The following is a 115,343-nucleotide window of genomic DNA, read 5'->3' on the forward strand; positions in this document are numbered from 1 at the left end:
AAGATCTTTTCCTTACAGATAAAGCCGATACAGTAGTTTCTAATCTTTCAGGAGGTATGAAACGCCGTTTGAATCTTGCACTAGCCGTAATTCACCAGCCTGAAATAGTACTTTTAGACGAACCGTCAGAAGGTCTTGATCCTCAGTCACGCCGTGTATTATGGAATTATATCCGATCACTTCGGGATAATGAAGGTAAAACCGTTATTTTAACAACACACCTCATGGATGAAGCAGACAGGTTAAGCGATCGAGTTGCTATAATTGACCACGGCCATCTCCTTAAATTAGATACACCTAAAAACCTCAAAAAAGAGGTAGGAGAAGGAGATATTGTTGAAATGACCCTTTCTAACCAGAATAATGGAGATGTCATAAAGTATCTTGAGAGCCTTCAGGACATCATATCTGTCGCGGAGTTAGACGGGAAGATTAATTTAAGGGCATTTGATGCTGTAGGAAAACTTCCAAAAATTATTGGAGCTCTTGAAGAATCCAATGTTAATATAGATGATCTTGCTATACGACAAAACACATTAGAAGATGTTTTCATCGAGTTAACAGGAACAGGGCTCAGGGAGTGAAAAAATGAAATTCATGAGTATAGCTTCAAAAGATTTGAAAGAACTTTTAAGGGATAGAAGAGGATTATTCTTCATACTGTTATTCCCACTATTCTTTATGTTAATTTTCGGATTTGCATATGGGAATATGGGTGAAAACAATGAACCACATAGTATTGCAGTAGTTAACTATGATCAGGGAGTGACAATGCCCGGTGGAACCAATATAAACTTTGGGGATAAGACTACAGATACACTAAAAGATGTTAAGTATCCAGAAAACGATACAAATATGTTTAATGTCACTTTAACATCAGAGGCAGAGGCAGATAATCTTGTAAAACAGAGAAGTGTAGACGCAGAAATTATAATTCCAGAGAATTTCTCTAAATCTATTTCAACTTTAACACCATCAACAGTTATCGTCCGTGGTGATACTGGTTATTCCGGATTTGGAATTACTCAAGCCATGTTATCAAGTGTTTTAGGGGCATATCAAACTAAATTAGCTGCTAACCTCCAAAATAATGGAAATGCTCAATCACAACAGCTTATCCAGGGTAAAATAGAAGGATTGCCAGGGACAGAATCTTTCACAGCCTTCGACTATCTAGCACCTGGAATGATGGTATTTGCAATATTAATGCTTGCAACCAGCGTAGCAACAATATTAACAAGAGAAGTAGAAAGTGGAACCCTTAGACGTCTAAAACTCTCCAAAATGACCTCATTTGATTTTCTATTTGGCGGTCTTTTGCCATGGTCACTTGTAGCGGCTGCACAAGTATTAATTCTCTTTGCAGTGGCTATAGGAATAGGATTCCACTGGCAGGGAGGTATTGAGTCAATCATACTGGCGGTGATCATTGGTATAATCGGAGGTATAGCTTCCATATCTCTAGGAATGATTATAGCATCCTTTGCAAGGAGCCCCCCACAGGCAGGTCAGCTTGGAACTCTAGTAGCAGTACCTTTAACATTCATGGTTGGTGCATTCTTCCAGCTGCCGCAGATGGTAATCGGCAGTTTTATGGGGCAGCAGATCCAGGTTTATGATATTCTCCCATGGTATCATGTTGCAAACGCGCTGCGTTATGTTCTGACATATACCGTTAGTTGGGACACTATCATGTACCAAATAGTTTGGGCCGTTGTTCTTTCAGCCATTCTTTTTGTTATAGGGGTATTCCTATTTTCAAGGAACAGATTAAGGCCAGATAACAGTTAAATATGGCCATTAATTTTTCCTTTTTTTTATAAATAATGGGATAAAACTATTTTTTTAATTAAAAAATCAATACCAAATCTCAAACTATTAAATCATCATGAAATCACGTAATTAATTATTTTATTAATTTTTCAGCGGATTTTTAATATATACCAGAAAAAATGGTAGAATTTAACATTTAATTAATACTTTTCATATAAATAGTAGTAAATTACTTATAATTTGAACATCAAAATTAGAAATTGGCAGGCCCATTTTCAATATTTAAAATAATAAAACTGTAAAAATGTTTAAAATTTAGGATATCTTCTTTAAAACCCACCAAATATCCGTCAAGATTAATTGAATTATTATTTTTGTATGCAAGAGGTGAATAAATATGAGAGAAGAAGGCTCTGAAAAGAAAAGTATGTCCGAAAAAGAGAGAAAAGAAATGGAAGAACAGGAAAAAACTGCAGAAGTGTGGATAGAAGAAAGTAAAGAACGGGCAAGCTCAGATATTACCAAACAAGAAGAAAAAGGCAAAACTCCAAGGGTAGATTCAGATTTACCTACTTTTGAAGGTAAAACAATAGTTAACCCTCCAGAAGGAGGAGGTAAAATACTTAAAGGATCACGAGGGGAAACTGCTGCAGGGGCAAGATGCGGATACCCAAGTAAACCATGTGACCGGTAAAAAGTCAATATTATCAAAATAGAAAAAAACAAGGTGTAACTACCAAATGCATCTTGTTACCCCATCTTACAACTAAAATCAAATTTTGTTAAATTCTTTTTTAGTAGACTATAATATGTTTAATTACAGTTTAACATAAGTAATTTCATACAAATGTCATAGACCTGAGTTTTAATAATTATTTTGTATTTTATTGATTTAAACAGCTATTTTTTGTATAATTTTTAAGTTATCAGATAATTTAATATTTTAGTAGTTCCAATACTATCCAAACACTATAACTTTAAAATTTTTGAATTATTGAATAAAAGAGGGAAAAAATGGCAGAATCTGAAAAACATTTTCATCACGGACGTTCAAGTAAAGAAATTCTGGACTCAAATAGAGTTTTAAGTACAGTTGGACTTAAAAAAGGAGATACATTTTTAGATGCGGGTTGTGGAGATGGATACATGTCTATTGCAGCCTCAAAAATCGTTAGCAATGAAGGTAAAATCATCGCTGTTGATGTTTGGGAAGAATCAATTAATGCATTTAAAGAAAAAATCGAAAGCGAAAATATCAAAAATATAGATGCAGAAGTTGCAAATATAACCCAAAAAATACCTGTAGATGATGAGAGTATTGACATACTGTACATGGGTAATGTTCTACATGGATTTGTTGAAAACAATGAAGTTGAAACTGTAATGAAAGAAATACATAGGGTAATTAAGAAGGGAGGGTCATTTGCTGTGGTTGAATTTAAAAAAGAAGAAAGTACCCATGGCCCCCCACTACATGTCAGAATAACACCAGAAGACATAGAAAAAATAGTTAAAAATTATGGATTTTCCGTAAATAAAGTGGAAGAAGTCGGTACCTACCACTATGCCATAATATTAACTAAGAACTAATCAATCTACTTTTAATATTACTTTTTTGCCAAATAAAACCTAAATTATCCTTTAATAACTTATTTTTAACTAAATTTGACTATGCTAAACTTTTTTATATATGAACGTTATAACTTATAATTAATATGAAACAGCGCGTTATTTATCCTACTTTTTTAAAGGTCCACGCCATCGAAAAATCGTAGAATTTTCAAACATCGGAATTTATAATTTCGAATGCTCGAAAACCTAGGATTTTCGAGAACTGCAAAATTAAAATTTTGAACGCTGTTTAAAATTGGGAGGTGTTTTAATTGGCTGAAAAGAAATCACCAGCAGAAGGATGGCCCGTAATTAATGGGGATTACGTGGTCGGGGATCCTGAAAGCCCTGTAGCAGCGACAACACTTGGATCACACAACGAACAAATTCCAGTGGATGCAGGAGCCGCCATAGCAGGTCCATGTAAAACCGAAAACTTAGGAATCGAAAAGATGGTTGCAAACCTGATATCAAACCCTAACATAAGATTCCTCATATTGTGCGGATCAGAAGTACAGGGGCACATTACAGGTCAAAGCATAGAAGCTCTACACGCTAATGGTCTAGACGAAAAAAGAAAAATATCAGGTGCAACAGGCGCAATACCTTTCATCGAAAACATTCCAGATGAAGGGCTAGAAAGATTCCAGCAGCAAATGGAAATTGTAAGTATGATTGATGTAGAAGATGCTGGACAAATCCAGGGCAAAGTTAAAGAGTGCATTGAAAAAGATCCAGGCGCATACGAAGAAGAACCAATCGCCATAAGACTGGATGAATTAGAAAAAATTCTATCCAAAAAAGAAGAAGTTGTAGAAGCAGAAACATGAATGGAATACTATGTATTCCATCTAATTTTATTTTTAAAATGCTTTTTTATTAATATAAAGGCATGTATTTCTTTAAAAAATCAGGATATTTTTTATCAAGTATTCTAAGTGCAGACATAGCTTCAGGGGAAGTGCAGCATCGCTCCTCTACTAAATTTCTGAGGGTCATATTTTTGATATTTTCCTGTATCTCTTTAATTACAAAGTCCAATGTATTTTTATTGTACGCTTTAAGCTCTTCAAAATCCAGATCATAAATCTGATATTTAGTGATATCGTAGTTTGAAGATGGAGTTTGCATGATATTTAGATAAGCATAAAAGTCGCATGAAAAGTCTCCAAATAAGTCTACACCCATATAAGCAAGTAATGGAATAAAATTAATATCTACAAATGGAAAATACAGTGCTGCATTTGGATTTATATTTTCCCTTATGTTTACGATTATATCAACCAGATCCCATGGCTGTCTCATAAGTTCTTTAGGATTTGCTATTAGAAATGTGGTGATTCCAAGTTTATCTAATTCTTTTGCACATTTTATCCTCAAATCCAGATATTTTCCGCCGTGAATAACTCCAATACCATTTTCTTTACTTTCTTTTGCATTTTCAATTGTCTGGTTAACAGACCATTTTGCCAGTTCCTTTGGGACATCATATGGCATTGGTTCATCTTTTATAATCTTAAATTCAATACCAGGTTTAAAAACAGCCGGTGTTTTTAATTCATCATAATTTCCAAGCCTTGCTGGACCATCATGTCGTTTTATTTCAAGCATAAAAATCAATTTTCCATTTTAATCAATGTAGTTAAACGAAAGTTTATAATAACAAAATATCTTGAATTACTTTCAATAATTATCTAAAATTTATAAGTTTAATAAGTTAAGTTATTTACTATAGATATTTGTATAGCCAGTTTAAATAACTAATTGCAAGGATAAAAATGAAGATCAACAAATTAATCTTAGTTCCAACAGGAATAACCGCCTTTAGAATTGTATTATCCATTCTATTTTTAGACTTGCTTATAAATAACATGAAAATAGTGGCAATCCTTGTTTTTTTACTTGCAATCATTACAGATGCTTTTGATGGATATTCTGCCAGGAAATTAGGAGTTTCATCAGATTATGGTGCATATCTTGATATAACTGCAGATTTTATTCTTGTTTTAGTCGCATTCTTAACATTCATAATTATTGGAATCTATCCCTACTGGCTGCTGCTTCTCATAATTTTAGTATTTTTGCAGTTTATACTGACATCAAAGCTTAAGGTCTTAGTATATGATCCCGTAGGTAAATATTATGGATCTTTCCTTTTTGCGGTGATTTTAGTTACTTTAATATCGCCACCCATTTTTTACAGCTTTTTACTCATAGCTACCATTTTATTTACCATAGTATCACTGGTAAGTAGGTATTTATTCTTTATTTTTCGAAAAACAGTTGAAAAATAATTCAAAATTTTGAATTTTATATGTGTCATCAAAAAGGTTACAGTTTGCAAAATTTCCGCAAGGTATATATACACAGATCATCAACCTAGATATGAAAATTATAAGTTTTCACGTAGACCCGTTGCCAAGGGTGTGAAAAGAATGAGAACCTTAAAGAAACTAAAAAATTTTTTAACTGGGGGAGAGGCAGAAAAAGAGGAAGATGAGAATAAATCTGAATCTGAAGTGTCAGAAATCGTCGAAGAGGAAAAACAACCAGTTGGATCAGAGACAACACAACATACTGCCCCTGCAGTAGAAGAAGTTAAAAAAGAGCCTGTTGTAGAAGAAAAACCTGCAGTAGAAGAAGTTAAGGCCGAACCTGTAATAGAAGAAGCCAAACCTGCTGTCGAGGAAAAACCTTCAGAAGTTGAAGTTAAAACTGAAACTATTACTGAAAAAGAACCTACAATAGAAGAAACACCCGTAGTAGAAAAAGCTGAACCTGTTATAGAGGAAGCTAAAGCTGCTGAGGAAGAGAAACCTTCAGAAGTTGAAGTTAAAACTGAAACTGCTGTAGAGGAAAATGTTGAAGAACCTGCTGCTCCAGAAGAGGAAGAAGCAGAAATCATTGAGGAAACTAAAAAAGACGAACCCAAACCCAAAGGAAGTGAAAGTATGAGTTTACTTAATAAAGAAGCAAATCTAATACGCGCTGAAGAAGTAGAGCCAGGATTTAAACAGGAAATAATAGATGCTGGTGCAGAAACTGTAGCTTTATGTTACCAGTGTGGTACTTGTACCGGATCATGTCCATCCGGAAAAAGAACCCCTTACAGGATAAGGAATATCATAAGAAAATCCCTCATGGGACTCAAAAGTGAAGTTTTAGAAGACGACAGTCTCTGGGAATGTGTTACCTGCTACGCATGTCAGGAAAGATGCCCAAGGGGAGTAGCAATTGTAGATGTTGTTAAAATTTTAAGAAACATGCAGTCCCAGGCAGGAAAAATGGCACAGGCACACAAAATGACCGGAGTATTCGTACTTAAAACCGGACACGGTGTACCTATAAACGATGCTACAATGGCATTAAGGAAAAAAGTTGGATTAAACGAATTACCACCAACTACACACGAGTTCCCTGAAGCATTAGAAGAAGTAAGAACAATACTCAAGAAAACAGGATTCGACACTTTAATCGGATACAACTGGGAAACCGGAGAAATAGAATAATATTTTTGGAGGAATTATAATGGCTGATTTCGCATATTTCTTAGGATGTATAATGAACAACAGATACCCTGGAATCGAAAAATCATCAAGAATGATGTTTGAAAAGTTCGGTATAACCTTAAACGACATGGAAGGAGCTTCATGCTGCCCTGCACCAGGTGTATTTGGATCATTCGATAAAACTAGCTGGCTCTCAATAGCCGCAAGAAACATTACCATAGCTGAAGACATGGGAATGGACATAATGACCGAATGTAACGGATGTTTCGGTACATTATTTGAAACTAACCACGAACTTGCTCACGATGAAGCAGCAAAAGAAAAAGTTAACGAAATTCTCTCTGAAGTTGGAAGAGAATACAAAGGCGAAATAAAAGTAAGACACTTCGCAGAAGTATTATACAACGATGTAGGTCTTGACAAAATAGCAGCTGCTGTTACAAACCCATTAGACGGACTTAATGTTGCTGTACACTACGGATGCCACTTCTTAAGGCCAACAGCAGACATACAAATAGACAACGCTGAAAAACCAACAATTTTAGATGAAATTGTAGAAGCAACAGGTGCAAAATCTGTAGACTACAGAGACAAAATGCAGTGCTGCGGTGCTGGTGGTGGAGTACGTTCAAGAGACTTAGATGTCGCTTTAGACTTCACAAAAGACAAATTAACCAACATGGAAGCTGCTGGTGCAGACGCTATCGTAAACGTATGCCCATTCTGTCACTTACAGTTTGACGTAGGTCAGACCGAAATTAAAAAGAAAACCGGTGACGAATTCAACATACCTGTTTTCCACTTAGCTCAATTCTTAGGTCTTGCAATGGGATACAGCCCTGAAGACTTAACCGTTGACGTTCACCAGATAGCTGTGGACTCTGCACTTGAGCAAATAGCAAAATTAGATGAAATAACCGGCGGAGAATAAATATACTCCCCACTTTTTTATTTTTAAAGGTAAGTTTTATTAATGCATCCCTATTTCTGTAAATATATTTTATTCTAAAAATATCAAATAAACTTTTTAAGTACCTAAATAATAGCTCTGTCTTAAATGACCATATATTCACCATTTTACCAAAATATTAAACTTAATATATAAACTTTTAAATATTTTGAGGCTTATATTTTAACTTGAATTTGAATTTGATTAGTTTGAAACTTAAATTATTCGAGGTGTTTTTTTGTTTATTGCTACACTGGTTGGAATATTTAAATTTGATGAATTACCACAAGAATATGGACCATATGTAAGATATAAGGCTTCTCTTGAAAAGAAAAACATTGATGAAAATGAAAAAATCGCCATTCTAAACATAAGTGGTACCGAAAGCTATCACGTTTTATTCTTAGATTCATATAAAAGCACAGCTGAAATAGACGAAGAACTAAAGGCAGCTGATGCAAAACTTAATTATAACACTAAAAAAATACTGGAAGGACACTTATGACCGAACTGCCTATGGAACAAACATGGTTAGTTCTTGTTGAACTTTTAACTGACCTTCGAAAACGTGGAATCAAAATTCCAGATGAAGTACCCAAAACTGTGAGATTAGCAAAAACTACCATAAATTTTTACAAAGCAGACCCTACTAACCAGGACATGATGAACGAAATAAAAAGAATAAATGATTTTCTAAATTCAATTCAGGATACTCTTCTTGATCTTGCTGAGGAAGTAGGTAAAGATTACAAAGATGGATGGCTCGATAAACTTATGAGGGCTTCAAGAGGGGAAAGAGTAGTAGAAAAAGAGGAAAATGCACCTAAATTTGCTGTTGGAGTTCCTTCCGGATTTTCAATGGTGAAGGTTACATTCCAGGAGCCTTTATCAGAGGAAAGGTTAAATGATATTGCTGAAGAATATGGAGTTATAATAGAATTTGAAGAAGATGACGTGGTTGCAATTTATGGGGATCAAGACAACGTTAAAGCAAGTTTAAAAGAAATAGCTTCATTTTTCCAGAAATAAATTTTTCAAATAATATTTAATTTTTTTATATTTCAAAGGAGCTACAACATGAAAATCCTTGTTATGGGCGATATACACGGACAGTGTCATAAAATTTTTAATTATCTTCAAAAAAATGACGTAGATCTAATAATTTTAACTGGAGATATAACCCATTTTGGACCTCCAAAGTTATGTGGAGACATATTAAATAGTATATGCGCATTTAATGTGCCCACATTTACAATACCAGGTAACTGCGATCCAACAGGTGTTTACGCGGAAATTGAAAAGTCAAATGCCATTAACATACACAATAGATCAACTGTTATTAAAAATATAGGTATTTGCGGGTTTGGCGGCTCAAATCCAACTCCATTTGACACGCCCCTTGAATTTGAAGAGATGGAAATATATGATGAACTTAAAAAGCTGATGAAACAAATTGAAAATCAGGAAATAAAAGTACTGGTGACTCATGCGCCCCCCTACAACACAAAAACTGATTTAATACCTTCTGGAGACCATGTAGGGAGTAAAAGTGTTCGAAAGATAATAGAAGAGTTTCAACCTTCTCTAAACTTGTGTGGACATATACATGAAGCAGTAGCCATTGACAAAATAGGGAATACTATTATATTCAATCCAGGAGAAGCATCTCATGGTTTTGCAGGCATAATAGACATAAATGAAGATGGAAGAGAAATAAAAATATCCCCCCAACTCATAAATCTTTAAGAATGCTTTATTAAAATTATAAAAAGGAATTATATTCATAACCCTAAAATAAAATAGTATAATTATTTATGTCAATAATCTTAAGAAATAGAAATGTAATCAACTTTGATGGTTAACAGCATATAATATAATGGATCTAAACCAGTTTAATGAAATTTAAAGTATAATTAATTGATATTTATTCTATTTGAGGTTGAGAAAATGTTATAAAAATTCTTTGAATTTTGTAACCGCAAAAATTAGAGATTTTTGCAGGTTATACATTTTCGAACATTCGAAAATTTTTGATTTTTCGAATGCCCGAACACCAGTGCTCGGCGGCCTTAAAAATCAAAGTTAGCAAAAACAAAGCTTGCAAAACATAGTTTTTGCATCGTCAAAATTGCAAATTTTGACAGTTTTTGCACTATCGAAAAGCTTTGCTTTTTGATGCCATGAATACTCCGTATTCGAAGGCTATCACGATCTTTGATTGTGATACACCAAACACTACGTGTTTGAGTGCTCCAAAAATCCATATAATTTTAGAAAATACTTTGTATTTTCTAATTTTCAAAAATATAAGATTTTTGAGGATTTTTGAGAGATTTTAAAGGTGAAAAATTGAGAATGATAATGGTAGAAGGAGAAGTAAGTGGTAAAAAGTATAGAGAGCCTTTTTCTAAAGGAGTCTTAGCACGATCTTTAACTCGAGCAGAGATGGATCCAAATAAGGCATATACATTCGCATCTCAAATAGAAGCCCATTTAAGAAAAGAAGGAATAAAAGTTATAAGCCTAGAAGACCTTATAGGAATAGTTCGGGTAAAATTAAAAGAAGAAAATGAAGAAGTAGCTGAAAAATATGGGCTATGGAAACGGATTCGTACATGTAAAGAACCTCTTATTATATTAATAGGAGGAGCTTCAGGAGTTGGTACATCTTCAATTGCTTTTGAAGTTGCTAACAGGCTTGGAATAAGAAACATGACAAGCACAGATATCATAAGAGAAGTTATGCGTAAGATGGTATCAAAAGAACTGTTGCCAACTTTATTTGAATCCAGTTACACTGCATATAAATCATTGAGGATTCCCCCATCTCCCGAGCTTGATGAAGTAATCATTGGATTTAGGGATCACGTAGATACTGTAAGTGTAGGTGTTGAAGCTGTAATTGAAAGAGCACTGAAAGAAGGAGTAAGTATAGTCATTGAAGGCGTTCATATCGTTCCAGGATTTATAAACGAAGAACTTGTGAGTAAACACAATGTTGCCATGTTCGTTTTAACCTTGCAGGACGAAGAAGTTCATAAAGGAAGATTCTACTCAAGGTGCAGGCAGCTATGGGCTCGAAGGCCATTAAAAAGGTATATGAATTACTTTGGAGCAATACGAAAAACACATAAATACTTCGAAAATCAGGCCCAGAAGTATGATATACCTGTTATTGAAAATATTGACGTTACAACCACGATTGATTGTATAATAGAAACTATTACAAAGACATATGGACGTGAAGAAGATGTTAGAGAAACAAAAAGTTAAAGAAGTGATGACAGAGGACGTTATAACAGTTCCTCCTAGTGAAGACGTTGTTTTCGCTTTTGAAAAGTTAATGAAATATAAGGTAAGTTCGCTCCCTGTTGTTGATGAAGAGGGAATACTTTTAGGTATCGTGACAGCAACAGATCTTGGACATAACCTGATTCTTGATAAATATGAACTTGGAACAACCGTCGACAAAGTCATGGTAAAAGATGTAATCTGCATAGGCTCACAGGATAACCTGAAAACTGCAGTTAAAAAAATGAATAAGTATGGTGCTGGTGGTGGAATTGTAAATCAACTGATTGTAGTAGATGATCATAAAATAAAAGGCATAATTTCAGATGGAGATATAATAAAAGCATTAAGAGCACTTTAATTATAGAACTTATTTAATATACATTTATATTAAAAACAGTCATCTAAAGCAGGTTATGTTATTTTTAGATTAGATAACCATACAAGTTACCACCCTGAAAACTTTTGCTTTTCATAAAATTTTAATAGAGTATTGGGAAATTGAATGCCCAAATACTGTAAAATTCTTTTTAAGTTATTATAAAAATGAAGATATAACAAAAAATAGCGTTCCAGATATAACTGCACATATCGGGAATGTAAGAGCCCATGAAGATACAATTTGTTTTACAACGTCACCACCAATATCTCTAGTTTTCCTCGCAAGCCCCACTCCAATTACAGACCCTACAAGTGTTTGAGTTGGAGATATAGGCATTCCTAAAAATGTGAAAAGTAAAATAACAGAAGCAGCCGCTATTTGAGCTGAAACACCCCTTGTTGGAACCAAATTAGTTATCCTTTTTCCGACTGTACCTGTAATTCTATTTCCAGCAACTAAAATTCCAGAAACAATTCCAATAGCACCCAATACTCTTATATCGCTGCTTGCAGCACTTCCAGCTACTGCAATCATTATACCTGTTGCAGCTGCAATATCTATGGCACCTACTCCCATAGCAGCGAAACATGAACTCACAATCTGTAAATAAGAGAATATTTTTTCTAATCTGCCCCTTACAGCCATACTGGTTGTTTTCTCAAGAAGTGAAACTCTTAAAAGATAATAAAAAACAAAACCAACTGTAAGGCCCAAAAGTGGAGATGAAATCCAGCTTAATGCTATATTGAGAAGTGAATTCCATTGTATATGAGCTGTACCTGCATAAACAATCCCATATCCAAAAATTGCCCCAACCATAGCATGGCTCCCTGAAACAGGAGTTTTCCTAAAAATAGAAATACTAACCCATATTCCTGCAGATAAAGTAGCTATAACCGCCCCTATAGGAGTTATAAATGATGATGCAACTATACCTCCAGATATAGTTTTAATGACATTACCACTTAAAAATACAGCCCCTATAAACATGAACACAGCCCCCACTATAAGGGCTTGCCTCATCTTAACAACACCACTTCCTACGGCAGTTCCCATGGAGTTACCAATATCATTGGCCCCAATATTAGCCGCCAGATAGATACCTGCAGCAACACCAAGTATAATAAGGTAGTCTAAGATTTTACTCACATTCCCGTGTAAATTATTAGTATAATATTAATTTGTCATTTAAAGAATTTATAAGATTCTGCTACAAGTATGTTAGATTAAAACTATAATTTGATGCAATTCTGTATTAAGTATCAATATTTTTTCTTTATTAATCTTTTAGATTAATCTGTTTTAACCCCATAGAAATCTAATAGTTTTTTTATTGATTTAACATAATTTTCAGGTGATTCTTTTTCTTTTTCCTCATTATAGAATTTTAAAAGTGAATCAATGAATTTAGACATATTTAAACCCCTTTCGATTTGAGATCACAATGTGTTATACATCTTGTTATACAATTTGCTAAATTTTACAAAACATTATACATTTTGTTAAACATTTTGTTATACAGATTTAATTAATTCTTATTACTAAATTAATTTTATTTATTTTTGTATTACTTTTTATATATTTATTATATATTATATTATTATAATATAATAAATAAGAGAAGAATAAATGATAAAAAAAGCGTTTTAAGTGTTCTTTATGCAAAAATAAAGGCAAATATACCTTTTTAGTTGATAAAGTTGATTTTAAGCATGATTGATTTTCGATGATTCTTTGGAATTTTGAAATGACTTTTGAATGATTTCCCAAGCACACACACTCATTTTTTACGTTTTTTATGTCATTGCTTTGAGAGAACAATATTGTTGTATTGATCATGCAATATTGCTTTTTGTGGGCAATTACTTCTCTATTATTTTGCATTTACACTTTCACCTTTTCCAGGTTACTGACTTTTTCAAATAGAACATTTGCAGGAATGTTATATTTATTTCCAATTAGTTCTATCTGTCCTATACTGTCTCTTACGAGTTCAATATCGATTATATTCATTTCTATTTCATTCTTACTCATTTTAATCATTCTCCAGTTGATATTTATCGATTATTGCTTTTACTAAATTCCAAATATCATTTTCTGTGTAAATGTATTCATTATTTGCTTGTTTTGATGCTCTCCTAGTTATTCCATTGAATATTTCACTTTCTAAGTCTGTTGGTTCATTATTTCTCATGTAATCACTTATGATAATTCATTTTTGATTAATTCTGTTTTATAGTCGCTAGAATGATATAATAAACATTCATATTCATTAAAAAATATATCCATGAAATTTATCATTTCTTCTCCTGAACTAAACCTTTTAATTTTTATTATTTTATCCTCTCCGTTCTCCATTTTCTTTATAACAGATTTTGCATTTACAACATTCATCATGGTTAAAAACACATTTCACATAATCACTCCCCAAAAATTAAGATTACTGGATGTTCTTCTTTTACTACAGTAGCGTTTTTTAAGTCCTTAATATCTATATTAGCTCTTTTTAGTTCTTTTTGTTCACAATCTCTGCATAATTCACATTCTTCGTTTACTCTCCATTTTTTGACCCCACATTTTGGACATGCGTAATTACACTCTGCACATATACATTTTTGTGCTGCTAAACATTTTCTAATCATTTTGATTTCTCCAATGTCTTTTTAAGGTTGTAAAATGGTTCTTCGCAGGCCATACAACTTTTACAATTTTCATTTACTTCTTTTACTTCTGCTCCACAATGACATGGTTCACATTCTTTTATACATGTTGAAGCCCATTTGCAACTTCTAAGCATGTTTTACCTCTTTTTACAATTTTACTTAATTCATGACTTCCTTTACTTTCTAAAATAGTATTAGCTATGTTTTTTAGGCTTCCGTGTTCTTTTTCATAGTTTTCAATGTATTCATCAACTGTGTTTCTTACTAGTTCTCCCTGGTATTTTCCTTCTAAAAAACTAATTATAGTTAATTTAGAGTTCTGTACCCTGTCAAACCGTATTTGTTTTTTAAATATCTTGTTTTCTTTTTCTCTTTTGGTTCTATCCAGCTGTTCTACTGCTTTATTCAAATCTTTCAGGTTTGCTAGTCTTTTGAAATTATTCAATCTATCACCTATTTTCATTCTATTTCATGACCATATGGACAAAGTACTTACGGTCAAATGTACTTATGGTAATAATGTATTAAATGTCTTTATAAAATGATTAAATAGAAAAACTTAAATAGGTGTTTCCGGTCTTCGTTATACCGCAATCTTACGAAATAAACCTCAAATTAGTCAAAAAGTTGTATTAAATCGCCTTTATGAAATTGAACAAACTAACAAGATTTTTGCAGGTCCTGAGTTAATTTTTGTTACATTGTTCAGAATTTTTAGTGTGTTTTTCATGGGAATTTATGCAGCTGTTAAGGTGGTATTTTGAACATTGTTAATTTAGAAAAAGAAGCAATCGAATTTATTAAAGAAAGCTGTAATTTTGATGAAACAGTTGTTATGTTTTCAGGTGGTAAAGATAGTCTTGTAGCTATGGATTTAGCTAAAAAAGCAGGTTTAAATCATGCAGTATACATAAATTCTGAACTTGAATATACTATTTCCAGGTCTTATGTTGAAAAAATGAAAAAATACTATTTTATTGAAGATCTTAAACCTGAAAATGATTTTTTTAAATTTTGTGAATTGATTTCCCCTCCTTCAAAACGTCTAAAATGGTGCTGTAAGGTTTTAAAACTTGTTACTTCCATGAAATACAGTATTCAAAATAAAAAATATTATCATATAACAGGTATTAGAGGTGATGAATCTTTAAGGCGTTCTAAATATGATAAAATTACAAGTGATCCTTTGCTTTTTGCAAATCCGCGATATCATTTCTTTGAAGTTAATCCCGTTTTTGATTGGTCTGAAAAAGATATATGGCGTTATATACGTTACAATAATCTTAAATTCAATCCATTATACCGTTATATTGACCGGGTAGGTTGCTGGTGTTGTCCTTTCTCTACAAAAAATGAATGGGATCTTGCCAGAGAGCTCGAGCCTGAAGGTTTTCAAAAATTTAAAAAAATCCTAAATGTCTATTCTGTCTCTAATGTTACTACAGAATATAGACGGAAATATATCAAAAATGGCTGGCGATCTTATGCTTTTAAATATTTGAAAGTTCCTGTCATTAAAATGCATAATATTAGTAATCACTATACTTTAAAAGGAGATAATATTCATTTACATAAACTTGAAAATTTACTGTTTATTTTAGCTTCCAACTATTCCATAAATGATAATGAACTTACTTTTACACTTGAAATGAACCTTCAAAATCAACAGATACGCTTATTACTTGAAAAATGCCTCAATTGTGTTGGGTGTGGTGTTTGTACCGTTTTATGTCCTATTAATGCGTTATATCTCGATGATTCTAAGACAATTAAAGTAAATAAAGATCTTTGTGTTGGCTGCCTTGCCTGTTGTAAACAAATAGATTCTAAATTGAAAATGGGTTGTATTGCTCGTAATTATAAAAAAGAACGTTTATCAATTGTTTTTTAAAAAATTTTTTTCACATTTATTTTAAGGACCTTATTTTATTTCCGCAGGTATGCGCAGCAGATCCAATTTTCAATTAATTAAATTCTGGAAAATCAAAATTTCATTTTTACCAGGATATCTTAAAAATCAAAAACCTTGAATAAATTTAAAGTACTTGTTTTGCACCTGCTGATCAATTCAAAATAAAAATGCCTTAAATCAATTAAAAATATTTTGTTAACACCTGTTGAATAATTTAATAGCTAATTTTTAATTCTTCTTTTATTTTATCAACTTGAAATTAATTAAAATCTTTTATTATATTCTAACTCTTTAAATTTTATCTTAAATTTTGTTCCTTCAGTTTTATCTAATTCTATAGAACCTTCTAACTGGTTTACAAGTGTATTTACTAATCGCAGACCTAATGATGAATTTACACTTTTAAAATCAATATTTTCTGGAAAACCGATCCCATTGTCACTTATAATAAGTTCGAACTCTTCCCCATATGAATTAATACTCACTGATATTTTCCCAGGCTCATGATTTGGAAATGCATATTTTAAGCTGTTAGAAATCAGTTCGCTTAATATTAAGCCACATGGGACTGCAGTTTCAATATTTAATAAGATTGGTTCAGATTTAATAAAGAACTTAATGTGGTTTTTAGCACCATAAGAAAGGAATAAATCATGAGCCAGATTTTCGATGTAACTTATGAAGTCTATACTGGTTAGATCAATGGATTGATAAAGCATCTCATGAATTATAGCCATAGATTGAACTCTATTTTGACTCTCCTGTAAAACATTAATTGCTTCTTGCTCATCAACATAATTCGCCTGAAGGTCAAGTAAACTAGAAATTATCTGCAAATTATTCTTAACCCTATGATGTATCTCCATTAAAAGAGTCTCTTTCTCTTTAAGCGACGCTTTAATATCATTTTCAGCTTTTTTACGCTCACTAATATCACGAAAAACAACCTGAACTGCCTTTTTACCATCATAAATGAAAGCTGTTGCTAAAACTTCCACATATACTATCGTTCCATCAGGCCGTACAAATTTTTCTTCAATAGGTGGAACAGCCTCACCTTTCTCTAACATATTTTGCACGCGTTCTGATACAATTTTATCGTACTTTGGATGCACAAAATTAAATAATGACTTATTCAAATATTTATCTGGATCTTTTACTCCCAAAAGTTTAATTGCTGCACTATTTGCAGAAATAATCTTACCTTCACTATGAATAACAACTGCATCAAATGAATTTTCTAATAACTTACGATAATGGTTTTTACTTTCTATAAGTGCTCCCTTTGATCTTTTCTTGTCAGTAATGTCTAAAAGAGAAATTACCCGATCTCTTGTATAAGGAATTAAGTCAATAGTTACATAAACATCCCTGATATCTCCCTGTTTATTTATCAACTTAATTTCATAATTTTTTGGAGCAGAATCCGGGTCATTTTTTCTTAAATTATGATAACTTATCAACCGTTCCAAGTCTTCTTCTATTGCAAAATCCATAAGACTTTTTTTACCTTCTAGTTCTTCCTTTGAATATCCAGAAAGCTTTTCAAATTCAGTATTTGCAAGAGAAATAACAATATCTTCTCCAATTATTAATGTTGCAGTTCCAGTATTCTCAAAAATAGTTCTATAATACAATTCTGACGTTTTAAGTGCTTCTTTTGCCTTCTTATGCTCACTGATATCATGACAGATCACATTTAATGCAAATATTTCATTATTCATTTTTAATGGAGTTAAATATGTTTTAACATAACGAATTTCGCCATTTCTATCAATAAACCTTGATACACCAATTTTAGTTTTATTTCCCTTTAAAACATGAGATATATTGTTCACATGTAGTGGCATTTCTTCATCAAGCAATAAGTCTAGTTCTGTAAAGTTCCTACCAATTAATTCTTCCCGGGATAACCCTACTACTTCACATGCTGCTTTATTTACATCTATTAAATTGCCATCTAACCCTATAATTATCATATAGTGAGGAGATGAATTAAAAATAGTCTTGTACTTTTGTTCATTTTCTTTCAGTTGTTTTCCTGCTCTTTTACGTTCAGTAATGTCTTTTATGAAACTTTTTAAATATTTTACAGAATCAGCATAATTTTTAAAAGCTTTATATATCATTTTAGGGCATATGATCTCTTTGTTCAACATGATACTCATCGCTTTATTTTCATAAACATTTAAATATAATTAGATTCTTTGTGAAGATTAGCACTAAAATAGATACTAATGTAGAAATTATTATAAATAAATTTTTAGATTCATCGCAATAATATGTTTTCTGTTTGTTTAAAGAATATACAAAAAATAAAAAAATAATAGAATTAATATGTTTCTTTCCAGGTCCATGATCTAAATCCTAAACTTTTAAAATCTGTGAAACCTGAAATATTTGAACCTTTTATTTTGAATCCAATCTGCGGAACATCTCGGATTTTTTGACTTATACCGTACTGTCCATTACTTATTAAAATAGCTGGTTTTTCATTATTTCCATATAGCCCAGTTACATTATTAAATGTACCTTTTGGAGTTATAAACCATCCTGCTGTGTAGTATCCGTCTGTATTTCCTTTTACTATTAGCTCTATTACATTATTATGATGTACTGTGTAAGTTTTTGCGTTTGTCGTCGTATAAGTCTGATTTGATGTTACAACTCCCGAATAATCTTCTTGAATGTTTCTTGTTAAGCTTTCGGCTATGTCTGAATAATCCCAATATCCATAGTCTGGTTCTTCATCTGTATTGATCCAATCCATTTTAAATACTTGAATTGGCTCTTTAAATACGTTTTTACTTTCTAAATTCTGTCCGGTAACTGTTATTTCAATATATTCTAATCTGTTGTAGTATGTGTCTATATTAAAAGTGCATGATGTATCATTCCAGCTTGTTGGATGTCCTGAGTCTTGCTGATATTCTCCAAATGATTTTATTGTTACATTATCACGTAAATTTCCAGGTATTGATGCCGTTATATTCCAGATACTTATATCTCTTGTATTGTCAAAATTAATTTTACAATACATCCTTGTTATTCCTGTTTTTCCTGAAAGTGGAGAAGTATAATTTAATGCTGTTCCTGTCCATGTTGTGAGTGTGCCTGCCGTTTGATAGACTTCAGTTACTGTTTTATTGCTTGCAGATAACATTGCTTCTTTTAATGAAAATTTCCGGGCGTTATTAGTGAATTTTATTTCTTTAAATGCTTTATTTGAATTTACTACTGCGTAACCTTCTTTAAAGCTCCCATCTGTTTGATTTGACATTGAAAACCTTATTCGGGTTCCTTTTCCTGCATTTAAGGCCGGTACTTTTATTGTTTTCTTTAAATACTTGTTATCAAATGTTTTTATGTAAAAATCAAGGGTTGTATTTTTTGAAGCTCCAGAACCATAATTAGCTATTTCAACAGCATAACCCGGAACATATTTTGGATAAGTGCTAAATCCTTCATAATTGTTTGGTGAAACTTTTACAATGCTTAAATCTGGCGTATAAGCTGCGTTAGTTTCTGGAAAATTAAAAAAAGCGGTTATTAATAGAGTTAATACTATTATTCCCGCTATTCCTTGATACCTATTCATAATACCACCTTAATTAATGGTACTATCATAAAAAAGAAGAATCCTCCATCATCTTCACTGTCTGAATAGTCTCCTGAATCATCCCAATAATCAGCGTCTGGGTTATATCCTGGGTCGTAACTATCTGGTATGTAATCTTGGCTGTCGTCTTCCATTGTTATATTCTGTTCTATGTCATCTCCGCCTGCTGCACCTGTTAAATCATCGAATAAAGGGTCTAACATATCTAGTAAATCTTGATTATTGTCTGTTTCATTGTTAGTCTGATTAGTTTGATTTGTTGTATTCTGGTTGTTATTTGTGTTATTGTCTTGATTATCTGTTAACCAATCTATTAAATTGTCTGTATCGTCGTTATTATCATTATTGTTTGTATTATCGGTTACTTTGTCTGTTGTTTTATCTACTGCGTTTGTTTTTGTATAAGGTGTATAATTTGAGCTTCCTGTTTTATAATTAGATGATTTAGTACCATTATTTTTTAAATTCCCTGTAATTTTATCTATGAAATCACTTAAAGCATTACTACTGTTTGTTTTTTTAAGAGTTGAATTATTTCCATCTGCTAAAATACCATATTCAGGCATTCCATAAACTACACCATATGCCAAGGGTACTAATAATAATAAAAGTACTAAGCATAAGGCTTTTTCTTGTTTATTACCTGTTTGAATTCTAGATTTTTCTTTTTTAGGCATTACCATTCTTGTTTTTTTGAAAGGGTATAGAAAAGCTACTCCTTTTTTTGTAATTGTATCTAACAGTATATGCCCTAGAAATCCACTTGCAAATGCTATTCCCATTTGTATATTAAATAAAAAGCTCGCTATAACTGGAATTAACCAAATTATAGAATGTCCCCAGCTTCGATGTTCTCCTATTGCTCTTTCAATCAAATCAGGCATTATAGAGATCCATGCTGTGAACAATATCCCTGCTATTGTAAAAGGTTGATCTAATAACCAAACTAACAGGGCGTATAATAAAATTCCTAAAGTTATATGAGTATAATATCTCATAATAACCACCTGTTTTATTTTACAAAATATAAAATTGTTCTCGTGACTAAAATAGACATTATAACTGCTGTCATTACTTTATCACTCGAAATTAAGCTTAGTTTATATAAACAAAGAAAAATTAAAACTCCTATTATTAAAATGAATGGTATTGTAATATTCATTTCTGCTCTGCTTTCTTCCTGTTCTTCTTTATTTATGAGTTTAAAAGTTTTATAAAATCCATAAGCTTCTTTTTTATGAATTCCAAATGTAGAACCCACCATTACTATAAATGGATTACCAACTAAACTCATCCAATATTGAGCTGATGTTCTTGTTAGTCTTTCAAAGTGGTTAAAAATAATAACTAATTTATTTTTTTTGTTTCTTTTCTTTAAAAGTTCTTTTAGCTGGTCTTTGGTCTTTTTTGATAGTTGTTCTTCTGATTCAATATTTTTGATTTCTTGTAATTTTGAAACTTCTCGGATTACTTTAATCATTTTTGACTTAATAGGATCTGTTTCATTTATATAAACTGCTCTATATCTTTCTTTTATTAAATCTGCATACTCATATGTATTTTTTTTCCAAATTAAGCTATTTTTTCCATTTTTAATATTTTCAAAAATCCTTTCTAAAATCTCTTCTTTTTCCATTTTAGATCAATTTTGTTTGTGATTCATTACTTATTAGCTCGTTAAAAGTTATTCCTTTTAATTCTGCAGTGTTATAATCTAATGAAAACCCTTTAATCCCCACATTTAGATATTGAAGTTCTACAAATCGCCAATTTGACCTATTTAAAAATTTAGCTGCTATGTATGCTTTTGCCTTAAATCTCTGTGCAAATGTCCTTAATGTATAAACCTGCTTACTTCTAACTCTTATTAAACTTGTATGGCTTGTTTTCACTTCTAAAATTAATGTTTGTTCTCCGTCTGCTGCAAATATATCGGGGTTTGAAATTCCAGAGGCTGCAAGCCTGCAAGCTGAGAAATCATTATCTTTAAACAATTTCACTAAATCTTGCTCATGCTTTATTCCCATTCTTTTTATTTGTTTGGGCGTCATAAGCTCTGATTTCATTGGTAAGCCCCTAATATTTTTGTTTTAATTCCTACTTTGTGATAAAAGGGTTTATATCCATAATGTTTTGTTATTAATGAAGGGTCAAATCTTATCCAATGTTTTGAATCTATTTTTACTTCTAAAGCTCTGTGGTTACTTGCTTCGCTTGTATGTAATTGTATAACTTTTAAATTGTATCCTTCATTGAGTAAAATCAATTTTGATAAATCTGTTAAACCCCAGCAGTCGCCTTTACCTGTACTAATTACGCCTTGGGCTGTTGTTGCAGAACCTCTTTGATAATCAAAATTTTTTCTAATCCAGTTAGCTAATCTACATAAACCTTTAAATCCTTCTAAATTCTCTATTTCAGGGCCTATTGTGCTTATTTCTTCATTATTACAATATACTTTACAATTATTGATTTCTGATTCTGTGTATCCTTCTATAACTGGGTGGTCTTGGTGCCATTGATAATTATATTCATCTATATTGTCCTTTACTTCCCGAATTGATACATTATACTCGCTTGCCATTGCCTCAATTTCTTCGTCTGGTAAAAGTAGTTCATCCCCGTATGGTGTGTTATATATGTCTATTTCTGTTTTTGCGTAAGCTCTGACATCTTTTAATTCATCAAAACTGTTTTGTTTATCTGCTTCATTCATTACTTCTTGTTCTTTTATGCCAGCGTGGCTGCTATTTCCTAAAAAATAGCCTCCAGTTATACTACATAAAAATACTACAAAAAGAAGAATAGTGATTTTTTTCATTGTATCACCTTAAAAAAGAAAAAAAAGATTTTTTAAAGTCCGCCAGTTGTGTCTTGGTCTTCTCCGCTGTCGCTTCCGTCGTCATCATAATCGTCAGCGTCTGGGTTATCTCCAGGGTCTTCAAGAGGATCCCAAGGTTCTTCTATTTGTTCATCTCCAGGGTCTACGGTTTCATCATCGTCATCGCTTTGATCATCATTCTGGTTGTTATCGTTCCCGTTATCATCGTCATCGTTTACATTATTGTTATTATTATTGTTTGCTGGTGGTTTGTGTGGTTTTACGGTTGGTTTAGTTGGGTGTGCTGGATGCTTTTTAATTACATTTAATGCCTGTGTTAATTCAGGTCCTTGATATTCACTACTAATGTCTTCAGTTCCTTGGTATCCTTTTTGGTCTTCTGTTAGCTCATCGGAACTTTTATTTAAATTATCCATCATTTCACTATCATTTAACTGATCTTGTGTTTGACTGGGTACAGATTGGGCTACTTGTGGGCCTTGAGGGGCTTGATTAGTACTTAACATTACTCCTGCACCAACCCCTATTACTGCAATGATAGCGACCATTGCTATTAATAAAGGTTTAGCTATTGGTAATTTCATTTATATCACCTTAATGTTTATTTAAATTCCCAAAAAAAGAAAAAAAAGGGGAGAATTTAAAATTTTTATTTAACTAAAGTATCTCTGGTTGTTTCCTTCGTTCAGTTCTGGCATTTTGTAGTAAGGGTCTACTATGACGTATCCTTTACTGAAAGCTCCGTTAATTACCACGTCTTTAGTTGATCCAGCGTTTACAGTTCCTCCGTTTAGGTGTATTGTTCTGTATGTACCGTCAGTTTTTCTTACAACAAATTTGACTAATAAGCTGTTTGCATTGGTTAAACCGATGTTTTCAATGGTTGCAGTGGTTTTGTCAGCCTGTTTGTTGATTGCTTTAACTCTGACATCTGGTAACATAATAGCGTTATAAGCTTGTACACCTGAAGCAGTTCCACCTATGTATAATCCACCAAATAACATTGGTTTTGCAGTTGTAGCTGCGTCTGTTATTGGTGTTGCGTTAGTTCCGTCTTCTCTGTTGAGTATAACGACTTTGTTATCATTTGAAACAATTACGTAAGCTCCTTTTACTAATATGTACTTAGGTGCCTGACCACTTCCTAAAGGATCAGTTGCTGTCCATTTAGTTGAGCCGTCAGCTTTGTTTAAAGCTAATACGTTGTTTCCTTCACCTAAAAAGACGTATTTACCAACTTTTAAACATGAACCATTGTCTGCTACTGCATGAGCTACAGTCCATATGCTTGAACCTGTTGGAGAGACACAATCTAAATTATTTCCTTCTGCGGCGTACATGTTGACACCGTCTGAGGTTATGTATTTAGGCTGTCCAGTTCCGCTGTTCCAAGCTTGTGTAAAAGCTGCAGCACTACCCATTGATGCTATTAAACAGATAACCAGGGCTATAAACAAACCTTGTCTTTTAATTTGCACACTTATCACCTCCAACTGTTTTTTTAAAAGACGTTTTATTCTGTACTAAGATGATAGGGTGTTACTTTGTCCTAACAAAACTCAAATTCAAGATTCGCAGGTCATACGGAGTAAAATAAATCTAAAATCAATTACATTAAATCAATTAAAAATACTTGTTTTGTACCTGTTGATTAGTTTTAAAATAAAAATACCTGAATAAATTAAAAATACTTGTTAGCACCTGTTAAAAATTAAAAATTTTAAAAAAAAGAGTTTTAAGTTTTTGAAATCCAGGATCCCCAGTTTCCTAAAGTTGGCTCAGGATATATGTAATTTCTTGCAAGGATATAATCTACGTATTGAGTTGCATAAGTTCCAGTTATTTCTATGTAATAAGGTCCTTCGGGGTCAAATCCTTCTATCTGTCCATTTATTAGTTCTCCGTTCTCATAACCTTTTACTATATGATTATAATATCCTATTCCCCTTATACTGTCATTTCCGCCTAATGAGTTATAACCTATCATGTTGTAACCTGAACCATTAGCAACGTATAATACTGCATTTGAGCTTGGAACTGTTCCATAGATAGCTATTAATTTACTGCTTAAATCTTTATCTGGCCCGATTCCTATCTGTGAATAGATTCCGGACATGTGACTTTTTGCTTCAAAGTATATTGGTGCGTTAAATGTGTTTTTAGAACATATTCCTTTTGAACCTGTACCTGATAATGTTAGAATACTATTGCTTATTGTTGGTGTTCCTGCTGTTATTTCCCATTTTGATGAGTTTAATTCTGTTCCTTCGAAGTGATCATATAATAAGTATGTGTTATCTGGATTTGACAAGCTTACTGCGTTTGCATTTCCTGAAAACATTGTTATATTTGTTCCTGAATCTCCTTTAATTAATGGTACTTTTACATCAAAATATGCTTTATCACTATCTATTTTAGATTTTAGAGTATAATTTAATACTTGATTTCCTGATACAAACCTTACATCATCAAAATTAGTTTTCATTTTCCCTGCTTCAAAATTGACTAATACCTTTGTTATTGTATAATCAATTAAATCAGTTGTTCCTGAATACTGTATATTTACATTTGATTTATAATTAAATCCTTCAATCCAAAATTCTTCCTCGGGTGTTGTTGTATTCTCTGACTGGTTATCTCCAGGGTTTGTGTTATTCTGCTGATTGTATGTAAAGTATTTCTGATTATTGTCTTCGTTTAATTCCTTAACTGTGTAATAAGGGTCTACATTTACATATCCCGCTGTTATATTTCCATAAAGTGGTGCGTCTCTTGATTGTCCTTCTTGAATATCTCCTAAATTCCTATGAAGTGTTTTTAAAGATCCATCGGATTTTCTATAAAAGAATTTTACTACTACACTTTTTGCTGTGCTTAATCCTTTGTTCTCTATTGTTGCTGTAACCTTTCCAGATTCTAATTTAGTATTTTTAATGTATAAATCAGGTAATAAAATACTTTTATATGCTTGTATTCCTTCGCTTGTGCCTGTTAAATAAAGTCCTTGTGTTGAATAAGGTTTACATACTGTATTAGCTTCTATTACTTGTGTTTTGTTTTCTCCTGTTTCTCTATCAATAACTATCGCTTTATTATCGTTTGAAGCTATTATATATCCTTGTTTTGTGAAAATATATTTAATTACTTGATTTATTCCTAATGTTTCATAGTTTGTCCATCTTTGAGAACCATCATTTAAGTTTAAAGCTTTTAAATCGTCATCTGTTCCTATTAATGCGTATTTATTAATTTTTATGGCTTGTCCGTTATCATTAATTGTATAAGTTTTTGACCATTTTTGAGATCCGTCAGGATTTAAACATTTTAAGTTATCAGGTGTTGCAGCGTATATATTAATTCCATCACTGCTTAATGATTTTATTTCACTGTTTCCAGAGTGCCAAACTTCTTGTATTGCCCCAACCGTAATTATAGAACTTGCTATTATACACAAAAGTAGAATTATTTTAATCTTCACCGTTTCACCTCCTGTTTATTTTTGATTAAATATTCAGGGAGATCATGGGTGTTGATTTGTCCTTACAAAAAATTTAAATAAAAATAGAATTCATAATAAATGATGGTGCAATGTTCATGTTGCACCAATTATACCCAGTTAATTAAACTTTTCAATCTACAAGTGAATCTATATATTTTGAATTAATTTTACTATGTATACCATCTTTGATTAGCATAAGAGTATACAGCATCTACTCAAACCCTCTCATAAAATATTATAATGATTCTTTTCTAGGAAATTTCTGATATAAAATACCAATAAAGATAAAAATTAAAAGCCCTGTGCAAAAATAAAATGATAGGTACGACTCGGTATCTGTTAAGTATATGGACTTAAATAGATAAATATAGATTAATATAAGTCCGTCGGCTATTAACGCTGCTAATCCAATGATATTTTCTATTTTGCGGTTATTATAATTTTTGATTCTTAATACAAATATCAATAAAAGAGCAATTACTAAAGGAACAATAAACAAAGTAAATGGTGACCATGAAGTTAAAATCCAATATGAAACCCCAACACATATCAATATTGAAGAAATTAACATTTTTCTCTTATCGTTCATAATATCATTCACCCTGTTTTTTATTTATTTTCAAATCCCTTAAAAAGAGAGAAAAGAAAAAAAATTGTTTAAGTATACCATGGCTCATTCCAAGCTTCTCCAAGTGATTGGCCTGCCCGGAAACTAGAATATGTAGTAACTCCAAATACAATCCAATCCGCCGTAGTGGATGGAGGGAAGACAATATTAGCTCCACCAACACCAAATACTACAGCTGCCGTAAATACAATACAACCAACACCATCAGCAGTCTTAAGGAATTTATCTGTGTTAAGGTGTTTGTTCCCATTAGCAAGATCATTACATAAGTTCCAAAAATTCTTGAAGTTCTCATAAGGTTGAATTGGAGAGTTTGTTTGGACTAAATATAATGGACTAGTTGCAATGAAGCCACCATCAGTATCTGTAAGTACAAGATGAATAGATTGATCACTGGTACCAAAATATACATTTTGATCAAGTATATCTGTAATATCAATAGCTGATTGCGTTCCCCTAACTTCTAGTGTTCCATTAGCTCCTATAATGTCCAATTCACTATCAGCCCAGATCTCATTAATACTAGGATCTTCTGTAGGAGAAGATGTGAGAAAAACTCTTCCTAACCCATTCCATGCGAAAATCGTTGTTCCTAAATCCCATGGGTTTGATGTCTGCCATGTATACAATTTATTTCCTACTACTGAAATAGTTTTAATACAATTCCACTCTTCGTAAGCACCACCACAGAAATTGTTAACAGTATTGATATCTCTTACAATACCAGTTTCTGGGTCAATCACAATGAAATTATCATTATTATATTTAGACTTCATTATAATGAAACCACCCTGAATAAAAGTTTCCACAGATGTGTTATTATTCATGTATGCATAGAGCAGACTCATCATTACAGAACTAAATGCCCCATTAGTAGAGTATGACTGAAAAGTAGGATCATCAGATTCATAATTCATTATCGCATACTCAATAAGTGAAATCGCAGAAGAAGCGTCGTAATTAAATCCACTTATATTTTCTGGTGTGCCCACAACTGTCATTCCCATGCTATGATCGCATTCCAAAGTTAAATATAACTCATATGCGTCCAGACCCGCAGAAACTATGATTGGACTGGTACGACTCCAACTAACATTCAATGGAGTTGTAATGTTATCTGCAATCTGGTCATGAAGATATTCCACTAGTAAAGCCGCTAAGAAAGTATTATAAGCAGCATTCATAGCACCAGTATGATAATTAGAATACTGATCTGACCAGTATTGTAAAACATCATTGGTCACGTCTGTTGTGGCTATTGCAAAACTCTTCACACCCTCACATGGAGAACCACTGTATATAACTTGACTTGTTCTTTGAATGACGTTTCCAGGGAAATTTAGACTAATCGTGTTATTATTTTGTGGGTCAGTTACAGTTAAATTCATACCGGGTACTCCCGAATAAAACATGTTGAACGTCATGTTGTCCATAAAGTCTTGTCGATGATTCTGAACGAACGCTAATTCTGAACTAGTTAAATTATATGTTGCTGTAACATAATTCCAGAACGCTGCTGAATTTGAGATAAATGGCACATATTGATTAGCAAACAAAATTGCATTAAATACAGATAATGAATAACTGTTCTGCCATGTCATGTAAGCTGCATTGTGGAAGTATCTATCTTGCACTACTGTTCCATCCACTATTACCTGTAATTCATCAGTAAACATGCCCTTGTTAATCCATAGAACACTGAACCATGTTACAGACTCATTTAAAGGTATAGTATATGTAATGTTAAGTGATTGACCTGTTGAATTGTCTATTGCAGTGCTTGTAATGTTCAAAACTGCTCTTCCTGCGGATATAACTCCAGTTGTGGAGGCAGTTTGATTATCAAGAGATGCTGTAGCTGTAACTGTTGCGTTTTGTATGTTACCTAAATTTAAGATAGTTGATGCTTTACCTTTAACTGTATAACTGGAACCAATAATTGTTCCAAAGTTGGTTGTGAAGTTTACAGGTATGCCATTAGGAATATGTCCTTGAGATGATGTATCTCCGCCCTGATTATTATGGGTTAAATCTGCTGTTACGCTTGTATTTCCACCAGAATTAGTAGGTGAAGCATTTACACTTAAAACAATCCATGGGTTATAAATTACTGTTCCGTTTTGATTAAATATATCACCAGAAATAGTTGATGGGTTTGCATTTGAACCCCACCAATTATTGGTTGCATTTATAGTGCCAATATCGTTTCTAAGCCCGTATGTGTTCCCAGTTATCCGGTTGAATTGGATTATATCTGTGGAATTGTAAGTCCAGACACCATAATAATTACCAGTTAAGTTATTGCTTATAATAGAATCACTGGAATGTTCCGAATAGATTCCACTATTACAACCAGATATTATATTACCATATATGGCGTTATTGCTGTAATTGCTGTGAATTCCATCAAAACCATTGCTGGTTATTGTATTATTAAATATAGTATTGTTAAATGAATTAGAAGCAATAATTGCAGAAGTTCCATTTCCAATAATATTATTTCCATAAATTAAACAATTATTAGCATATAACTTAATACTGCCATTTATTGTTAAACCTTGAATTATTGAACCACCTGCACTAGAATTAATTGTGATTGATCCTCTAATCAATGGATTAGTACCCATATCAGAGACTATAGTCAAATTCTTATTTATAACAATGTTTTCAGTATAAGTTCCATTATAAATTCCAATTACATCACCCTGAGAAGCATTATTAATAGCTGCTTGTATACTACTATATTGTGTCTGGGTTGTTTCATCATAAGCCCCTAAATAAACTGTTGTATTAACATTCAAATTGTCTAACTTTATTTTAACAACAGCTACGCCATTTGTACTAGAAGTAAGAGTGGATATAGCCTTCCCCTTTTTTGTATAAGTAGTTGTTTCAACGTTTCCTAAAGTAGTGGTGAAATTAATTGGAGTATCATCAGGAATATGTCCTTGTGAAGAAGTATCATCACCATTACTGTTATGAGTTAAATTCACTGTTATTGTGTAACCCTTATTAGTACTAGAAGGGGGATTAGAACTTACATTCAGCATTAACCATGGACTATAAGTAACTGTTCCTCCTCCATTATAAATATTAGATGCATTAGTTAAAGGACTATTATTTGAACCCCACCAGTTGTTTGTAGCATTTATTGATGCTGTACCATCACTATAAATCCCATATCTACCATTATTTGTTATTCTGTTAAAGTTAATGTAAAGTAAATCATTGGCATAATGATGAGAAACAGATATCCCATCCCGTCCATTATTTGTTGCAGCATTATTTTGAATTACATTATAAATTGAGTATCCATCAATTAAAATTCCAGTAACAGTATTTCTAGTTGCAACGTTATTTTGAACTAGATTATATGAAGAGAAATTATCAAGGTAAATACCCGAACCACCATTACTTGTTACAATATTATTTTGAATTGCATTGTCGCCACTGCCAAAGTAAATTCCAGATCCGCTATTGTTTGTTACATTATTTTTTTGAACTAAATTATTTGAAGTAGAGTTAAAATAAATTCCAAACATACTATTATTTGTTACAATATTATTTTGAATTATGTTATTAACTAACTGATTACTAATAAGTTCTAGCAAAGTAGCTTCGTCAACAGAATCATTGCTATAAGGTTCCATTATGGCACCCCAATTACCAAAATTAGTGCCACCTGTATTAGTACTACCGCCATTATATAGAATAGTAATATTATTAGAACAATCTGTGTCAATATAAATTCCAGATCCGCCATTACTTGTTATCATGTTATTTTGAACTATATTATTTAAATTTGACATCGCATAAATTCCAGATCCGCCATTACTTGTTATCATGTTATTTTGAATTATATTGTTATTTGAACCATTTTGAATGTTTAGCCCATAAGAAGTACTATTTGTCATAATATTATTCTGGAATATGTTACTATCTGCATTATTTAATCCAATTCCATAAAAGCCCGTATTTATAGTGTTATTTTGAATAGTATTGTAATTACTTCCAACAAGGAGCATTCCACGCAAATTACCAGTTAAACTATTATTCTGTATGGTATTATTGTTAGAATTTAAATTAATTCCAGAATAAGTGCTATTTGTTATTGTATTCCCAGATATAATATTATTACTTGAACTACCGTAAATATAAACTCCATAATAATTACCATTTAAACTGTTTCCAACAACATTACAGTTTAAAACCCCATTTAAATAAACTCCCGAAGAATTAGTAGCACCAGTAATTGTGAATCCCTGAATAACAGTACCTTTTCCCAGTGAATTTACTGTAATAACCGGATTTGAGGAATTTGAAGCTTTAAGGGTTACTTTTCCACCAGATTTAGCTTTAAGTGATATTGATTTATTTATAATTAAATTTCCTGTATATGTATAAGCAGAACCATTATTATCATTAATTATAATCGTATCATTATTAGAAGCATTATTTATAACAGATTGAATACTGCCTCCCGGATTTACAGTCAAATTAGCAGCAGATACTGCCCCTATAAACATTAAAAACATTGAAAAAAATACTAATAAAGCTAAAGCTAATCTTAAACTCTTCATATTTCATTCCGCCCCCTCATTACCAACGTTTGAATATTATAATTAAGTAATATTTAATATTTTCGATTCACACTTTATTTTAGTATGATTAAACATGATAAAAGAAAAAATAAACAATGTTTAGTAAATCAGGGAGTAAATAACACAAATTTTAAATAAATATAGAACTAAATAAAAAATTACAGTAAAATATCTAAAAAATAATCCATTTGAATAATTTAATTAAAAATATTAAATCTATTAACAATTAAATTACAAAATAAATAATTATAAAATAAAAAAATATTATATGATTACCCTATAATTATAGTTCTTGAATTTGGACTTACTTTTTTAAGCTCTTTTTCTATCTCAATAAGCCGATTATAGAATTTAACTTTTTTCTCTGATAATTCACTGCTTTTCTCTCCAAATAGTTTTAGATATGCTCTATTATCCATATTTATCTTGTCTACTTGTTCGCTTAAGGCTCGTTTCTTCATTAGCAGTGTTTTATATTTATTATTAAAGAAATTACCTTGACTAGTTCTCTTTTTTTCCTTTAATTCATATTTTATGCATGCTCTTATGTGATAACATTTTTCAAATCTAAACTGATGGTCTTCACAAGGACAAATCCAATAACCAGCTATTTTTTTAACTGTGTGTACTCTCCTGCTTCCCTGTACTTCGTACTTGTCTTTACCTATTTTTTTTACTCCACCATTTTTAAAAAGTCTTTCGGCTTTTATATCTCTTTTGTTCATGTTTTCACCAATTATACCATTTTAGAGTATTCCTACTCTATTTAATATTATGTAAGTCCTTACTTATATATTTAACTCTTTTTATGTCCTCCGTTACGCCTATATACTTGTTTAATCATCTATTTATTCTCATTGGGTAAGCTTATGCCCCATTACGTAGAATGAACCCTTTTTATCTAGAATTCATTTGTGGCTTCATTAATGTAATCATTAATTATCCGATATTTACAAAAAAAATTTAAGTTCTCATCGGTATAAGCCCACGCCCCATCTTATAATTTTTCTAAAGGTCATTTGCAATATTATTAACCCCGTAAGGGGTTAATATTATGTTTAATGAGCTTTTTTTATAAAGATGGGGTGTGCGTTCCGATGGAACTTTTTTAAAAGGTAAATATCATTTATTTATTCTATTAATTGGTTCATTTGGATTTCATAAAAAAATATTCCTGTTTAACTGCTAACGAAGATAAAAAAATAGCTCTTAGGGGATATATTAACATTTATATTTATTAAACAGATTGCAATTTTTAAAAAAGACTTTCTTACCTTTTTATTTAAAGAATAAGTTATTTATCAAACACCTTGAATCTATTTTTCTATCAACTTACTTGAACTGGTCTTAAATACTTGTGTACCTGATATCTAACCCTTTTTTAAAGATAAAACGTTATTACAATAAAACTACCTTAATTATATATCAGATCTCGCGGTAAAATCAATAAATTATTATCCTCCTACATCTTTTATTATGATTTTTTTAAAGAATCAACTCTATTTTTTTCTTATAGAATAGGCTCTTTTTTCTCATTAAACTATTAATTATCTTTCTCATACGTCTTTATTACTGTTTAACTGCTAACGAAGATAAAAAGAGACTTCTCAAAGAATATTTAAAATTTTTTATAAACAATAAATTTGAAATTATTAAAAAAACACACTTTTTTATTTTTATAGATGAGGTTATTTTTTTATTTAAACCTTAAATTACTTTTATTATACATTTATATTACTGTTTAACTGCTAACAGAAATAAAAAAGAGATTTTAGAGATTTTATTATTTTATCATTACTACATCTGAAAATCATATTTTCAAAAAAAGATCTCTCATCAAATTTTTAAAAACTTCTCTCCGTTTTTCTTTTTTGATTTAAAGCGAATCCCCTAATTTTTGATATATAAATCTTTTCTTATTTATTTAAATCTTTATATATCTTTTATAATTCATTATTTTAAAAATCACCTAAATTATTATATTCCTTTAACTTAAATGCTTATGTTTAATTCTTATCTGGCTTAATCAAGCTATCTCTATTTGTCCACCAATTTTTAAAATTTTTTTGATATTTTCCTTTATTTTCTAAATTAAATTTTTATTTTTCCTTAAAAAAATTCTTACTATCAGGACACTCTACTAAATTAAGTATAGCTTTCATTTAAATGGGTTCTTCTTTATTCCATTGTGTTTACTACTTCACTTAACTAATTTAATGAATGAATTATTATTTTTACAAAAGAAGGATTCTCAGGGCTTCTTTTAAACTTGATTATTCAAAAGTTTATCATATACTATAAAACCCCCACCCGATATGGCGGAACCCATGAGTGGATATGTGTAATTGACTATCTTTATTCAACCCTTCAATTTCACAACTGATCCATTCCAAAATTCATACTCCTAACTATTAGGAACCAATTCCATAATTTTTTTAAACAGTCCAAATTTAAAATTAAATACACTGGACTTATCCGCAGTACTTGTTCGACACCTGCTGTTTAATTTCAAAATAATTTTACTTGAACTCATTGCAGATACTTGTTTGCACCCAGAATTAATCCCAAAATTCTGCAAGGGGCTATAGTACTACCATTTTTTAAACACAATCAAATCAAATTTACTGCATCAAAACATGCCCCCTCGTCTACTTTAAAAAAGTTACCTTATTTCAATAGAATAACTTCTATTTATTTTCCTTAATTAGCCTATTTCGTCTTTACATATATTACAGTCGGGCAAAATTGCTTTATCCATCCAAAAATCCATAACACTGTGTATAACTTCAATAAACTCATCAAAATCAGCAGGTTTAGTTAAAAACGCATTTGCAGAATATTTATACGAATCACATACATCTTTATTATTATCTGAAGTCGTCAAAACTATTATCGGGATTAACTTCAACTCATCATCTTCTTTAATCTCGCTAAGTACCTCACGACCATTTTTCTTAGGCATATTAAGATCTAATATAATTAAACGCGGCGTTTCACAATGTTCATATTTACCTTTTTTATGCAAATAATTTATTGCTTCTTCACCATCACCAACTATATTAAGTTCATGTCTAACGTTACATTCTGCAATTACTTCCTTTACTAGTCTGGCATCTGCAGGATTATCCTCTACCAATAGTGTACTGACTGTTTTTATTGTATTCAAATAATCACCACTATTTAGTATAGTTTTATCCTATTTTAATAATTCCATTTCAACTAATTCGGAAGAATTACCTATTTTTTCATATTTACAATCATTAAAATTCTTACAAGGGGCCAAAGTACTGCCATTTTTCATACAATCAATTCAATTTGACTATACTGAAACTGGCCCGACTTGCTTTAAAAAATTATTTTCTCAATCTTTTAAAGTCAAATTTAGTTCTTCTGGGAGTTGCTTTGGGTAATGTAACAATTTTAAACCAAAAATTTATAAAAATACGCATATAATTCTTAAATTCATCAAAATCAATCGGTTTAACTATACAAGCATTTGCATATATCTCATATGATTTATTTATATCTTTATTGTCTGTAGCCCCTGTAAGCACAATTACAGGAATGCATTTTAATTCATCATCTGTTTTAATCTCTTTAAGTACCTCAAAACCATTTTTCATAGGTAATCCTAAATCTAACAAAATTAAAGATGGTTTTTTACAATTCTTATACTTATTTCGGTTATATAAATAATCCATAGCATCTATACCCTTATTGACACTATTAATATTAGTTCCTTCTAATTCATTCCATAATTCAATTATTAAACGCGTATCAGCAGGATCATCTTCTACTAAAAGTATTTCTATACTGTCATTGGCCTTTATTCAAACCCCCTCCTTAATGCCCCACAATTCATTTTATTTTTATGTTAACCTTATTCAAAAAATTTGTTATTTGGATATTACAATCCTTAACCCCATTTTTTAAATTAAACAGCATATTGTGTGATCATAGTCATATTAACCATATTATTCTATTTACTATACTGAAACGGATCCCACCACTTTAAAAAAGATATTTACTACAATTTTGGAAACATATTTGGTTCTGCTAGGGGCTACAGCTAAAGAAACAATATTATTCATATTCTACGGTATATTGCAATTAAAGATACAATTATAGATAAAATAGCTGCGGCTAACTCCAATATAGTTTTAATATCCATTATATAACTCTCCTTATTCATTATTTTACTATTTCATTTTTTTCTCACTCCCTTTAGATTCTAATTATTATTAATTATATTGCCCCAATATTTATAATTTACGATATAACTGCTTTAATATAACTATAAATGCGAATAGTTATAATAATTTGCTATAACTACTTTTATATATACTTTTTATAGTTTTAAGGCACTTTAGTGCCTTTCTGCCGAGTTTGCTCGGCAATAAAGACCATATTACTATAATTTTACTTAAACACGAATAATCGCAAAATTTTTTATTTTGCAAATATCCAGTCCTTAGACGGAGTCTTTTCCTGGGAGGGGGCGGGGTATTTTGTTAAATACGAGATATTACGAAGTTTTTAAAAAATTTTTTATTTTTTTCAAAACTTGGGAGCTTGCGACCGGACGTAATATCTCATGTATTTAACGAATAGGGTGGATTAGATATTAAACTGATTCACTCGCACCCATTATTGGTTTCTTTAAATGGGTTCATTAATGATATCGTTAAAAGAACCTCATTTGATTTGATTTCGTAAAAAAGAAGCCATTAATAGAATTCAGTTATGGTCTCTTTATAGAATTACCAGGTATTAATCGGCATATTTAGTTATAAGTTTTTATATCCGAATCAATAATTGAGTATTATGTTAGCTGTAAGTATAAGTATATTTAACGTGATATTTTGGATAATAATTGCCATAGCTTTTTATATTTTGTATAATAAAGGAAAAGAATTTACTAAAGATTTTGAAAATGCAAAAAATCCTTTAGGAAAAGAGGCATTAATACATCAAACTTCCAGTGGACCTGTAATAGATGATGCAAGAATAAAACTAATGTCAGTTTTTGACGCAATGTCTTCTATTTTCAAATTAACAGAATATGCGACAATTATCTCTATTATAGCAGCTATTGTTACATTTATTACTGAACTTCTTAAAATCTTCAATTTATAATAATTAACTCTCTGCAATAGTTTAAAATTCTATTACCAAACATAATGGTGCCTTTTATTGGATTCTCTTATGGCACCTACAATAGAACTACCGTCCTTTTTATCAGGGTTGAAATACTGCAAAGCTCTCCCAAGGAACTAATCCCCTCTATTTCTCTAAAGGCATAATCTCCCGCTAGGGCCTATTCTTTAAGACCAAATTCTAGATCCAGTTAAGGGATTCTATAAAAGAGCGCTCATCTTTGCTACTTCAGATTTGCTTTTACTTCTTTTATTTGCAAAATATAAGCTTTAGATTAACTTAATAGTACTTAATCAATGTTTTAATTGTAAAAATAAGGATTTAAATTTGCGAAGGAGCATCTTTTTTCACCCCTTCGACTTTTTATAGTCTAGTAATAACTTCACAATTTCCAGTATTGAACCAAACACCCCTAAAGCTACTTGTATCACAATAAGCGTGTTTAGACTGTCTCCGGTCAAGTTGCCACCTCCTGTTTATGTTAATTGATAACTCTATCAAATATGATAGTAGAGTATCCTTTCACACAAACGGTGGACATAAAAAATTTAGAAAGGGGAATACTTAATAACTCCTCGCATATATTCGTTACATTTTTTAATAAATAAATTTAACTGTTAAAAATTATTATTTTATTATTTGCAATAAAATGAAGATCAAGATGTTATTTAACAAATTAAGGTTTAAAACAAGAATACTATACTCTTTATAGCAAGATCATATATTTTTTTCTATTTAAAATGAATAGTAAATCATATTATCTACTTAAAAAACAAGTATTCTCAATAATGTTGGGTGATTTAATAAAAATTAGAGCAGAATTTGTAACAAATAGTAGTTTTGTTAATTTTATATCTATCGGGCATTGGATTGACTAAAATACATACTGCAACAGGATTTTAAAAATAGAAGCTAATCTTAAATTTTAAAAATATTGTTAAATGATTACTTGAGGATAAGTTATGACTAGACAGACAGAAGAAGATTTTAAAAATCATTTAAAGGAACAAATAGGGTTTTTGTTGAGATCTGTAGAAACATATGATAATGGAGAAGAAAGTGAAGCTAAAAACATGGCCGTGACAATACGTAAGCTAGTATATGACCATGGATCTAATTCTGTTTCATTATTAACTCATCTTAATAAAAAAGATATGTTATTCTATGACACTGCTCGTGATTTGGATCCTAAAGATATTATGTCTAAATCTACTTTGGCATGTCTATCTATGCGAGCTGGACCTAATATTAGCCAGAGTATATATATTCCTAATTTAGATGATGAAAATGTTTCAAGAAATGTTAAAGTTCCATTTGATGATTGGTGGGAGAAAGAAGTTATTAGAGATATGCAAGGTAGAGTTATTACCCGAGAAGAATTAGTAACAACAGTTTGTAACAAAGATGGAGGTGCCCATATTGATGCAAACTTGAAGAATGAAACATATGCTGATTTGACTCGAAATAATTCCTTTGGGATCAAATTTAGTAAAGGTACAAATAATATAGGGGAACCTATTCCTAATGTAGAATTAGCTAGTATCCGTCAAATTGCCCATGAAGTTCTAAAATCTTTAGCAGAAGAATTTCCAACGTTTTTTAAAGATAATAATTTAGATTATTCATTTCCTGACGAGGGAGACATACTCAACCAAACACTTTCTGTTTCAGAAGATGAAAACGAATCTAACGAAAAAATCAATTTTAAAGGGTCTAAAACTCCAATCAATATTGACACGTTAATAGATTACATTAAAACTTCAAAAGCCATTGAATATTGGACTAATGTTATTAAATCTTTAAATGTCAAAATAGGGCCAATAGGTCTGATTTATCACTATCGTGACTTGTTAAAAAGAAGCAATGTCAAAACATTAGGAGAATTAGAACAGTTATTAGAAAATTCTAAAGAATGGGGAGAAAAATATTTTGATGGATATTATAGAATTATATGTGATGAAGATCGTGAATATTGGATAGCAAACAGAGGAGAAATAATATCTTTGCTTTTAATTGCTAATTTTCCAAATACTTTTACAGATGATGTTTTAGAGCATGACTTTGGATACATAATTCCAGAAAAAGTTACTGTACCTGCTAGTTTATATAATCCAGAATATGCTAAAGAATAATTTTTCAAAAAATATAGGTGTTAATTTTTCCATTTTTTACTAGAAATTTTAGACTGACCTTTTCCAGAAACACGAAAAGTTTCACCTTTCAAACTCGCCAGTAAAAATCTAAGTTCAGCTTCTTGAACTGCCTCCATGAGGTGCATATATTTGGTTTCAGGTGAAATTACTCTATTTAATTTGAAACCACTTTTATCAATCATTAATTAAACAATTAGAATTATGTTATAAGCTCCTTGAGCTAGAGCTTTTGAAAAGTAAAACTAATCACACATACATTTTAATGGTTATGTGCAAAAATGAGTTTATAAATAGTCCAAAATTGATAATAATATTGCCTGAAATACCACTGCATCCTGGATAGTTATTTTTTTATAAACATTCAGGATAACTTATTTTTTTATAAATAAACTGAGTAACCTATACATCCTTTAAAAAGAGTTGGGAGTGACCAGGATCTTAAATGATCCCAATCATTAGTGCCTTTTACGTTTTAAAATAGAATATAGTTGAAAAAGGGAGAGAAATTCCTTTTCGCTTTTACTTTGAAACTAAATAAATGACTTTCTTTTGTGTAAAAATAATAAGTTTCATTTTCAAAGAACAAATAACCTTTAATTTATGTTTTATATCAAAATAAGGGTTTAAATTTTAAGAAAAACTGATGTCGACCTCTTCATTTTTAAATTCAAAAATTTAAAACATGTTAGTCGCCAACTTTTATTTTTTTAAATTAATAAAAGTTCAACTAGTAATATTATGATTATTTTAATAATTACTTTTTCTGTTATAACCATAATATCACCTCCTTTTTTAGAGGCCGGACATCAATTAGTATTATTATAATTTAGTTTAGTATATAATATTTTAGATAATCAATAAAAAAAATTAAAAATCCCTCGATTATATTGGTTAAACCAACTAGAAAAGTAATTGAAATTATTATTTGAGTTTTTTAGTAGTTTCACATGCCCTAACATTAATTATATTAAATTAGTTGGGGGTGACCGGGATCTTAAGTGATCCCAATCATTAGTGCCTTTACGTTTTAAAATAGAATATAGTTGAAAAAGGAGGTGAAATTCCTTTTCGTTTTTATCGTTATAATTCATTTATAATATCATTTGTATTGACAAAATTTAATGTTTATTCCAACTCTTTTAATAATTTATACTTTCTAAAAATAGTTAATATAAAAGAAAATAATAAAAAATAATCAATTTAAAGGGCTAAATCACCGATGATATTCCCTAAACCTAAAATAAAAGCTAATGATACCATAAATTTGGTTTTAAAAGATGTAACATTATTCGACATTTCCCCCAATAGATAAATTACGACAAATATTATTACTATACCAATTACAGTATTTATCATCTTTATTCTTCCGTATCTTCATGCCTGAGAACTACTTCAAAACTGAACTTTATTGTATCGTATTTTTTTACGTTATTAGCCTTAATCCATGCTTCTGGGGGCTGTACTCTGGGTGGTCTGTCTGCTGTCCACTGACTGATTACGTAATTTGGCACTTTTTTCTCTTTTTCGTCTGTCATTAAATAGGTTATTTTGTATTAATAGCCTAAAGTAGTTTACTAATTTATTAGGTGTATTAAATTAGGATTATTTAATATTTTGTTATATACAGAATTTGTAATGTCTAAAAATTTAAATATAAAAAAATTAAAAAATAATATTGGATTTCATGGTTTAAGCGCTTCCAGAAAATCCATATTTACCTTTTCTTTTAATATTTCCTCTAAATAACTGTTTTCAGTTATGTATTGTTGCATTCCACTAGGAAGAGTCTTATAATTGTTTTTATTGGTTCTAATTATACATTGATTTCCAATTAAGATATTGGGTTTATTTTTAACCGCCCTATTATCCTTAGATTTGAAGAAAGGAATTGATAGTTGTTCGATTTGTTCATAATGTACTTCAGACATGTTTTCAAACACTTTACAAAATGCATAAGTATATAACTGCTCATTAGATGGGCCCTTAACTTTTAAAAACATTGTTTGTTCCGTATTTACGTTTAATGCACTTATAGCCTCTTCTTCAACATTTTCTATATTTACAGGTTCTTCTTCAGTTTCTTGAATTTTGGATTTTCTTTTTTCTGCAATATCGATATGTTTAACAATTTTGGGATCGATGTGTGTGTGCTTGGGGTTATGCATTAATTCTTCTTCATCCTCATCATCAAAATCTATAAATTTTCCAGTTTCAAGGTCAAACCCTTCCTTTGCCATATACTCATATATTGCATTTTCTAGCTCTTTTCCACCAGTAGTGTAATCTACTTCCTTTTTTGCCTGAACAAATTTACTAAAGTCCCTTTTTACTTTATCTGACTTTATTCTTACTGCAAAGATTTGCTGTTTTTTAGCTATTTCTATTCCCCCTGCTAAATGCTTGTTTAACAGGATGTTACACACTGTGATATACATGGGATACAACATTTATTCTCTCATTTTCATAGTCTCAATCAAATCTTTAACTATTTTTTGAGTCATTGCGTTTTCTTTTCTAAGCATTTTTATTTCTTTATCTTTTTTATCAAGGTCTCTTACAATGTCTTTGACTTCGTTAGATTCTATACGTTGTATTTTTACTTTTTCCAATGTTAAATGATGCAATACTTTTGTATAATTTCTTTTCAAATCTGCAATATTTGTCTTAAAATACGCTTCTGTTACAGGGTCAATTTTATGTCCTAACATCCAGTCTATAGCCAGTTTATCTAAACCTGCCTGATATAACGTGGTTGTAAACATTTTTCTTAATATATGTGACGTGAATGAGCGTATTTTTCCTGATCTTCTACCCAACTCTAATTTTTCATTTAAACGGGCGAAAATCAATGTATATCCTGTTGCAGATAATTTTTTATTTGATTGATTTACAATTAACACATCATCAAGGCTTTTAATTGGTTTATTAGTTCTGTAACGGTCAATAATGTAATTAATTATTGCTTTAGTTGCTTCTGGAGAAGTAAAAGTTACATAAGGCATTCCTGTTTTAAATCTATGAATTTTCCAGGTTCCTATTAAATCATCTCTATTTTTTAAGTTTATTGCTACTTTAAGAGCGTCTTGTTTGTCTAATTCATTAATATTAATATATTCTCCTACAGCAATGAGAAAATCCCTAAAAGTTAAATGTCTTACTTCTGATGCGCCCATACCACTACTAAAATGTATTAAAATTAGGGCTTTATCTCTAACGTTAGCTTGGTCTACTATTTGTTTAATCTGGTCTTTATTCAGTAGAGTTTCAAATGAAACATTTTTATTTTGATTTTTTAATAGATTTCTAAGACTGGGAGTGTCAACATCAAATTGTTTGTAAAAAGATACTATTGTTTCCACGTTACTTTTTATTGAATAAGCAGAATGATTTTCTGATTTAAGTAGTTCCACGAAATCGTAAATATAAGAATTTATTTGTCTTTTTCGTCTTTTTATTCCTTTGTCCTGTTCTTCTTCTGCTTCGTCTATGAATTCAGTTGGTGTTTTACCTAAGAACTTAGAATACTTCTTTATTCTTCGTACATATACTTTTTCTGTAGTTTTGCGTAATGTACGACTCCTCAAGAAGTCCTTTACTAATGGATCTGTTTCTAGTTCCAGGTATTTCATAGTATATTATCCTACTTTTGTGTATAAATTTAACATATCTGTTAGAGAATTTATAAGATTCTTTAATTATGCTTAATTTAATAATTTGATGTAGCCATCTAAATCAAAAGAATAAGATGTTTAAAAAAGTAATTATTAATTGACCTCAATTTTTGCAATAAACCCTGAATTATTATAAATAAAGTCCCATTTGTAATAAAATAGCTATGCTCTTAATCGTAAGGTTAAAATAGTATTAGGCATATAAATAACGTGGGCTAGACTGGAGAGTTAGGGGTCCTCTGTAAGTGCAAATCCCCTATATGGCACGGTCGAAGTTCAAGAGGCGGCAAGCTAAATGAACATTGGCCCAGAATCTCAACGTAGAAACCTCGTCCCGCAGGATCAGTGGTGACAGGATTTCAGCCGTAGGGCTGGAGTTAACTGTCTTAACTGTGGGAACGGGTCAGGTCTGGAAAGAAGCAGCTCTACTGCAGACAGCTGATGCTTGTGGAGCAACGGGGCGGAGTTGGGATTTTGGATCACCAGTGTTCAGGAGGTTTGTCCACTCTTGAACGGGCCCATTCCAATTAACCACAAAAGATGTACAAAATAATAAAAACAAACAAGTTTTAAATAGGATAAAACCAAAACTATTATAAACTATTAAAGACAATCATCTTTTTTACCGGATAACTATTTTTATCATGTGTCGGGGTGGCCCAGCCTGGTACGGCGTGGGACTGCTAATCCCATGATCCTTAGGATCACGCGGGTTCAAATCCCGTCCCCGACGCTCATACTCATACAATTAAAATTAATGAAACTACATTGTCAAATTCTAATTTTATATATTGCCTAAATTTTATCTTGATTCAAAATTTAATTTTAAACTGGCGACATTTATGAAATTCAAAGATAAAAAAATCACATATAAAATGTATCTGCCACTTGCCACTTTAACAATTCTAATTTTAACAGCTATTGTAACCAGTTTACAGTTCTTTTACCCTGAAATAATTAACATGTTATCCAGAAATCCAAATGCACTTTTAGCAGGGCAGTGGTGGCGTCTGATATCGCCAATTTTTATCAATCCCGAAGGGTTGAACCAGATAATATTCAATTTTTCTGCTCTCATATTTTTAGGTGTCATTGTAGAGAAGTTTTATGGAAGCTTCCGCTGGCTTATTTTCTATTTTGCCGCAGGATTTACAGGAGAAATTGCAGGCTACCTTTGGCAGCCCTATAGTGGAGGTTCATCTGTAGCTATAATGGGTCTTCTCGGCGCCCTGCTAATTCGGATAATATTAAATCGCAGATCAGTGCCTGTTCAAATTCAGATATGGGGTCCCTTGGGACTAATATTTGCAGTTATTCTTACTTTCTCCCATAATATACACGGCCCCCCAATTCTTGTAGGGGCTTTAATTGCTTTATTAATGCTTAAAAAAGATATAAAGCTTAAAAATAGTCATGATAAAATTTAAAGTTTAATTCACGACCATAACAAGTATTTAAATACCATATCACAGATATCATACTAACTTAAATAGGGGGTAACATCTGTGGAAATGATTTATATTTTCTTGATGGTGACGTTAATTGGTGCAGTTTTACATTTATTTTTAAGTAAAAAAAGGACAAAAAATCGAATATTTGAAGTGTTTTTGCTGTGGTTTTTAGTTGTTATGGTGGGTTTTGGATCGATATGGGCATTTATAGGTCACGTATTTTTTGCAGATATGGTTGCAGCAGCCATAGGATGGCCTGCTGGAAGTCCGTTCCAGTTTGAAGTTGGAATTGCAAATCTATCCTACGGAATTCTGGGCCTTTTATGCTGGAAATTCAGAGATAATTTCTGGACAGCCGCAGTAATAGCAATATCTACATTCTATCTTGGAGATGCCTACGGACATATTGCCAATATAATGCAAACCGGAAATATGGCAGCAGGTAACGCGGGATATGCATTATATATGGATATTTTAGTACCTATCGTGTTGATATGTCTTTTAATTGCTTATAAAGCTACTTTTAAAAAGCAAATTGAAATACTAGAACCTGAAGATTCCAGTTTACCTAAAAACGCTTAAATATAAAAACAATTATTTTTTTTATGCTCTAAAAATCAGAAAAAATGCAGTGTACATTTAAAACATTGCATTTTCCGATTTAAGATATGTTTTGGTATACCTTTAGTATATCTTATTTTTCTAGAACATGAACAGCGTCTTTGAAGTTGATGTTCAGTCTAATTATTTAACTGTTTGAAAGTTGAATATGCGTAATAAACATAGCTTTCTATGCTTAAAGTGCCTCCAACTTTTATGTTCTAAACCTTGTGTCTGAAATTTGTTCAAGTTCTCAGTCTATCCACATTGTAACTTCGCTTACTGCAGGTCTTGAAGTTTCAGGAGGTATCTCTTCAGGATAACCCACAGCACAACCGTTAAGCCCCCATTCTCCAGGATTAATTCCTAATATTTCACAAAAATCTTTGTTTTCTTCCATTTGAGCTGTTGCAGATACCAGATGGAATCCCAGATCTAATGATGCTGCTTTAAGCCACATATTTTGAAGACAATGTGCAAGAGACTGCTGTTCAACTGGAGGTACTCCCTTTTTCTCTGCAACTACAATGTAATATGGGGCTGTCCCAATTCCAAGAACACCCTTCTCTGCAAATAACTCTAATCTTTTAGAAAAAGACTTTGCCTTTTCTTTTAAATAGGGATTTTCCTCCATCTGCGCGTTCAATTGTTCAGACATAATTTTTACTTTGTTTTTTGCAATTTCTGCAACTTCTTTCATTTTTTCACTGTTTTTAGAAATAACTATGAACTTTCTAAAATATTCATTTTCATCAACAGCCTGCGCAGCATAAGGTGCAAATAGACCCGCTCTAATTATATCCTCAACATATTCTTTAGGAGGTATTTCATCCTTAAAAAATCGAATAGACCTTCTTGATTCTAGGATGTTATCAAAAGCATCACTGCATTCATTACTTATATCACCCATCTTATCATTCTCCATGGTTTAACTCTAAAATGTGCACTAAATTTTTTATAAAATCTTCATCATAAGTTTTATTTTCAAAAAACTTCTCATCAACAGCCCTAACAATATTTAATGCTTTTTCAAATCTTTGAATGCCTTTTTCAGTAAGTGATACGCATTTCGCCCGCGTATCAGTCTCACACTCCTCTCTTAAAATAAGATCTTTTTTTTCAAGAGTTCTTATAACTTTAGAAGTCATCATAATATTTGTATTTGCATACTTAGCTAATCGCACCTGCGTAATTGGTTTTTCAAACCTTTCAAGCCAGGCTATTCCTGCAAGTAAAGCAAATTGTACGTGTGTCAGGTCCAGGTCTTTTAGAGCAGAGTTCATCTTTCGCTGCCATAAATTTGTAATCTGCCATAAAAGGAATCCTGCACTTTCTTCGGGCGTTTCAAACCAAAATTTCGCATATTCCTCATTCTTCATATTATCTTCTTTCGAGTGCCTTTAATAAATAGAATTTAAACAACACCTTTTTGATGGTATTTTATAACCACATATATTATAATCATGGTTATTATATAAAAATCTTTCAGCCTTTAAAATTAAAATATATTTCTAAAACATTAATCAGAGTATTTCTTCGCCCATGTTCACAAAAACTGTCGGTCTTCAAAAATCGGAGTCAACAAACACTCTGTGTTTATTGGCTTCGGTTTTTTGAGAGATTTTTACATGTCCATGATCCTGTGCATGATATACTTTACATTAATTGTAGTTTTAATTGATTATATGGGATTTGTATTAAAAAATGCAATTTAATTAACCAGTAATCACATGAAAAATGAAGCAATATTATTTACGCAACATTCAAGACATGAGCATATTTCTTTAAAAATCGTTCTGCTTTTACCTTAGTAGCATTTCTCGGACTATCAAGCTGTCTTTTAACCATAGAAATTACTTCTTCTTTATCCTGAATTTCATCAAAGTATTTATCAAAGGATAGAATAGCTTTACCTAAAAGTATACTCCGACACTCCTGATCTCTTGGAATATTTTCAAGTTTCAAGAGGTTATCTGTAATTTTCCTTTGAAATTCAGGCTTAGCTCTTGCTATTTTCCAGCTGTTGTCAACAACGTGTCCAGCAGTGATCATTGATTCATCTGATAAAAACCCATAGAACTTTTCAAAAATATCTTCCATCTTTTCCTGTGAATCTACAGCACTTAAATTGGCCAGAATATCCATAGTATTCCACATGATAACTTTATTACCATTATCCAGTAATTCTATAAAAAAATCAACGTGAGGATATAAAATTTCTGGATTTTTCCCACTTACAATGTTCAAAACCTTTATGGATCTAAATTTCATCCGTGCAACATCTGAAGAAATCAAATTTAAAAGAATAGAAATTAATTGAGGATTCTTTACAGCTTTTTCTGCTATGTCTTTGGAATGATCTTCTTTTTGGTTAAGTTCATCTGCAATATTTTCCACAGTTTTCAGCCCCCACTAATCCATATCATTCTTAAAATGTTTTTGTCATTACCTGATTTTAATTCATGAGTTCATTGATGACATTTCCAAGCCTTTTTATACCTTCTCCAATTTGTTCCTCATTTGAATTAGAGAAATTAAGCCTCAATGAATTCATTCCACTACCATCGACATAAAATGCCTGTCCTGGAACAAATGCTACATTTTCCTTTATTGCAAGTTCAAATAAGTCCATTGAAGATAGTCCCTCTGGAAGGGTAACCCATAAAAACATTCCCCCCTCAGGTTTTGTATATTCTACATTTTCAGGGAAATACTTCTCTATCATGGAAACCATCATGTTTCTTTGATTTCTGTACATCTCTTTTATCTTTTCTATATGTTCATCAATATTATTGTCGATTAAATACTGGTAAACAGCTCTTTGAGTAAAATAATTTGAATGCAGGTCCAAAGCCTGTTTTGCAATGACAATTTTTTCCATTATCTCTTCATTTGCAACTATCCAACCAAGCCTCATTCCGGGAGATACTATTTTGGAAAAAGAACCGAAAAGTACAGAATCTTCAAGATACGCCTTAACAGGAGGTATATCTTCACCCAAAAATCTTATTTCACCATAAGGGTTGTCTTCTACAAAGACAATATCTTCATTTTTAAGAATTTCAGCTAATTTTTGCCTTTTTTCCTTTGAATACGTTATTCCAGTTGGGTTCTGGAAGTTTGTAACTGAATAAAACATTTTTATTTTATTTTCGTCCAGTATCCTCTGGAGCGAATCTATATCTACACCGTCTTCATGCAAAGGAACAGATAAAAATTGGGGTTCAAATAATCCAAATGACTGTATTGCGGCAAGATATGTTGGATTTTCAACCAGAACTTTATCTCCTTTATTTAAAAAAACTTTACTGACAAGGTCTATCCCCTGCTGTGAACCATTTGTAATTAATATTTCATCAGCACTGACTTTTAGACCTTTTTTTGAATATCTTTCTGCAATATACTCACGTAAGGGTAAATATCCTTCAGTTGTACTGTATTGAAGGATTTCATCCCCATTTTGAGACAGAATTTTTGATACTGCTTCATTTATTTCATTTACAGGAAAAGATTTAGGATTTGGCAAACCCCCTGCAAATGAAATGATGCTTTTATCTTCTGTAACCTTTAATATTTCCCTGATAAATGATTTATGTACACTTTTCATTCTTTCTGCAAATAAATTACTCATATAATTCAACTTCCTTCTCTAGAATGTTTTGTAATTCTTTAAGATTATATATTCACTCATTTAATTTTAAGCAATGGCCCTAATAACATAATTGCCACGAGAATGGCTATGTCCCATTTTAATCCAGATACCCAAATTATTTCTTTAATTTTAATTAAGAAGCTTTTATAACTATAAATTCAATGATTACTTGCAAATTACAGGCTAAAAGATATTATAGATTTAATGTTTATTTTATTTTTAAGTTGTACTTATTTAAATGACCAGATAAAAAAAATAATATAATACGGCTAAATTAACTTCAAAAACATATGAAATTCATATGAAATTACAGGCCGATTTAACTCACTGCAATGACTAAAACAGAAATCTAAAGAGCAGGAGTAGCCCCTACTCTTATATCAAAGCCCTTAATTTTCGTCTTCTTCTTCAGCAAATCTCTTTTTAAGGAGTTCTACTGCCTGATCGCGCATTATGAATTTCTGTATTTTACCACTTGCAGTAAGTGGGAATTCTTCCACAAAGAAAGCATGTTTTGGAACTTTATAACGTGCTATTCTTTCCAGGCCGAAATCTCTAACATCTTCTTCACTGATATCAGCACCTTCCTCAAGAATTATAAATGCTCCCACAATTTCGCCGTATTTATCATCTGGAATCCCTACAACCTGCACGTCCTTAATTCCAGGCATTGTATAATAAAATTCTTCAATTTCACGGGGATAAATGTTTTCTCCACCACGTATTATCATGTCCTTTATCCTTCCAACAACTGTATAATAACCGTTTTCATCGTAGGTTACTAAATCTCCACTGTGGAGCCATCCATCTTCATCAATGGCTTCTGCAGTTTTGTCCGGCATTTTGTAGTAGCCTTTCATGACATTGTAGCCTCTGCTGCAAATTTCACCCACTTCTCCAGGTCCCACAGTTTTACCAGTTTCAGGGTCAACAACTTTAATCTCACAATTAGGTAATTTTCTTCCCACGGTTTCGACCCTCAGTTCAAGCGGGTCATCGACACTTGTCTGGGTGAATCCCGGTGATCCTTCAGTTAGGCCGTAAACACTGGTTATTTCTGTCATGTTCATGTCGTTGACTACTTTCTTCATGGCCTCTATTGGACATGTTGAACCCGCCATTATTCCAGTTCTAAGTGATGATAAATCAAACATTTCAAACATTGGGTGCGAATACTCGGCAATAAACATTGTTGGAACACCATAAAGCGCAGTACATTTTTCTTTTTGGACTGCTGCAAGAACCATAAGAGGGTCAAACTGTTCAAGCATTACTAAAGTCCCACCATGAGTATACATGGCCATAAGCCCTAAAGTAACTCCAAAACAATGGAACATAGGCACAGTGAGACATAATCTATCTTCTGCGGTGTATTTCAGGTTCTCGCCAATATAATACCCATTATTAATTATATTTTTGTGTGTGAGCATTACTCCTTTGGGGAAACCAGTTGTTCCAGAGGTATACTGCATGCATACTACATCATCACTGTCAAAAGTTTTTTTAGCCTCTAAAAGCTTGCTGTCATCGGTGTGTTTACCCAGCAACAGTAGTTCACGAGTATTATAAAGCCCACGATGCTTTTCCTGACCTATGAAGATTACACTTTTAAGACAAGGGTATTCCTTACTTTCTAAGTTACCCCTTTTACTTGTCTTAAGTTCAGGAACAAGTTCATATAATACCTTTAAATAACTGACATCCCTGAATCCATCTGTTATTGCAAGAGCTTTCATATCAGATTGTTTTAAGACATAATCCAATTCATGACTTTTATAGGCAGTATTTACTGTTACAAGAACTGCCCCTATTTTTCCACATGCAAATAAGAATGTAATCCAATCTGGAACATTTAATGCCCAGATTCCCACATTGTCGCCTTTAGTAACTCCAATTGAAAGCAAACCTTTTGCAAGCTTATTTACTCGTTCATCAAATTGTTTGTAAGTAAAACGAAGATCCCTATCTGGATAAACCATAAATTCCCTGTCTGGATCTTTTTCTGCCTGTTTTTCAAAGAAATCTCCAATTGTATCTTCTGTAAAAAGCATATTTTGGCTCCTTTATGCATTCTAAATTTTTATTTGCAATTTTTGTCTTCTAATATTAAATGCTCGTGTAATTGAGATTTTATTGCATCAGGAATAGGTACACTTTTTTGATTTAAGAAATCAAAATGTACAAGAACAGCTTTTCCCTTTGCCTTAAGTTCTCCATCCTGCCATGCTTCATGGCCTATTGTAAATGAGCTGTTTCCGATATGAGTTATGTAACTTCTAATTTCAACATCAATTCCATAGTACATCTGACCGAGGTAGTCAAATTCAGTCCTGACAAGGATTAATTTCCATTTTTCATAACTCAAGTCAAGATCTGGCGTAAACATTCTAAATATTGGGTTTCTTCCGACTTCAAACCACTCTACAAGTGCAGTATTGTTAATATGCCGAAGTCCATCAGCATCTCCGAATCGTGGTGTAACTTTCTCTGTAAACATTTAAATCACTTTTATATTTGTATTAACTGTTAAATTTGTTTTAAAATGGCGTATATACAACTGCAAGGATTTTTGAATCCTTATCACCGTAAGCATGTAAATCGTGAGGTACAATTGAATCATAATAAATACTATCTCCTTTAGAAAGCAGATATTTTTCCTGACCGTATAATATTTCAATTTGCCCTTCCATGACATAAATGAACTCTTCACCTTCATGTGAAGCCAATTTATACTCTTCTGTCTCATGGAGGTGAACATCAATAATAAAAGGCTCCATATGCCTGTCTGTTTTACCAGAAGCCAGCGCATAAAAATCAAGGGCACTTGTATCTGGATGATCTTCCTTACCTGAAAAATGGATCACCTGTTCAGATTTACCAGATTTTACCATTACTGGCCCTATTTGAGGTGCATCATCAAGAAAAGTACCTAAACGGACATCCAACACTTTTGCAATCCTTATAAGTGGTGTGAGTGAAGGGATCAAATCTCCACTTTCAATACTTTCTATAACCTTCTTGCTGCACTGGCTTTTTTCTGCCAGCTGCTCAACAGTCATTTCATGGTTCTCTCTTATTTGCTGGATTTTAGTTCCGAGTTGGTTTTCCTCTGACATTTAATTATCTCCCATTTTATAGATTATTTTATAAATACGAACTTAATTTGCAGTTAATTTTGCATAGTAGTTATTATCTTCTTTATAACTTATTTTAAATTATATTTTAAACTCTAATGAATAATCAAATATTTATGCCATCAATTTAATTGGAATTATATTGTTCTAAATATTATTAAATGTAATTATTAATTATTTAGAATTCAGATGATTAATAAGTTACGTCATTTGCTGTAATTCTTATAAATTCCTAATTAAATTTCAATGGTTTCTAATCTGTTCATAGCTTCCTCTAAATTTTCATATGAAGAAGCATAAGACAGTCTAAAATGATTATCTCCACATTTACCAAAACTACTGCCATTGACGATTATTACTCCCTTTTCTACAGCTTTATTTACAAATTCCAAGGAGTTTTGGACCCTTGGAAATACATAAAATGCTCCTTTAGGTGCTTTAAATGCTATTCCCATTTCATTCAACCTTTTAACTACCAAGTCTCTTCTTCGTTTAAATTCAGCTACCATTTCACCAACACATTCCTGTGGTCCGGTTAATGCTTCAAGACCTGCTATTTGAGATAAAGAGCTTGCACATGCCACATTATACTGATGAACCTTCAACAATTCTTCAGCTATTTCTGGTTTTGCAGTCACATATCCTATTCTAAATCCAGTCATCGCATAGGTCTTAGAAAATGCATTTATAGTTATTGCATTATCAGTATATCTTCCAGGACTGTAATGTTTCCCTTCATAAAGTATGTGTTCATATACTTCATCAGATATCAAATATATACCATGATCTTCAGCTATTTCAGCTATACCTTTAATATCTTCTTTTTGCATGACTGCTCCTGTTGGATTTGAAGGAGAATTTAAGATTAAGGCTTTAGTTTTATCTGTTATTTTATCAAGGACATCTTCAGGAGTCATTCTGAATTCATTTTCTTCTTTGAGACCTACTGGAACCATTTTACCTTCTGCAAGCTTTACAAACGCATCATATGAAAGAAATCCAGGATCAGGAATTAAAACTTCATCTCCCTTATTCACCAGTGCTTGAAGACTGATATAAAGTGCTTGACTTGCCCCAACCGTTACAAGTATGGATTCAGGGTCTACTTCAAGCTTATTTTCCTCTTTAAATTTACAGGATATTGCTTCCCTAAGTTCTACAATCCCTTTATTTGCCGTATAATGAGTAAAACCATCATCTAAAGCTTTTTTTACAGCTTCTCTAATATGTAATGGTGTGTCAAAATCGGGTTCTCCAAGGCTTAAATTAATAGCGTCTTCTGCAGTGATATCAAACATTTTCCTTATTTCTGAAAGCTGTATTGACTCACATCTTCTGGTTGGTTGAAACATTCTAATCATACCTATCTAATCATTGAAATCAATTGTTAATTATATTAAAAAATCGATTATATTATACATTAATCTTTCATATCTTAAAAATTAATCATCTATTTTTACTTTTATCAATATATAAAAAAAGTATGCCCACAAAAATGCTGAGCCTTTTTGATGTTGTTAATCTTGTAGTTGGAACCATAGTTGGCGCTGACATATATATTGCAGCAGCTTTTGGTGCCGGACTTTTAGGACCGGCATCCATCATTGCATGGACCTTAGCAGGAGTAATGGCAATTATAATAGCTTTATCATTTGCAGAATGCTCTTCACTTATACCAAGAGCCGGAGGACCTTATGTATATGCTAAAGATGCTTTTGGAGATTTTATAGGATTTTTATCAGGATGGGCATTATTAATAGCATCATGGAGTGCAATAGCAGTCTTTCCTCTCGCATTTGTAGCTTATCTCCAGTATTTTTTCCCAAGTATGCCTTTTGTAGTCCAAATCATAATCAAAATCATATTCATTGTTATATTAACAGGCATCAACTATATTGGAGTTAGAGAAGCAGGTAGAGTTAATGATATATTAACTACCCTCAAACTCGCACCCATTATATTATTTACTTTAGCAGGCATTATTTTCTTTATTTTTAACCCATCACAGTTAATTTCTAATTTCACACCAGTTGCCCCCTTAGGATTTACAGGCATTGGAAGTGCGCTTGTCTTAATATTTTGGGCTTATGTAGGATTTGAACTCGTAACAGTCCCTTCAGATGAGATATATGACTCAAAAAGAACTATTCCAAAAGCTATCGTCCTTGGAATGAGTATCGTTGCCCTTTTCTATATTATAACAAATTTTGTAATAGTTGGAATAGTACCATGGCAGCAGCTTTCTTTATCAACTGCACCCCTTGCACTTGCAGGTTATGCACTTCTTGCAGGTTTTGGAGCAATATTTCTTACTGTTGGTGCTCTTTTCTCAATTTCAGGGTCTGATGAAGCAGGTATTTTGTCATCATCAAGAATTCCGTATGCAATGGCAGGAGATGGGCTTTTACCAAAAATGTTTGCCAGGAAACATCCGAAATATGATACTCCCTACGTTGCATTAATTGTTCAGGGCATAATTACAGGTGCAGCAGCTATCTTTGGAACCATAAGCAGTCTTATTATATTATCTGTTTTCACTCTGCTTTTCTGTTACCTCGTGACTTGCATATCTGTTTTTCCACTTAGAAAAAGATATGGGAGAAGTATCAAAATTCCATCCATAATACCCGTTTTAGGTATCTTAATATCTATTTATATGATGACACAATGCAATTTAAACCAGATAATAGCAGGTACGATTTTTATAGCCATTGGAATTCCTATATACTGGAAATATTCGCCAAAAGAAGAAATTAGATCAGTTATCAAAGAAATAACCTCGAGAGAAGTCTTTTTAAGGAAATGGATTCGAGCTCGAGAAGTGTTCTTAGGATATCTATTAAGAAGACTGGCTTATCTTTTAAGAAGGGTGCTAGGCTGATAATTTATTTTATAAAAACCTGCAAAACTATGTTTTGCGGTTCAGAAAACCTATGATTTTCCTTCAACCTGCAAAAATTCTAATTTTTCAATGCCTCCAAAAATTAAAAAATAAATTAAATTATTTTTTTGTATTTTAAAAGAGCTATCATTTGATTATAAGACTTTGTAACGCTTCCAGATTTCACAGTGCCGTGAGGAGACACTACTTCACATGTCACTGCCGGAATTCCTGCTAGATTAGTAGTATCTTCCAGTGCTCCACAATATTCTACACCAGATAAATTATATGTAAGCGTTGTTGACCCTGTCCTCTTGCTAATATATTTGGCAATAATATAACTTTTGTAGGTAGGATGTTTTGAAGAAAAAACAGCCATTTTACCAGGATCGCCGCCGGGCTTAGTAGAATGAAAATCTCCAAGTACACTAATATTAAGCCGTTTAGCCAGTTTCAATATCTTGTTAGTAGGCGTACCTGCAATATTAGTTACTCTATTCAGGTTTTTACCTTTCCAGTATCGAACACCTTTAGCTGTGTTAGATGGAACAACAAACGGTACTATATAAATAGTTCCCTTAATTGACTTGCCTTTTAAATAGTTTACAAGCTTTAAAGCTGATATTTGGCTTGGAAGCTCATTTCCATGAACACCTGCCACAATCATAACTTTTGGACCGCTTCCATTGCCAACTCTAATTATAGGAGTGCCTTTTTTGGATAAAGCTACTATTTGGCTGGTTAACTGACTTTTAGGAATGTTCTTTTTTATATAATAATTATTTGTAACAGTTCCACCAGTTCCGCTGATAATGACTTTCATTTTAACCGTTGATGTCGACTGGGATGCTTGAACAGAAGCATAACTTTTTAAATTTTCGGAATGATTATACGCTTCAGTTACATTTATTTCACTTGCACCAAGCAGTAATGTGGTACAAAGAACTAATAAAACTGCAATTATTTGTTTTTGTTTAATTATAACACATCTCCGCATTAATTATCCAGAGGTAGGCTGTTAATAATTATCAGTATCTGTTGATGTATAAACTTTTTTATAAAATAGAACCTAATCAACCAATCTTTATTTTAAATCAATTAAAAGTATAAAAAAAAGAATTATGTCTTTAATTTTTGTATAAAATCGCTGTTAGCAATTCAAGAATTATTTAGAACAAGCCCCACACCCATAACATCCGAATGCCTCACACCACGGAGTTATATTTTTATTTAATGCTTTCTGATATTCTTTCTTTAAAAATTCTGAGCTAACACCCGCACTTATATTTTTCCAGGGTAATTCATCTTCAAGACCAAGTTTAAAGTCAATATTTGCCCATTCTTTAAACTTCAATTTTCGTTTATAGGTCTTTTCAATCATATCCCCCATTTTCTCATCGCCGATAGACAGGATATGCTGTATAAAAGCACCTTCCAAATTCTCAACCTTTAAATGGACATTTTTGAGGTTTTTATTTAAATATTCAAATTTAACACTCAGATCATTGAAATCAAAGCTTTCCCATTGAAATGGAGTATGCGGCTTAGGAATAAATGGATTTACACTTATTCTAACTGCATTCTTCTTTTTGCTCATTTTACGTATGCTTTTTATAAATTCAACCATTTCTGCCACATCTTCCATGGTTTCAGTGGGCAAACCAGTTAAAAAATAGAGTTTAACATTCATATTCCTTTTAAAAGCTCTTTTTACAACATTGTAAATCGCCTGATCAAGTATTGGTTTATTTAAAACTTTTCGAAGACCCCATGTAGACTCTGGAGCTATTGTTATGGTTTTAAGCCCGCTTCTCTGCAGAATATCTATTAAAGTATCGGTGAGTGATTCTATCCTCATGGATGGACTTGTAATTTTAAATCCCATCTCAAGCAGGCCCTCACAAAGTTCTTCTAGTTTAGAATATCCCGAAACATCTGCCCCTATAAGTGCTATTTTATTAAACCCAGTAGCCTTCTTACCTTTCTCAGCTGTTTTAAAAAGCTTTTTAAGAGATGTTTCTCGCCTGGGCCTGTAAAGACATCCTGCCATACAGAATCTACAGCCCCTTGTACATCCCCGTGACACTCCCAGGAGAAATGCATCTCCAAAGGCAGGTATAAATTTTTTATCATCAGTTTGAGGAACAATTTGTCTTACTGGATGACATGCATTGTCCATATTCTCCACAATGGCCATTTTTACAGGGTTATCAGGTACATAAACTCCTTTTATATCTAAAAAAGCCTCAATTTCTTTTCGCGGATCATCAAGTTCCATATAAAGATCCAGCACTTCATCTAAAATAACCTCTGCTTCCCCTATAATAAAAAGATCAATGAATTTACTCATGGGAAGAGGATTTGAACTTGCACACGGCCCACCTGCAATTATAAAAGGATCATCTTTATTTCTATTTTCTTTACGGGCCTTAATTCCCGCATTATCCAGCATTTTAAGTACATTGAAATAATCCTGTTCATATTGAAGTGAAAAACTAATAATATCAAAATCAGCGAGTTTTGTATTTGATTCTAAACTCTCAACATATGGATAAACTACCCTTTCACAGTAAACATCTTCTCTAGAATTTAGGAAGTCATATATAATATGAAAACCAAGTGAGGACATCGCAGCCTTATATAAATTAGGGTAACATGATGCAAATCGTAAGTCCACTTTTCTTGGATTCTTTATTACCACGTTATGTTCCATCAGCATAATTTATAATTTGATTTATGTTATTATAACAATATAGGGTTATCATGTTTAGTAATAAATAACCTTTTATTCATATTTGCATTAATAATACAAGATATTTTAATGTTTTAATTTGCAATTTTCAATTAGAACATTTAAATAACTTAATTATAGTGATATAATGAGCTTTAAAATTAAAAATAATCTTGATATTCTTATTATTCTTAGTTTATATCTAATTATAGGGTTAATCTTAATTAATAATTATCAATATCTTTTAAATTCTGATGGCATTTCATATATTAGCATTGGTCAAAAATATATCAATGGAGATTTAAGTAATGCAATTAATGGATACTGGGGGCCACTCCTATCATGGTTATTGGCTCCACTTTTACTTTTTAGTCCAAATCCTTCGTTTTCAGCTTATTTAATAAAATTACTCTCACTTATTATTGGTTTTTTCACTATAATTGGAATAAAATTGTTAATAGCTAATTTTGAAATAGAAAAAACAATTGAAAAGTCCATATTAATTTCTTTAATTCCAATTATATTGTATTTCTCATTTTTTATTACCACCCCAGACTTATTAATTGTATGCACCACAATATATTATTTATACTTCTTATTTAATCCCAAATATACAAATAATAAATATAATGGGTTTTTATGCGGATTTACGGGATCTTTAGCTTATTTAAGTAAAAGTTTTGCTTTACCATTTTTTTTAGTCCATTTTACATTATTTAACATACTTTTTTATCTTAGAAATTTAAATAAAGAAAAAAGAAGTATAATATTAAAAAACTTATTTATCGGTTTAATAATTTTCTTTATAATTAGCGGAGTATGGATTGCACTAATAAGTGATAAATACGGGAAATTTACAATTGGAACTGCTGGAGAATATAATTATGAGTTCATAGGGCCAGAATCACAAGGGCATTATGAATATTACTCAGGACTTATGAAACTTCCAAATAAATCTGCTGTTTGCGCATGGGAAGATCCTTCCTACTTTAAAATGGAATCATGGAGTCCATTAGAATCAGGGGAATACTTAAAATTCCAAATAAATATTATTTTAGAAAATATAATTAAAATTTTCAATATTATTGAATTATTTTCCGTACTTTCAATTTTAATAATCATCGCTGCCATCACCATTATTATAAAATCAAGTACAGATATTGAATCCAAAATTAAATTAGCTTACCTATTGATAACTATACTAATATATTCCGGGGGATATAGCTTAATTTTGATTGAAGATAGATATCTATGGTTAATAAATATTTTATTACTAATTACAGGTAGTTACATAATCAGTTTATTAATTAGAACAGATTATATAAATAAAATTCAAAAAAATATTTTGATAATATTTTTAATATTATCTTTCATTATGACCCCAATCACTTTTTTAATTCAAGATTCGCATGTTGGAGAAGCGAATTATAATTTAAGTGAAGAACTAAAAAATAACTACAATCTTCATGGAAATTTAGCATCCAATGGCAACTTAATAGAATCAGACCACATTGCATTTTATACTGAAAGCAAATATTATGGAATACCAAAAAAAACTGGTAACTACACAGAATTAAAGATTGAATTAAAGAATAATAATATCGACTATTATATTGTATGGGGAGACTCAAAAGAAAATAATTATCTTTCAAAACATTTTAAAGAAATAACAAACGGAAATATTACAAATTTAAAAATTTATTCTTTGAAAAAATAATAACCAAATAAAAGGTAAAACAAATGAAATACAAAAACGTAGCCGTAGGGGGCACATTTGATCATTTTCACAGGGGCCATGAGAAATTGCTCAATAAAGCATTTGAGATTGGCAATTATATAATGGTTGGAGTTACATCCAACGAATTTGGAGGGAAAAAAGGCAATATTGAACCCTGCTCAAAAAGGATGTTTGAATTAGAGGAATTTTTACAGAAATTTAATTCAAGATATACTCTCAAAAGACTGGAAGAACCTTATGGTCCAACTGTCCATGACCCGGAAATAGATGCAATAGTCGTTAGTAAAGAAACAGAGCCTGTTGCACATAAAATCAATGAAATACGGGATGAAAAAGGAATAAAACCTCTCAAGATTTTTGTTATTGGTTGGGTACTTGCAGAAGACGGGAAACCAATTTCTTCAACCAGAATAAGAAATGGAGAAATAGACAGGAACGGCAAAGTTCTTAAATAGCATCTCTTAAATTTTATGATCTAGTTTAAAAGTCGATAATATGAAAGTTGCAGTCGGATCCAGAAACCCGGTAAAGGTCAAAGCTACAAAAAATGTCCTGGATAAAATCTACGGCAAAGTTGAAGTTGTATCAATTGATGCTGATTCAGGAGTGCCAGATCAACCATTTGGTATAGATCAAACTATTCAAGGAGCTATTAACCGGGCTAAAAATGCTTATTCTAACGAATTTGACATAAGTGTTGGAATAGAATCTGGATTGATGGAAACACCTAATTCTGTAACTGGTTACATCGATTTACAGTGGTGCGCTGTTTTTGATGGGGAAAAAATAACACTCGGCGTAAGTTCCGGCTTTGAATATCCTCCAGCTGTCATTGAAGAAGTCTTAAATGGCAAAGAAGTTGGAGAAGTTATGGATGAAGTAACCGGCGTGACTAACCTTGGACAAAAAACAGGAGCAGTTAGCTACCTTTCAAAAGGGATGCTTGATAGGACTGAAAACACAGAGCAGTGTGTTTTAACTGCTATGATCCCAAGGATGAATAAAGTGATTTATTTTAAATAATTTGGAGTTATTAGATCAGTTTAAATAACTTTAGATTATAAAGAAATTTGATGAATTTAAATCGTATTAAGCATAATTTAGACTTGATTTCAGTTCTAATAATTTATTTTATAATTGGTTTCTTTTTGATCAACTATTACCAGTATAGCCTCAATGCGGACAGTATATCTTATATCACCATTGCTCAAGAGTATTTAAATGGAAATTTTGCAGATGCAATTAATGGATACTGGAGTCCCCTTTTTTCATGGCTACTAATTCCCTTTTTACCATTTAGTTCAAGCCCTCAATTTAATATTTATTTAGCAAGAATTCTTTCCCTAATTACAGGAGTTTTAACTATAATTGGGGTAAATTTACTTATTTCACGATTTAAAATAGATAAAACATCCAAAACTCTGGTGCTTTTCTCATTAATTCCAATTATTTTATCTTTTCTATTCGGCCTTATTTCTCCAGATCTGCTGGTAACTACCATACTATTATACTATTTATATATTATATTCGACCCAGATTATCCAAATAAAAAATATGCAGGCATATCATGTGGAATTCTAGGGGCATTAGCTTATTTAAGTAAAAGTTACGCGTTACCTTTGTTTTTAGCTCATTTCTTGTTGTTTAATTTATATTACTATTTTAAAAGTGTAGATAAAGAAAAAAGACGTAAAATATTTAAAAACCTTATTTTAGGCCTAACAATATTTTTTATTATAAGTGGAGTATGGATAACTTTAATAAGTGATAAATACGGGAAATCAACATTTGGAACTGCCGGAGACTACAATCATGAACTGGTAGGTCCACAATCCCAGGGACATTTTGTTTATTACTACGGGATTATTAAACCTCCCAATGAGTTCGCAGTTAGTGCTTGGGAGGATCCTTCATACTTCAAAATGAAATCATGGAGCGCTTTGGATTCATGGGACAATTTTAAATATCAAATTAAGTCAATTTTAAGTAATATAGTGAATATGATCAGTATATTTGAGGTTGCTTCTCTTTTTGCCATAATAATTTTTATTGCAAGCATCATCCTGGTCTTTAAATTGAAACTCAATAAGACCTCAAAAAATAAGTTAATTTATTTAATAACAACTATAATCCTTTATTTAGGAGGATACAGCTTAGTTTTAATTGAACCACGGTATTTATGGCTAGTGAATATTTTATTGTTAATAATGGGAGTTTATTTACTCAACTTACTGTTTGAAATAGGTTCTTTAAAAAATACTGTCAAAAATATTCTACTGGTATTTTTGATCCTCTCATTTGTAGTAAATCCCATTAATGCTTTGATTCTAAATTTAAATATAGGTAAAGACAGCTACACATTAAGTGAAGCATTAAAATGCTGCAACGTACAGGGTAATTTAGCATCCAATGATGAATGGAGAGTGTCCGACTATATATCCTATTATACAAGCAGTAAATATTATGGGCAAACAAAACAAAATGAGAGTTATAACGATTTAAAAAAAGAATTAAAAGTAAATAATATCGATTATTACCTTGTTTGGGGATATACAAAGGAAAATAGTAACCTATCACATGATTTTAAAGAAGTAACCAATGGAACCATCGATCAATTGAGAATTTACGCCGTAAAAAGCTGAATAATGCTCAAATAGAGAAGTTACACCATACTTATTAAATCATAGGCTAAAATTAATGATGTAACTTAATATTTCAACCTCGGTTCCAAAAGTCATATTTAATTTAACACCTAACAATAACTTACAAAATTACTAACAGGGTTTACATGGGCGATTTATCTAATTCACATAAACTTTTTAAAAAATACAGCGGCCACATTTTACTGGCTGTTTTAGTAATAATTGTAAGCCTAATAACTTATTACAGGGTAAAAATTCAGATGGACCTTGGCCCGATATGGGATACCTACGATTTCCTTTCAAATGCACTATTATTTGCTGGTCAAGGTACAGGTTATTCAGATCTAACCCGGCCACCTGTTCTTCCATTTTTGACTTCTATTTTATTTAGACTAGGGTACACATCTTCCATATCTATCTTCATTGTAGATGGCTTGCTGTTTATTTTTGGAGTTATTGGACTTTTCTTACTTCTAAAACTACAGTTTAATGATATTTTAAGCTTTTTAGGCAGTTTACTTTATGCAACTTTTCCCATTATTATTTCATTTGTAGGGGTCGGCCTTTCAGATATTCCAAGCGTTTCATTTGCAATATGGACAATCTATTTTACAATCTTAGCTGTTAAAAAGAATTCAAAGTTTTTTTATCTGTCATTTCCATTAATGATGCTAACTTTTTTAACTAGATATCCTTCTGCACTCTTAATATTCCCGGTATTGTTCTACATTCTAATTAACAGAAAATCCGTTGAAATTAAAGATATAATAATTGGAATAAGTTCATCACTTTTATTATTGATTCCAGTTCTTATTTTCTTTTACGAAGTCTTTGGCAATCCCTTTTATTCATTTCTCAATTTTTTCGGCTCAAGTTCAGCAACCGTCTCAACAAATTACAGCGCATACAATCCAGATATTTTATATTTCATAAAAAATTTACCATTGTTTATTGGAGATCAATTGGTTACAATTATATTTATTATTATACTATGTTTTGGGGTTTATCTGCTTTTTAAATCTAAAAAAGCGTTTAAATCTAAGATTAAATTATTTAATACACCATCTCTCAATAAAATCACAGTTATAAAGTTAATATTATTCATTATATTAACACTGGCTTTTGTAGGGACTTTTGGCAAGTTATATTATATGGGGAGCGAAATACTATTCTTTGCCATGGCCTATTTACTGTATGATCTGGTTAAAAATCTTAATATAAATAATATAGACATACATCTGCTTGTTTTCGCGTGGTTCATGGCTTTCTTTATATTCCACAGCGCATATTCAGTTAAAGACTACAGATATTTCGTTACAATGGCTCCTGCAGTGGCCTATTTTTTAATATTAAGTATAAATCAAATTTACGGCAAATTAGAGTTTAAAATTAAAAATATAAATGTGACATCCTACTTATTTTCAATAATTCTAATTATTATAATTATTTCATCCACCATGTCCTGTTTATCCAGTGTTCAAGAAACAAATAATAACCTTAAAATAATAGACCAAAACATGAAATCAGCAAGCCAGTGGCTTATAAATTATGACCCAAATTATGAAACTAAAACTGTTTATTCAGACTTATGGCCATATTCTGGTTGGTATCTAAAAATGAACATTGGAATGATGCCCATATTTAGAGACGATCAAATGTATTATACTGGTACTAATGATCATAATTTCAGCCAACAGGATAGCATTGCAGCTAATAATTATCTCGTTAGAAATAATGTTTACTATTGTTTCTCAACATTGCAAAAATTAAATTTAACATCTTACAAACCAATTAAACAAATTGGAAAAACAGTAATTTACAAAAGAGTATAGATCACATGAAAATAGGAGTTATAACATCAGCATACCCTGAATTTGAAGATGATCCACATGGAATCTTTGTACACCGGCTGATGAGGGAAATAAGTAAACATGGACACGAAGTACACATTCTAGCCCCTTATACTGGTGAAAAAACCAAATATGTGCTGGAAGGAGTGCATGTGGAAAGGTTCCACTACTTTTATCCAAAAAGGTTTCAGAAATTATGCGGCAGATCTGGAATGATAGATAACGTAAAAGAGGGGTTTCTTGTGAAACTTCAGGTTTTAACGTTCCTTTTCTTTAATATAATCCATTCACTTAAAAAACTTAAGGATATGGACATTGTTCATGTGCAGTGGCCTATTCCAAATGGGCTAGGTGCACTATTTTTAAAAAAAATCTATGAAATTTCTTACATAAACACAATACACGGTGAAGAAGTATATCTCTCTAAACAGTATCATACTTTGTTTGCACTTAACTGGTTTGTTAATAATTCAGTTAAAACAATAACCAATAGTTCAGCAACCAGAGATTCGTGCCTGGAAGCTGGCATTGAAAAAGATAAATTAGACATAATACCCTTTGGAGTGGATACTGCATTTTTCAAGCCTTTAAAAATATCAAAAAATAAAAATATATTCCAAATACTGGCAGTTGGGTACTTGATAGAAAGAAAAGGTTTTGAATATCTTATACATGCCATGAAAGATATTTTAAAAGAACACAGTAATGTTCAATTGACCATAGTTGGCTCAGGTCCTCTAAAGGCAAAACTTAAAAATATTATAAAAGAATTAAAATTAGGAGATAATGCTAAAATTATAAAAAACGTCTCTGATGATGAATTACTGCACTTGTACAATTCATCTGACTTTTTTGTTCTTCCTTCTATTGTAGATTCTCAGGGAAATACTGAAGGTCTTGGAGTGGTTTTACTAGAGGCTATGGCTTGTGGGTTACCTGTCATTGGGTCTGATACTGGTGGAATTCCAGATATTGTTCAAGATGGTGAAACTGGATTGTTAGTGCCTGAGAAAGATATTTCTGGGCTTTCAAAGGCTATTTTAAATTTAATTGAAAATGAGGAATTAAGAGAAAAACTTGCAGTTAATGGTTATAATAAAGTTAGGGAGAAATTTAGCTGGGAAAAGATTGCCGAGGATTATTTGAAAGTTTATAAACATTCAAAGAAATAAATTTTGAGAATAGATAATATAACCCCCATATCACATTAATAAACATTATTGAGATTATGTGAAGTTAGATTTATTAAAGATCACGGATAGTTATCTTAAGTGTTGAAAGAACTCACATTAGTTTCTTTTATATCAAAAGTATCATGAATAAAATTCAGTTGGTTTTACAATGATTAACGTTACAATGACAGATGTTCCAGAATTAGAAGATTACATAGAATATTTAAGAGTTATTTGGAACGAACGAATATTAACAAATGATGGTGAACTTTTAAGATTATTGGAAACAAAGTTAAAAGCTTATTTAAAAGTTAAAAACCTAATGGCCGTTACAAATGGTACACTTGCTCTTCAAATAGCATTAAAATCACTCCCCATTAAAGGAGAAGTGATTACTACCCCATTTACATTCTCTGCCACCACAAATTCTATATTATGGGAAGGTCTGACTCCTGTTTTTGCAGATATTGACGAGAACACTTTCAACATTGACCCTACTTCCATTGAAACGAAAATAACCGATAAAACTAGCTGTATACTTGCAGTACATGTATATGGAAATCCTTGTCAAGTCAAAGAATTACAAGAAATTGCAGATGATCATTCTCTTAAATTAATCTATGATGCTGCACATGCTTTTGGAGTTGAGTATAACAACAAATCAGTTTTAGAATATGGAGATGTCTCTACCTTAAGCTTCCATGCGACTAAAGTTTTTAATACAATCGAAGGTGGAGCTTTAACTACTTCTGATAAAAATTTGGTGGAAAAAATAAAATTAATGCGTAATCATGGTATTATATCCGAAGAGGAAGTGATTATTCCAGGAACTAACGCAAAAATGAACGAATTTCAAGCAGCCATGGGTTTATGTAACCTTAAAAACATAGATCAAAACATAGAAAAGAGAAAAAAAATTTATGAAATTTACAGGGACAATCTTGAAGGTAATGATCTCAAATTCCAAAAGATAGTAGCATCCAAATATAACTACTCATATATGCCTGTTTGTTTCAAAAACTTAAAGGTAAGAAATGAAATTTATAATCAGCTGCTAAAAGAGGGAATTCACTGCAGGAAATATTTTTATCCATTAACTGTAAATTTTGAATATTTCAACAATAATAATTTAGTCGAAAAATATGATTTAAAAAAGGCTTCTAATATTGCAGATAGAATTTTATGTTTACCAATTTATCCCGATCTAGAGGAAGAAATTGTTAATGAAATTATAACTAAAATATCTTCTTTGATCTAAATATTAAATGTTATTACCTACCTAAAAGTATAGTCACCCAAGTAAAATTGCTTTAAATTTCTAACATATTTATTATAATCATAATATTTAGAACAAAGTTGATATTGTTTTTGTTGATAATTTTTATAGGTAGATTCATGGTCCAATTCTTTTAAATCAATCGCCATCTTCTGAATTAATTCATCATAATCTGAATATACAGTTCTTAGTGAAGCAAAATCTTCTGTAAAGAATTTAGAATTATATACACTGAAACTGATTCCTCCACTGAAAATTGATTCTATGAAATAGTTATCTAATCCTTCCCCAAAGGTTAATGCCCACTTAGCTTCAGATATTACTTTTTTAAAATCTTCATAAGTCATACCTTCGATAATTCTGATTTCTAGTTGTGGAAACTCTTTGTGTAGTACATTCAATACATGAGATTTCATTGGATGTTCATCATGCGATACTATTAGCATTTCCTTTTTTTCGTGGTAATTTTTGTACTCATACTGTTCAGGACTAACATATGTTGAAAATTTGTGTAATGGAAAACCAAATTTCTGTCTATTTTCAAGATTAGAATATTTTTCGTGAGCTATAGTCCCCGTGACATTACTAAATCTCCCATTTAATCTTTTTATTTCATCCATATTTTCCATTGCTATATCAATGTTCTGGATCAAAATGTTGAATTGTAAGTCACTTATATTATCTAAAATTGAATATTCTTCTTTAGAAATATTATTCAAAAAGTGAATGCATGCATACTCAGGTATATGAATTAATAAACTATCTAAATCTTTAAAATAGGTTAATATTTGTGAAAAATTGTAGATATAATTTTTATTTTCAAATTTAGTATATTTTAATAATAGAGGTTCACCAGGTACCGTGGATAAAATTGTTTGAGATCCGTGTATTTCCTCAATTTTTTTTGTTTCTTCATAAAGAGAAGATATTGACAAAATTCCACCTGTTATCATATCATATCCTGAAGTCAAAAAGACTATCAATCTACGAGTATTAATATCATAATTTTGTTTAATTAATTCTATTTGATTTTTTCTGATTCCTGGTTCTTTAAGGGAGTTAATCAAAATAAATGAACCTTTATGAACAAATTTATTAATTAAACTTAAAAATCTAATTTCCATGATTCACACCCTACTATCCATTAAAACCTCTATCATACTGGAATCAAAGGTAGGTATACAATGCTGACAATAAACAGATTTTCGTTCGCTGAAACTATCATCAATAAATATAGAATTTATAGGATCAATATAATTTGCTTTAGAATCTTCTTTCTTGAGTAAAATTATTTCATCAAAAAGGCATTCGATCTTCCATTTTCTTAAATAAGTTTGTATATCGTTCTCAGTTTTACTAATTAATATGATTTTACAACCTTCGTTCACTGCTTGATAAAGAAATTTTATAAGCTGTGTGTTTACTTTATTATTTATAATAAGTGTATCATCCAAATCAACATAAACTTTGTTATAATCAATATCATGTTTGTATCGATTAATCAAAGCTCTATCTATTTCAATATTGTGTTTGTTAAGTAATATATCCAAGTTAAATCCTTCATTTTCGTATATGCTCAATAATGGGAAGTTTACTCCAAATATGCGATTTGTGGCCATTGTTCCACTGATTCTAGGAGATATCTCCAATAATTTATATTTTCCTGTTGAATCTTGCTTTAATTGGAAAAACCAAGCCCCATAAATTTCTAATTCTTTTGTTATCGTCAGCGCGTATTTATTAAAAATCTTATTTATTCTTGAAGAAACAGGTTTACTATTCATAGATATTCCATTTCGAGTACGTATCCTTTCTCTACCTCCACAAAAAAGTAACCCTTTTTCTCTATGACTGAAACAATCTACTGTATACTCCTTTCCATTTAAATATTCTAAAATGATCAATTCAGGTTTATTTTTAAGTAAATATTTCAATGAATCTAAATCTTTTACTAATTCTGCATCTTGTGATCCCTGACCTTTATCTGGTTTTACAAAAACGGGAAATGATTTTATGTCAGAAACTTTATGGAACAATTTAGGTACTGGCAATAATGATTTAAATGTGTTATATGTTTCACTTTTAGATCTAGTAATTAAACAAGTTCTTAATGGTGAAGATATGATTTTTGATCTGACTTTCACTGAATTCTGAGCTAAAGCTACTATTACATCGTCATGTGCAGGAAAAATATAATCAATACTGAATTTTTTTATTAAACTGTTTAATTCATCAAGCCATCCTGCTTTTTTGACTTCAGGAATTATTGAATGATTATGGAATACATATGGTGCATGATTAGAAACTGGGCTTCCAGCTGAAAATAGATTAACTTCTTTACAATCTTTTAGCGAATTCCATATTTCTAATCCTATTTCTGTTCCTCCAGGAAAAACTAGTACATTCTTTTTTTCTATTTTTTTCATAGTTAACACACTTTACCCTAAAATTATTTTTTATTTAAAATAGCATCTATAATTTTAACATCTTCATTATCCCATCCATTTAGACAGTATAAAACCATAAAGTAAATTAGCAAGCTACCTACTATTAAAAGTATTACATTAAAATTATAAAATATGATAATAAACATACTCATAATAAAGCTAGATATACAAACTTTTATTAATATTATGAATTCAACTCGGGAAAATCCATAACCCATACCCGAAACTGCTTTTAAACCAAAAATAAACGATAAAATTTCAGTCAATACTGTTATTATACTAGCACCAATGTAGCTAAATTGAGGTATGAATACAAAGTTTAATAAGATATTTACTATAGCACAAATACCCGTAATTTTTGTTATTACCATCTGTTTGTTAGAAGCTTCAAGCAATCTAGCAAAAGCACCGCTCATAAATATAATTGTCGTGGACCAAACAAGGATCTGAAAAGCTACTACCGAACCCATGTACTCTACACCAAATATTAATACAACTATTTTTTTAGCCAATAAAGTAACGCCAAATCCGAGTGGTATTCCTAAGATAGCCATATACTTAAAATATTTTTCATATACCATTTTAAGTGATTCTCTTGATGTTACGTAAAATTGAGACATAACTGGAAAAATCACTGTATTAAGAATAGAAGGAATAACCAATAATACTAAAACAAGTCTATAAGCAGCGTTATAAAATCCAACTGCATCACTATTAACCATTACAGATAACATTACAGAATCTATCCAGTAATAAATAGTTACAAACACTCCAGTAACTCCAAAAGGTAATGCAAGTTTAATATTATCCTTCCAAAAGGTTATATCCAATTCTAATGAAGGTAAAGAAAATTTCAACATATAGATCATGATATAAAATACAAAAAGACCAAGATTTGCAATCAAATAAACAACAGCAAATATTAAAACGTTTAAATGTAACTCTATTGCAATAATTGTTCCAATAAAAATTAAAACATTGCTAATAAAAGCCCCCATTGATAAATATTCCATTTTCTCGTAAGCCTGGAATATAGACGATATTAACCCTGCGAATGAATTTAAAATCACAGATAATGTCATGATATAAATTATTAATCGTACTTGAAAAGGATAAGATAAAATAGAAACTGCTACAAATGTGAAAAAAAACATTACAATAGCTAAAAAAATCTTAAATAAGATAAAATTGGCCAAATATTTACTTTTTAAAGATTTATTTCGAGATACCTCACGTATAGTAAGTGTACTTAAACCTAAATCAGTGAAAACTACGAAAATGCTGGTAAATGCAATGGATAATGATAAAATACCAAAATTCTCCACACCTAAATATTTAGCTGAATAAATAGTAGCAAAAAATATCAATAAATAACTCAAAATTTGTGATATTAAAAGCCATGATGTATTTTTAGCTATAGTTCTTATCTTGTTCATTTGTAGCCTCTATTTTCTAAATTGTTTTATTTAATGTTTTAATTAATGTTATCTAAAAATCAATTTTTGACATAGCTTCTTTTATCTAATTCTCAAAAAATATTAATATTATACAAAACTCCAAAAATATGAATAAATAAATGGATTAAACAGTTAAAACAATAATAAGAGTTGTGTATTATATGATCTCAATAATTTGTAATTATAATAACAAAAATAATTTAAATGATTATCTTCTTAAGAGTTTAAAGAATCAAAGCATAGATTACGAGTTAATTCTTATAGACAACACAAAAAAAAAATTCACATCAGCAGCAACAGCCCTAAATTATGGAGGTAAAAAAGCTAAAGGGAAATATCTAATGTTTATACATCAAGATTATGAACTTGGTTCAGATACATGGTTAGAAGAAACAGAAAAAATCCTAAATAATATAGAAAATCTTGGAATTGCAGGTGTTGCAGGCAAATATGATAGAAATTGCATATCTAATATTAAAACAGGATTTCCACCAGTATTAGCTGGACCAATGCAAATTAAAAGACCAAAAAAGATACAAACTCTTGATGAATGTCTTATTATAATTCCCAAAGAGATATTTGAAAACATTCAATTTGATGAGATCACATGTAATAACTGGCATTTATATGCCACAGATTACTGCTTGACTATTAAAAAGAAAGGTTATGATGCATATGTTATTCCTATGGGAGGTTATCATGCATCACCAGGATACTCCTTCTCAGAAGAGGATTATTATTCAACAGTAAAAAAACTGAGAAAAAAGCATAAACATGACTATAACTGGATTTACACTACAACAGGGAGCTGGAGTACAGTTTATCCATTATTTATGCAGATATTTTATCAAAAAATATATTACTGGCTTGGCTTAGATAAAAGATTTTTTAGTAAAAAAACAAATAAATAATCATATTTAAATAGCTTTACGGCCGTAATTTGAGTTTTACCAAGTGAATTCCGATTTTTACCTATTCAATACCGAACCACTCCACAAACCCATATAATAAGCTCTAAAAAGCCTTAAATTCCCATAATAAATACTTAAAACTACAGGAAACACAACAGCTCCCACGGCCTGATAAATAATAAAAAATACGTAATCGCTCTTTTTAGCCCACTTCTTCATAAACAGCCATCTATTCCGAGTTATATAATACAAACCAATAGGCCTACTTAACCCTCCACCAGATTTAGACACTTTATGCCAGATTTTTGCTTCAGGAGCATAAACACTTTTATAACCATTTTTAGATGCCCTCAATGCCAGATCTGTTTCTTCAAAATACAAAAAGAATTTTTTATCCATCAAACCAATTTTATCAATAACTTCCCTTTTAACGAGAAATGCAGATCCGCTTATATAATCAAATTCTTCAGTTCTATTGTACTGACCTGCATCAACTTCATTGGTCCCAACATGTAAACCTCTAGCAAATTTCCAGTCTATTTTTCCACCAATACACCATATTCTAGTAGGTTCACTGTAATAATAGATTTTTGGGCCTATTATTCCATTATCTTCCTTTTTTTCACCAGTACTTACAAGTTTATCTAAAAAATCCTTGTCAACAACAGTATCATTATTTAAAAGCAAAATGTAATCGGTATTTAAATTTTTCAATGCATATCTTATTCCAACGTTGTTCCCTTCTGCAAAACCATAATTTTTATCAGCATTTATCAAAGTTAAATAGTTATTAATCTGATTTAAAGAGCTTTTGTTAACTTTAGACTCTGATTTTTCCTTGCTGTATTCTGAGATTTTAATAGGTTTATTGCCAGCATTATACTCAAAGAATTCTGATTTAACTTTTATTTTTCCATTACAATAATCCTTTATTTTCAAAATAGATTCATTTGAAGAATTATTATCTACCACTACTACCCTATAATTGGAATAGTTAATCTGATACAGTGATTCTAAGCATTCTATAGTATCTTCCCAGCCGTTCCAGTTCAAAATGACAATTGCAACCAATGGTTCATTCATAAAATCACTTATCTCATAAAAAACTATTTTAGTTTTTTTCTCAGTAATTTATTTTCTTTTTGTACTATGTAAACTTCCCTTTTAAGAAGACTTATCTGAGTAGCAACGAATCCAAAAATCAGTATTTGTATCCCTGAGAGTATCATTAAGACCATAAACAACATTAAAGGCCGTGTAGGATCCAAATTACCAATAAGATACTGGTAAAAAAGAAACAATGCACTCATTAACCCTATAAATAATAAAATGAATCCAATAGCCCCAAATAGCATCATGGGTTTTTCATGGAAAGTAAATAATAAATGTGAAATTGTTGTGGATTTAATTTTTACCTTAGATTCTCCAAATTTTCTGCCCCCTAATGTAACTGGAACTTCTTTTATACTAAAACCTATGGCATTCGCCTTTGACAGTATTTCCGGGTTAATTTCAGTTCCATTGGAGTCTAATTCTATTGAATCTAAAACTTCCCTCCGGTATGCTCTAAAAACACCAGTTACTGTACTTACATTGTTTGCCATAGCATATCCAACAATTTTATTGGCCATTTTACTTATAAAAAGCCTTAATCTAGGAATATCTTCTGTTTTTCCGCCGTCCATGTACTGGGATCCAATTACAATATCTGTTTCATCATCAAGTGCATCAATTAATTTTGGAATATAACAAGTATCATAGCTTAAATCTGCATCAATTGTTATAATTACGTCGCCTTCAGCTTTTTTAATGCCAGTTCGAAGTGCTTTTCCCATTCCACTATTGGAAGAATGTTTCAATACTTGTACATTATGATTTTTAGATGCTACATTGGATGCCAGCTCAAATGTCCTATCAAAGCTTCCATCATCTACTGCAATAATTTCATAGCTTTCATATGATTTTAAGACTATATCTACTTCATGAATTGTTTTTAGAACATTTTCTTCTTCATTGTACATGGGGATAATCACAGAAACTTTCATGGTAATTTGTAGTAATGGCAAGTTTATATTTTTTTTCTAATTTAACACAATCATTTGTCCAAATCAAATTATATTAAAAATAATTGTCAATTATAAAATTCACAGTATAACTCTTTTTAAGTTATTGTTTAAAAGCACTGAAAATAGTAATTTACACAAATACCTCCAAAATACTAAAATTAATTATTAAAATAAATTAATTCTATCATATAGCTATTTCATGGATTAATTTATGTATTAAATGCATTGGAACAGTTATATTTATTAAGATTGAATTTATAATTTAGTTTTGTATTATCAGTTGCAGAGTTTCCCATGTAATATATTTTATAACCTTTTTTTTGCCAGTATTTTACTTCATTAAGACTGGCCAAATATATGTATCCCACATTTTTTTCATAATTCCAGTGTATTATATAATCATTTTTACCAAATCCAATTATTTGAGGAGTTTTTTGTAATTTTTCATATAGGTAACACATAATTGGGAAGCATTCGCCTGAAATAATAACTGAATTATTTAGATTGCTTGTTATATTCTCAATTTCATTCAGCAGTTGAGCTCTAGTTTCAGCATCGCTTATAACTGCCCCTTTATCGAGGATTGGAGAAATATTTGATGATAATCCAATATAAATAAATGAATTCAGTAAAAGAAAAATACACAATATCCCAAAAAGCTTTCTATTACTTATTTTACTCAAGAGTAAAAGTCCAAAAGGTACTGCCGGAATGAGATATGACATTTCATAAGGCGCCCCAATGTACAACAATACAACTAAAGAAATAGAGAATAATAAAAATATTGTTGTTTCATCTTTTTTTATTATATTTTCAAACAGCTTCTTGAAAGATACTACGAACAGTATTAGTCCAAACAATATCGCCAAAAGACCAAAATAATATGTCATATCAAACCATATAAAGGACATACCTGTTTGTGTAGGATAATAAGATACAAAATTTAGAGCATATTGCAGATATAAAGGTAAAAACAGAATTAATGCAGTTGCACATGTTGTAACAAAAAAATACATAATTTTTTTGATTTCATTATTTTCTGCCAAAATGAGATAAACAAATGGAAGTATCAAAATTAGGGATGTTATCCTTGATCCAATAGCTAAACCCATCATTAAGCCTGCAAGAGCATACTGTTTTCTTATGATAAAAAACCATGTAAGAAGGATAAATACAAGGGCCCACATATAATCCATAGTAATGGTGCTGTTTATCCATAAAATTGGTAAAAAAGCATATGTAACAACTAATAACCCTCTATTTTTTATATTTAACTCTTTTAAAATTCTGGCAAAAACATAAACTGAAATTAAAGACAAAATCATTGTTGCAGCATTTGTAACCAACCAACCATAATTAATGATAAGTGAATTGAAAAACTCAGGAAGTGGATATCCTGGAAATCTTGAAGGGTGGTAAATACCAAAATAATGTAGATCAAATGCAGAACCTGCAATTCTCCATGCATCAGGATCAGACCCAAATCCTAAATTCAATAAAGGAATTCTTGATAAAACAAACAAAAAACCTAAAATAAACATATATGGTTTTTCCGTCCAATCCAGATCTAAAAAATTATTAATATATTTCGTTTTCTGCATTAAAAACTTCCCAAAATAATATTATTCTAATTATAAACTAGTCTAAATATTTATATAATTACTGCATAATATTAGCTAATGATTAAATTTACAAAAAATAATATAATTACGTTATCGCTTATATTACTCATATTTCTTGTTGGATTTTTCCTTAGAGCAGATAGTATTTATTTGCAAGGAATTCCTGATGATCAAAAAGCTTTTTATGAGGATCAAAACGGCCTCCCCTACATGTATGAACTTGATTCATACTACAACTACAGGTTAACAGAAAATTATTTAGATCACGGTTATCTTGGAGATACAGTAATAAACGGCACAGAATGGGATTTACATTCTTACTACCCTCCAGGCGTGCCTCTGGATTATCCTCCACTCATCGTATATTTAGCAGCTTTTATATATAAATTAGTTAACATATTCTCTCAAATCCCCCTTTCAACTGTCTGTTTCTGGATACCTGCATTTATAGGTCCACTTGCCGGCGTAGTTGCTTACCTATTTGTAAGAAGATTTACTAATGAATATGGCGCCCTTGCAGCAGGAATACTTACAGTTACCGCTCCCCTTTATTTAGCCAGAACGGTTCCAGGCTGGTTTGATACAGATATGTTTAATATAATATTCCCCCTTTTAGTTGTATGGTTTTTCTTTGAGGCTGTAGAAAGCAGAAATACTAAAAAACAAGTATTATTCACTTTTTTATCTGTATTTTCAATGTTTCTCTTTGAAATGGCATGGAACGGCTGGCAGTACTTATTTTACATAATTACAATATTCTGTATTGTTTATATCATACATGGAAAAATAAAAGGTAATAATATAAAAAACATTTTTAATGTATTTATTCCCTTTTTTATCGTTTCAATTGTTTTAATTTGCATTACAAATTTTTCAAATATCATTGATTTTATTTATGGACCTTTAGAATTAATTAAAATGAGTGGAAGCCGAAGTTCATGGTATCCTTGGCCCGATCTATACAGTTCCATATCTGAACTCAGGAGACCATCAATAGAAGAATTTATCGCTAAAGTAGGTCCTGTTTTATTTGGTTTAGGCATAATAGGTATTTTTTTAATTTTAAGACTTTTAGTTAATAATGAGCTTAAAGAACGGTTTTTAAATAAAATGAACTGGTTTTTATATGTACTGCTTGTAATATGGACCATAACAGGTATTGTTTCACTTTTCAAGGGAATTAGATTCATATTACTACTTATACCTCCTTTAGTAATTAGTGCAGGAATTATGGTTGGAATCTGTATAGAATACATACGTGCACTGAAAGAAAAAGAAATACTAATTAAATTTATGTGTTTAACTTTCATGATCATAATCTTAATTCCCGCAGTTTTAAATGCGTACGAAAGTTCTTTATTAACACCCGGCACTGATGACGATTTATGGAACAGCGCAGTATGGATCCAAAATAACACGCCTAAAAATACAGTTATAATCACAGAATGGAGTTACGGACACTTTTTTGCAGCTATTGCAGATCGTCCTGTTGCTTTTGACGGGAGATCCGCCTATATCGAAACTTTACCCCTAAGGCAATTCTACAATAATTCCACATTTAATCCCCAATCTCCAAGTACTTCCAGAGAATACTGGATAGATAGAGCATTTTGCACAAACAATGAAAGTTTGTCTGAGGGAATTTTTAGAATGCTTTCAACTGGAGGAGATAACGGGTATTTAGTTTTAGATAAATATACGGGAAACACCAGCAAAAGCGTTGAAATCATAAATAAAATTTTAGGTGTTAACAAGAGTTCAGCTATGAAAATACTGACAGATGATTACAAATTAAGCCAGGAAGAAGCTGAAGAAGTATTAAAATACACCCATCCAGATAATTCAAATCCTTTTGTAATTGTTACTCATGATTATATGATAAATCATGCCAAATGGATTTTTTATTTTGGAGAATGGGATTTAAGTAAAAATAGTGGAAAAAATTATACTTATTCAACAGGTGCTCTAAATATCACAAGTAATAAATTTAAAAGTAACAATAACGTTACTGGAGATTTAACAACAAACTACATAACCTGGAATGGAAAAGTACCTTACTGTGAAATTATAGTTGAAAATAACAAAATAGATAAGCACTACTTAAATAAAAACAGTGATTTTTGCATATTCCTGCTTACAGATATCAACAGATCAGTTGTAGTAGATAAGCGCTTTGAAAATTCAATGTTTGCAAAATTAGTACTTGAAAAAAGTGGTTCAAACAACTTAAAACCAGCTTATAAAAATAAAAGTGTAATAGTATGGAAATAAAATAAAAATTTAAAAAAATAGGACTTTACATTTTATTAATTGTTGAATCCTTTGCAGCACCTACAACTGTAGATACATTACCTGCAACAGACTTAGATATATTAAATATCCATTGTCCTGCTACAATAACCAGTATTAATAATGCTCCCATTATGAGAATCATTTCCGCACTAATCTGGGCTTTTTCATCAATTAACATGTGTAAATTTCCTATTTTACAATATATTCTCATTATGAATATTGTTGGTTAGCTGCTACTGAACTTCTAGCGTTTGAAATATCACTAGCTGAATTCAGGTCAGTATTCTGGAAATATTGTCTGTAAATCAATAATGCAGCTATAGCTATAACGATGACACCACCGAAGAGTAAGATATATTCAGCTGCTCCTTGACCACCTTCATCTTTTAAAAACTCCATAATACAGCACCTCCATTTTAATTATGCACTTTTTTCTATACTTTTACTCATATATAAACTATTTGCATAGTATTATTAAATTCAAATATCATAATAGATTATTTAATACCACCATATATCATCTCCATCCAGTTAAGTTTCTAATCTGTTCTATCACTTACTCTTAATCCATGTATCAGCATCACCACAGCATTAGTTTTTATATACTATTATGTGCATATTTTCACATATCAAATAAAAAGTGTTATCATATGTCAAAAAATCACCAACTAAAAGAGTTAACATTAAAAATAATTGGAGAAAACGAGCTCTCCAGAAAAAAACTTTTAGAAGAAATCCGAAAACAGTCCAATATTTCTGATAAGACATTAAATGAGATTTTAATGTCATTTTTAAAGGAAGGGAAAATATACATAACCGGCTACGACTTTGATGTTTATGACGGCATTAAAAGGATACAATCCATAAAAGCAGATGGCATTATCTTCGGCGTGATAAAGACAGATCCGCTTGATATAACTATATTAATAAATCAATTAGAAAGTGATGATCCCTCTGAAGTAAAAGACGCGTCCCATAAACTTAAAATTATTTTTAGAGGAAAAATGGATGAAATGGAAAATAGTGCATCCGAAGACGCGAATACAAATAATAAAGCTCTTCTATTTAACAGAATAATCTATTATTTAAATACTCAACCTCAAGACCAAAAAACTGTCCTAAAAAACAAACTGGCATGGAGCTTAAGCAGCGAAAAAGGATCAACAAACCTATTAAAAAATCTTATCAATTACATAGAGTCTCAAAATGAATAATCTCTAGTTTTATACGATAATAAACTAAAATGTTTAAGAAAATAGAAGGATGCAGATATTTTTTAACAAGATAAATTTATATTAGTCATACTGATTAAAACTGTAAAAAGTTGGTATTAGCAACAAAGTATACTCTGAAAATGTAATGGAATACATAAATATGAATTATATCCATTCAAATAATATTAATGGTTTTATATCAAAAACATCTGCTATTTTTATAGTTTAACCGCTATATTGTTGGTTACTTGCTACAGAATTCCTAGCATTTTGAGCATCAGCTGAACTACTAATTGGAAGACTACTATCAATATACTGCCTGTAAATTAACAATGCAGCAATAGCTATAACGATGACACCACCGAAGAGTAAAATGTATTCAGCTGCTCCCTGACCACCCTCATCTTTTAAAAACTCCAATATCAATACCTCCATTTATGCCTTACTTTATGAATTGCTTACATATTATATAAAAACTTTGCATACAGTATGATTATTAAAGATTTTATTAGTATCTTATATATTTCCAAGCTATAATACATTAAAAAAATGTTATATATTTGTTAAATATGAAAATTAATTAAATTAAATTAATAAAAACCACTGAGAGGATTAATTAGTTATGAAAGTGCTTTTTATGACCTGTGGAATAGGTATGGGTCATGTTTCAAGAGATATTACCCTTGCAAAAAGACTTGAAGAGAAAAATGTAGATGTTACTTTTGCAAGTTACGGCCCGGGCTATGAAATGTTATCAAAGCATGGAAAGTATAAAATATTCAAATTACCAGACATACATCTTTATGGAGGTAATGGTGAACTTGATATTAAGCATACTGCCAAAAAATCAATTAATTTACCATTTATTTTCCTTAAAAGTATATACCATGAATTTAAAATCATAAAAGAACTTAAACCAGATATTGTGATTGGTGATTCACATTATTCAGCTCCCATTACATGCAGAATTCTCAAAATACCATGTATTTTGATAACAAATGAGTTAACACTTAATTTTGCAGAACTTTATCCCGATAGAAAAATTATTGAATATGCTGAAAATGGACTTAAAAGATTCATCGGGAGTGTATCAAATCAGTGCGATGCTATTATTATTCCAGATATAGAAAATTCTATTGAGATACCACCTAAATTAAGGGGTATTACTACATTTACTGGCCCTTTCCTTAAAAGAAATCCCTCCCAAATTGAAGATAAAAATGAACTTAGAAAGAAATTAGGATTCCATGAAAATGATAAAATAGTTCTTGTTACTGTTGGAGGAAGTAAATTTGGAAAAAAATTACTCCATCTAATAATTGATTCTGCAAAATGGATAGATTGTAATAGGATAGTTATAGTAACAGGGCCCCAAATATCCTCTGATTTTATACAAGACTCAGATAAAATAGTAAAAAAAGAATTTTTAGATGATATTATGGAATGGATGAATCTTTCTGATGTTGTAATAAGTCTTGCAGGCCATAACACTACCATGGAATTAGCTTCACTGGGGATTCCCAGTATACTTGTACCTATTGATAATCACTCAGAACAGATTAAAAATGCTCTAAATATGAAAAAATATGGAATATCTGTAGTAAAAAACATAAATGAATTAAATCCCAAAAAATTTGCAGATGATATAAACAATATTTTACATAGTGATGCTTTAAAACAGGAAGCCGGAATTGTCAAAAAAGAATTTTCTAAATACGACGGAAAAGAAAATGCGGCAAAAATTATTTTGAAATATGCAAAGCAGAAGAAGTAACTGATAGTTAAAAGTATAATTAAGTGAACTTACACTGTTTGGAAGTGCAGTGTAATTATTTTTGGATTAAAATCAATATTTCACTCCATTTAAATAGATGGTCTAAAAATTTTTGCACCAGACCATATCTAGATTAATTAGTTTTCTAACTAAAATTCTAAATTAATCAATTATAACACTAATCTAATCACATATCTAAACATTTAATCAGTTAAAAACAAAAAGTTTAAGGTTTTTTGGTTAATTTTAATGAATTTAATTAAATTCAATTATGGATTTAATAGAATAGAGTAAATAAAAAGATTTTTATTGTAGTAATATTAATTAAAGCTTAGAGTGGGTATAAAGGGGCTCTTCATTATTTGTAATAATAATGGATAAAAAAGATATGAGTTGGAGGCATCAAATGATCAATTTAATTATTACAGCTTTTGGGATCGTGTTAGTTATTGGGGGCATTTATGCTATGTACAATTGGGGATTTGCAACTCCTCCCAATATTTTAGCATTTTTTATAGGGCTTTTACTTGCAGTTGTAGGAATGGTATTAGTAGTCCTATTTGCGGGCAGAGTAGAAACAGGGAACTTAACTGGACTTAAAATGCCTAAAAAGGAAGAACATTCCAAAAATACGGGGAAAATCATGCCCCAAACAGATAAAAACCCAAATTCATCAATAAAAAAACCCACAATAGTCAAAAAACCACGGGGAACAGAAAATATTAGAAATAGAATAATTCCTGAAGCAGGAAATAGCACTGCAGAAAATGAAAAACAGATGATTCCACGTAAAATCAATCCTAAACGAGTGCCTAAGAATTTAAAGGAACCCATCACAACTAAAGAAACATTGGATAAACCAAAAGTAGCTGAAGCTCAAAGCATCGCAAAAACAGCAGCACCAATTGAAAAAAATCAGGCAGTACCCAGTAAAACACCTGCAAAGTCTCCAAAAGCGGTAGAAAAGAAACCTAAACGAATTAAAAAGGTGAAACCTGTGAGGCCTACCTCTGATAACGAAGACGAATTTGTAAAAAACAGATTGAACAGGTTAAAGGAAAGTTATATCCAAAATACCAAAGACATAGAAAATCTCATCGAGGAACGTCTGGATTCTTTCAAAGGCACGTTAGACCAGATTAAATCAGAATCCAAAGATCCAAGCATAATATGGTCTTTTGATGCTGGTGAAGTACAGGAAACGATGAAAGACACCATTTTAAAAGCGAATAACCGCATATTGATGATGTATCCATGGATCCGTAATGTTGATGTAAGCGTTCTTAAAAGATTTATGGAAACAGAAAGTAAAATGATTATACAGGAAGCAAGCCTGGACGATGATGCATCAGTTGAGCTTATAAAGCTTTTAATGGAAAATAATGTAGAAATAAAGACTATGCCTCATGTTCATACAGTAGCAATCGTGTCAGATGAAGAAAATGGTTTAATAATCTCCACTGATCCTATATATGAAAGTTTCGAGGTAGGAGTAATCTATAAAGACCAAAAATCCATTGAAGAAATTGAAAGAATGTTTGAGGAAGCGTGGGGTCTCTCACAGAGTATAGAATTAGGAATAACTCAATAAAACTTAAGGAGATACATTAATGGAAATAAGATGGTTTGGACATTCTGCATTTGAAATAATATCAGAGGAAAATTTAAAGATATTAATCGATCCATTTATAAGCAATAACCCGACTTGTCCAGTTCCAGTTGAAGAAATAGAAGCAGATATAATATGTGTTACCCATGGGCACGGTGACCATTTCGGAGATACCATGGAAATAGCAAACAGAACTGGCGCAGTAGTAATCGGAAATCACGAGCATTCCTTATATCTTGCAAAACAGGGCTTTGAAGCTATAGGGATGAACATAGGCGGATCGGTTGAAATACACGGTATTAAGATAACCATGGTTAATGCAACCCATTCCGCAGATATGGACTTCATAGAAGAAATGGGTGTTGGAGGAAGCGCCTGCGGTTTCATAATACAACTTGAAAATGGTAAAAGAATTTACCATTCTGGCGATACAGGTGTTTTTGGAGATATGAAAGACGTGATAAGAGGTATTTATAATCCTCAAATTGCATTAATTCCAATTGGTGATAGATTCACTATGGGGCTTTTGGAAGCTTCAATAGCTACACAATGGATTGATCCCTATGTTGTAATTCCAATGCACTACAATACATTTCCTGTAATTGAACAGGACCCTGAAGAGTTTGCAGATATGGTTGAATCAACAAACAAAAAAACGAAGGTTGTTATCCTTGAACCTGGCCAAATATATAAAGAGTGATAAGATGCCAAATATTTTCAGAAGATTCCTAAATAAACTGCTCGGAAAAGATAAAAAACTAAAAATAGGGTTATATGGTCATCCTAATTCCGGAAAGACTACTTTAGCAAATACAATGACCAACGACTGGATAGGAAAACCACTAGGACTATCATCAGAGATTCCACACGAAACAAGAAAAGTTTACAGGCAAGAACATGTAAGTATAACACATAACGGAGTTGAACTTGATTTTGATATAATAGACACTCCAGGAATAGCAACAAAAATAGACTACAAGAATTTTCTGCAATTTGGTCTATCTGAGGCAGAAGCAAAAGAAAGGGCAAAAGAAGCAACTAAAGGTATAATAGAAGCCATCAAATGGTTAGATGATGTTACTGGCGTTATTTTAGTTGTAGACGCCACCAAAGATCCACTTACACAGGCAAACATTACCATAATTGGAAATCTAGAGGCAAGAAAAATCCCATTTGTAATCGTAGCAAATAAAATAGATCTTCCTGAAGCCACCCCTGAGCGTATAACCTCAGTATTTCCTCAGCACACAGTAGTGCCTATCTCTGCACTTCACGGTGAAAATACTGAAAACCTTTATGAAGCAATGATTAAAAGGTTCCATTAATTTAAAAGTGTGATAATTTCAAATTAGAGGTATCAAAATGAATGGTTTAAAAATGGATTTTTTATCCTCAGATGCACTCTCAACCCATACTAGCATGGAAAAGATATCAATGATTATTGAAAGGGTTAAAGGAGGAAATCTAGTAGTCCTAGAAGGTGGACTAAGCCCTGAAGAAGAAGCAGAACTTATAGAAACCACCATGAGAGAAATTGACATCGAAAACTTCATGGGGATTGATATATACACCCTTGAAAAAGATAAGAAAGCTCTTTTTGGAATTTCAAAGAAGAAAGCAGTTGGGCTTACTATAATCGGCCCTGCAAATATTATGAAAAACGTTAATAAACAGTCAAACTTCCTCTCTATGATAGCAAATCTTGGTGATTCTGGTGCATCTATGCATTAAATGCGGAGCTCTATTTAAAGGAAAACCAGAAGATATTCTTAAAGGGTGCCCTGAATGCGGCAGCCATTTTTTTGAATATTATAAGGATGAAACAGAAACTGCAAAAAAAGAAAAACCTCAAGGAGAATCCATTGAAACTGTAATGGTTCATGACCACGGGATTTATGAATTAGATCTCCCTACTCTTTTAGAAGATGATTCTATAATTGTTTCAGACGAAGAAGGAATATATGTAGTTGATATTAACTTTTTATTTAAAAAAAAGATGAATGATAAGGATAATCTTTAAAAGATGGTATTTAGCATATCTTTTTTTTAAACTATTAAATATTTCATGCTTTAGAATGAATTCATAATTTTTGAATGAAAAATTAATTAATAGTAAATTTTTACTTAAAAATAACCTTAAAAAAGATTATTTCCCTATCTTTTAAAAACTGTAAATTATTTTTAGTTTTATAAAAAAATTTTATAATTTTACCTCCGTCTAAGATCCCTCTCATCAACAATATCTGCTTTTCCAGAAGGTAAAACCCTTACGAGATCATCCATAGTAACAATATGCTCTTGATCAAGTTTGTGCCTTATTTCCCTTGATAATGCTTCTTTTTTAGTATAACCTGGTTTTATAATTACATAATTATCTGTATATTTCTTTACAGCGTCTAAAGGGCCTGCCATCAGTCTTTCACCTTCATAATCAACGACTCCAACCGCTATTAAAAGTGTTGCTGCCCGTACGTAATTTCTAGTCCCCCTAATTATAAATGCGCCCTTTTTAACAAATTCACCAGATTGAGGGGTCTTTGAAACCTGATCTGGATGGACCCAGTACACATCCTGCGACCCAAATCCTTTTGTCCATGCACTTGAAAATGATGCTGCAAATGAAGCTGCTTCATTTAAAGTTGTTTCAGGTATTTCTTTACCCTGGCTTTTTATTATAACCGATGGTGCTCCATGGATATCTGAGTGGAAATAAACATCATTATTTTCCATATATTTTTTTACCACTATCTCATTGGAGTTTGCGTCTCTTCCCCCAATTACTAAAAAGCCGTCTGAAGAAAGGAACCACCGCAGCTTTTCAAACCATTTAAGCTCTTTTTTAACCCTTTTTTGAGGCAAAGTAACCCTTTCCATTTCTATTTCTTTTTTATTTTTTGCCTTTTCAATTTCTTTTTTTGTCTTTTCGATTGCAATATTAACCCCAGTTATTTTCCGTTTAGCCTTTTTAGCCTTTTCATAATAAACTTCAGCGTTTTCAGGGATTTCAACTTTGGCATCTATGTTTATAACTTCATCTTCAATTTTTAAGGTAAGATTTCCAAGCTTATCCAGAGATTCAATTATATCCGCACCCGCTAAACCCTGTTTTCGAGCTGTTTTAAGCTTTGAAGCTATTTCATTCCAGGAATACTTTTCCCTAGCATCTTTTATAATATCAAGAATGCTTTGAATTTTCCCATAATTAGCATACAATAAATCCCCTCTCTTTTTGGACACCTTAATTGTTTTATGGAATTTATCTAAAGTTTCTTCCTGTATTTTCAGCCGTTTCTCAAACTTCTTGACTTCAGCTCCCCATACATCTTCATATTCATTCTTAATGGTTTCCCTTACTTCACTACTGAAAAATTCGTCTGCTGCATCATTGTATGTTTCAAACGCCTCTTTTTTATAATTCTCATAAATTTTAAGGTCAAGAGGCAGTACATCTTCCTTTCCATCAGACACTATTTGTGGATGGAAGTTAGATGTCCTAAGTGGCTCAAAAAGCCCATATATTGAGTTATAAATTGAATCAAGGTCGCTATTTGAAATTTCTGCAGCAGGTAAATCTTTTTGAACGTTAGATCTGAGCAGTATTTCTTCAGAGTAGATACCACCCAATCCACTTCTTGCAAGAGTTCTTATAACATCAGAGTCAGAATTTCTAAATACAGCCTCCAGTTCTTCTTTCTTGACTTCTAAAGGATTTATACCTCGTTTTGGGGGGTATTTGTACTCTTCTTTAGATGATATTTTCCTATCGCTCCACAGTTTACGTTTAAGTGGTAAAATAATCTTTCCTTCTTCATCAAGGAGTATTATGTTACCCTTAGCAAACAGCTCAATTACTAAAGTAAATTTCTTCTCTTTAGCTACATGCAGTTCTACAATTCTATCAAAATTGTACTGCCTTATATCTTCCACAGTGGCCCCTTTGATATATTTTCGAAGGAGCATTGGAAAGTTCGGAGGTATTTTAGGGTTAGGTAGTGGATACTGAGTCATATGAATTCTTCTTCCTGCCTGGAAGACTATATCAACCCTTCCTTTACCCGCTACGTGAAATCTTATTAAAACGGTATCCTTTGTAGGTTGATATGCCTTATCAACTCTTGCACCTTTTAATAAATCTCTTAATTCATGACAAACAGCGTAAACATCTACATTAGACATATTTTTCATTTTATCACCTTAAAAAAATTTTCTATTTTTTTTTGGTTCAGGAAATCTCGAAAGAGAGTTCCTTCAACCTTAAACTATCTTTGATTTTATGTAGAAGAAAATCTGTTAGGTTTCTTTGATTTTCTTCGCCTATTAATCATTAATCATATTATAAAAATAATAAACAAATCAAATCATCGATATATTATTAATATATAACCTACATAATACAATACACTTATGATCTGAGTGTATTGCAAAATAATTCTATTTATCTATGTAAATGAATTAAATTAAAAAGTTTATGTATATAAATAAGTTAATTAAATACACAAAAAACCTATTTCTGCAATACCAAACGTAAATTATTAAAGACATAAAAAAAATTCAAATTTATGCAAATTCATAAAATGTAGTTTTGAAAATTTGTAACAAATAAAACATTTATTAGTAACCCCACCAAACTATATAAAGAATTTTCTAATTAGATACTTTATGTATATTTGTTAGAGCATTGATTAAAATTCATCGCTTAACAAATTAATGAATTTACGAGGATAAATAATCTAAATAATAAAATACTATATTGATTAGAAAAGAATATTAGAGGAGGAAAAACATGGACACAGATGGAAAAGTAGCTTCCATTCACACAGTTGGAGGAATAATAGCAGGTTACCTCTCATATATATTAAGCAGCGGAGTAATATTTAAAAATGAAGCAATAGCAGTTATAGCAGCTTTAGTCATCCTTTACATATTAGGCCAGCTTTCAGAAAGACTATTCGGAAAAGAAGAAGTTAATGGGCTCAGTGGATGGCTTTGGAGCGGCATAGTTCCTTTCTTCTTCATATGGATCATGGTATGGGTTATATTCGCAAATCTCCAGTAAATAATAAAAAAATTTCTTTTTTATTTAAATTCTTTAACTTATTTTTTCACTAAATACTAAATGTTCCATAGAATATCCATATAAATACAAACAGTAAAGCAAGTAAAAATACCAGCGGCGCGAATATTCTGCTTACAGCTACAATAGAACTGATGGTGGTTACAAGTTCAGTAGCATTTAGTGGACCAAATGTTTTAATATCTTTAATATTGGCCACTTTACAACCGACCGAAACATCTTCTAAGTCATTTAAAGCTTCTTTTGTACACTTCAAAATAGCATCTATTATTTCATCCTGCATCTTGGTACCTACAGGATTATGGCCTCCAGACATTGTATTTACAAAATGAGTATCCGTAGTCATTACTTCCGCATAATCCAACCCTAATGTTTTAACTTTTTCCAGTATAACATCTCTAAATCCAATGACCATGTTATTTGAATCTAAAAGAATGTATGCTGTTTTTTGAGCTCCAACTTCAATAACCATCACTTTTATTCCGCTCTGGCCAACACCATCTTCTTTAGATACGCTGTCTAATGGATCACTGCTGCAGCCGACTTTAATTCCATTTTCCTGCTCTGGAGATTTAAGTTTTTCAACTGCCCCCATAAGCTCAAAAACTTCCTTGTTACCCGGCAAAACTCTTCCCCCTTCGCCTTTAAAGCTGTTGTGGCAATCAACCAGTACAACATTCTGGGCCTCACATGAAGCCTTTGCAAGATTCATAAGAGCAAGACCAACACCAAAATCTATATCATCAAATCCACCAGGTGCAAATGTAGCAAGCATCAATAAATTCTTATCAAAATACTGTGCACCAATTACTGCACCTTCATTTTCAACTCTAAAGAATTTACTTGCGCTTTCAGAGTAATCCATATTATTTAAAGCGTCTTTAACAACTTTTTCTATTTTATTTATTTCTTTTGAAGCTACTGGGTTAAAGTCATGAGTGGATGGTCCATGTGAAACCATTGTGAATACATCAAATTTATTTGAAAGTATGGTAGGCATGTTTCCACCCCCGATATTTCCAAGTGGGCCAGGATGGACACAGGGAGATAAAAATATTGCTTTAACTCCATTTTTACCTTTAAAACTGAAAATTCCAGTTAATGTATCAATAGGCTCGCCTATGTCTTCAAAAAGTGTTTCCATAGCAGGAGAGCCTTCTGTAATATGGGCTAGAGCAAGACTTAAAAGTTCTAAACCACCTACCCCCAAATTCTTTCTCATAGGGGACTCTATAACTGCTACAAAGGAATAAATTGCAATTACCAGTATTACAGAGGCTATCACTATCTTTCCAACAATGGCTATTATGCTAAAGTCACCCATATTGGTAGTTACACTTGTTAAGAAAGATATAACCACCAGCATACTCAGTATAAGTGCTGGCTGAACTACAGATATAACAACAGATTTTAGAAGACTTATATTAGAAGTACCCCATATTACAAGGGTTCTAAAGGCAAATGCAATAACACAACCAAATATTAAAGCATTTAAAACATAATTGTTCACAGTGAATACCGATACAACACTTCCAATGAGGTATATAACTCCTACTATCATCATGGAAGCAAGGGCAAGAAACATGGACTGCTTCATTTTCATGTGTCTACCTTTAAAAGAATTTACCATAGGTTGAGTTAAACCTCCCCCCATTATAGACATCAATCCAAAAATTAAAAAGCCCGTTGAGCCGCCATAAACAATACTGTAAAGTATAGAGTCATTTGGTGATGGTGCCAATAAAAAAGCGATGCACCCTATAATGAAACTTAAAAACACCATACTAAAGAGAGAAATTCTGGTTGGTGGAAGTGTCATAATATATTTTGTAAGACTTACAAGTTTATTTTCACTGGACATAATCAACCTCAAAAATCTAATTTATTCAAGATAGTAAATAGCTATTATACCTATTTACATAGATAACATTATCGTTTCAAAAAGTAAATTAAGGTGAAAAAAAATACTATTTTGGAAATTATAACAAAAGATAGAACTATACTAATATTAAATGTATAAAAATACAGAATATTAACTATAAATAGAAAAAATAAATATTAAAAGATTATATAGGTGAATGTATGAATGTAAAACTTAAAACACCGCTTTCAAAAGAAGATACAAAGCAATTGAAAGCAGGAGATATTGTGTATATATCTGGTACCATTTACACTGCAAGGGATAGGGCCCATCAAAGAATATTAAAAGAAGGCTCACCTGTAAACCTGGAAGGGGCAGTTATTTTCCATGCAGGCCCTATAATAAAAACCATAGAAACAGGTGAAAGTGTAAATTATAAAATTGTTGCTGTAGGCCCTACAACAAGCACAAGGATGAACCCCTACCAGCCAGATGTTTTAAAATTAGGAATAAGCGCCATAATAGGAAAAGGCGGTATGGACAGTGAAACTGCAGATGCGCTTATGGAAAATAATTCTGTATATCTGGCAGCAGTGGGTGGATGTGCTGCATTATATGTTAAATCCATTAACAAGGTAAAAGGAGTTAACTGGATTGACCTGGGAATCCCTGAAGCTATATGGGAGCTTGAAGTTAAAGACTTTGGCCCGTTAATTGTTGCAATGGATTCAGAGGGAAATAACCTTTATGAAGAAGTAAAGAAGAAAGTAGATACTTTCTAATCATTTACTAAATTACAGCTATTTAAAACATATTTAATTACTTATTAATTTTTAAAACGATCTTTATGGAAAATTTAAAAGATAAAAACCTGCTTGAAGGACTTATAGATACCCATGTCCATACTTCCCCCGATATTAAACCAAGGATATTAAATGATATTGAAGCTGCATATAGGGCAAAGCAGGAGAAAATGAGGGCAATTGTAATAAAATCCCATGTTGAATCCACTGCAGGGAGAGCCCAGATTGCAGAAAAAATATCAGGATTTAAAGTAATTGGAGGAGTAAGTTTAAATCTAAGTGCTGGTGGGTTAAACCCAGAAGCGGTCAATGTTACCGCTGAACTTGGCGGCAAAATAATATGGTTTCCAACTATCTCTGCTCCAGATATCTCGATAACTTATGAAAACATAGAAAGCATTCTAAATATTATTGCAGAAAAAGAACTAGTTTTAGCCACAGGTCATTTAAAGCCAGAAGACATATTTTTACTCCTTGACTATGCAAAAAGTCTGAAAATTAAAAAAATAATCATCAATCATCCATTAACCAGAGTGGTAAGTGCAACTGTAGCTGAACAAAAAGAAATGTCTAAATATGCTTATCTTGAACACTGTTTCGTTGCATGCATGGAAAAGCATGACAATTTAGATCCAAATGTAATTGCAGATGCAATTAAAGAAGTAGGACCTGAAAGATGCATAATGGCTACGGACTTCGGGCAAGCTCATAATCCTGTGCCTGTTGAAGGGATGAAAATGTTTATAAATTCCATGATTAAATGCGGAATCAAAGAGAATCACATAAAAAAAATGTGCGTCCAAAACCCTTCTAAACTGTTTTTAGATTGAAAGATGTATTATTAAATATAACTCATTTCTTAAATAATTCCACCTTTTAATAGTCTACCATCGAAATTACATAAAACAAAAAATAAACTATTAAATTAATTAAAAATTCATAATATTCTTTATTCAAATTAGTCTAATTTTAACATATAATCTCCAGTACCTCCTAATTTTTGTATTATAACTTAAATATAATACATACAGTTTTTAAAAAAATTAATAATATGCATGATTAATCATTGTGAAATATATTTATATTATACAATCTCTTTAAGTTATCTGTTAAAAATGAAGGAGGTTGAAGGAAACCCCCAAGGGGTTTCCTGAACCTTTCGAAAATCATAAATGATTTTCGAATGCCCGAACACTGCCAAAATTATGAATTTTAGCGTTTACGAAATTTTCGATTTCGTAATGGCAAAAATTCAAAGAATTTTTGCACACACCCAAAAAAACAAAGCATTCGAAAATTTATAATTTTCGATGTTTGAGGAACGTAGTTCCTCAACCGCAAAAAACAAAGTTTTTTGCATGTTGAAGGAAATCTCTCAAAAATTCGAAGCTCTCAAAAACTTTTAGTTTTTGGAGCCCCAAAAAATCGTAGATTTTTTTGATGGAATTTTTGGAGCACAAACACTTCGTGTTTGTAAGCTACGATTTCCTGAACAGCAAAATCCGCAGGATTTTACATGCGTCAAAAAATCCATGATTTTTTGACAGTTTTCGAGGGCTATGTGTTCGACGGCCCTAAAAAATTAAAATTTTTTAGGAGGAATAAAAACGAATATAAATTTAAAGGTTTTAGGATTTCCTTTGGCTATACTTCTCTTTATAGTCATGATGCTTATTCCTACACCAGGTTTAAGCTATGCAGGGCACGCAGCGCTTGCACTCTTGATTTTTGCCATAATTATGTGGGTTACTGAAGCCTTACATTTAGCCGTGACATCGTTACTACTGCTTTTTGTTCAGCCATTAATTGGTGTTACTGATTTTAACAGTGCCGTCATCGGATTTGCAAACGGTATTATCTTCCTGATGATTGGAGGATTCATTATAGCAGAAGCTATACGTAAAAGTGGACTTGCACAACGTTTAACATACACACTACTTAACAAATTAGGTACTACTCCTGATAGAAGTCTTTTTGTAGTTGTTTTCTCAACTGGAATTCTTTCAGCGTTTATTGAGAATGTAGTAGCATATGCAATGCTGCTTCCAATTATAAAAGAAATCATACCTCTAATGGGTGTAAATGACCCTGAAAAAGGAGGTAGTAATTTTGCCAAAGCCATGGTTATCGGAGGATCCTTCGGTTCACTGGCAGGTGGATTCGGTACAGAAATAGGAACCGCGCCCAACCTGATGGCCGCAGCATACACTCACATCCCCTTTGTAAACTGGATGATCTTCGGATTCCCACTTGCAATAATACTTCTATTTATAATCTGGAAATGGTTAGGCATCATATACAAACCAGAAGTCAAAGGTATAATAGGTGGAATGGACACTATTAATGCTAAAATGGCAGAATTAGGCCCTATGAGCCGAATGGAAAAATTCACTCTTGGAATATTATTGTTCACCATATTATTATGGGTTACAACAAACTACACTGGAATAAACAGTTATTCAGTTGCATTAATCGGTGCAGTACTCCTATTTGCATTTAGAGTAATCGACTGGCAGGACGCGCAAAACGGTGTAGACTGGGGACTCATAATATTCTTTGGAGGAGCATTGTCCTTAGGAGCAGCACTACTAAACACAGGAGCAGCAAACTGGCTAGTACAACACATCATAACACTAATGGGAACCAACGCATCAACACTACTCATCACCATCGTGCTCATGATCATAGCAGTTACAATAACTCAGGTAATGTCTAACATCGCACTATCAGCGATTTTAATACCAATAGCAGTAACTTTAGCACAGGCACAGGGACAACCAATTGGAATTTACGCAGTACCAGTAGCAATAGCATGTAGTTTATCCTTCATGCTTCCAATGGCCGACCCAACAGTTGCAATGGCATACGGAACCAAGTATATCAACATAAAAGAAATATTCAAAGTAGGAGTACCTCTGGTTATAATCGGAATTATCCTGACTATACTTGTAATGCTGTCACCATTAGCTGCACCCGCCCTAGGAAGAGTCTAAACACGACATAATTTGTAGAATTTAAAAATTCTATAATTTTTTTTATTTTAAAAGCTTAAGAAGCAAGTTATGTATTTAAAAACATGATGACTGGATAAACGGAGGAAAAAATCATGTATAGGAAAATATTATTAGCTACAGATAATTCTGAGCAGGCCGAAAAAGCAGGAGAACACGCTATTTCAATGGCAGGTTCAAATAGTGCAGATATCATTGTTTTATACGTAATTGATGCATATTACAAATATGCACTTCCACAAAAAGAGTTAAGAGAACAACTTGATGAACAGTTACGTGAAGATGGAAAAGAAGCTGTTAAAAAATTTAAATCAAAAATAGAGGAAAAAAAGTGTGCAGGTAAATGTCCAAATATTAACCTTATCACCATGATTAAAGAAGGCAAACCTGCAGAAGTTATACTTAAAACAGCAGAAGAAGAAAATGTAGATCACATAGTGATGGGAAAGTCAGGAAAACATGGTATAGAAAGGTTCCTTCTTGGAAGTACAGCTGAAAACGTGGTCAGGGGCTCAAAAATTCCAGTTAATGTCATATCTTAAGTTAAAAAACAGTTCCCCTAATTATAACTTTCTTTTTCAATTCTACAAAAATTTTTTTAATTAACATTCACTTTATTTTAAGTGTATTTTTATCTTTTTTCAGCTTTTTGCGCTCAGTTATATCTCTCCAGTAAATAGATATTCCCTCAGCAGAGGGATAAACACTGAAATCAAACCATTCTCCAGTTCCATACATGCTTGGCGCTTCAAAATGTTGAATTTTGTTAGTTTCCATTGTTCTGCGGAATGTTTCCTCACATCTGGTTTTTACAAGTTCAGGAAATCTTTCCCACAGATTTTGTCCAATAAGATCATCTGCATCGACACCGAAATATTCAGCTGCACATTTATTTACATAAATAAAATTCCAGTAGTAATTTAATGCAATGAAATTATCCTGAATGCTGTCTAAAATTTCAGTTATTTGACGTTTGCTATTAATGAGGTTTTCTTCAGCATTTTTACGTTCAGTATCATCAAATACATAACCTTTAACCTGAATTAACTCATTTAAATCGTTGAAAATACCAACAACGTTAGCAACAACATGGATTCTCATACCATCAGATCTTCTCTGCCAGCTTTGATAACCCAATATCTTATGCTCCTTTTTCAGTCGAGTGACCATATAAGGCCAGTCAAATGGGTTAGATTCAAGAATATTCCATTCGAGAGCCATATTACAGTCATCAAATCCATAAATTTCTGCAAAAGAAGGGTTACACTCGAGAATTTCACCTTCAGGAGTTGCAATAAAATCCCCAGTTAAGTCCTCATCAAAAAGGAGCCTGTATTTCTCTTCACTCTCTTTAAGGGATTCTTCAGCCTGTTTACGTTTAGTATCATCAAACACATAGCCTTTAACCTGAACCAATTCATCTGAATCATCAAAAATACCGATAACATTTGCGACAACATGAATTTGTATTCCATCTGGCCGCTTATGCCAGCTTTGATGATCGTAGATTTTATATTCTATTTTTAAGGAGGTGATCAAATTAATCCAATCATCACGGTTGAAATCGCAAATATTTGATTCAACAGCTTTTTCACAGTTATCAAATCCGTAAATTTCTGCAAAAGCAGGGTTACAATCAATAATTTGACCACAAGTAGTTGCAATAAAATCCCCAGTTAAATCATCTTCAAACCAACGCTTGTATTTATCTTCACTTTTAAGGGGTTCTTCATTTTTACTCGCAGTTATGTCCTGAATCTGGACTAAGTAACCAGCGTTAATAGCAGCAATATTCCATTCAATAAAAATAGTTTTGGGCTTTTTAAGAATATCATGGGAATCACCTCCACTATTTTGAAAATTTAGAGGAGTTTGAAATTTAATTAACCCTTTTTTAAGTAATTCTTCCTTTTTTGAAGCAACATAAGATTTATTAAATAAATTAAGTTTCGCACAATCTTTTAATGAGGAAGTTCCAGTAATTTTTAATGCTGAAGGGTTAGCATCAATTAACCGACCTTCTTTACTGTAAAAAAGAATTCCCATAGGAGATTTATCAAATATCTCTTTGAAATTATCGTAAGTGAGTTTTACTTTTATCCCTCCTCATGCCCAGATTATTAGATTGATTTTATACTATTTTATAGTTTCTTATAGTGAATGACCAAATATTTTTGACGATATTTAATAAGATAATTTGTTTATGTATGCATTTAAATACGTAATTACTGTCAAAACTTTAGGAAACTTTCACAACTTGATTGTGATGCCTGAGGAAACGAAGTTTCCTCGGCCCTGAACATGAAATGTTCGAGGGCATGTAAAAAATTTTCAATTTTTTACGGTTGCAAAACCAATGTTTTTGCAAACATCGAAAATCTACGATTTTTCAAATGCCGTACGAAGCTTGCAAAAATCAAAGATTTTTGCAGCAGCAAATCGAAGATTCGCATGCTTCGTTTTCTGAGTCTCAAAATCTGAGATTTTGAAGACTTTCAGTTTTGACGTTTATGAAATCATCGAAAATCTACGATTTTCGAATACCTAAACTTCATAAGTTTAAAAAGTTACGTCGCTGTAAAAATAAGTTATGCTTAATTTGGATAATTGATTAGAATACATCCAAATTTTTAATCAAATAATCTATCAAACATAAATAAAAATTAGACTATTAACTAGAGATTCAGGGAAATATAAATTAATGAAAAACAAATGCTATTTAAGAATTTAACTAATCTAAATTAAAAAAAGAATTGAGAATAAAATTAATCTATATCCTCAAATCTGCCTTCTAATTTTTCCATTACACCAGGAAGACTTGTGTATTCCATTTCATCTGCAGGTAACCTGTGTGGTTCAAATGGACCGTGCCTTCTCATGTAATCTGCTATTTCTGCTGCCTGTTTCCTTGCAGGGTCGTATGCAGGATCGTCGAACATATCTGCAGGTCCTACAAGTTCACCATCTGCAATCTGGAATCCAAGAGCCATAACTCGTGGAGGTCCGTCAAATCTTACAGGGTAAGCGTTTTTCTGCCCTACAGGCATTAATGGACCGTTGTGTGAACCTCTCATCCATCCTCCAACTAAATGTGGGAATGCAAATGGTTCTACAACTTCTCCAGCGGCAGGGAATCCTGATTGTGACCTTACAATTGCAACTGGGTCATCTTTACCAACATAAGATCCAGCCATTAAGTTTAATCTTTCTGTACTTATTGCAGCTGCTATTTCATTGTCGTCTTTTCTTATAACACGTTTTATTACGTATCTGCTTATTGATCCAAGAAGTGCGAGTGCATCGTACATCTCTTCAGGACAGTTCATTGTAACTTTTTTGTGTTCCATTACATCAAATATTTCAAATTTATATCCGTTGTGTAAGGAAGGGTCTATTACAAGTCCAGCTGTGTTAAAAGGGTCTGCAAACATTCTAAAAATAGGCAGGTTAAATGCACCAGGTTCTGTTTTATCGCAACAGAAAACAACTACAGGGTCACTTGGCCTTTCTTTAAATTCCATCTCTGCTACACCAGGGCCCATTCCTTTGATGTTTCCTGAGAATGTGTCTGAGAGAAGGTCTTGACCTGCACCATAAAGTTTTAAATCTTTTGCGATTGCAGTTGCTTCCATAAATGCATTAAATGCTAATTCATGGATTTCTTTGTTTTCTTCACCCTGTTTGTGGGTCATTATAAGTTCTGTGTCGTCCCCACAGTTGGTTACATAATAGTCTGTAAGAAGTTCTTCTTCTTTTGCCTTTGCAAGGATCTCTTCACATTTTGCAAGTAATGCAGGGTGAGCTATTCCATGTCCTGCAACACTTCCAACGTCTGCTTTAATTACGCTAATTGTAGTTTTCATATAAAAATTCCTCCAATTAATATAAAAATCTTTTAAACGTTGAGGAAAATGCAACGCATGCAAACACATAGTGTTTGCTGTTACAAAATCGAAGATTTTGTAAACATTTTCTGAACCCAAAAATCTTTGATTTTTGTGGTTGTAAAAAACTGATTAAAGGTGGATTCAGTTATTTCAAATGAACAGTTTAAGTTCAAAAATATTAAAAACATTGCTACCTTTTATATCACCCTTAACTCTATAAAAAATATGATTCTGTATCAATATAAAACTTACTATGTCACTGTTTTCCTGAAATTTTCTAGAATTTTATTTAATATTAAATAGTCATGTTAAATATCTATTATACTCATAAATTTATTATAATTGGCGATTTAATTAATTTACAGATCTAATGAACTGATTTAATTAATAGTAGAATGGATTCACAAAATTTAAGGTTATATACCTAAAAAATTATTTAGATTCTATTTTACTTTTAACCTCAAGGGCCATCTCCATTGTGGTTGCACTGCCTCCACAGTCACAAGTTACTACTTTACGTTCACTCAGAACTTTCATCAATGCATTTTCGACTTTACGGGCTGCATCATGTTCTTTAAGGTAATCAAGCATCATTACTGCAGACAATATCATTGCGGAGGGGTTTGCAATATTTTTTCCAGCAATATCTGGTGCTGACCCATGTACTGGTTCAAATAAACCATTATTTTTTCCAATATTAGCCGAAGGTATTAATCCAAGCCCACCAACAAGTCCTGCACCTTCGTCTGAGAGTATATCCCCATATAAGTTCGTTGTGACAATCACATCGAACATTTGAGGTTTTGTAATGAAAAACATTGCTGTAGCATCCACATAAAAGTCATTGGTTTCAATACCATCGTAACCTTCGGCGACATTATAAAAAGTATCTTTAAACAAACCATCTGTTTTTTTAAGTACATTTGCCTTGTGAACAGCGCTGACTCTGTTTCTCCCATTCTCTTTAGCATATTCAAAAGCGAATTTACAAATTCTTTCACTTGCTTTGGTCGTGATAATTCTTGTAGCCGTTGCACCGCCTTCTGTTTCTTTTTCAATACCAGAATAAAGACCTTCTGTATTTTCTCTTACAATGATAAAATCAAGATCTTTAAAAATACTCTTCACACCAGGGTAAGATTTAACAGGTCTCAAATTAGCATAAAGATCTAATTCCTTTCGCAGTGTTATAATAGCACTTTTTTGGCTACGAATGGATGTTACAGCTCCAAATAGGGAGGCATCACAATCTTTTGCGATTTGAATTGTTTCATCAGGTATTGTGGTACCAGTTCGCCTAAAACACTTTTCTCCAGCGCGCGCCTCTTTATAATTGAACTTAATATCCAAAGCATCTAAAACCTGTAGCGTTGCATCCATAACTTCCTTCCCAATGCCATCTCCAGGTATAACTGCTATATCATACATTAACTCACCAAAATATCCTTTGTTGATAATATACATTTTTCTGTATAAAACATACTTTTAATTTTATATCTAAAATTCATTTTTTAAAATGTTTTTGAATCGTAAAATAAGTCACCTTCTCAATTAAATATTTTTAATGTATTAAAATAGTTAATACCATTCCATATATATTTTACATAATTTAAATTATGTATATTAATTTAAAATAAAATTGTATTTATTTAATCCATTAAAATTAGGATAAAGAGTGGTCCGGCACCCTTTTAAAGCTCAAATATGGAATAGCTTAAGGGCACCATTGTATAATATAACTTTAAAGAATATAAATCAAATGGTATTTGTGAAATATGTCACATTACCATAGATAAAGACTATTTTAGATCATGATGAGTTGTCATATTTAAATAATTAAATTATTATTTTAAAAATAAGGGATAATTAAACATGTGATTCAATATAATAAGGACAATTAATCAATTGTTCATATTATTAATTATTTTTAGCAATTATTTTACAGAAATTATAAAGAAACTTTGTGCAAAATTATATTAATATTAAACAGCATATAATAACCTAATTAAAACCATCCTTTACGCATAATACTTTTACTAGGATATTTATATCAAAAATAAGGATAAATTAAACGAGGTGTGATATAATGTGGGACATATTCCAATCCATTGGAAGCATTGCCAAAGTTAAGGAAAAAGGATCATTTAGAAACTATCAAAAAAAGCTTAAAGGATATCAAGAAAATGAAGCCAACGTTTTAATTGATATGGGCGTATTATGTTTCGAGAATGAAAACTTTGACAAATCACTACAGTATCTTGAAAATGCTCGTCGAATATATTTTAATCTTGATGAAAAAGAAGCCGAAGCTTTCGTATCAGACATAATAGGAGATGTTTATCTTAGTACAAGAGAAATAGATAAAGCTTTAACAGAGTACCAGAGATCATTTAGACGGTATGCCTCAGTAAAATCACCCATGAAAAATGAGATGTTTGAGAAAATAAAAGAAGTAGAAGACATAAAAGAAGCTATAGACCTTGCAAGTGAAGATAAAATAAATGCCAAAATAGAAGAAGAGTCTAATTATGAGGATATGGATGAAGAATTCTGTGATAACACTCATGATGAAGATGAGAGTATAGAAGAGAGATATACATGTAAACTTAATTATGAGAAAATAGCTCCCAAAATAGAAAACCTCATGAATATAATTAAAAAAAGATACGCGGTTAAAGAATACCTGGAAAATAGATATGAAATAAATTATATCAGAAAATCCCTCATAGAAGCACATAAAAACCTAGAACATGAAAAAGAAGCAGTGCTATTTTTAATTATGGGTAATTTTTTCATAAAAGAGGAAAAAACATACAGTGCCATGCAAAATTTTAAAGATGCCTTCAATCTATTTTATGAAATAGGAGATAATGAAGGAAAAGCATTTTCCCTCCTTTTTTTGGGGATAACATATTATGTATTAGGTAAAGAAGATAAAATATACAGCATATTTAAAGAAGCAATGAATATTCTTGAAGAATTAAAAGATATGGAAGGAAAATCAGCTGCAATACATATTATAAATACATTATACAGCGAAGATATATGTTTAGATAACAACCATAGCAACACTGCCACTACCTAATTAAACTAATTAAATCCATTAATTCATATTATTTTTGATTTAGTCTTATAGTTTATCTTTTTAGCTATTAATTTCTAAAATGCTATAAAGGATACTACTTAGCTACTTTATAAAAATAAATTTTTAACTCATTCCATTAAATATATTCCAAATGAAAGACAAATAATATATAAAAACCATCCAAATGCCAATATTTGCTCTAAAATTGCAGTTATATTAAATTATAATCTGCAGGTTATGAATATCAAACAGGTGTATAAAATGGAAAAGGAAGAAAATATTAAAAGATTGATCCAAAATTTTAAGGATAATGATGACCATGTTCGTCGTCAAACTTCAGAACTTCTTGAAGAAATTGGAGAACCTGCTGTAGATGAACTTATTCAAGCTCTGGAAGACGAAGATAGAAATATTAGGAGAGGAGCTGCACTTGCCCTTGGAGAAATCAAAGATGAGAGAGCCATAAATCCCCTTATAAAAACCCTTAATGATGAAAATAAATGGGTTAGGCGTCAGGTATCAGGTTCACTTGGAAATATGGGAGATGCAGCCGTGGATCCCCTCATTGATGCTTTAAATCACCATAACTGGCGTGTTAGGGGAGGGGCAGCATGGGCCCTCGGAAAGATTGGAAATAAAAAAGCTGTTGAACCCCTTATAAGCACATTAGATGATGAAAGCGGTTTTGTTAGAAGCGGAACAGCATGGGCCCTTGGACAATTAGGAGATAAACAGGCCATTGAACCTCTAAATAAAATTACAGATGATAAAAGTACTTTTGTTCGTAAAGTAGCAAAAGTGTCCTTAAAAAGACTGGAATAAAAGAATATACTGTCTTTTATTACCATTTTTTTAAATTAAATAAGTCTAATTAAACAATTGGTTTATATCTACCTGATTTAAATAAAAAATCATCCATCAAATTTGAGATACAACTACCAATATTCATCAATTTATAAAAAATAATAATTACTTTTAATAATCACCATTACATATAATATTCAAGCATAAAGTTGGACTTTGAAGTATTGTTTAATTACTTTTTTTAATCTAATAATTTGAAGGTGTTATATTGAAAGTTAGTATAATCGGCGCAACAGGAAGAGTAGGCAGGGCTGCAGCATTCTGTTTGGCTGAGGAAAATTCAGTTAATAAATTAGTGCTTATAGCTAGAGAAGAAAGCGTTGATAAAATAAAAGGAGAATCATTAGATATTTATGATGCGCTTGCTGCAAAAGGAGTATATGTTTCTATAAAAACTTCTTCTGATCTTAGCAGTATTGAAGGTTCAGATGTAGTTGTTTTAACTGCAGGGGCTTCAAGAAGGCCAGGAATGGAAAGAGCAGATTTAGGCTCTCTTAATGCAGAAATAGTTGCAGATTATGCAAAAAAAATCGCAGAAATTTCTCCAGATTCAATAATACTTGTTATAACTAATCCTGTAGATGTTATGACATATGTAGCTTTAAAAGCATCTGGATTTAGTAAAAATAAAGTTTTTGGCCTTGGAAATCACCTGGATTCATTGAGATTTAAAAATTATATGGCAAAACATTTCCACGTGCATGTAAGTGAAATACATACCCGAATAATTGGCCAGCACGGTCCCCACATGGTTCCGCTTATAAGCTCAACATCTATTGGAGGTATTCCCATTGAATACTATTCTGCATGGGATTATTTCACAGGTTACCAACCCTTTGATATTAAAAAAACCATCGAAACTGTAAAAAATGCAGGCAATAATATAATCAGTAAAAAGGGTGCAACAGAATATGGACCCGCCTTTGCTATTTCCAACATTGTAACCACAATTTTAAACGACGAAAGGAAAATATTAACAGTCAGCGCATTTCTTGAAGGAGAAATAGAGGGAATAGATGATGTTTGTCTTGGAGTACCAGTTAAACTTGGAATAGATGGTATAGAAGGCATATTGCCAATAAAAATGAGTGAAGAAGAACGAGATAGTTTTATAGAAGCTGCAGAAGTGGTTAAAAAAGATACAAAAAAGATTATGGAAAATTTAAATTCAGAAGATCCATAATACTGCCATTTTTTGTGTTTATATACAGTTCAAATAATCTCTTTTTAATATTCAAATATAATTGCAGGATTAAATCTATGTGAAAATAAAAATAATATAAATTTTAAAAATAAAATTAAATTAATTGCTTACTGAGTCAGAGTATTTGTAGTCTTTTTAGTTGTAGTAGATGTGCTTGAATTAGAAGGGTTCGAAGTATGATTATTTGAACTAGACTTATTTGTAGTATTTGTAGCTACATGTTTTGTACTACTTGAGCTAGTGGATTTACTTTTTGAATAAGACGAATCAGAACCGCTAGAATAGTCTGAGCCATTTGTTGAATTATTTGATAATGTAATATTAGGCATTATCTGTGTATTTTGGGATGCGAAAATGTACCCAATAACACCAAGCAAGATAAATATTATCAATACCAACCCAATGGTTAATTTTTGCATTGTGTTTTCTCCTTGAATTAATTTCAAAACTTTAAGAAACTTTAGTTCTTGATAAACCCCAAAATCTGTGATTTTTTAGGGAGTCACATACTATAATTTACAATATGATTATGAGATATATTTGAAATGATAATCTTTGGTATATTAATTTATTGGAATATGATTGAATGCTATTTTTAAAGTTTTTAACAGATCCGTATCACAAAACTTTATATAAGTGTTCAATTATACCATTCATCACTACCTAAATTTTGAACATTGTATAAAAAAAATAAAAATATGAACCATCTTTTCAGAAATGTGTCATTTTCGGAAAATAGTTTCCGGTAAATTTATATAACATTATTTTAAAATAGTATCAGCTTATAGTAACTACAAAGAGTCTAACAAACAGAGGAAACAAATATGACTACAATTGGTATTTTAAATTTACAAGGAGATGTTTCTGAACATTTTGAAGCCATGAAAAAAACTGCATGCGACATAGATAAAAATGTAGATGTTTTTAAGGTAAAAACCAGCGCGGAAGTTTCAAAGTGTGATGGTATAATAATCTCAGGTGGAGAAAGCACTGTTATCGGGACATTAATGGAAGAAACAGGTATTAAAAAGGCTATCATAGACAAGAATATACCTGTAATGGGAACATGTGCTGGGATGGTTCTCCTTGCAAAAAAAACCGATTATGAGCAGCCTTTGCTTGGATTAATTGACATGGAAGTTAAAAGAAATGCATTTGGAAGACAGAAAGTTTCATTTGAAGATGATATTGAAATTTTTGGTAAAAAATTCAAAGGCATTTTTATAAGAGCTCCCTACATTGAGAAAGTAGGGGAAAATGTAGACATACTCTCAAAGTATAATGAAAGAATTGTTGCAGTAAAAAGTGGAAAGCATATTGCCACAGCATTCCATCCAGAGCTTACAGGCGATACAACGATCCACGAGTACTTCATAAAGGAGGTATTAAATTGTGCGGAATAGCCGGAGTCGTATTTAAAGACAAAAAACTTCACCCAGTAGGAGAAATCATGACCAGAATGCTTGATGCCCTACAACACAGAGGCCCAGATTCTGCAGGTTTTTCCATATATGGAGGCCTTGGTCTAGCAGAAAACGAATATCTGTTAAATATTGAGGTAAAAGAAAAACCTGGCCTTTTAGATCAAGTAAAAGAAGCAGTAAACACAGTTACACAGATCGAAACAGAAGAAATAATTCCATCCGTGGAAAACTACAACATTTACAGATGTAAAATAGCCCTTAATTCATTTGAGGAACTTAAACCACTCATCATGGACGTGGATAAGTTAGAAGATGTAATTGTACTTAATGGAAGTCATTCATTTGAAATGATAAAGGATGTAGGATCTGTAAAAGAAATTGCAGATAGATATGATACTTATTCAAAAATGGGGACCCATGCAATAGGTCATACAAGGTTTTCCACCGAAAGTATAGTTGACCGTTACCATGCACACCCATTCCAGAGTTATATTACAGCAGATATAACTGTGGTTCACAATGGTCAAATTACCAATTACTGGAAAATAAGGGATCCTTTAGAAAGGAAAGGACATATATTCGAGACTAATAACGATACAGAATGTATTGTTCACTACATAGCTGATAAATTACACGAAGGCTACAAACTTGAGGAAGCCTTAGAACAATCAGTGAAAGATATGGATGGCCCATTCTCATACATCGTTGGAACACCAAATGGTGTTGGAATAGCCAAAGACCAACTAGGACTCAGACCTGGTGTTCTTGCTGAAAATGATGAAGTGTTCGCCATAGCCTCTGAAGAGGTTTCTCTTCGTGCAGTAATGGATACACATGATATAGACCAAATATCACCAGGAGAAACAAGGGCATACACAATTTAACAGGTTTAGGTGATTTCATGAGTGAAATAGTAATTGATGCTAATTCAAAAGAACCAAGGGAAATAAATCGTGCCATTAAAAAAGCTGCCAAAGAATACGATAAAATCATTATAAAAAATCCAAATGCTATGCATTACATGCTTGCAGGGCTTACAGACCCTGTGGAGGTTGTAATTGAAGGTTCCGCAGGTTACTTTGCAGGTACCATGATAGACGGCGCTAAAGTACACATAACTGAAAATGCAGGATGGTTCCCAGCAGATAATATGACTGGTGGAGAAGTCATAATAGATGGAGCAGCTGGAGACGGCGTTGGACAGGGAATATATGACGGTACTGTTGTTGTACGGAGGAATGTAGGTTCCAGAACTGGAGAAATAATGAAGAATGGTACCATAATAGTTGGTGGAAATTCTGGATTTATGAGCGGGCTTTTCATGATGGGAGGACGTATAATCGTGCTTGGAGATATTTCAGATGATGCTGGTGAATCCATAATAAGAGGAACCATATACGTTCTTGGAGATATAAAAAGCCTTGGTAAAAATGCCAAAATTGAAGAAATTGACGATGAAGATAAAAAAGAACTTAAAGAACTCTTACCTGCTTACGGATTTGAACTAGAAGAAGGAAAATACGATGAGTTCAGAAAAATAGTTCCACGAAGTAAACGACCTTTCTATGGTAAAGATACAGAGGAAGGATAAGGGGGAGATACTATTACACAAGAACAAAAAGTCGCAATGGTTGGGACACCATGTCAAATGGTTGCAGCAACTAAAATGGACAAACTCCTTGATGAAGAGTTCCCAGTAGATATTAAAATTGGACTTTTCTGTATGGAGAACTTCTCTTATTCATACATGAAGGAAATGCTTAAAGAATATGATGTGGATATAAAAGATGTTACAGAGTGCAGAATCGAAAAAGGATTCGCATGGTTCTTCTTAACCGAAGATAGAACTGTGAAAATCCCTTTAAGTAAAGCAAAAAAATGCGTTCGTAAAAACTGTACAGTATGTATGGACTTCACATCAGAACTTTCAGACGTGTCAGTTGGTTCTGTAGGCTCTCCTGAAGGATGGTCCACAGTTATAATAAGGACTGAAAAAGGATTGAAACTCATAGAAGCTGCAGAAAAAGATAATTATATACAAACAAAACCAATTGCAGATTCTGGACTTAAAATAATGGAAAAACTTGCAAAAGAGAAAAAAAGTGAAAGCAAGGAAGAAATTAAAAAAAGGGAAAGAGTTGGAAGACCAGTATTATACAGAAGGGAAATATTTGGAGACGAATATGAAAATGAGGTTTCAAACTGCACTTTCCAGGACTTAAAAGGAGATGTAGTAGATATAGGTGCATGTGTCCTCTGCGGAGCATGTGTTTACGCATGTCCTGAAGAAGCCGTTGCAATAAAAGACAGAAAACCTGAACTTGTAGGTAAATGTGTTGAAGGATGCAACGCATGTTATGTTGCATGTCCTAGGACATATATTCCAGATGAAATATTAAGCAAAGAAGCTGATAACAAACCATTTGGAGATTACATCAAAATAGTATCTGTAAAAGCCCCTATGGTAAAAGGTCAGGACGGAGGAGTTGCAACAGCTCTCTTAACCTATGCATTATCCAGCGATATGGTTGATAATGCTATGATTGTTGATAAAAGCAGTATTGAACCATGGAAACCTGAAGCTAAGATTACAGATAACATTGCAGAGGTTCTTAAAGCTTCAGGAACTAAATACTCAGCATGCCCAATTTTTAAACCACTTAAAGAATCTAAAGAGGGGGGAAGTTAAATGCCATTCAAGGTAGAAAAAAACAAAGAACTTTGCAGAAGAAACTTCGACCGGCCGGGTTGCTGCTGGTACATGTGCGACAATAGAAATGAAGAACTCTGCAAAAACTGTTATTCCTGTTTTAATAACTGTCCTCATGGAGTTTATGAGATAATTGATGATGAATCTTATCCTATACATCATGAAAACTGTGTTGGATGCAGAATCTGTGAAGAAATGTGTCCAAATAATGCAATTGAAGTAATTGCAGTCCCTGAAGATAGGAGAAACGTCTGGTCATTTGCAGACCTTGTAGAAATTAACAGGAAATCAATGGAAGGTTCATACAAGGTAAGAGGTTGTGGAGCAACACGTGTCATTCCAACCTTTGACGACCTCGTAATTGTACCTGCACAGGTCTCAAGACCTCCTATTGACAAGTACAGGGAACCATGTAACACAAAAGTAACTTTAGGGTCCAGATATGCAGAAAACCCAATTGAACTCGACACCCCAATAATGATTGCAGCAATGTCATTTGGTGCATTAAGCAAAGAAGCAAAAATAGCACTTGCAATGGGTGCAACCCTTGCTGGTACTGCTACAAACACCGGTGAAGGTGGAATGCTTCCAGAAGAAAGGAAATACGCATCAAAACTCATAGCACAATACGCATCCGGAAGATTTGGCGTATCTGCAGATTACTTAAACAATTCAGAAGCAGTGGAAATCAAAATAGGTCAAGGTGCAAAATCTGGTATGGGCGGACACCTTCTAGGTGAAAAGGTAACAGCAGACGTTTCAATGATACGGAAAATCCCTGTGGGAACTGACGCTCTAAGTCCAGCAAGGCACATGGATATTGTAGGCCCTGAAGATTTAAGCATGAAAATAGACCAGTTAAGGGAAATAACCGACTGGAAAGTACCTATAATCGTTAAATTCACTTCAGGTAGAGTTAGCGACGACGTTAAAATTGCGGCAAAAGCAGGTGCTGATATAATTGTTGTAGACGGTATGCAGGGAGGAACTGGTGCAGGACCAGAAGTGGTCACAGAGCATTCAGGTGTTCCAACCATAGCTGCAATTGTAGAAGCAGATGAAGCATTAAAACATGTGAACCTGCGTAAAAAAGTGAGCCTTGTAGCTGGTGGAGGTATCAGAAGTGGTGCTGACGTTGCGAAGGCAATTGCTTTAGGTGCTGATGCAGTTTATATAGCAACATCTGCTTTAGTTTCACTTGGATGTAGAGTTTGCCAGACATGTTACACAGGAACATGTAGAAAAGGAATTGCAACCCAAAATCCTCAGCTTAGAAGACGTTTAGATTACGTAGAAGGAGGTAAACAGGTTGCAAGATACATAGAAGCTATGACTGAAGAAGCTTGTATGTTGACCCAGCAGGCAGGAAACACTGACCTGCAGAAACTTGAAAAAGATGATTTGAGGGCACTAACTGTTGAATCATCACTTTTAACCGGTGTTAAACTGGCAGGATTAGAAGCTCCTGTTAAATATTAACAGGAATCACTTGAAAATCCATCAAAATCCTCAAAAAACCATAGGTTTTTTGTGCCGTCGAACACGAAGTGTTCGGGCATTCGAAATCTTTGATTTCGAAAGGTTCGGAAAATCCGTGATTTTCCTCAACCTCAAAAAATTCTATGAATTTTTTGAATTTTGGGGCATAGAAAATCTATGATTTTCTAATGCTCTGATGAATCAGAGATTTTCGGTGTTTGAAAATCTCTCAAAAATTCGAAGAATTTTTGGAGCGCAAAACCTTCGGTTTTGCAAGTTTCGATTTTCAACAGTAAAAAATCGAAGATTTTTTACATGCCCCAAATACTTCGTATTTGAGGGCTTCTTTTTCTTTAATTTTTGAATTAGAGTTAAACTTTTTTTGAAAACGTTTTATACATATTTTTTTCCTAAATTTTTATACTATTGATCTACACCCTTAAGAGCTATTTTTAAGATACCTGATCAAATATCACCACAAAAGATATATATGATGCTGTAAGACTCTTAATATCGGAAATCGGTTTCCTACACCCCCCTTCCGTCGGAACACGGAAACATAGTTCCGATGAATGAAATGTATAAATTTCAAATTCAATGAATGTTACAGTCTAAAAATCAGGATTAAATAAATTGGAGGAAAAATTGTATGATTCTTGATAGTGGTGATACAGCGTGGATGCTAATATCCACTGCACTCGTAATTCTAATGACGATTCCTGGTGTAGCCCTATTTTATGGAGGTTTAATCAGGAAAGAAAATGTTTTAAACACGATGTTACTCTCGTTTGTTACCTTTGCAATAGTAAGTGTTCTGTGGTTTATCTATGGTTACGATCTAACATTTGGTGCTGATATGTGGGGAGTAATAGGCAGCATTACAAACCCCGTATTCAATGGAGTACTTGAATCAAAATCCCTTGCAACTCTGGCCCCTACCATACCCACAGGCCTTTATGCAATATTCCAGATGACATTTGCGGCTATTACAGTGGCACTTATATCAGGTGCTGTAGTTGAAAGAATGAAATTTTCAGCATGGCTTGCATTTGTACCAGTATGGCTTACACTTGTTTATGTGCCTGTAGCTCACTGGATGTGGGGAGGCGGATTCCTTGCACAGATGGGTGCTCTTGACTTTGCAGGAGGTATAGTCGTGCATTTAACCAGCGGTATAGCTGCTCTTGCACTTGTACTTGTCCTTGGGGCAAGAAAAGATATAAGATTACTTCCTCATCACTTAGGATATTCAGTAATGGGTGCTGGACTACTCTGGTTCGGCTGGTTCGGATTTAACGCAGGATCAGCATTATCTGCAGGGGACTTAGCAGTCTCTGCCATGATTGTAACCAATACTTCTGCTGCAGTAGGTATGATTGCATGGATGCTTATGGATAAATTAAAAACAGGAAAACCTACTTTACTTGGTGCATTATCAGGTGCAATTGCAGGACTCGCATCTATAACACCTGCAGCAGGATATGTAAATATTACAGCAGCAATAATAATCGGTTTCTTTGCATCAATATTTGCATACAACGCAGTATCATGGTTAAAACCACGCCTCGGCTACGACGATGCTTTAGACGTATTTGGTATACATGGAATATGCGGTATCACTGGTGCAGTTGCAATTGGTATATTCGCAAATCCTCTCATAAACAGCGTTACCACCGGAGGTATTCTCTTTGGAAATTTCAATTTATTAGGAGTCCAACTTTTAGCGATTGCAGTTGTTGCAGTTTATTCATTTGTACTCACTGTTGTTATTGCTAAAATAATCGACAAAATCATCGGACTTAGAGTTACAGATGAACATGAGGTACAGGGTCTTGATGTTAACCTTCATGAGGAATCCGGCTACAGATTATCTTAGGTACATATAAATGGGCAAATACCTAAATAATGGAAATATACTGGAAATAGAAGTAGTGAGTTGTGAAAAATGAAAAAGATACTAGCCATCATAAGACCTGATAAACTGGAAGCTGTGAAAAATGCTCTTGAGGAGATTGGATGTCATGGGATGACTGTAAGGGACGTAAAAGGTCGTGGCCGACAGCTTGGAGTTACAGAAAACTACAGAGGTCGGGATTACAGAATAGATCTTCTCCCAAAGACTGAAATTGAAATAGTCACTCGAGAAACAGACGTTGAAGGTATAGTCCAGACTATAATAGAAACAGCTAAAACTGGAGATATTGGAGACGGAAAAATATTCATATCATCAGTTGAAGAGGTTATAAGAATCAGAACTGGAGAAAGAGGAGACAAAGCAATTTAGCTTGCTTAATCCCAATTTGATCTCAAACACACTTAGTGTTTGAGTATTTTCTATTTTTTTATTTAAATTCATTCTTTTTTTAAACTATTTAATAACTTTCTGAATTAATTAAAGAAAATTCTCGCTTTAATATAGTAATTACTTAATTTCTAGAAACATTTATATATTTTAAAATTTAATAGTAAACCGGAAGCATGTTTCCTTATTCCGGTATAAAAGAAAAGGAAATAAAATAAGGTAACAGCCCACGTAATTTAGAATTAAAAGAAAGATAGTAATTTAAAACAAACTTGTCATGACATAATACACATTATAACCCACATATTGTGTAAATTAGGTTATTACAACAAAAAAATCAATAATCTATTTAATCTAGGAAAAAGGTAGACATTTAAACCATATTTTTCTAAGTCAAATTGGTTAATTTGTATTAAAAAAACGATGATTAATCATGACAGTCGAAACTTTTATATACGATTAAGTAGTAAGTTTTACTATCGGAAGGAGGTTTCCGACATCCGAATGTAGACTTAACATAAGGATGGGGGTGTGAAATTATAAAACGCATATCTGGTGCAAAAGTTTGAATTTAGATTACAAAAATGCTTTAAAATATAAAAAAGCAGTTATACACATTACATTTTTAAAAATATTCACAAATAAGATTTAATATAAAAAAATAGCAATAATGGAGGAAAAAATATATGGTTCTTGATAGTGGAGATACAGCATGGATGCTCGTATCCACAGCTTTAGTAATGCTCATGACCGTTCCAGGTGTAGCATTATTCTATGGTGGTATGTCTAAACGAGAAAACGTTTTAAATACCATATTTATGTCACTTATAGCTTTTGCAATTACAAGCGTAATATGGATTTTATACGCATTCCCACTCGCATTTAATGCTAGTGTGGATCCATGGGGATTAATTGGTGCTCCAGCAAATCTCCTGTTCAGCGGAATAGGTGTAGATGATCTTGCAGCACTCGCACCAACCATACCTACAACAGTTTACGCAGCTTTCCAGATGACATTTGCTGCAATTACAGTGGCACTTATATCAGGTGCTGTTGTTGGAAGAATGAAAGCATCATCATGGATAGTATTCTCAGTAATCTGGGTATCATTAATATACGTCCCAATTGCCCACTGGGTATGGGGTGGAGGATTCCTTGCACAGCTAGGTGCTCTTGACTTTGCAGGAGGTACAGTTGTACACATAAATTCAGGGGTTGCTGGTTTAGCTTTAGCACTTCTCCTCGGAAAAAGAAAAGACATCGCATTACTACCACACCACTTAGGTTACTCCGTAATTGGTGCCGCACTTCTCTGGTTCGGCTGGTTCGGATTTAACGCAGGATCAGCATTAACAGCAGGCGGTCTGGCAGGATCTGCATTCCTCGCAACCAACACTGCTACTGCAGCAGCAATGATCTCATGGGTAGCAATAGACATAATTAAAACAGGAAAACCAACCATTCTCGGTGCTGTTTCCGGTGCTGTAGCTGGTTTAGTAGCTATAACTCCAGCAGCAGGTTTTGTAACAGTAGACGCTGCAATAGTTATCGGACTTATAACTTCAGTATTCTCATACTTCGCAGTATCCTGGTTAAAACCACGCCTCGGCTACGACGATGCTTTAGACGTATTTGGTATACACGGTATTTCTGGTACATGGGGAGCTATTGCAACAGGATTATTCGCAGCACCATTCGTAAATTCATTAGGAACTGGTGTTTTCTACGGAAATCCAGGACAGTTACTTACTCAGATAATAGCAATAGTTATAGTAGCAGCCTACTCATTCATAGGTACATTAATCATAGGTAAATTAATAGACATAACTATGGGTCTAAGAGTAGACGAAAAAACAGAAATTGAAGGCCTTGATACCAACTTACACGAAGAATCTGGTTACAGGATATAAATAAAATGGATGTGATTAAATGAAAGAAATAATTGCAATAATAAGACCAGAAAAATTAGAAAATGTAAAAGCAGCACTTGAAGCAATTGAATGCCGCGGGTTAACAGTTGTAGATGTGAAAGGTCGTGGTAGACAGCTTGGTGTTACAGAAAGCTACAGGGGCAGTGACTACAGGATAGATCTCCTGCCAAAAACAAGGCTTGAAATTATCGTAAAAGATGAAGAAGTGGACGAAGTTGTTGACACCCTGGTTAAAACAGCCCAAACTGGAGATATTGGAGACGGAAAAATCTTTATATCACCAGTTGAAGATGTTGTAAGGATCAGGACTGGAGAAAGGGGAGAAAACGCCGTTTAAATATTTAAACGGTTTTAACCCCCAACTTTTACCCCCTTTATATTTTTTAAATTTTTTTTATCTTAAAATACAGATAAACCATTAATTTTATAAACACGTGCCATATTTTAAAAAGAGTAATTAGAGCGGTAAAAGGTAGCCAAATATAGATTTAATCAATCCTTGGCGGAATTTATATGTACGAGGAAATAATACCCAATCTGTACATGATTAAGACAGGCAAACCTAGTTGCACATCCTATCTAATTTTAGGAACTAAACTAAACATTTTGATTGATTCTGGTATAAATCAAAATTATGGAATCCTAAAGAAAGATTTAAAAGAAATAGGGACTAACATAAGGGATTTAAATCTGGTTATAAATACCCATGAACACGTGGATCACTTTGGAGCTAACAGGTACCTCCAGAACAAAGTACCAATTATAACCCACCGTTATGCAGCCACCAAAATTATATCAGCAGACGATGAAGTGCTGCTTTGCCGCGCTTATGGACATAACCCTAAAGGATATCACGTACATTTCTGGTTAGAAAACATGAATGTGATAGATCTGGGAGATTGGTTTTTAAAAATATTTCATACTCCAGGACATACCTCAGGATCTATTTGTATCTATGAACCACGTAAAAAAATCTTAATATCAGGAGACACAGTATTTGCCCAAGGTACTATCTCAGATATATCTAGCTCCGGAAGCTATGGGGAATATATTAACTCACTGGCCAGATTAAATACCATGAAAATTGATTTGTTGTTACCAGGACATGGTGCCATATCTAAAAATGTAGAAAAAGACATTAAAAAAGCCATAGATAACGCTAAAATGAAACATGAAGAATTTCTAAGGAAAAAACATACCCTTTAAAAAATATTTAATATTATAATCCATTTTTTTAGGTTATTGATTGTTTTATTTTGCTTTTATTTTTTTATTTAAAATTTACTTGATTTATATTACTCTAGATTTGAAATAACATTGGATTTTTGAGTTTTTCAAAATGTTTATATACCAAAACAAGTATAGTCTTAACTACCGGAAGCAGGATTCCTTGATCCGGTAGGGGAGTGAATTTTTATGGAAGCAAAAAAAATTATAGTTCTGGGAGATTCAGATTCAGGAAAAACCACCGCATTAGAATACATATGTGAAAATTTAACAAAAACTACCGCATTAGACTATGGAAAAGCATTGATAAATGACAAAAGGGCATACTTCTTCTGTTCTCCCGGAAATAAACGATTTGCATTTATGCAGGACATAATATCAAAGAATCTTGATGGGGCCATTATATTTATAGATAATACAATAGGTATCACAAAAAATAATATGAAATTAATTCGATTCATTGAAGAAAAAAGAGTTCCTTATATCATATTTGCAAATAAACAGGATATAAATAATAAACCATTAAATATAGATGTCAATGCACCCATTATTCCAACAAACGCCGTAACAGGGCAAGGAATCAAAAATGGCTTAGAAAGATTATTTAAATTAATGAGTAATGAACGTATGAAATTTAAGCAAATGGCAGTTGCCACATAACTACCCCTAAAAAGTCAATACAACTATAAATAATAAATTACAGGTGATTTTAATGATAAAAATCCTGATTTTAGGAGCTTCAGGTTCTGGAAAAACAACTGCTTTGAAGCATATAAACAACCATGAAAATGTATCTATTTCATCATTTGACTATGGAAAAGCAACTATTGGTGAAGATACAGCTTATCTTTTTAGTTCTCCAGGTGTAGAAGGATTCAAATTTATAAATGACATAATATCCCCTGATGTTGATGGAGTTATAATATTTATAAATAATTCAATAGGTATTACTGAAACAGATGAAGGAATAATCAATTTTATAGATAAACACATTCCTTATGTTATATTTGCAAATAAACAGGATTTAAATAGTTCCAATTTAAAAATTGATTCAAATGCAATGGTTGTACCCACAATTGCAACAGAAGGAATTGGAGTAAATGACGGCGTGAGAATGCTGCTCAAATTAGTGGAAAATAGTGTAAAACCGGATATAAACCACGAAAAAGAATATGATAATACAGTTAAATCAAGTAATGACAGGATTACAAAACCCAAAAGAGAATTCAAAGATATAATCAATGATATCAAATTAGCGCGTGAAAAAGATCCACAAAAGCCTGATTTCAAAGAGATAGTTAAAAAAATTAAACCTTTACGTAATAGCGAAGTTGAAAAAGCAGAAATTTGTAAATTAAAATTAATAATGCACCCCATAGAACTTGATAATGTAAAAAAAGCACTGGAAGACTATGGATTTTCTAATATAACCATAACTGAAGTTGGTCACCTTAACAATGAATCCGTATCTAAAGAAACATATAGAGCCAGCAGGTATGATATAAATATCCCTCAAAGAATACAACTAAGCATGGTAATGAAACGAGAAGATGTTAAATATGTACTTCAAGCTATAGAACCTATTAAAACAAAAGATATCATGGACGAAATGTTTATATCTCCTGTAGAAAATGTGATAAGAATTAGAACTGAAGAACACGGCGAAGAAGCAATTGAATAATGTTTTAAATAAATTAAAAAAATAAGAAGGGTAAAATTATTTACCATCCTCTTGACTGGAGCCTTTCTTCTTCTGGAATTTGGCTTATTTCAAGACCGGGCATAGCTTTTCCAAGCCCTCTTGAAACTTTAGCTATGACTTCAGCGTCTTCATAATTGGCTGTTGCTTCAGTAACTGCTTTTGCAACTAATTCTGGATTTTCTGATTTAAATATTCCAGATCCAACGAAAACACCGTCTGCTCCAAGCTGCATCATAAGTGCAGCGTCTGCAGGTGTTGCAACCCCCCCAGCTGCGAAGTTTACAACTGGTAATTTTCCAAGTTCAGCTGTCTGTTTTACAAGCTCGTATGGAGCTTCAAGTTCTCTTGCAATTCCCCATAGTTCTTCTTCAGTTTTGTTTCTGATTTCCCTTATGGTTCCCTGTATCATTCTCATGTGTCTTACAGCTTCAACCACGTTACCTGTACCTGCTTCACCTTTTGTCCTTATCATAGCGGCCCCTTCATCTATTCTCCTTAGTGCTTCGCCAAGGTTTCTTGCCCCGCAGACAAAAGGAATTGTAAATTTCTTTTTATCAACATGATATTTTTCATCAGCAGGTGTTAGAACTTCACTTTCATCAATCATATCAACACCAAGGGATTCTAATACCTGTGCTTCAACAAAGTGGCCTATTCTAACTTTTGCCATAACTGGTATTGAAACTGCGTCCATTATTTCAATAACCTTTGAAGGATCTGCCATTCTGGCAACTCCGCCTGCAGCCCTTATATCAGCTGGGACTTTTTCTAGAGCCATTACTGCTACTGCACCTGCATTTTCTGCTATTTCTGCCTGTTCAGCGTTTACGACGTCCATTATGACTCCGCCTTTGGTCATTTTTGCAAATCCTTTCTTTAAAACTTCTGTTCCATGTAACATCGAATTTTCCTCCAAATGATTTTGTTAAATTAAATTTTTTTTCCTAAATGCAAGAGTTAAAAAGCATCATTACTTAAAAACATTGTTTAGGTTAACATTATATAACAATTGTTATATTATAAATCTTTTTATAGATTACTTATTAATTTGATTTCAAAGATTAAATAGTTTAACGGGATCATTTTTTGATACTTAAAAATTACAAGTGTACCTGATCTGAATATTAATCCATTTTAAATCTTTAGGAATTAAAGTTCTCAGTTACAACTATAAACTGGAGTCCCATCTTGATTTTATGATAAAAAAATTTTTAAACAGATGGAACTCATAACTGCACACAACTGCTGGTGACACAATTTTTTTCAAATTTTATATGTTTATTTTTTGACATAGTATATTGATAGTTAGTACTACAAATTTTTTGCAATGACTGCGTTAAACGGTTAGTTCGTTATAGTTCAGTTTAACGAAGTATCTAAGCACATAATTTTCAAAATTTAATAAAATAAAATAAATTTAAAATTACCAAAAATCACTCACCAGAGATACATGTAGCCAGTAATTTACTTTAATTTTTTCAATTTTTATAATAATTATAAATTTCATCAAGTAAAAACTACCTTTTCACATTAAAGCTACATAAACTAGCATTTTTTTTATTTTGCAAATTAATAGATCAGTTCCAATGTGATCATGTCATTAATAGTTAGATTTTTTGATATTGCAGTAAACTTAAAGTATTAATAATTACAATATAATTAATATATTGAATTAATTGATTTATATATAAAAAGGAGATAAGAAATGAAAATAGCAGATGAATTAAAGGGTAAAGAAGTTATAGATGCAGCTGGAAATAAAGTAGGTGAAATAAGTGATGCAGAATGGAGCCCTCAAACCAACAGGGTTGAATCGCTAATTGTTACAGAAGGAGGGGCTTCTGCTAAACTGGGAATGGGCAAAAAAATAGAGATACCCTACAGCGAAATTAAAACCATAGGCGAAAAAGTGCTCTTAAACGGTACAAGTAAATCTGAAAGTGTAGAAGAACCTCCAAGCATAGAAGAAATCAAAAGAAGGGAAGAAGAAATATAAAATT

Annotated in this window: 110 protein-coding genes, 1 tRNA gene and 1 other RNA gene (1 of these 112 running past the window's edge); 58 read left to right on the top strand and 54 right to left on the bottom strand. The window is 32.0% G+C overall.

All coding sequences use genetic code 11. The annotated features are described in order from the left end of the window. The 5 genes from EJ01_RS01575 to mtrA all read left to right on the top strand — a co-directional run. On the top strand, positions 1–584 hold the 3' portion of the coding sequence (locus EJ01_RS01575; RefSeq protein ID WP_048080173.1) for an ABC transporter ATP-binding protein. The gene continues 355 nt to the left of window position 1, outside the view; the window shows 584 of its 939 coding nt (coding positions 356–939); its start codon lies beyond the left edge, outside the window; it ends in the stop codon at positions 582–584. A gap of 4 nt (positions 585–588) precedes the next feature. After that, positions 589–1,791 carry an ABC transporter permease gene (locus tag EJ01_RS01580; RefSeq protein WP_048080174.1) on the top strand — a complete coding sequence of 401 codons (1,203 nt, stop codon included), beginning with the start codon at positions 589–591 and terminating at the stop codon, positions 1,789–1,791. 379 nt (positions 1,792–2,170) lie between these two features. After that, the gene (locus EJ01_RS01585; protein ID WP_048080175.1) at positions 2,171–2,467 is read left to right on the top strand and encodes a hypothetical protein; all 297 of its coding nucleotides are present in this window, start codon (positions 2,171–2,173) and stop codon (positions 2,465–2,467) included. Positions 2,468–2,787: 320 nt separating this feature from the next. Further along, positions 2,788–3,363: a class I SAM-dependent methyltransferase gene (locus tag EJ01_RS01590; RefSeq protein ID WP_048080176.1), complete on the top strand. Its 576-nt coding sequence runs from the start codon at positions 2,788–2,790 to the stop codon at positions 3,361–3,363. 293 nt (positions 3,364–3,656) lie between these two features. Then, positions 3,657–4,214, top strand: coding sequence for a tetrahydromethanopterin S-methyltransferase subunit A (gene mtrA / locus EJ01_RS01595; protein WP_048080177.1), 558 nt, complete (start codon positions 3,657–3,659; stop codon positions 4,212–4,214). A gap of 49 nt (positions 4,215–4,263) precedes the next feature. Here the strand turns inward: mtrA and EJ01_RS01600 are convergent, their stop codons facing one another. Further along, positions 4,264–4,995 (bottom strand): archaeosine tRNA-ribosyltransferase, encoded by a 732-nt coding sequence (locus EJ01_RS01600; RefSeq protein ID WP_048080178.1) that lies wholly within the window; start codon positions 4,993–4,995, stop codon positions 4,264–4,266. Positions 4,996–5,162: 167 nt separating this feature from the next. Here EJ01_RS01600 and EJ01_RS01605 point away from each other — a divergent pair, with 167 nt between their 5' ends. The 8 genes from EJ01_RS01605 (at position 5,163) to EJ01_RS01640 (ending at position 11,494) form a co-directional block, all read left to right on the top strand. After that, on the top strand, positions 5,163–5,678 hold the full coding sequence (locus tag EJ01_RS01605; protein ID WP_048080179.1) for a CDP-alcohol phosphatidyltransferase family protein: 516 nt from the start codon (positions 5,163–5,165) through the stop codon (positions 5,676–5,678). A 141-nt stretch (positions 5,679–5,819) separates the two neighbouring features. Beyond that, positions 5,820–6,893, top strand: a complete 1,074-nt coding sequence (hdrC, locus tag EJ01_RS17725; protein ID WP_048080180.1) for a CoB--CoM heterodisulfide reductase subunit C — start codon at positions 5,820–5,822, stop codon at positions 6,891–6,893. Positions 6,894–6,912: 19 nt separating this feature from the next. Next, positions 6,913–7,824, top strand: coding sequence for a CoB--CoM heterodisulfide reductase subunit B (gene hdrB / locus EJ01_RS01615; protein ID WP_048080181.1), 912 nt, complete (start codon positions 6,913–6,915; stop codon positions 7,822–7,824). Positions 7,825–8,080: 256 nt separating this feature from the next. Further along, on the top strand, positions 8,081–8,347 hold the full coding sequence (locus tag EJ01_RS01620; RefSeq protein WP_048080182.1) for a DUF749 domain-containing protein: 267 nt from the start codon (positions 8,081–8,083) through the stop codon (positions 8,345–8,347). Continuing rightward, the gene (locus tag EJ01_RS01625) at positions 8,344–8,871 is read left to right on the top strand and encodes a DUF2096 domain-containing protein (protein WP_048080183.1); all 528 of its coding nucleotides are present in this window, start codon (positions 8,344–8,346) and stop codon (positions 8,869–8,871) included. Before EJ01_RS01620 ends, EJ01_RS01625 begins: the two co-directional genes overlap by 4 nt. Positions 8,872–8,919: 48 nt before the next feature. After that, positions 8,920–9,588: a metallophosphoesterase family protein gene (locus EJ01_RS01630; RefSeq protein WP_048080184.1), complete on the top strand. Its 669-nt coding sequence runs from the start codon at positions 8,920–8,922 to the stop codon at positions 9,586–9,588. Positions 9,589–10,197: 609 nt separating this feature from the next. After that, the gene (locus tag EJ01_RS01635; protein WP_048080545.1) at positions 10,198–11,115 is read left to right on the top strand and encodes a 2-phosphoglycerate kinase; all 918 of its coding nucleotides are present in this window, start codon (positions 10,198–10,200) and stop codon (positions 11,113–11,115) included. Next, positions 11,093–11,494 carry a CBS domain-containing protein gene (locus EJ01_RS01640; RefSeq protein ID WP_048080185.1) on the top strand — a complete coding sequence of 134 codons (402 nt, stop codon included), beginning with the start codon at positions 11,093–11,095 and terminating at the stop codon, positions 11,492–11,494. The genes EJ01_RS01635 and EJ01_RS01640 overlap by 23 nt, the downstream gene beginning before the upstream one ends. 177 nt (positions 11,495–11,671) lie before the next feature. Here EJ01_RS01640 and EJ01_RS01645 read toward each other — a convergent pair whose 3' ends face one another. The 8 genes from EJ01_RS01645 to EJ01_RS01660 form a co-directional block, all read right to left on the bottom strand. Further along, positions 11,672–12,664 carry an inorganic phosphate transporter gene (locus EJ01_RS01645; protein ID WP_245611121.1) on the bottom strand — a complete coding sequence of 331 codons (993 nt, stop codon included), beginning with the start codon at positions 12,662–12,664 and terminating at the stop codon, positions 11,672–11,674. 143 nt (positions 12,665–12,807) lie between these two features. Next, on the bottom strand, positions 12,808–12,930 hold the full coding sequence (locus EJ01_RS17920) for a hypothetical protein (protein WP_269221185.1): 123 nt from the start codon (positions 12,928–12,930) through the stop codon (positions 12,808–12,810). A gap of 469 nt (positions 12,931–13,399) precedes the next feature. Next, on the bottom strand, positions 13,400–13,549 hold the full coding sequence (locus EJ01_RS17095; RefSeq protein ID WP_157197522.1) for a hypothetical protein: 150 nt from the start codon (positions 13,547–13,549) through the stop codon (positions 13,400–13,402). 1 nt (position 13,550) lies between these two features. Then, entirely contained in the window at positions 13,551–13,709 is a 159-nt protein-coding gene (locus EJ01_RS17100; RefSeq protein ID WP_157197523.1) for a hypothetical protein, read from the bottom strand. Between the two features lie 8 nt (positions 13,710–13,717). Then, positions 13,718–13,912 (bottom strand): hypothetical protein, encoded by a 195-nt coding sequence (locus tag EJ01_RS01650; protein ID WP_048192836.1) that lies wholly within the window; start codon positions 13,910–13,912, stop codon positions 13,718–13,720. A 23-nt stretch (positions 13,913–13,935) separates the two neighbouring features. Then, positions 13,936–14,157 (bottom strand): hypothetical protein, encoded by a 222-nt coding sequence (locus EJ01_RS01655; RefSeq protein ID WP_048080187.1) that lies wholly within the window; start codon positions 14,155–14,157, stop codon positions 13,936–13,938. Beyond that, the gene (locus EJ01_RS17105) at positions 14,154–14,312 is read right to left on the bottom strand and encodes a hypothetical protein (RefSeq protein ID WP_157197524.1); all 159 of its coding nucleotides are present in this window, start codon (positions 14,310–14,312) and stop codon (positions 14,154–14,156) included. Before EJ01_RS17105 ends, EJ01_RS01655 begins: the two co-directional genes overlap by 4 nt. Then, on the bottom strand, positions 14,276–14,623 hold the full coding sequence (locus EJ01_RS01660; protein WP_048080188.1) for a hypothetical protein: 348 nt from the start codon (positions 14,621–14,623) through the stop codon (positions 14,276–14,278). Before EJ01_RS01660 ends, EJ01_RS17105 begins: the two co-directional genes overlap by 37 nt. Positions 14,624–14,938: 315 nt before the next feature. Between EJ01_RS01660 and EJ01_RS01665 the strand changes: the two genes are divergently transcribed. Next, positions 14,939–16,069: a phosphoadenosine phosphosulfate reductase domain-containing protein gene (locus tag EJ01_RS01665; protein WP_048080189.1), complete on the top strand. Its 1,131-nt coding sequence runs from the start codon at positions 14,939–14,941 to the stop codon at positions 16,067–16,069. A 284-nt stretch (positions 16,070–16,353) separates the two neighbouring features. On the opposite strand, the gene EJ01_RS01670 is transcribed toward EJ01_RS01665, so the two are convergent. The 14 genes from EJ01_RS01670 to EJ01_RS01735 form a co-directional block, all read right to left on the bottom strand. Next, positions 16,354–18,249 (bottom strand): PAS domain-containing sensor histidine kinase, encoded by a 1,896-nt coding sequence (locus EJ01_RS01670; RefSeq protein ID WP_052375743.1) that lies wholly within the window; start codon positions 18,247–18,249, stop codon positions 16,354–16,356. 173 nt (positions 18,250–18,422) lie between these two features. Beyond that, on the bottom strand, positions 18,423–19,688 hold the full coding sequence (locus EJ01_RS01675; RefSeq protein WP_048080190.1) for a CARDB domain-containing protein: 1,266 nt from the start codon (positions 19,686–19,688) through the stop codon (positions 18,423–18,425). After that, entirely contained in the window at positions 19,685–20,707 is a 1,023-nt protein-coding gene (locus tag EJ01_RS01680; protein ID WP_048080191.1) for a metal-dependent hydrolase, read from the bottom strand. Before EJ01_RS01680 ends, EJ01_RS01675 begins: the two co-directional genes overlap by 4 nt. A gap of 14 nt (positions 20,708–20,721) precedes the next feature. After that, on the bottom strand, positions 20,722–21,345 hold the full coding sequence (locus tag EJ01_RS01685; protein ID WP_048080192.1) for a hypothetical protein: 624 nt from the start codon (positions 21,343–21,345) through the stop codon (positions 20,722–20,724). A 1-nt stretch (position 21,346) separates the two neighbouring features. Next, positions 21,347–21,775, bottom strand: coding sequence for a Holliday junction resolvase Hjc (gene hjc, locus EJ01_RS01690; protein ID WP_048080193.1), 429 nt, complete (start codon positions 21,773–21,775; stop codon positions 21,347–21,349). Then, positions 21,772–22,530 (bottom strand): transglutaminase-like domain-containing protein, encoded by a 759-nt coding sequence (locus tag EJ01_RS16265; RefSeq protein ID WP_052375745.1) that lies wholly within the window; start codon positions 22,528–22,530, stop codon positions 21,772–21,774. The genes hjc and EJ01_RS16265 overlap by 4 nt, the downstream gene beginning before the upstream one ends. 32 nt (positions 22,531–22,562) lie before the next feature. Then, positions 22,563–23,135, bottom strand: a complete 573-nt coding sequence (locus EJ01_RS01700; RefSeq protein ID WP_048080194.1) for a hypothetical protein — start codon at positions 23,133–23,135, stop codon at positions 22,563–22,565. Between the two features lie 69 nt (positions 23,136–23,204). Beyond that, on the bottom strand, positions 23,205–24,029 hold the full coding sequence (locus EJ01_RS01705; RefSeq protein WP_048080195.1) for an outer membrane protein assembly factor BamB family protein: 825 nt from the start codon (positions 24,027–24,029) through the stop codon (positions 23,205–23,207). Between the two features lie 257 nt (positions 24,030–24,286). Next, positions 24,287–26,029 (bottom strand): DUF2341 domain-containing protein, encoded by a 1,743-nt coding sequence (locus tag EJ01_RS01710; protein ID WP_048080196.1) that lies wholly within the window; start codon positions 26,027–26,029, stop codon positions 24,287–24,289. Positions 26,030–26,285: 256 nt separating this feature from the next. Then, a complete protein-coding gene (locus EJ01_RS01715) occupies positions 26,286–26,639 on the bottom strand; it encodes a hypothetical protein (RefSeq protein ID WP_048080197.1) in 354 nt (117 codons plus the stop codon). Positions 26,640–26,707: 68 nt separating this feature from the next. After that, entirely contained in the window at positions 26,708–31,258 is a 4,551-nt protein-coding gene (locus EJ01_RS01720) for a right-handed parallel beta-helix repeat-containing protein (RefSeq protein ID WP_048192837.1), read from the bottom strand. A 293-nt stretch (positions 31,259–31,551) separates the two neighbouring features. Next, a complete protein-coding gene (locus EJ01_RS01725; RefSeq protein WP_048080199.1) occupies positions 31,552–32,004 on the bottom strand; it encodes a hypothetical protein in 453 nt (150 codons plus the stop codon). A 1,979-nt stretch (positions 32,005–33,983) separates the two neighbouring features. Further along, positions 33,984–34,445, bottom strand: a complete 462-nt coding sequence (locus EJ01_RS01730; RefSeq protein ID WP_048080200.1) for a response regulator — start codon at positions 34,443–34,445, stop codon at positions 33,984–33,986. A gap of 187 nt (positions 34,446–34,632) precedes the next feature. Beyond that, complete coding sequence (locus EJ01_RS01735) at positions 34,633–35,109, bottom strand: response regulator (RefSeq protein ID WP_048080201.1); 477 nt, start codon at positions 35,107–35,109, stop codon at positions 34,633–34,635. Positions 35,110–36,103: 994 nt separating this feature from the next. Between EJ01_RS01735 and EJ01_RS01740 the strand changes: the two genes are divergently transcribed. Next, entirely contained in the window at positions 36,104–36,415 is a 312-nt protein-coding gene (locus EJ01_RS01740) for a hypothetical protein (RefSeq protein WP_048080202.1), read from the top strand. A gap of 983 nt (positions 36,416–37,398) precedes the next feature. Continuing rightward, positions 37,399–38,568 (top strand): hypothetical protein, encoded by a 1,170-nt coding sequence (locus EJ01_RS01745; RefSeq protein WP_048080203.1) that lies wholly within the window; start codon positions 37,399–37,401, stop codon positions 38,566–38,568. A gap of 20 nt (positions 38,569–38,588) precedes the next feature. On the opposite strand, the gene EJ01_RS01750 is transcribed toward EJ01_RS01745, so the two are convergent. From EJ01_RS01750 to EJ01_RS01760, 5 genes are all read right to left on the bottom strand, one after another. After that, a complete protein-coding gene (locus tag EJ01_RS01750) occupies positions 38,589–38,771 on the bottom strand; it encodes a hypothetical protein (protein ID WP_048080204.1) in 183 nt (60 codons plus the stop codon). 1,018 nt (positions 38,772–39,789) lie between these two features. Next, the gene (locus tag EJ01_RS17110; RefSeq protein WP_157197526.1) at positions 39,790–39,945 is read right to left on the bottom strand and encodes a hypothetical protein; all 156 of its coding nucleotides are present in this window, start codon (positions 39,943–39,945) and stop codon (positions 39,790–39,792) included. 2 nt (positions 39,946–39,947) lie between these two features. Then, a complete protein-coding gene (locus EJ01_RS17115) occupies positions 39,948–40,124 on the bottom strand; it encodes a hypothetical protein (protein WP_157197527.1) in 177 nt (58 codons plus the stop codon). 147 nt (positions 40,125–40,271) lie between these two features. Then, on the bottom strand, positions 40,272–41,036 hold the full coding sequence (locus EJ01_RS01755; RefSeq protein WP_048080205.1) for a hypothetical protein: 765 nt from the start codon (positions 41,034–41,036) through the stop codon (positions 40,272–40,274). Further along, entirely contained in the window at positions 41,037–42,173 is a 1,137-nt protein-coding gene (locus EJ01_RS01760) for a tyrosine-type recombinase/integrase (RefSeq protein WP_169740424.1), read from the bottom strand. Positions 42,174–42,468: 295 nt separating this feature from the next. On the opposite strand from EJ01_RS01760, the gene ffs reads away from it, so the two are divergent. From ffs to EJ01_RS01780, 4 genes are all read left to right on the top strand, one after another. Next, positions 42,469–42,784: signal recognition particle sRNA (gene ffs, locus EJ01_RS01765), an RNA gene on the top strand. Positions 42,785–42,908: 124 nt separating this feature from the next. After that, positions 42,909–42,993: transfer RNA gene (locus EJ01_RS01770), tRNA-Ser, on the top strand. Between the two features lie 109 nt (positions 42,994–43,102). After that, positions 43,103–43,687: a rhomboid family intramembrane serine protease gene (locus EJ01_RS01775; protein ID WP_048080208.1), complete on the top strand. Its 585-nt coding sequence runs from the start codon at positions 43,103–43,105 to the stop codon at positions 43,685–43,687. Positions 43,688–43,771: 84 nt separating this feature from the next. Next, positions 43,772–44,293, top strand: coding sequence for a DUF6790 family protein (locus EJ01_RS01780; RefSeq protein ID WP_245611142.1), 522 nt, complete (start codon positions 43,772–43,774; stop codon positions 44,291–44,293). Between the two features lie 271 nt (positions 44,294–44,564). Here EJ01_RS01780 and EJ01_RS01785 read toward each other — a convergent pair whose 3' ends face one another. The 8 genes from EJ01_RS01785 to EJ01_RS01820 form a co-directional block, all read right to left on the bottom strand. Further along, complete coding sequence (locus tag EJ01_RS01785) at positions 44,565–45,236, bottom strand: nitroreductase family protein (RefSeq protein ID WP_245611123.1); 672 nt, start codon at positions 45,234–45,236, stop codon at positions 44,565–44,567. Next, positions 45,226–45,690, bottom strand: coding sequence for a MarR family winged helix-turn-helix transcriptional regulator (locus EJ01_RS01790; RefSeq protein WP_048080211.1), 465 nt, complete (start codon positions 45,688–45,690; stop codon positions 45,226–45,228). The genes EJ01_RS01785 and EJ01_RS01790 overlap by 11 nt, the downstream gene beginning before the upstream one ends. 373 nt (positions 45,691–46,063) lie before the next feature. Continuing rightward, positions 46,064–46,708: a hypothetical protein gene (locus tag EJ01_RS01795; RefSeq protein ID WP_048080212.1), complete on the bottom strand. Its 645-nt coding sequence runs from the start codon at positions 46,706–46,708 to the stop codon at positions 46,064–46,066. Between the two features lie 58 nt (positions 46,709–46,766). Continuing rightward, on the bottom strand, positions 46,767–47,942 hold the full coding sequence (locus tag EJ01_RS01800) for an aminotransferase-like domain-containing protein (RefSeq protein ID WP_048080213.1): 1,176 nt from the start codon (positions 47,940–47,942) through the stop codon (positions 46,767–46,769). A 410-nt stretch (positions 47,943–48,352) separates the two neighbouring features. Beyond that, entirely contained in the window at positions 48,353–50,014 is a 1,662-nt protein-coding gene (locus EJ01_RS01805; RefSeq protein ID WP_048080214.1) for an AMP-binding protein, read from the bottom strand. A 29-nt stretch (positions 50,015–50,043) separates the two neighbouring features. Beyond that, the gene (locus EJ01_RS01810) at positions 50,044–50,460 is read right to left on the bottom strand and encodes an acyl-CoA thioesterase (RefSeq protein WP_048080215.1); all 417 of its coding nucleotides are present in this window, start codon (positions 50,458–50,460) and stop codon (positions 50,044–50,046) included. A gap of 40 nt (positions 50,461–50,500) precedes the next feature. After that, the gene (locus EJ01_RS01815; protein ID WP_048080216.1) at positions 50,501–51,079 is read right to left on the bottom strand and encodes a helix-turn-helix domain-containing protein; all 579 of its coding nucleotides are present in this window, start codon (positions 51,077–51,079) and stop codon (positions 50,501–50,503) included. Between the two features lie 254 nt (positions 51,080–51,333). Then, the gene (locus EJ01_RS01820) at positions 51,334–52,449 is read right to left on the bottom strand and encodes a pyridoxal phosphate-dependent aminotransferase (RefSeq protein WP_048080217.1); all 1,116 of its coding nucleotides are present in this window, start codon (positions 52,447–52,449) and stop codon (positions 51,334–51,336) included. Positions 52,450–52,580: 131 nt separating this feature from the next. Here EJ01_RS01820 and EJ01_RS01825 point away from each other — a divergent pair, with 131 nt between their 5' ends. Then, complete coding sequence (locus EJ01_RS01825; protein WP_048080218.1) at positions 52,581–53,978, top strand: amino acid permease; 1,398 nt, start codon at positions 52,581–52,583, stop codon at positions 53,976–53,978. A 115-nt stretch (positions 53,979–54,093) separates the two neighbouring features. Here the strand turns inward: EJ01_RS01825 and EJ01_RS17730 are convergent, their stop codons facing one another. Further along, positions 54,094–54,975, bottom strand: a complete 882-nt coding sequence (locus EJ01_RS17730; RefSeq protein ID WP_245611125.1) for a succinylglutamate desuccinylase/aspartoacylase family protein — start codon at positions 54,973–54,975, stop codon at positions 54,094–54,096. 168 nt (positions 54,976–55,143) lie between these two features. Then, a complete protein-coding gene (locus EJ01_RS01835) occupies positions 55,144–56,679 on the bottom strand; it encodes a radical SAM protein (protein WP_331275692.1) in 1,536 nt (511 codons plus the stop codon). 178 nt (positions 56,680–56,857) lie between these two features. On the opposite strand from EJ01_RS01835, the gene EJ01_RS01840 reads away from it, so the two are divergent. The 7 genes from EJ01_RS01840 to EJ01_RS01870 all read left to right on the top strand — a co-directional run bounded on the left by EJ01_RS01840 (position 56,858) and on the right by EJ01_RS01870 (position 65,369). Continuing rightward, positions 56,858–58,426: a hypothetical protein gene (locus tag EJ01_RS01840; protein ID WP_048080220.1), complete on the top strand. Its 1,569-nt coding sequence runs from the start codon at positions 56,858–56,860 to the stop codon at positions 58,424–58,426. A 23-nt stretch (positions 58,427–58,449) separates the two neighbouring features. Further along, positions 58,450–58,902 carry a phosphopantetheine adenylyltransferase gene (locus tag EJ01_RS01845; protein WP_048080221.1) on the top strand — a complete coding sequence of 151 codons (453 nt, stop codon included), beginning with the start codon at positions 58,450–58,452 and terminating at the stop codon, positions 58,900–58,902. Between the two features lie 40 nt (positions 58,903–58,942). Beyond that, a complete protein-coding gene (gene yjjX / locus EJ01_RS01850) occupies positions 58,943–59,470 on the top strand; it encodes an inosine/xanthosine triphosphatase (RefSeq protein ID WP_048080222.1) in 528 nt (175 codons plus the stop codon). Between the two features lie 125 nt (positions 59,471–59,595). Continuing rightward, complete coding sequence (locus tag EJ01_RS01855; RefSeq protein ID WP_245611127.1) at positions 59,596–61,089, top strand: hypothetical protein; 1,494 nt, start codon at positions 59,596–59,598, stop codon at positions 61,087–61,089. 146 nt (positions 61,090–61,235) lie between these two features. After that, positions 61,236–62,921, top strand: coding sequence for a glycosyltransferase family 39 protein (locus EJ01_RS01860; RefSeq protein WP_048080224.1), 1,686 nt, complete (start codon positions 61,236–61,238; stop codon positions 62,919–62,921). Positions 62,922–62,926: 5 nt separating this feature from the next. Next, positions 62,927–64,111 carry a glycosyltransferase family 4 protein gene (locus EJ01_RS01865; RefSeq protein WP_084689100.1) on the top strand — a complete coding sequence of 395 codons (1,185 nt, stop codon included), beginning with the start codon at positions 62,927–62,929 and terminating at the stop codon, positions 64,109–64,111. A 169-nt stretch (positions 64,112–64,280) separates the two neighbouring features. Further along, entirely contained in the window at positions 64,281–65,369 is a 1,089-nt protein-coding gene (locus tag EJ01_RS01870; protein WP_048080225.1) for a DegT/DnrJ/EryC1/StrS family aminotransferase, read from the top strand. A gap of 17 nt (positions 65,370–65,386) precedes the next feature. On the opposite strand, the gene EJ01_RS01875 is transcribed toward EJ01_RS01870, so the two are convergent. Genes EJ01_RS01875 through EJ01_RS01885 form a run of 3 tightly spaced genes read right to left on the bottom strand, consistent with a single transcriptional unit; the run spans position 65,387 to position 69,270 of the window. After that, the gene (locus EJ01_RS01875; RefSeq protein WP_048080226.1) at positions 65,387–66,511 is read right to left on the bottom strand and encodes a hypothetical protein; all 1,125 of its coding nucleotides are present in this window, start codon (positions 66,509–66,511) and stop codon (positions 65,387–65,389) included. Between the two features lie 3 nt (positions 66,512–66,514). Further along, positions 66,515–67,813 carry an ATP-grasp domain-containing protein gene (locus tag EJ01_RS01880; RefSeq protein WP_048080227.1) on the bottom strand — a complete coding sequence of 433 codons (1,299 nt, stop codon included), beginning with the start codon at positions 67,811–67,813 and terminating at the stop codon, positions 66,515–66,517. A gap of 23 nt (positions 67,814–67,836) precedes the next feature. Continuing rightward, on the bottom strand, positions 67,837–69,270 hold the full coding sequence (locus EJ01_RS01885; protein ID WP_048080228.1) for a flippase: 1,434 nt from the start codon (positions 69,268–69,270) through the stop codon (positions 67,837–67,839). Positions 69,271–69,452: 182 nt separating this feature from the next. Here EJ01_RS01885 and EJ01_RS01890 point away from each other — a divergent pair, with 182 nt between their 5' ends. Next, complete coding sequence (locus EJ01_RS01890) at positions 69,453–70,202, top strand: glycosyltransferase (RefSeq protein WP_048080229.1); 750 nt, start codon at positions 69,453–69,455, stop codon at positions 70,200–70,202. 57 nt (positions 70,203–70,259) lie between these two features. Here the strand turns inward: EJ01_RS01890 and EJ01_RS01895 are convergent, their stop codons facing one another. The 3 genes from EJ01_RS01895 to EJ01_RS01905 form a co-directional block, all read right to left on the bottom strand. Further along, a complete protein-coding gene (locus tag EJ01_RS01895; protein ID WP_048080230.1) occupies positions 70,260–71,285 on the bottom strand; it encodes a glycosyltransferase family 2 protein in 1,026 nt (341 codons plus the stop codon). Between the two features lie 23 nt (positions 71,286–71,308). Then, positions 71,309–72,247 carry a glycosyltransferase gene (locus tag EJ01_RS01900; RefSeq protein WP_048080231.1) on the bottom strand — a complete coding sequence of 313 codons (939 nt, stop codon included), beginning with the start codon at positions 72,245–72,247 and terminating at the stop codon, positions 71,309–71,311. A gap of 230 nt (positions 72,248–72,477) precedes the next feature. Further along, positions 72,478–73,869 (bottom strand): glycosyltransferase family 39 protein, encoded by a 1,392-nt coding sequence (locus EJ01_RS01905; RefSeq protein ID WP_048080232.1) that lies wholly within the window; start codon positions 73,867–73,869, stop codon positions 72,478–72,480. A 171-nt stretch (positions 73,870–74,040) separates the two neighbouring features. On the opposite strand from EJ01_RS01905, the gene EJ01_RS01910 reads away from it, so the two are divergent. Continuing rightward, complete coding sequence (locus EJ01_RS01910) at positions 74,041–76,161, top strand: dolichyl-diphosphooligosaccharide--protein glycosyltransferase subunit STT3 (protein WP_245611130.1); 2,121 nt, start codon at positions 74,041–74,043, stop codon at positions 76,159–76,161. 25 nt (positions 76,162–76,186) lie between these two features. Here EJ01_RS01910 and EJ01_RS01915 read toward each other — a convergent pair whose 3' ends face one another. Beyond that, positions 76,187–76,360, bottom strand: a complete 174-nt coding sequence (locus EJ01_RS01915; RefSeq protein ID WP_048080234.1) for a class III signal peptide-containing protein — start codon at positions 76,358–76,360, stop codon at positions 76,187–76,189. Positions 76,361–76,392: 32 nt separating this feature from the next. Beyond that, a complete protein-coding gene (locus EJ01_RS01920) occupies positions 76,393–76,581 on the bottom strand; it encodes a class III signal peptide-containing protein (RefSeq protein WP_048080235.1) in 189 nt (62 codons plus the stop codon). Between the two features lie 251 nt (positions 76,582–76,832). On the opposite strand from EJ01_RS01920, the gene EJ01_RS01925 reads away from it, so the two are divergent. Beyond that, positions 76,833–77,396 (top strand): hypothetical protein, encoded by a 564-nt coding sequence (locus tag EJ01_RS01925; protein WP_048080236.1) that lies wholly within the window; start codon positions 76,833–76,835, stop codon positions 77,394–77,396. A 225-nt stretch (positions 77,397–77,621) separates the two neighbouring features. On the opposite strand, the gene EJ01_RS01930 is transcribed toward EJ01_RS01925, so the two are convergent. Next, positions 77,622–77,816 carry a Flp family type IVb pilin gene (locus EJ01_RS01930; protein WP_048080237.1) on the bottom strand — a complete coding sequence of 65 codons (195 nt, stop codon included), beginning with the start codon at positions 77,814–77,816 and terminating at the stop codon, positions 77,622–77,624. A gap of 202 nt (positions 77,817–78,018) precedes the next feature. Between EJ01_RS01930 and EJ01_RS01935 the strand changes: the two genes are divergently transcribed. The 6 genes from EJ01_RS01935 to EJ01_RS01960 all read left to right on the top strand — a co-directional run bounded on the left by EJ01_RS01935 (position 78,019) and on the right by EJ01_RS01960 (position 82,799). Then, positions 78,019–79,170, top strand: coding sequence for a UDP-N-acetylglucosamine--N-acetylmuramyl-(pentapeptide) pyrophosphoryl-undecaprenol N-acetylglucosamine transferase (locus tag EJ01_RS01935; RefSeq protein WP_048080238.1), 1,152 nt, complete (start codon positions 78,019–78,021; stop codon positions 79,168–79,170). Positions 79,171–79,576: 406 nt separating this feature from the next. Continuing rightward, on the top strand, positions 79,577–80,761 hold the full coding sequence (locus EJ01_RS01940) for a DUF308 domain-containing protein (protein ID WP_048080239.1): 1,185 nt from the start codon (positions 79,577–79,579) through the stop codon (positions 80,759–80,761). Between the two features lie 19 nt (positions 80,762–80,780). Beyond that, positions 80,781–81,479: a metal-dependent hydrolase gene (locus tag EJ01_RS01945; RefSeq protein WP_048080240.1), complete on the top strand. Its 699-nt coding sequence runs from the start codon at positions 80,781–80,783 to the stop codon at positions 81,477–81,479. Positions 81,480–81,483: 4 nt separating this feature from the next. Then, positions 81,484–82,104, top strand: coding sequence for an Era-like GTP-binding protein (locus EJ01_RS01950; RefSeq protein WP_048080241.1), 621 nt, complete (start codon positions 81,484–81,486; stop codon positions 82,102–82,104). Positions 82,105–82,141: 37 nt separating this feature from the next. Continuing rightward, positions 82,142–82,510: a DUF2073 domain-containing protein gene (locus tag EJ01_RS01955; protein ID WP_048080242.1), complete on the top strand. Its 369-nt coding sequence runs from the start codon at positions 82,142–82,144 to the stop codon at positions 82,508–82,510. Further along, entirely contained in the window at positions 82,494–82,799 is a 306-nt protein-coding gene (locus EJ01_RS01960; protein ID WP_048080243.1) for a Zn-ribbon domain-containing protein, read from the top strand. The genes EJ01_RS01955 and EJ01_RS01960 overlap by 17 nt, the downstream gene beginning before the upstream one ends. Positions 82,800–82,987: 188 nt before the next feature. Here the strand turns inward: EJ01_RS01960 and rqcH are convergent, their stop codons facing one another. Further along, complete coding sequence (gene rqcH, locus EJ01_RS01965) at positions 82,988–84,964, bottom strand: ribosome rescue protein RqcH (RefSeq protein WP_048080244.1); 1,977 nt, start codon at positions 84,962–84,964, stop codon at positions 82,988–82,990. A 598-nt stretch (positions 84,965–85,562) separates the two neighbouring features. On the opposite strand from rqcH, the gene EJ01_RS01970 reads away from it, so the two are divergent. Next, the gene (locus EJ01_RS01970) at positions 85,563–85,835 is read left to right on the top strand and encodes an EMC6-like membrane protein (protein WP_048080245.1); all 273 of its coding nucleotides are present in this window, start codon (positions 85,563–85,565) and stop codon (positions 85,833–85,835) included. A 49-nt stretch (positions 85,836–85,884) separates the two neighbouring features. Here the strand turns inward: EJ01_RS01970 and EJ01_RS01975 are convergent, their stop codons facing one another. Then, positions 85,885–87,714: a DUF2070 family protein gene (locus tag EJ01_RS01975; protein ID WP_048080246.1), complete on the bottom strand. Its 1,830-nt coding sequence runs from the start codon at positions 87,712–87,714 to the stop codon at positions 85,885–85,887. A 221-nt stretch (positions 87,715–87,935) separates the two neighbouring features. Between EJ01_RS01975 and EJ01_RS01980 the strand changes: the two genes are divergently transcribed. From EJ01_RS01980 to EJ01_RS01995, 4 genes are all read left to right on the top strand, one after another. Next, the gene (locus EJ01_RS01980) at positions 87,936–88,496 is read left to right on the top strand and encodes a FumA C-terminus/TtdB family hydratase beta subunit (protein ID WP_048080247.1); all 561 of its coding nucleotides are present in this window, start codon (positions 87,936–87,938) and stop codon (positions 88,494–88,496) included. 65 nt (positions 88,497–88,561) lie between these two features. Continuing rightward, complete coding sequence (locus tag EJ01_RS01985; RefSeq protein WP_048080248.1) at positions 88,562–89,347, top strand: DUF6282 family protein; 786 nt, start codon at positions 88,562–88,564, stop codon at positions 89,345–89,347. A gap of 810 nt (positions 89,348–90,157) precedes the next feature. Continuing rightward, positions 90,158–91,510 (top strand): DASS family sodium-coupled anion symporter, encoded by a 1,353-nt coding sequence (locus EJ01_RS01990; RefSeq protein ID WP_276324868.1) that lies wholly within the window; start codon positions 90,158–90,160, stop codon positions 91,508–91,510. A gap of 113 nt (positions 91,511–91,623) precedes the next feature. After that, positions 91,624–92,070: a universal stress protein gene (locus EJ01_RS01995; RefSeq protein WP_048080250.1), complete on the top strand. Its 447-nt coding sequence runs from the start codon at positions 91,624–91,626 to the stop codon at positions 92,068–92,070. A 67-nt stretch (positions 92,071–92,137) separates the two neighbouring features. Here EJ01_RS01995 and EJ01_RS02000 read toward each other — a convergent pair whose 3' ends face one another. The 3 genes from EJ01_RS02000 to aksF all read right to left on the bottom strand — a co-directional run bounded on the left by EJ01_RS02000 (position 92,138) and on the right by aksF (position 96,843). Further along, the gene (locus tag EJ01_RS02000) at positions 92,138–93,628 is read right to left on the bottom strand and encodes a PAS domain-containing protein (RefSeq protein ID WP_269221221.1); all 1,491 of its coding nucleotides are present in this window, start codon (positions 93,626–93,628) and stop codon (positions 92,138–92,140) included. A gap of 665 nt (positions 93,629–94,293) precedes the next feature. Next, entirely contained in the window at positions 94,294–95,391 is a 1,098-nt protein-coding gene (gene fbp, locus EJ01_RS02005) for a fructose-1,6-bisphosphate aldolase/phosphatase (protein ID WP_048080252.1), read from the bottom strand. 456 nt (positions 95,392–95,847) lie between these two features. Beyond that, a complete protein-coding gene (aksF, locus tag EJ01_RS02010) occupies positions 95,848–96,843 on the bottom strand; it encodes a homoisocitrate dehydrogenase (protein WP_048080253.1) in 996 nt (331 codons plus the stop codon). A 658-nt stretch (positions 96,844–97,501) separates the two neighbouring features. Between aksF and EJ01_RS02015 the strand changes: the two genes are divergently transcribed. From EJ01_RS02015 to EJ01_RS02025, 3 genes are all read left to right on the top strand, one after another. Further along, positions 97,502–98,500, top strand: coding sequence for a tetratricopeptide repeat protein (locus tag EJ01_RS02015; protein ID WP_048080254.1), 999 nt, complete (start codon positions 97,502–97,504; stop codon positions 98,498–98,500). A 261-nt stretch (positions 98,501–98,761) separates the two neighbouring features. Beyond that, positions 98,762–99,322, top strand: a complete 561-nt coding sequence (locus EJ01_RS02020) for a HEAT repeat domain-containing protein (protein ID WP_048080255.1) — start codon at positions 98,762–98,764, stop codon at positions 99,320–99,322. Positions 99,323–99,572: 250 nt separating this feature from the next. Then, entirely contained in the window at positions 99,573–100,547 is a 975-nt protein-coding gene (locus EJ01_RS02025; RefSeq protein ID WP_048080256.1) for a malate dehydrogenase, read from the top strand. A gap of 128 nt (positions 100,548–100,675) precedes the next feature. Here EJ01_RS02025 and EJ01_RS02030 read toward each other — a convergent pair whose 3' ends face one another. Next, positions 100,676–100,987, bottom strand: coding sequence for a hypothetical protein (locus EJ01_RS02030; RefSeq protein WP_048080257.1), 312 nt, complete (start codon positions 100,985–100,987; stop codon positions 100,676–100,678). A gap of 405 nt (positions 100,988–101,392) precedes the next feature. Between EJ01_RS02030 and pdxT the strand changes: the two genes are divergently transcribed. The 12 genes from pdxT to EJ01_RS16270 all read left to right on the top strand — a co-directional run bounded on the left by pdxT (position 101,393) and on the right by EJ01_RS16270 (position 113,322). Next, on the top strand, positions 101,393–101,971 hold the full coding sequence (gene pdxT, locus EJ01_RS02035) for a pyridoxal 5'-phosphate synthase glutaminase subunit PdxT (RefSeq protein WP_048080258.1): 579 nt from the start codon (positions 101,393–101,395) through the stop codon (positions 101,969–101,971). Then, positions 101,959–102,876, top strand: a complete 918-nt coding sequence (locus EJ01_RS02040; protein WP_048080259.1) for a class II glutamine amidotransferase domain-containing protein — start codon at positions 101,959–101,961, stop codon at positions 102,874–102,876. The genes pdxT and EJ01_RS02040 overlap by 13 nt, the downstream gene beginning before the upstream one ends. A gap of 17 nt (positions 102,877–102,893) precedes the next feature. Further along, positions 102,894–103,583 carry a GltB/FmdC/FwdC-like GXGXG domain-containing protein gene (locus EJ01_RS02045; protein ID WP_048080260.1) on the top strand — a complete coding sequence of 230 codons (690 nt, stop codon included), beginning with the start codon at positions 102,894–102,896 and terminating at the stop codon, positions 103,581–103,583. 36 nt (positions 103,584–103,619) lie between these two features. Then, entirely contained in the window at positions 103,620–104,681 is a 1,062-nt protein-coding gene (locus tag EJ01_RS02050; protein WP_048080261.1) for a Coenzyme F420 hydrogenase/dehydrogenase, beta subunit C-terminal domain, read from the top strand. Further along, positions 104,682–106,181 (top strand): glutamate synthase-related protein, encoded by a 1,500-nt coding sequence (locus EJ01_RS02055; RefSeq protein WP_048080262.1) that lies wholly within the window; start codon positions 104,682–104,684, stop codon positions 106,179–106,181. A gap of 649 nt (positions 106,182–106,830) precedes the next feature. Continuing rightward, positions 106,831–108,057 carry an ammonium transporter gene (locus EJ01_RS02060; RefSeq protein ID WP_048080263.1) on the top strand — a complete coding sequence of 409 codons (1,227 nt, stop codon included), beginning with the start codon at positions 106,831–106,833 and terminating at the stop codon, positions 108,055–108,057. Positions 108,058–108,126: 69 nt separating this feature from the next. Continuing rightward, positions 108,127–108,465 carry a P-II family nitrogen regulator gene (locus tag EJ01_RS02065; protein ID WP_048080264.1) on the top strand — a complete coding sequence of 113 codons (339 nt, stop codon included), beginning with the start codon at positions 108,127–108,129 and terminating at the stop codon, positions 108,463–108,465. 704 nt (positions 108,466–109,169) lie between these two features. After that, the gene (locus tag EJ01_RS02070; protein WP_048080265.1) at positions 109,170–110,393 is read left to right on the top strand and encodes an ammonium transporter; all 1,224 of its coding nucleotides are present in this window, start codon (positions 109,170–109,172) and stop codon (positions 110,391–110,393) included. Between the two features lie 19 nt (positions 110,394–110,412). Further along, positions 110,413–110,751, top strand: coding sequence for a P-II family nitrogen regulator (locus EJ01_RS02075; protein ID WP_048080266.1), 339 nt, complete (start codon positions 110,413–110,415; stop codon positions 110,749–110,751). Between the two features lie 176 nt (positions 110,752–110,927). Next, on the top strand, positions 110,928–111,620 hold the full coding sequence (locus EJ01_RS02080; RefSeq protein WP_048080267.1) for an MBL fold metallo-hydrolase: 693 nt from the start codon (positions 110,928–110,930) through the stop codon (positions 111,618–111,620). 210 nt (positions 111,621–111,830) lie between these two features. Beyond that, positions 111,831–112,301: a hypothetical protein gene (locus EJ01_RS02085; protein WP_048080268.1), complete on the top strand. Its 471-nt coding sequence runs from the start codon at positions 111,831–111,833 to the stop codon at positions 112,299–112,301. A 52-nt stretch (positions 112,302–112,353) separates the two neighbouring features. Continuing rightward, the gene (locus tag EJ01_RS16270) at positions 112,354–113,322 is read left to right on the top strand and encodes a P-II family nitrogen regulator (RefSeq protein WP_052375749.1); all 969 of its coding nucleotides are present in this window, start codon (positions 112,354–112,356) and stop codon (positions 113,320–113,322) included. A gap of 40 nt (positions 113,323–113,362) precedes the next feature. On the opposite strand, the gene pdxS is transcribed toward EJ01_RS16270, so the two are convergent. Next, positions 113,363–114,244 carry a pyridoxal 5'-phosphate synthase lyase subunit PdxS gene (gene pdxS / locus EJ01_RS02095; RefSeq protein ID WP_048080269.1) on the bottom strand — a complete coding sequence of 294 codons (882 nt, stop codon included), beginning with the start codon at positions 114,242–114,244 and terminating at the stop codon, positions 113,363–113,365. 804 nt (positions 114,245–115,048) lie between these two features. On the opposite strand from pdxS, the gene EJ01_RS02100 reads away from it, so the two are divergent. Beyond that, positions 115,049–115,339 (top strand): PRC-barrel domain-containing protein, encoded by a 291-nt coding sequence (locus EJ01_RS02100; protein WP_084689102.1) that lies wholly within the window; start codon positions 115,049–115,051, stop codon positions 115,337–115,339. Positions 115,340–115,343: the final 4 nt, after the last annotated feature.

The sequence above is a fragment of the Methanobacterium veterum genome (assembly GCF_000745485.1).
GTDB classification, from domain to species: Archaea; Methanobacteriota; Methanobacteria; order Methanobacteriales; family Methanobacteriaceae; genus Methanobacterium_D; species Methanobacterium_D veterum.

Coding starts and splice junctions, on each gene's coding strand:
- EJ01_RS02065 (WP_048080264.1), top strand. CDS start 108,127: ATGAAAAAGATACTAGCCATCATAAGACCTGATAAACTGGAAGCTGTG.
- rqcH (WP_048080244.1), bottom strand. CDS start 84,964: ATGAAAAATATGTCTAATGTAGATGTTTACGCTGTTTGTCATGAATTA.
- EJ01_RS17115 (WP_157197527.1), bottom strand. CDS start 40,124: ATGACAGACGAAAAAGAGAAAAAAGTGCCAAATTACGTAATCAGTCAG.
- EJ01_RS01975 (WP_048080246.1), bottom strand. CDS start 87,714: ATGTCCAGTGAAAATAAACTTGTAAGTCTTACAAAATATATTATGACA.
- EJ01_RS01790 (WP_048080211.1), bottom strand. CDS start 45,690: ATGAAGAATGAGGAATATGCGAAATTTTGGTTTGAAACGCCCGAAGAA.
- EJ01_RS17110 (WP_157197526.1), bottom strand. CDS start 39,945: ATGATAAATACTGTAATTGGTATAGTAATAATATTTGTCGTAATTTAT.
- EJ01_RS01600 (WP_048080178.1), bottom strand. CDS start 4,995: ATGCTTGAAATAAAACGACATGATGGTCCAGCAAGGCTTGGAAATTAT.
- EJ01_RS01810 (WP_048080215.1), bottom strand. CDS start 50,460: ATGTTTACAGAGAAAGTTACACCACGATTCGGAGATGCTGATGGACTT.
- EJ01_RS02045 (WP_048080260.1), top strand. CDS start 102,894: ATGAGTGAAATAGTAATTGATGCTAATTCAAAAGAACCAAGGGAAATA.
- hjc (WP_048080193.1), bottom strand. CDS start 21,775: ATGAAATCAGAGCTTATGACGCCCAAACAAATAAAAAGAATGGGAATA.
- EJ01_RS02050 (WP_048080261.1), top strand. CDS start 103,620: ATGGTTGGGACACCATGTCAAATGGTTGCAGCAACTAAAATGGACAAA.
- EJ01_RS01895 (WP_048080230.1), bottom strand. CDS start 71,285: ATGAATGAACCATTGGTTGCAATTGTCATTTTGAACTGGAACGGCTGG.
- EJ01_RS01775 (WP_048080208.1), top strand. CDS start 43,103: ATGAAATTCAAAGATAAAAAAATCACATATAAAATGTATCTGCCACTT.
- EJ01_RS02080 (WP_048080267.1), top strand. CDS start 110,928: ATGTACGAGGAAATAATACCCAATCTGTACATGATTAAGACAGGCAAA.
- EJ01_RS01840 (WP_048080220.1), top strand. CDS start 56,858: ATGAGCTTTAAAATTAAAAATAATCTTGATATTCTTATTATTCTTAGT.
- EJ01_RS01650 (WP_048192836.1), bottom strand. CDS start 13,912: ATGATGAATGTTGTAAATGCAAAATCTGTTATAAAGAAAATGGAGAAC.
- EJ01_RS01845 (WP_048080221.1), top strand. CDS start 58,450: ATGAAATACAAAAACGTAGCCGTAGGGGGCACATTTGATCATTTTCAC.
- EJ01_RS01585 (WP_048080175.1), top strand. CDS start 2,171: ATGAGAGAAGAAGGCTCTGAAAAGAAAAGTATGTCCGAAAAAGAGAGA.
- EJ01_RS01635 (WP_048080545.1), top strand. CDS start 10,198: ATGATAATGGTAGAAGGAGAAGTAAGTGGTAAAAAGTATAGAGAGCCT.
- EJ01_RS01820 (WP_048080217.1), bottom strand. CDS start 52,449: ATGTTTCAACCAACCAGAAGATGTGAGTCAATACAGCTTTCAGAAATA.
- EJ01_RS02100 (WP_084689102.1), top strand. CDS start 115,049: ATGAAAATAGCAGATGAATTAAAGGGTAAAGAAGTTATAGATGCAGCT.
- EJ01_RS01815 (WP_048080216.1), bottom strand. CDS start 51,079: ATGTCAGAGGAAAACCAACTCGGAACTAAAATCCAGCAAATAAGAGAG.
- EJ01_RS01685 (WP_048080192.1), bottom strand. CDS start 21,345: ATGGAAAAAGAAGAGATTTTAGAAAGGATTTTTGAAAATATTAAAAAT.
- EJ01_RS02030 (WP_048080257.1), bottom strand. CDS start 100,987: ATGCAAAAATTAACCATTGGGTTGGTATTGATAATATTTATCTTGCTT.
- EJ01_RS02075 (WP_048080266.1), top strand. CDS start 110,413: ATGAAAGAAATAATTGCAATAATAAGACCAGAAAAATTAGAAAATGTA.
- EJ01_RS01890 (WP_048080229.1), top strand. CDS start 69,453: ATGATCTCAATAATTTGTAATTATAATAACAAAAATAATTTAAATGAT.
- EJ01_RS01885 (WP_048080228.1), bottom strand. CDS start 69,270: ATGAACAAGATAAGAACTATAGCTAAAAATACATCATGGCTTTTAATA.
- EJ01_RS02060 (WP_048080263.1), top strand. CDS start 106,831: ATGATTCTTGATAGTGGTGATACAGCGTGGATGCTAATATCCACTGCA.
- EJ01_RS01945 (WP_048080240.1), top strand. CDS start 80,781: ATGGAAATAAGATGGTTTGGACATTCTGCATTTGAAATAATATCAGAG.
- EJ01_RS01950 (WP_048080241.1), top strand. CDS start 81,484: ATGCCAAATATTTTCAGAAGATTCCTAAATAAACTGCTCGGAAAAGAT.
- EJ01_RS01625 (WP_048080183.1), top strand. CDS start 8,344: ATGACCGAACTGCCTATGGAACAAACATGGTTAGTTCTTGTTGAACTT.
- EJ01_RS01800 (WP_048080213.1), bottom strand. CDS start 47,942: ATGAGTAATTTATTTGCAGAAAGAATGAAAAGTGTACATAAATCATTT.
- EJ01_RS01985 (WP_048080248.1), top strand. CDS start 88,562: ATGGAAAATTTAAAAGATAAAAACCTGCTTGAAGGACTTATAGATACC.
- EJ01_RS01825 (WP_048080218.1), top strand. CDS start 52,581: ATGCCCACAAAAATGCTGAGCCTTTTTGATGTTGTTAATCTTGTAGTT.
- EJ01_RS01700 (WP_048080194.1), bottom strand. CDS start 23,135: ATGAAATTACCAATAGCTAAACCTTTATTAATAGCAATGGTCGCTATC.
- EJ01_RS01740 (WP_048080202.1), top strand. CDS start 36,104: ATGTTAGCTGTAAGTATAAGTATATTTAACGTGATATTTTGGATAATA.
- EJ01_RS01935 (WP_048080238.1), top strand. CDS start 78,019: ATGAAAGTGCTTTTTATGACCTGTGGAATAGGTATGGGTCATGTTTCA.
- EJ01_RS01860 (WP_048080224.1), top strand. CDS start 61,236: ATGGGCGATTTATCTAATTCACATAAACTTTTTAAAAAATACAGCGGC.
- EJ01_RS01880 (WP_048080227.1), bottom strand. CDS start 67,813: ATGAAAAAAATAGAAAAAAAGAATGTACTAGTTTTTCCTGGAGGAACA.
- EJ01_RS01915 (WP_048080234.1), bottom strand. CDS start 76,360: ATGTTAATTGATGAAAAAGCCCAGATTAGTGCGGAAATGATTCTCATA.
- EJ01_RS01920 (WP_048080235.1), bottom strand. CDS start 76,581: ATGGAGTTTTTAAAAGATGAAGGTGGTCAAGGAGCAGCTGAATATATC.
- hdrC (WP_048080180.1), top strand. CDS start 5,820: ATGAGAACCTTAAAGAAACTAAAAAATTTTTTAACTGGGGGAGAGGCA.
- EJ01_RS01720 (WP_048192837.1), bottom strand. CDS start 31,258: ATGAAGAGTTTAAGATTAGCTTTAGCTTTATTAGTATTTTTTTCAATG.
- EJ01_RS01750 (WP_048080204.1), bottom strand. CDS start 38,771: ATGATTGATAAAAGTGGTTTCAAATTAAATAGAGTAATTTCACCTGAA.
- fbp (WP_048080252.1), bottom strand. CDS start 95,391: ATGAAAACTACAATTAGCGTAATTAAAGCAGACGTTGGAAGTGTTGCA.
- hdrB (WP_048080181.1), top strand. CDS start 6,913: ATGGCTGATTTCGCATATTTCTTAGGATGTATAATGAACAACAGATAC.
- EJ01_RS16270 (WP_052375749.1), top strand. CDS start 112,354: ATGATAAAAATCCTGATTTTAGGAGCTTCAGGTTCTGGAAAAACAACT.
- EJ01_RS17730 (WP_245611125.1), bottom strand. CDS start 54,975: ATGCGGAGATGTGTTATAATTAAACAAAAACAAATAATTGCAGTTTTA.
- EJ01_RS01865 (WP_084689100.1), top strand. CDS start 62,927: ATGAAAATAGGAGTTATAACATCAGCATACCCTGAATTTGAAGATGAT.
- EJ01_RS01870 (WP_048080225.1), top strand. CDS start 64,281: ATGATTAACGTTACAATGACAGATGTTCCAGAATTAGAAGATTACATA.
- EJ01_RS01670 (WP_052375743.1), bottom strand. CDS start 18,249: ATGTTGAACAAAGAGATCATATGCCCTAAAATGATATATAAAGCTTTT.
- EJ01_RS17920 (WP_269221185.1), bottom strand. CDS start 12,930: ATGTCTAAATTCATTGATTCACTTTTAAAATTCTATAATGAGGAAAAA.
- EJ01_RS01580 (WP_048080174.1), top strand. CDS start 589: ATGAAATTCATGAGTATAGCTTCAAAAGATTTGAAAGAACTTTTAAGG.
- EJ01_RS17100 (WP_157197523.1), bottom strand. CDS start 13,709: ATGAGAAATAATGAACCAACAGACTTAGAAAGTGAAATATTCAATGGA.
- EJ01_RS01980 (WP_048080247.1), top strand. CDS start 87,936: ATGAATGTAAAACTTAAAACACCGCTTTCAAAAGAAGATACAAAGCAA.
- EJ01_RS01780 (WP_245611142.1), top strand. CDS start 43,772: ATGATTTATATTTTCTTGATGGTGACGTTAATTGGTGCAGTTTTACAT.
- EJ01_RS01640 (WP_048080185.1), top strand. CDS start 11,093: ATGTTAGAGAAACAAAAAGTTAAAGAAGTGATGACAGAGGACGTTATA.
- EJ01_RS01590 (WP_048080176.1), top strand. CDS start 2,788: ATGGCAGAATCTGAAAAACATTTTCATCACGGACGTTCAAGTAAAGAA.
- EJ01_RS01995 (WP_048080250.1), top strand. CDS start 91,624: ATGTATAGGAAAATATTATTAGCTACAGATAATTCTGAGCAGGCCGAA.
- EJ01_RS01715 (WP_048080197.1), bottom strand. CDS start 26,639: ATGAACGATAAGAGAAAAATGTTAATTTCTTCAATATTGATATGTGTT.
- EJ01_RS01755 (WP_048080205.1), bottom strand. CDS start 41,036: ATGTTGTATCCCATGTATATCACAGTGTGTAACATCCTGTTAAACAAG.
- EJ01_RS01955 (WP_048080242.1), top strand. CDS start 82,142: ATGAATGGTTTAAAAATGGATTTTTTATCCTCAGATGCACTCTCAACC.
- pdxT (WP_048080258.1), top strand. CDS start 101,393: ATGACTACAATTGGTATTTTAAATTTACAAGGAGATGTTTCTGAACAT.
- EJ01_RS01630 (WP_048080184.1), top strand. CDS start 8,920: ATGAAAATCCTTGTTATGGGCGATATACACGGACAGTGTCATAAAATT.
- EJ01_RS02015 (WP_048080254.1), top strand. CDS start 97,502: ATGTGGGACATATTCCAATCCATTGGAAGCATTGCCAAAGTTAAGGAA.
- EJ01_RS01805 (WP_048080214.1), bottom strand. CDS start 50,014: ATGCTTTTTACAGAAGATACAATTGGAGATTTCTTTGAAAAACAGGCA.
- EJ01_RS01900 (WP_048080231.1), bottom strand. CDS start 72,247: ATGAAAGTTTCTGTGATTATCCCCATGTACAATGAAGAAGAAAATGTT.
- EJ01_RS01725 (WP_048080199.1), bottom strand. CDS start 32,004: ATGAACAAAAGAGATATAAAAGCCGAAAGACTTTTTAAAAATGGTGGA.
- EJ01_RS01940 (WP_048080239.1), top strand. CDS start 79,577: ATGATCAATTTAATTATTACAGCTTTTGGGATCGTGTTAGTTATTGGG.
- yjjX (WP_048080222.1), top strand. CDS start 58,943: ATGAAAGTTGCAGTCGGATCCAGAAACCCGGTAAAGGTCAAAGCTACA.
- EJ01_RS01925 (WP_048080236.1), top strand. CDS start 76,833: ATGTCAAAAAATCACCAACTAAAAGAGTTAACATTAAAAATAATTGGA.
- EJ01_RS01655 (WP_048080187.1), bottom strand. CDS start 14,157: ATGATTAGAAAATGTTTAGCAGCACAAAAATGTATATGTGCAGAGTGT.
- EJ01_RS02085 (WP_048080268.1), top strand. CDS start 111,831: ATGGAAGCAAAAAAAATTATAGTTCTGGGAGATTCAGATTCAGGAAAA.
- aksF (WP_048080253.1), bottom strand. CDS start 96,843: ATGTATGATATAGCAGTTATACCTGGAGATGGCATTGGGAAGGAAGTT.
- EJ01_RS01905 (WP_048080232.1), bottom strand. CDS start 73,869: ATGCAGAAAACGAAATATATTAATAATTTTTTAGATCTGGATTGGACG.
- EJ01_RS17095 (WP_157197522.1), bottom strand. CDS start 13,549: ATGAGTAAGAATGAAATAGAAATGAATATAATCGATATTGAACTCGTA.
- EJ01_RS02020 (WP_048080255.1), top strand. CDS start 98,762: ATGGAAAAGGAAGAAAATATTAAAAGATTGATCCAAAATTTTAAGGAT.
- EJ01_RS01745 (WP_048080203.1), top strand. CDS start 37,399: ATGACTAGACAGACAGAAGAAGATTTTAAAAATCATTTAAAGGAACAA.
- EJ01_RS01680 (WP_048080191.1), bottom strand. CDS start 20,707: ATGAGATATTATACTCATATAACTTTAGGAATTTTATTATACGCCCTG.
- EJ01_RS01785 (WP_245611123.1), bottom strand. CDS start 45,236: ATGGAGAATGATAAGATGGGTGATATAAGTAATGAATGCAGTGATGCT.
- EJ01_RS01970 (WP_048080245.1), top strand. CDS start 85,563: ATGGACACAGATGGAAAAGTAGCTTCCATTCACACAGTTGGAGGAATA.
- pdxS (WP_048080269.1), bottom strand. CDS start 114,244: ATGTTACATGGAACAGAAGTTTTAAAGAAAGGATTTGCAAAAATGACC.
- EJ01_RS01605 (WP_048080179.1), top strand. CDS start 5,163: ATGAAGATCAACAAATTAATCTTAGTTCCAACAGGAATAACCGCCTTT.
- EJ01_RS01675 (WP_048080190.1), bottom strand. CDS start 19,688: ATGAATAGGTATCAAGGAATAGCGGGAATAATAGTATTAACTCTATTA.
- EJ01_RS01875 (WP_048080226.1), bottom strand. CDS start 66,511: ATGGAAATTAGATTTTTAAGTTTAATTAATAAATTTGTTCATAAAGGT.
- EJ01_RS16265 (WP_052375745.1), bottom strand. CDS start 22,530: ATGAAAAAAATCACTATTCTTCTTTTTGTAGTATTTTTATGTAGTATA.
- EJ01_RS17105 (WP_157197524.1), bottom strand. CDS start 14,312: ATGCTTAGAAGTTGCAAATGGGCTTCAACATGTATAAAAGAATGTGAA.
- EJ01_RS02055 (WP_048080262.1), top strand. CDS start 104,682: ATGCCATTCAAGGTAGAAAAAAACAAAGAACTTTGCAGAAGAAACTTC.
- EJ01_RS02070 (WP_048080265.1), top strand. CDS start 109,170: ATGGTTCTTGATAGTGGAGATACAGCATGGATGCTCGTATCCACAGCT.